This window comes from Arthrobacter sp. H-02-3, from assembly GCF_003097355.1.
GTDB lineage: Bacteria > Actinomycetota > Actinomycetes > Actinomycetales > Micrococcaceae > Arthrobacter > Arthrobacter humicola.
This window is the reverse complement of the sequence record NZ_PYUI01000010.1, coordinates 1-115,343: the sequence shown is the minus strand read 5'-3', so window position 1 is coordinate 115,343 and position 115,343 is coordinate 1. Positions and strand designations below refer to the sequence as shown.

General features: G+C 67.2%; 105 protein-coding genes, 1 tRNA gene and 5 riboswitches (1 of these 111 running past the window's edge). Of the genes, 78 read left to right on the top strand and 28 right to left on the bottom strand.

Annotation, left to right across the window (positions count from 1 at the left end):
• The 5 genes in view from C9424_RS11730 to C9424_RS11710 are tightly spaced (at most 31 nt apart) and all read left to right on the top strand, a layout consistent with a single transcriptional unit that may run on beyond the window.
• A protein-coding gene (locus tag C9424_RS11730) for a flagellar FliJ family protein (RefSeq protein WP_116767001.1) crosses the window boundary here: on the top strand, positions 1-276 show its 3' portion. It extends 159 nt beyond the left edge of the window; only the last 276 of its 435 coding nucleotides appear in the window; its start codon lies off the left edge, out of view; it ends in the stop codon at positions 274-276.
• Positions 273-977 carry a C40 family peptidase gene (locus C9424_RS11725; RefSeq protein ID WP_116767000.1) on the top strand — a complete coding sequence of 235 codons (705 nt, stop codon included), beginning with the start codon at positions 273-275 and terminating at the stop codon, positions 975-977. Before C9424_RS11730 ends, C9424_RS11725 begins: the two co-directional genes overlap by 4 nt.
• Positions 974-3,223 (top strand): flagellar hook-length control protein FliK, encoded by a 2,250-nt coding sequence (locus C9424_RS11720; RefSeq protein ID WP_116766999.1) that lies wholly within the window; start codon positions 974-976, stop codon positions 3,221-3,223. Before C9424_RS11725 ends, C9424_RS11720 begins: the two co-directional genes overlap by 4 nt.
• Positions 3,224-3,241: 18 nt before the next feature.
• Positions 3,242-3,676 (top strand): flagellar hook assembly protein FlgD, encoded by a 435-nt coding sequence (locus C9424_RS11715; protein WP_116766998.1) that lies wholly within the window; start codon positions 3,242-3,244, stop codon positions 3,674-3,676.
• Positions 3,677-3,707: 31 nt separating this feature from the next.
• Entirely contained in the window at positions 3,708-4,880 is a 1,173-nt protein-coding gene (locus C9424_RS11710; protein ID WP_116766997.1) for a flagellar hook protein FlgE, read from the top strand.
• A 74-nt stretch (positions 4,881-4,954) separates the two neighbouring features.
• Here C9424_RS11710 and C9424_RS11705 read toward each other — a convergent pair whose 3' ends face one another.
• Together C9424_RS11705 and C9424_RS11700 are read right to left on the bottom strand one after the other, a co-directional pair.
• Positions 4,955-5,881 carry a DUF559 domain-containing protein gene (locus tag C9424_RS11705; RefSeq protein WP_116767041.1) on the bottom strand — a complete coding sequence of 309 codons (927 nt, stop codon included), beginning with the start codon at positions 5,879-5,881 and terminating at the stop codon, positions 4,955-4,957.
• A 147-nt stretch (positions 5,882-6,028) separates the two neighbouring features.
• A complete protein-coding gene (locus tag C9424_RS11700; RefSeq protein WP_116766996.1) occupies positions 6,029-7,189 on the bottom strand; it encodes a cytochrome P450 in 1,161 nt (386 codons plus the stop codon).
• Between the two features lie 311 nt (positions 7,190-7,500).
• On the opposite strand from C9424_RS11700, the gene C9424_RS11695 reads away from it, so the two are divergent.
• The 13 genes from C9424_RS11695 to C9424_RS11635 all read left to right on the top strand — a co-directional run bounded on the left by C9424_RS11695 (position 7,501) and on the right by C9424_RS11635 (position 18,460).
• The gene (locus C9424_RS11695; RefSeq protein WP_116766995.1) at positions 7,501-7,815 is read left to right on the top strand and encodes a flagellar FlbD family protein; all 315 of its coding nucleotides are present in this window, start codon (positions 7,501-7,503) and stop codon (positions 7,813-7,815) included.
• Between the two features lie 2 nt (positions 7,816-7,817).
• Positions 7,818-8,636, top strand: a complete 819-nt coding sequence (locus C9424_RS11690; RefSeq protein WP_116766994.1) for a motility protein A — start codon at positions 7,818-7,820, stop codon at positions 8,634-8,636.
• Positions 8,633-9,457 carry an OmpA/MotB family protein gene (locus C9424_RS11685; protein ID WP_116766993.1) on the top strand — a complete coding sequence of 275 codons (825 nt, stop codon included), beginning with the start codon at positions 8,633-8,635 and terminating at the stop codon, positions 9,455-9,457. Before C9424_RS11690 ends, C9424_RS11685 begins: the two co-directional genes overlap by 4 nt.
• 85 nt (positions 9,458-9,542) lie before the next feature.
• Positions 9,543-10,439 carry a flagellar motor switch protein FliM gene (locus C9424_RS11680; RefSeq protein WP_237563415.1) on the top strand — a complete coding sequence of 299 codons (897 nt, stop codon included), beginning with the start codon at positions 9,543-9,545 and terminating at the stop codon, positions 10,437-10,439.
• Complete coding sequence (gene fliN / locus C9424_RS11675; RefSeq protein WP_116766992.1) at positions 10,436-11,158, top strand: flagellar motor switch protein FliN; 723 nt, start codon at positions 10,436-10,438, stop codon at positions 11,156-11,158. The genes C9424_RS11680 and fliN overlap by 4 nt, the downstream gene beginning before the upstream one ends.
• The gene (gene fliO / locus C9424_RS11670) at positions 11,159-11,767 is read left to right on the top strand and encodes a flagellar biosynthetic protein FliO (protein WP_116766991.1); all 609 of its coding nucleotides are present in this window, start codon (positions 11,159-11,161) and stop codon (positions 11,765-11,767) included.
• Complete coding sequence (gene fliP, locus C9424_RS11665) at positions 11,764-12,630, top strand: flagellar type III secretion system pore protein FliP (RefSeq protein ID WP_116766990.1); 867 nt, start codon at positions 11,764-11,766, stop codon at positions 12,628-12,630. Before fliO ends, fliP begins: the two co-directional genes overlap by 4 nt.
• Entirely contained in the window at positions 12,627-12,902 is a 276-nt protein-coding gene (fliQ, locus tag C9424_RS11660; RefSeq protein ID WP_090956900.1) for a flagellar biosynthesis protein FliQ, read from the top strand. Before fliP ends, fliQ begins: the two co-directional genes overlap by 4 nt.
• Before the next feature lies 1 nt (position 12,903).
• Entirely contained in the window at positions 12,904-13,662 is a 759-nt protein-coding gene (locus C9424_RS11655) for a flagellar biosynthetic protein FliR (RefSeq protein WP_116766989.1), read from the top strand.
• Positions 13,662-14,762 carry an EscU/YscU/HrcU family type III secretion system export apparatus switch protein gene (locus tag C9424_RS11650; protein WP_116766988.1) on the top strand — a complete coding sequence of 367 codons (1,101 nt, stop codon included), beginning with the start codon at positions 13,662-13,664 and terminating at the stop codon, positions 14,760-14,762. Before C9424_RS11655 ends, C9424_RS11650 begins: the two co-directional genes overlap by 1 nt.
• Before the next feature lie 76 nt (positions 14,763-14,838).
• On the top strand, positions 14,839-16,887 hold the full coding sequence (locus C9424_RS11645) for a flagellar biosynthesis protein FlhA (RefSeq protein ID WP_116766987.1): 2,049 nt from the start codon (positions 14,839-14,841) through the stop codon (positions 16,885-16,887).
• The gene (locus C9424_RS11640) at positions 16,865-18,202 is read left to right on the top strand and encodes a hypothetical protein (RefSeq protein WP_116766986.1); all 1,338 of its coding nucleotides are present in this window, start codon (positions 16,865-16,867) and stop codon (positions 18,200-18,202) included. The genes C9424_RS11645 and C9424_RS11640 overlap by 23 nt, the downstream gene beginning before the upstream one ends.
• Before the next feature lie 9 nt (positions 18,203-18,211).
• Complete coding sequence (locus tag C9424_RS11635; RefSeq protein ID WP_116766985.1) at positions 18,212-18,460, top strand: carbon storage regulator; 249 nt, start codon at positions 18,212-18,214, stop codon at positions 18,458-18,460.
• A gap of 12 nt (positions 18,461-18,472) precedes the next feature.
• On the opposite strand, the gene flgN is transcribed toward C9424_RS11635, so the two are convergent.
• Positions 18,473-18,988, bottom strand: coding sequence for a flagellar export chaperone FlgN (gene flgN / locus C9424_RS11630; protein WP_161958224.1), 516 nt, complete (start codon positions 18,986-18,988; stop codon positions 18,473-18,475).
• A gap of 254 nt (positions 18,989-19,242) precedes the next feature.
• Here flgN and C9424_RS11625 point away from each other — a divergent pair, with 254 nt between their 5' ends.
• The 4 genes from C9424_RS11625 to C9424_RS11610 all read left to right on the top strand — a co-directional run bounded on the left by C9424_RS11625 (position 19,243) and on the right by C9424_RS11610 (position 21,675).
• Positions 19,243-20,061, top strand: a complete 819-nt coding sequence (locus C9424_RS11625) for a sigma-70 family RNA polymerase sigma factor (RefSeq protein WP_237563414.1) — start codon at positions 19,243-19,245, stop codon at positions 20,059-20,061.
• Positions 20,062-20,228: 167 nt separating this feature from the next.
• Entirely contained in the window at positions 20,229-20,708 is a 480-nt protein-coding gene (locus C9424_RS11620) for a Dps family protein (protein WP_091251364.1), read from the top strand.
• Positions 20,709-20,831: 123 nt separating this feature from the next.
• Entirely contained in the window at positions 20,832-21,191 is a 360-nt protein-coding gene (locus C9424_RS11615) for an ArsR/SmtB family transcription factor (RefSeq protein ID WP_116766982.1), read from the top strand.
• 10 nt (positions 21,192-21,201) lie between these two features.
• Positions 21,202-21,675 carry an SRPBCC family protein gene (locus tag C9424_RS11610; protein ID WP_116766981.1) on the top strand — a complete coding sequence of 158 codons (474 nt, stop codon included), beginning with the start codon at positions 21,202-21,204 and terminating at the stop codon, positions 21,673-21,675.
• 5 nt (positions 21,676-21,680) lie between these two features.
• Here C9424_RS11610 and C9424_RS11605 read toward each other — a convergent pair whose 3' ends face one another.
• Positions 21,681-23,279 (bottom strand): MFS transporter, encoded by a 1,599-nt coding sequence (locus C9424_RS11605; RefSeq protein ID WP_116766980.1) that lies wholly within the window; start codon positions 23,277-23,279, stop codon positions 21,681-21,683.
• Between the two features lie 68 nt (positions 23,280-23,347).
• Between C9424_RS11605 and C9424_RS11600 the strand changes: the two genes are divergently transcribed.
• From C9424_RS11600 to C9424_RS11575, 6 genes are all read left to right on the top strand, one after another.
• On the top strand, positions 23,348-23,887 hold the full coding sequence (locus C9424_RS11600; RefSeq protein ID WP_116767039.1) for a TetR/AcrR family transcriptional regulator: 540 nt from the start codon (positions 23,348-23,350) through the stop codon (positions 23,885-23,887).
• A 241-nt stretch (positions 23,888-24,128) separates the two neighbouring features.
• A riboswitch (glycine riboswitch) is annotated at positions 24,129-24,227 on the top strand.
• A gap of 1 nt (position 24,228) precedes the next feature.
• A riboswitch (glycine riboswitch) is annotated at positions 24,229-24,345 on the top strand.
• Between the two features lie 39 nt (positions 24,346-24,384).
• Entirely contained in the window at positions 24,385-27,273 is a 2,889-nt protein-coding gene (gene gcvP / locus C9424_RS11595; RefSeq protein ID WP_202615839.1) for an aminomethyl-transferring glycine dehydrogenase, read from the top strand.
• Positions 27,274-27,285: 12 nt separating this feature from the next.
• The gene (gene gcvT / locus C9424_RS11590; RefSeq protein WP_116766979.1) at positions 27,286-28,419 is read left to right on the top strand and encodes a glycine cleavage system aminomethyltransferase GcvT; all 1,134 of its coding nucleotides are present in this window, start codon (positions 27,286-27,288) and stop codon (positions 28,417-28,419) included.
• 642 nt (positions 28,420-29,061) lie between these two features.
• The gene (gcvH, locus tag C9424_RS11585) at positions 29,062-29,445 is read left to right on the top strand and encodes a glycine cleavage system protein GcvH (RefSeq protein WP_091251371.1); all 384 of its coding nucleotides are present in this window, start codon (positions 29,062-29,064) and stop codon (positions 29,443-29,445) included.
• A gap of 14 nt (positions 29,446-29,459) precedes the next feature.
• Positions 29,460-30,776 carry a serine hydroxymethyltransferase gene (gene glyA / locus C9424_RS11580; protein ID WP_116767037.1) on the top strand — a complete coding sequence of 439 codons (1,317 nt, stop codon included), beginning with the start codon at positions 29,460-29,462 and terminating at the stop codon, positions 30,774-30,776.
• A 159-nt stretch (positions 30,777-30,935) separates the two neighbouring features.
• On the top strand, positions 30,936-32,333 hold the full coding sequence (locus tag C9424_RS11575) for an L-serine ammonia-lyase (protein ID WP_116766978.1): 1,398 nt from the start codon (positions 30,936-30,938) through the stop codon (positions 32,331-32,333).
• Between the two features lie 40 nt (positions 32,334-32,373).
• Here the strand turns inward: C9424_RS11575 and C9424_RS11570 are convergent, their stop codons facing one another.
• Positions 32,374-32,928, bottom strand: coding sequence for a TspO/MBR family protein (locus tag C9424_RS11570; protein ID WP_116766977.1), 555 nt, complete (start codon positions 32,926-32,928; stop codon positions 32,374-32,376).
• A gap of 114 nt (positions 32,929-33,042) precedes the next feature.
• On the opposite strand from C9424_RS11570, the gene C9424_RS11565 reads away from it, so the two are divergent.
• Together C9424_RS11565 and C9424_RS11560 are read left to right on the top strand one after the other, a co-directional pair.
• On the top strand, positions 33,043-34,116 hold the full coding sequence (locus C9424_RS11565) for a lipid II:glycine glycyltransferase FemX (RefSeq protein WP_116766976.1): 1,074 nt from the start codon (positions 33,043-33,045) through the stop codon (positions 34,114-34,116).
• Positions 34,117-34,156: 40 nt separating this feature from the next.
• Positions 34,157-35,653, top strand: a complete 1,497-nt coding sequence (locus C9424_RS11560) for a threonine/serine ThrE exporter family protein (RefSeq protein WP_116766975.1) — start codon at positions 34,157-34,159, stop codon at positions 35,651-35,653.
• Between the two features lie 65 nt (positions 35,654-35,718).
• On the opposite strand, the gene C9424_RS11555 is transcribed toward C9424_RS11560, so the two are convergent.
• Together C9424_RS11555 and C9424_RS11550 are read right to left on the bottom strand one after the other, a co-directional pair.
• Entirely contained in the window at positions 35,719-36,558 is an 840-nt protein-coding gene (locus tag C9424_RS11555; RefSeq protein WP_116766974.1) for a siderophore-interacting protein, read from the bottom strand.
• Positions 36,559-36,610: 52 nt separating this feature from the next.
• A complete protein-coding gene (locus tag C9424_RS11550; RefSeq protein WP_116766973.1) occupies positions 36,611-37,393 on the bottom strand; it encodes a uracil-DNA glycosylase in 783 nt (260 codons plus the stop codon).
• Positions 37,394-37,556: 163 nt separating this feature from the next.
• On the opposite strand from C9424_RS11550, the gene C9424_RS11545 reads away from it, so the two are divergent.
• The 6 genes from C9424_RS11545 (at position 37,557) to C9424_RS11520 (ending at position 43,554) form a co-directional block, all read left to right on the top strand.
• Complete coding sequence (locus tag C9424_RS11545; RefSeq protein WP_116767036.1) at positions 37,557-37,850, top strand: DUF3263 domain-containing protein; 294 nt, start codon at positions 37,557-37,559, stop codon at positions 37,848-37,850.
• A gap of 94 nt (positions 37,851-37,944) precedes the next feature.
• Positions 37,945-38,580, top strand: a complete 636-nt coding sequence (locus C9424_RS11540; protein WP_116766972.1) for a LytR C-terminal domain-containing protein — start codon at positions 37,945-37,947, stop codon at positions 38,578-38,580.
• A gap of 159 nt (positions 38,581-38,739) precedes the next feature.
• Entirely contained in the window at positions 38,740-38,943 is a 204-nt protein-coding gene (locus C9424_RS11535) for a cold-shock protein (RefSeq protein ID WP_116767035.1), read from the top strand.
• Positions 38,943-40,265, top strand: coding sequence for an ABC transporter substrate-binding protein (locus C9424_RS11530; RefSeq protein WP_442862030.1), 1,323 nt, complete (start codon positions 38,943-38,945; stop codon positions 40,263-40,265). The genes C9424_RS11535 and C9424_RS11530 overlap by 1 nt, the downstream gene beginning before the upstream one ends.
• Positions 40,266-40,560: 295 nt before the next feature.
• On the top strand, positions 40,561-42,198 hold the full coding sequence (groL, locus tag C9424_RS11525) for a chaperonin GroEL (protein ID WP_091251391.1): 1,638 nt from the start codon (positions 40,561-40,563) through the stop codon (positions 42,196-42,198).
• A 309-nt stretch (positions 42,199-42,507) separates the two neighbouring features.
• On the top strand, positions 42,508-43,554 hold the full coding sequence (locus C9424_RS11520) for a ribonuclease HI family protein (protein ID WP_116766971.1): 1,047 nt from the start codon (positions 42,508-42,510) through the stop codon (positions 43,552-43,554).
• A 54-nt stretch (positions 43,555-43,608) separates the two neighbouring features.
• Here the strand turns inward: C9424_RS11520 and C9424_RS11515 are convergent, their stop codons facing one another.
• From C9424_RS11515 to C9424_RS11490, 6 genes are all read right to left on the bottom strand, one after another.
• Positions 43,609-43,896, bottom strand: a complete 288-nt coding sequence (locus C9424_RS11515) for a WXG100 family type VII secretion target (RefSeq protein ID WP_091251583.1) — start codon at positions 43,894-43,896, stop codon at positions 43,609-43,611.
• A 209-nt stretch (positions 43,897-44,105) separates the two neighbouring features.
• Positions 44,106-45,572 carry a sensor histidine kinase gene (locus C9424_RS11510; protein WP_116766970.1) on the bottom strand — a complete coding sequence of 489 codons (1,467 nt, stop codon included), beginning with the start codon at positions 45,570-45,572 and terminating at the stop codon, positions 44,106-44,108.
• A gap of 2 nt (positions 45,573-45,574) precedes the next feature.
• Positions 45,575-46,285 carry a response regulator transcription factor gene (locus C9424_RS11505; RefSeq protein WP_091251396.1) on the bottom strand — a complete coding sequence of 237 codons (711 nt, stop codon included), beginning with the start codon at positions 46,283-46,285 and terminating at the stop codon, positions 45,575-45,577.
• Between the two features lie 116 nt (positions 46,286-46,401).
• Positions 46,402-48,048, bottom strand: coding sequence for a DNA repair helicase XPB (locus C9424_RS11500; protein ID WP_116766969.1), 1,647 nt, complete (start codon positions 48,046-48,048; stop codon positions 46,402-46,404).
• Positions 48,045-50,543 carry a helicase-associated domain-containing protein gene (locus C9424_RS11495; RefSeq protein ID WP_116766968.1) on the bottom strand — a complete coding sequence of 833 codons (2,499 nt, stop codon included), beginning with the start codon at positions 50,541-50,543 and terminating at the stop codon, positions 48,045-48,047. Before C9424_RS11495 ends, C9424_RS11500 begins: the two co-directional genes overlap by 4 nt.
• 10 nt (positions 50,544-50,553) lie before the next feature.
• Positions 50,554-50,787, bottom strand: coding sequence for a hypothetical protein (locus C9424_RS11490; RefSeq protein ID WP_116766967.1), 234 nt, complete (start codon positions 50,785-50,787; stop codon positions 50,554-50,556).
• Positions 50,788-50,964: 177 nt separating this feature from the next.
• Here C9424_RS11490 and C9424_RS11485 point away from each other — a divergent pair, with 177 nt between their 5' ends.
• Genes C9424_RS11485 through C9424_RS11475 form a run of 3 tightly spaced genes read left to right on the top strand, consistent with a single transcriptional unit; the run spans position 50,965 to position 53,416 of the window.
• Entirely contained in the window at positions 50,965-51,348 is a 384-nt protein-coding gene (locus C9424_RS11485) for a cold-shock protein (RefSeq protein ID WP_091251405.1), read from the top strand.
• An 8-nt stretch (positions 51,349-51,356) separates the two neighbouring features.
• Positions 51,357-51,980: a DUF3027 domain-containing protein gene (locus C9424_RS11480; protein ID WP_237563413.1), complete on the top strand. Its 624-nt coding sequence runs from the start codon at positions 51,357-51,359 to the stop codon at positions 51,978-51,980.
• A gap of 44 nt (positions 51,981-52,024) precedes the next feature.
• On the top strand, positions 52,025-53,416 hold the full coding sequence (locus C9424_RS11475; protein ID WP_116766965.1) for an MFS transporter: 1,392 nt from the start codon (positions 52,025-52,027) through the stop codon (positions 53,414-53,416).
• A 2-nt stretch (positions 53,417-53,418) separates the two neighbouring features.
• On the opposite strand, the gene serC is transcribed toward C9424_RS11475, so the two are convergent.
• Complete coding sequence (serC, locus tag C9424_RS11470) at positions 53,419-54,549, bottom strand: phosphoserine transaminase (protein ID WP_116766964.1); 1,131 nt, start codon at positions 54,547-54,549, stop codon at positions 53,419-53,421.
• A 346-nt stretch (positions 54,550-54,895) separates the two neighbouring features.
• Between serC and C9424_RS11465 the strand changes: the two genes are divergently transcribed.
• From C9424_RS11465 to C9424_RS11430, 9 genes are all read left to right on the top strand, one after another.
• Positions 54,896-55,591 (top strand): metal-dependent transcriptional regulator, encoded by a 696-nt coding sequence (locus tag C9424_RS11465; RefSeq protein WP_116766963.1) that lies wholly within the window; start codon positions 54,896-54,898, stop codon positions 55,589-55,591.
• A gap of 150 nt (positions 55,592-55,741) precedes the next feature.
• A riboswitch (cyclic di-AMP (ydaO/yuaA leader) is annotated at positions 55,742-55,955 on the top strand.
• A 4-nt stretch (positions 55,956-55,959) separates the two neighbouring features.
• Positions 55,960-56,778: a M23 family metallopeptidase gene (locus C9424_RS11460; RefSeq protein ID WP_116766962.1), complete on the top strand. Its 819-nt coding sequence runs from the start codon at positions 55,960-55,962 to the stop codon at positions 56,776-56,778.
• A gap of 137 nt (positions 56,779-56,915) precedes the next feature.
• Positions 56,916-57,085: riboswitch (cyclic di-AMP (ydaO/yuaA leader) on the top strand.
• Between the two features lie 295 nt (positions 57,086-57,380).
• Positions 57,381-58,139, top strand: coding sequence for an NlpC/P60 family protein (locus C9424_RS11455; protein ID WP_116766961.1), 759 nt, complete (start codon positions 57,381-57,383; stop codon positions 58,137-58,139).
• A gap of 221 nt (positions 58,140-58,360) precedes the next feature.
• Positions 58,361-58,861: an HNH endonuclease gene (locus C9424_RS11450; protein WP_091251585.1), complete on the top strand. Its 501-nt coding sequence runs from the start codon at positions 58,361-58,363 to the stop codon at positions 58,859-58,861.
• A 97-nt stretch (positions 58,862-58,958) separates the two neighbouring features.
• Positions 58,959-59,696: a molybdenum cofactor guanylyltransferase gene (gene mobA, locus C9424_RS11445; RefSeq protein ID WP_202615838.1), complete on the top strand. Its 738-nt coding sequence runs from the start codon at positions 58,959-58,961 to the stop codon at positions 59,694-59,696.
• A gap of 21 nt (positions 59,697-59,717) precedes the next feature.
• Entirely contained in the window at positions 59,718-60,005 is a 288-nt protein-coding gene (locus C9424_RS21665) for a DUF6457 domain-containing protein (protein WP_175460449.1), read from the top strand.
• Positions 60,002-61,699 carry a molybdopterin molybdotransferase MoeA gene (locus C9424_RS11440; RefSeq protein ID WP_237563412.1) on the top strand — a complete coding sequence of 566 codons (1,698 nt, stop codon included), beginning with the start codon at positions 60,002-60,004 and terminating at the stop codon, positions 61,697-61,699. Before C9424_RS21665 ends, C9424_RS11440 begins: the two co-directional genes overlap by 4 nt.
• A gap of 129 nt (positions 61,700-61,828) precedes the next feature.
• Positions 61,829-62,701: a formate dehydrogenase accessory sulfurtransferase FdhD gene (gene fdhD / locus C9424_RS11435; protein ID WP_091251418.1), complete on the top strand. Its 873-nt coding sequence runs from the start codon at positions 61,829-61,831 to the stop codon at positions 62,699-62,701.
• Positions 62,702-62,804: 103 nt separating this feature from the next.
• Positions 62,805-65,840, top strand: a complete 3,036-nt coding sequence (locus C9424_RS11430; RefSeq protein WP_116766960.1) for an alpha-mannosidase — start codon at positions 62,805-62,807, stop codon at positions 65,838-65,840.
• A 252-nt stretch (positions 65,841-66,092) separates the two neighbouring features.
• On the opposite strand, the gene C9424_RS11425 is transcribed toward C9424_RS11430, so the two are convergent.
• Genes C9424_RS11425 through C9424_RS11415 form a run of 3 tightly spaced genes read right to left on the bottom strand, consistent with a single transcriptional unit; the run spans position 66,093 to position 68,354 of the window.
• Positions 66,093-66,851 carry a hypothetical protein gene (locus C9424_RS11425; protein WP_116766959.1) on the bottom strand — a complete coding sequence of 253 codons (759 nt, stop codon included), beginning with the start codon at positions 66,849-66,851 and terminating at the stop codon, positions 66,093-66,095.
• A 28-nt stretch (positions 66,852-66,879) separates the two neighbouring features.
• Positions 66,880-67,611, bottom strand: coding sequence for a hypothetical protein (locus tag C9424_RS11420; protein WP_116766958.1), 732 nt, complete (start codon positions 67,609-67,611; stop codon positions 66,880-66,882).
• Complete coding sequence (locus C9424_RS11415; protein ID WP_116766957.1) at positions 67,608-68,354, bottom strand: hypothetical protein; 747 nt, start codon at positions 68,352-68,354, stop codon at positions 67,608-67,610. The genes C9424_RS11420 and C9424_RS11415 overlap by 4 nt, the downstream gene beginning before the upstream one ends.
• 281 nt (positions 68,355-68,635) lie before the next feature.
• Here C9424_RS11415 and C9424_RS11410 point away from each other — a divergent pair, with 281 nt between their 5' ends.
• The 7 genes from C9424_RS11410 to C9424_RS11380 all read left to right on the top strand — a co-directional run bounded on the left by C9424_RS11410 (position 68,636) and on the right by C9424_RS11380 (position 75,567).
• Positions 68,636-70,303, top strand: coding sequence for an ABC-F family ATP-binding cassette domain-containing protein (locus C9424_RS11410; RefSeq protein ID WP_116766956.1), 1,668 nt, complete (start codon positions 68,636-68,638; stop codon positions 70,301-70,303).
• Positions 70,300-72,213, top strand: coding sequence for an ABC transporter ATP-binding protein (locus tag C9424_RS11405; RefSeq protein WP_116766955.1), 1,914 nt, complete (start codon positions 70,300-70,302; stop codon positions 72,211-72,213). Before C9424_RS11410 ends, C9424_RS11405 begins: the two co-directional genes overlap by 4 nt.
• Positions 72,214-72,309: 96 nt before the next feature.
• A riboswitch (Fluoride riboswitch) is annotated at positions 72,310-72,399 on the top strand.
• Between the two features lie 21 nt (positions 72,400-72,420).
• Entirely contained in the window at positions 72,421-72,759 is a 339-nt protein-coding gene (locus tag C9424_RS11400) for a hypothetical protein (RefSeq protein ID WP_116766954.1), read from the top strand.
• Complete coding sequence (locus C9424_RS11395) at positions 72,752-73,303, top strand: universal stress protein (protein WP_116766953.1); 552 nt, start codon at positions 72,752-72,754, stop codon at positions 73,301-73,303. Before C9424_RS11400 ends, C9424_RS11395 begins: the two co-directional genes overlap by 8 nt.
• The gene (locus C9424_RS11390; RefSeq protein WP_116766952.1) at positions 73,303-73,875 is read left to right on the top strand and encodes a fluoride efflux transporter FluC; all 573 of its coding nucleotides are present in this window, start codon (positions 73,303-73,305) and stop codon (positions 73,873-73,875) included. Before C9424_RS11395 ends, C9424_RS11390 begins: the two co-directional genes overlap by 1 nt.
• Before the next feature lie 5 nt (positions 73,876-73,880).
• Positions 73,881-74,249 carry a FluC/FEX family fluoride channel gene (locus C9424_RS11385; protein ID WP_202615841.1) on the top strand — a complete coding sequence of 123 codons (369 nt, stop codon included), beginning with the start codon at positions 73,881-73,883 and terminating at the stop codon, positions 74,247-74,249.
• A 58-nt stretch (positions 74,250-74,307) separates the two neighbouring features.
• Complete coding sequence (locus C9424_RS11380) at positions 74,308-75,567, top strand: MFS transporter (protein WP_116766950.1); 1,260 nt, start codon at positions 74,308-74,310, stop codon at positions 75,565-75,567.
• A gap of 81 nt (positions 75,568-75,648) precedes the next feature.
• Here the strand turns inward: C9424_RS11380 and C9424_RS11375 are convergent, their stop codons facing one another.
• The 3 genes from C9424_RS11375 to C9424_RS11365 all read right to left on the bottom strand — a co-directional run bounded on the left by C9424_RS11375 (position 75,649) and on the right by C9424_RS11365 (position 76,660).
• The gene (locus C9424_RS11375) at positions 75,649-76,059 is read right to left on the bottom strand and encodes an NUDIX hydrolase (protein ID WP_116766949.1); all 411 of its coding nucleotides are present in this window, start codon (positions 76,057-76,059) and stop codon (positions 75,649-75,651) included.
• Entirely contained in the window at positions 76,056-76,586 is a 531-nt protein-coding gene (locus tag C9424_RS11370) for a DUF6314 family protein (RefSeq protein ID WP_116766948.1), read from the bottom strand. The genes C9424_RS11375 and C9424_RS11370 overlap by 4 nt, the downstream gene beginning before the upstream one ends.
• Before the next feature lies 1 nt (position 76,587).
• Positions 76,588-76,660 (bottom strand) — tRNA-Arg (locus tag C9424_RS11365).
• A gap of 83 nt (positions 76,661-76,743) precedes the next feature.
• Here C9424_RS11365 and C9424_RS11360 point away from each other — a divergent pair.
• The gene (locus tag C9424_RS11360) at positions 76,744-77,565 is read left to right on the top strand and encodes a DUF998 domain-containing protein (RefSeq protein ID WP_116766947.1); all 822 of its coding nucleotides are present in this window, start codon (positions 76,744-76,746) and stop codon (positions 77,563-77,565) included.
• Between the two features lie 47 nt (positions 77,566-77,612).
• Here C9424_RS11360 and C9424_RS11355 read toward each other — a convergent pair whose 3' ends face one another.
• Positions 77,613-79,217, bottom strand: a complete 1,605-nt coding sequence (locus tag C9424_RS11355) for a chitinase (RefSeq protein ID WP_237563411.1) — start codon at positions 79,215-79,217, stop codon at positions 77,613-77,615.
• Positions 79,218-79,424: 207 nt separating this feature from the next.
• On the opposite strand from C9424_RS11355, the gene C9424_RS11350 reads away from it, so the two are divergent.
• Genes C9424_RS11350 through C9424_RS11340 form a run of 3 tightly spaced genes read left to right on the top strand, consistent with a single transcriptional unit; the run spans position 79,425 to position 83,972 of the window.
• Positions 79,425-81,770 carry a glycosyltransferase family 2 protein gene (locus tag C9424_RS11350; protein ID WP_442862029.1) on the top strand — a complete coding sequence of 782 codons (2,346 nt, stop codon included), beginning with the start codon at positions 79,425-79,427 and terminating at the stop codon, positions 81,768-81,770.
• Positions 81,767-82,459 carry a DUF7793 family protein gene (locus C9424_RS11345; protein WP_116766946.1) on the top strand — a complete coding sequence of 231 codons (693 nt, stop codon included), beginning with the start codon at positions 81,767-81,769 and terminating at the stop codon, positions 82,457-82,459. Before C9424_RS11350 ends, C9424_RS11345 begins: the two co-directional genes overlap by 4 nt.
• Positions 82,449-83,972: a putative bifunctional diguanylate cyclase/phosphodiesterase gene (locus C9424_RS11340; RefSeq protein ID WP_116766945.1), complete on the top strand. Its 1,524-nt coding sequence runs from the start codon at positions 82,449-82,451 to the stop codon at positions 83,970-83,972. Before C9424_RS11345 ends, C9424_RS11340 begins: the two co-directional genes overlap by 11 nt.
• Before the next feature lie 107 nt (positions 83,973-84,079).
• On the opposite strand, the gene C9424_RS21430 is transcribed toward C9424_RS11340, so the two are convergent.
• Positions 84,080-84,229, bottom strand: a complete 150-nt coding sequence (locus C9424_RS21430; RefSeq protein WP_161958223.1) for a hypothetical protein — start codon at positions 84,227-84,229, stop codon at positions 84,080-84,082.
• Between the two features lie 210 nt (positions 84,230-84,439).
• Between C9424_RS21430 and C9424_RS11335 the strand changes: the two genes are divergently transcribed.
• A complete protein-coding gene (locus C9424_RS11335) occupies positions 84,440-85,462 on the top strand; it encodes a hypothetical protein (RefSeq protein WP_116766944.1) in 1,023 nt (340 codons plus the stop codon).
• 332 nt (positions 85,463-85,794) lie between these two features.
• On the opposite strand, the gene C9424_RS11330 is transcribed toward C9424_RS11335, so the two are convergent.
• On the bottom strand, positions 85,795-86,445 hold the full coding sequence (locus C9424_RS11330; RefSeq protein ID WP_116766943.1) for a hypothetical protein: 651 nt from the start codon (positions 86,443-86,445) through the stop codon (positions 85,795-85,797).
• Between the two features lie 77 nt (positions 86,446-86,522).
• On the opposite strand from C9424_RS11330, the gene C9424_RS11325 reads away from it, so the two are divergent.
• From C9424_RS11325 to sucD, 6 genes are all read left to right on the top strand, one after another.
• Positions 86,523-87,380 carry an inositol monophosphatase family protein gene (locus tag C9424_RS11325; RefSeq protein ID WP_116766942.1) on the top strand — a complete coding sequence of 286 codons (858 nt, stop codon included), beginning with the start codon at positions 86,523-86,525 and terminating at the stop codon, positions 87,378-87,380.
• Between the two features lie 301 nt (positions 87,381-87,681).
• A complete protein-coding gene (locus C9424_RS11320) occupies positions 87,682-89,034 on the top strand; it encodes an SWIM zinc finger family protein (RefSeq protein ID WP_116766941.1) in 1,353 nt (450 codons plus the stop codon).
• Entirely contained in the window at positions 89,031-91,766 is a 2,736-nt protein-coding gene (locus C9424_RS11315) for a hypothetical protein (RefSeq protein WP_116766940.1), read from the top strand. The genes C9424_RS11320 and C9424_RS11315 overlap by 4 nt, the downstream gene beginning before the upstream one ends.
• A 504-nt stretch (positions 91,767-92,270) precedes the next feature.
• Entirely contained in the window at positions 92,271-94,811 is a 2,541-nt protein-coding gene (pcrA, locus tag C9424_RS11310; RefSeq protein ID WP_116766939.1) for a DNA helicase PcrA, read from the top strand.
• 444 nt (positions 94,812-95,255) lie between these two features.
• Positions 95,256-96,425 carry an ADP-forming succinate--CoA ligase subunit beta gene (gene sucC, locus C9424_RS11305; protein WP_018776032.1) on the top strand — a complete coding sequence of 390 codons (1,170 nt, stop codon included), beginning with the start codon at positions 95,256-95,258 and terminating at the stop codon, positions 96,423-96,425.
• Positions 96,426-96,437: 12 nt separating this feature from the next.
• A complete protein-coding gene (gene sucD, locus C9424_RS11300) occupies positions 96,438-97,340 on the top strand; it encodes a succinate--CoA ligase subunit alpha (protein ID WP_018776033.1) in 903 nt (300 codons plus the stop codon).
• A 183-nt stretch (positions 97,341-97,523) separates the two neighbouring features.
• Here sucD and C9424_RS11295 read toward each other — a convergent pair whose 3' ends face one another.
• Both C9424_RS11295 and C9424_RS11290 read right to left on the bottom strand, forming a co-directional pair.
• Complete coding sequence (locus C9424_RS11295; RefSeq protein WP_116766938.1) at positions 97,524-98,006, bottom strand: SRPBCC family protein; 483 nt, start codon at positions 98,004-98,006, stop codon at positions 97,524-97,526.
• Positions 98,003-98,365: an ArsR/SmtB family transcription factor gene (locus C9424_RS11290; protein ID WP_116766937.1), complete on the bottom strand. Its 363-nt coding sequence runs from the start codon at positions 98,363-98,365 to the stop codon at positions 98,003-98,005. The genes C9424_RS11295 and C9424_RS11290 overlap by 4 nt, the downstream gene beginning before the upstream one ends.
• Positions 98,366-98,633: 268 nt before the next feature.
• Here C9424_RS11290 and C9424_RS11285 point away from each other — a divergent pair, with 268 nt between their 5' ends.
• The 9 genes from C9424_RS11285 (at position 98,634) to C9424_RS11245 (ending at position 109,262) form a co-directional block, all read left to right on the top strand.
• Positions 98,634-99,038 (top strand): tautomerase family protein, encoded by a 405-nt coding sequence (locus C9424_RS11285; RefSeq protein WP_116766936.1) that lies wholly within the window; start codon positions 98,634-98,636, stop codon positions 99,036-99,038.
• A 212-nt stretch (positions 99,039-99,250) separates the two neighbouring features.
• Positions 99,251-100,252, top strand: a complete 1,002-nt coding sequence (iolC, locus tag C9424_RS11280; RefSeq protein ID WP_116766935.1) for a 5-dehydro-2-deoxygluconokinase — start codon at positions 99,251-99,253, stop codon at positions 100,250-100,252.
• A complete protein-coding gene (locus C9424_RS11275; protein ID WP_116766934.1) occupies positions 100,249-101,214 on the top strand; it encodes a Cgl0159 family (beta/alpha)8-fold protein in 966 nt (321 codons plus the stop codon). Before iolC ends, C9424_RS11275 begins: the two co-directional genes overlap by 4 nt.
• A 39-nt stretch (positions 101,215-101,253) precedes the next feature.
• Positions 101,254-103,182 carry a 3D-(3,5/4)-trihydroxycyclohexane-1,2-dione acylhydrolase (decyclizing) gene (gene iolD, locus C9424_RS11270; protein WP_116766933.1) on the top strand — a complete coding sequence of 643 codons (1,929 nt, stop codon included), beginning with the start codon at positions 101,254-101,256 and terminating at the stop codon, positions 103,180-103,182.
• Between the two features lie 47 nt (positions 103,183-103,229).
• Positions 103,230-104,738, top strand: a complete 1,509-nt coding sequence (locus C9424_RS11265; protein ID WP_202615837.1) for a CoA-acylating methylmalonate-semialdehyde dehydrogenase — start codon at positions 103,230-103,232, stop codon at positions 104,736-104,738.
• Positions 104,739-104,870: 132 nt separating this feature from the next.
• On the top strand, positions 104,871-105,782 hold the full coding sequence (locus tag C9424_RS11260) for a sugar phosphate isomerase/epimerase family protein (RefSeq protein WP_116766932.1): 912 nt from the start codon (positions 104,871-104,873) through the stop codon (positions 105,780-105,782).
• A 16-nt stretch (positions 105,783-105,798) separates the two neighbouring features.
• Positions 105,799-106,812, top strand: a complete 1,014-nt coding sequence (locus tag C9424_RS11255; RefSeq protein WP_116766931.1) for a Gfo/Idh/MocA family protein — start codon at positions 105,799-105,801, stop codon at positions 106,810-106,812.
• Between the two features lie 84 nt (positions 106,813-106,896).
• Positions 106,897-107,772: a sugar phosphate isomerase/epimerase family protein gene (locus C9424_RS11250; RefSeq protein ID WP_116766930.1), complete on the top strand. Its 876-nt coding sequence runs from the start codon at positions 106,897-106,899 to the stop codon at positions 107,770-107,772.
• Complete coding sequence (locus C9424_RS11245) at positions 107,769-109,262, top strand: sugar porter family MFS transporter (protein ID WP_116766929.1); 1,494 nt, start codon at positions 107,769-107,771, stop codon at positions 109,260-109,262. The genes C9424_RS11250 and C9424_RS11245 overlap by 4 nt, the downstream gene beginning before the upstream one ends.
• A gap of 160 nt (positions 109,263-109,422) precedes the next feature.
• Here the strand turns inward: C9424_RS11245 and C9424_RS11240 are convergent, their stop codons facing one another.
• Positions 109,423-109,872, bottom strand: coding sequence for a MarR family winged helix-turn-helix transcriptional regulator (locus C9424_RS11240; RefSeq protein ID WP_116766928.1), 450 nt, complete (start codon positions 109,870-109,872; stop codon positions 109,423-109,425).
• A 165-nt stretch (positions 109,873-110,037) separates the two neighbouring features.
• Here C9424_RS11240 and C9424_RS11235 point away from each other — a divergent pair, with 165 nt between their 5' ends.
• Positions 110,038-111,255: an MFS transporter gene (locus C9424_RS11235; RefSeq protein ID WP_116766927.1), complete on the top strand. Its 1,218-nt coding sequence runs from the start codon at positions 110,038-110,040 to the stop codon at positions 111,253-111,255.
• 17 nt (positions 111,256-111,272) lie between these two features.
• On the opposite strand, the gene iolB is transcribed toward C9424_RS11235, so the two are convergent.
• Together iolB and C9424_RS11225 are read right to left on the bottom strand one after the other, a co-directional pair.
• Positions 111,273-112,169, bottom strand: a complete 897-nt coding sequence (gene iolB, locus C9424_RS11230) for a 5-deoxy-glucuronate isomerase (protein ID WP_116766926.1) — start codon at positions 112,167-112,169, stop codon at positions 111,273-111,275.
• A gap of 165 nt (positions 112,170-112,334) precedes the next feature.
• A complete protein-coding gene (locus tag C9424_RS11225) occupies positions 112,335-113,075 on the bottom strand; it encodes a GntR family transcriptional regulator (protein WP_116766925.1) in 741 nt (246 codons plus the stop codon).
• Between the two features lie 349 nt (positions 113,076-113,424).
• Here C9424_RS11225 and C9424_RS11220 point away from each other — a divergent pair, with 349 nt between their 5' ends.
• Positions 113,425-114,420 carry a substrate-binding domain-containing protein gene (locus tag C9424_RS11220; RefSeq protein WP_116766924.1) on the top strand — a complete coding sequence of 332 codons (996 nt, stop codon included), beginning with the start codon at positions 113,425-113,427 and terminating at the stop codon, positions 114,418-114,420.
• A 52-nt stretch (positions 114,421-114,472) separates the two neighbouring features.
• Positions 114,473-115,343 (top strand): ABC transporter permease (locus C9424_RS11215; protein WP_133247514.1); only part of this gene is annotated, 871 nt, incomplete at its 3' end.

Here is a 115,343-nt window from a genome sequence, read left to right as displayed (position 1 = left end):
TCCAGCTCCGCCTCCCTGCGTGCCGTGGCCGCCGCCCGGTCCTCCTCCCACAGCATGCTCGCGGACCTGCAAAACCTCACGCACCTGGCCGAAGCCGAAGAGGCCGCCGCCCGCGCCGAGTTCATCGCCGCCCGCACGCGCTCCGTGGGCCTGGAAAAACTGCAAGCCCGCCACGACGCCGAGATCAATTCCGCGGACCTGCGCGCCGAACAGTCCGCCCTCGACGAGATCGCCTCGACGCTCTGGCACCGCGACGAACAGCAGGTGAAGCCATGAGCATGACAGAGGCAATCGGCCGGATGCAGGGCATCCAAGCGATGATCGCGGAACTGTCCCGGCCGGCGGCCACGGCGGAGACCAACGCGGCCGCGGTCAAGGCCGCCGCGGCCACCTCGCTCGCGACCGCCACGGGCACCGGCGACTCCGCTTCCTTCACGCAGGCACTCGCCGCGGCCATGGGCGGGACCGGTGCCACGGATGCATCCTCCCTCACGGACAGCTTGGGGCTCGGCAGCTCGCTGGGACTCGGCAGCACGACGGCGGCCGGCATGGCCGGGCTCACCGGCGCCCAGGCAACGGGCACGGTGCACACAGGCGCGGCGGCGACGGGCAACGACGTGGTGGCGGCGGCCAAGAAGTACATCGGTGTTCCCTACGTGTGGGGAGGCACCAATCCGGCCACCGGCATGGACTGCTCCGGCTTCACACAGCGGGTGTTCAAAGACCTCGGCGTGGAGATTCCCCGCGTGGTGAGCGACCAGATGCGCCAGGGCACCCCGGTGGCCTCCCTCGCCGAAGCGAAACCCGGCGACCTGCTGGTGAGCTTCGGCGGCAACCACGTTTCCATCTACCTGGGCAACGGCAAGGCGATCGACGCACCCGTACCCGGCAAGACCATCCAGATCCGCGACGCCTGGGAGCAGCAGTCCAACCTGACCTCCATCCGGCGCATCGTTCCTGCCGGGACGGCATCGTGAAGGCCGCGGCATCGGGGGATCTCGTGACCGCGCTGGCCGCCTCGGCACCGGCCCGGGCAGCACGTCAGGGAGCGGACCCGCGGCCGGGCAACAGTAGCCCGGACACTGCGTCCTTTGACTCGGTCCTCACCGACGTCCAGGGTTCGGCAGGGATCGGCCCAGCAGGCAACGGTAACCTCGCGGACCCCGCCACCGAGGCAGAGCCCGCCGCCAACACCGAGCCCGCTACTGACAACGAGCCCAACGCCACGCCCGGACGGCCCGAGCTTCAGGGCGCCGGCCGTCCGGCCAATCAGGCATCCGGCCGACTCACGGAAAATGCGTCCGACTGGGTGCCCGCCAACGCCGGCTTCCCCGAAGCCGCCTCAACGGCGGTCGGCGAGCGGACGCCAGACGTGCCCGTGCGTGACGGCAACCTGACCGGTGCTTCAGCGGCAGGCGCCGCTGCAAAACCGACGACGGCGGCCGACGACGAAGCCGATTCCGCGCCCTCCGCAGCAGGTTCCGCGCCGTCCGACGCCGCTTCTCCCGCCGTTGCCGGCTTTGCATGGCAGGCGCAGTATGCCTCCGCCCAGTGGGCCCCCGCCCAATTTGTCGCTTTCGCGCAACCCGGACAGCCAGCCCCGGTGGGACCGCCAGCGCAGCCCGGACAAGCAGCCCAGGCCGTGGCCTCGGACGGCCACGGTAGCCCCCGCGCTGCGGCACCGGCTTTCCCCGCCCCCGCGGCAGCAGGCGCACCCGCCGCTACGCCCGCGGCAGCGGGTCCCGCCGCTACGCCCGCGGCAGCAGGCGCACCCGCCGCTACGCCCGCGGCAGCGGGTCCCGCCGGCGTGCCGGCCGCCGCGGCAGAGGGTACAGCCGTCCCCGCCGCCCCCGGAATGCCCGACGCCCGGCTCCAGATGCCCGGCGCGATCCCCGTTCGTCCCGTCGCGGGCGGTGATTCGTCTGCCGTTGCTGCCGCGCAGATCGCGGCCGCGGTACCGTCCTCGGGGCCGACGGCAGCCACTGGAGGATCAGCCGGTGCCGCGTCCGCTGCACCCGTTCCTGCCCTGGCTGCTGCACCGTCGACCGGTGTGGCTGCGCTAGCGGCCTCGCCCGCCACCGGCGCGGCAGGTGCCGCGTCTGCAGCGGGTCCCGCCTCGGTGCTCACTGGCGCGCCCGCCGGTGCAGTTTCCGCCACGGCCGAGGCAACCACGCTGCCGCGCGAGGCCGCGGCGGCCACGGCTCAAGCGAAGGCGCCAACGAAGGCTCTGGCAGGTGAATCGGCCCAGGCAGGGCCGGGACGCGGTGCTGTGCTTGGCAGTTCGACACCGGCCAACCCGGCGGCCAGCACTCCTGTTGCCACGGCGGGAGCTTCGCGTTCGGGCAGGGGAGAGGCCGCCGCCGTAGCGACCGTCAGAGCCACCGCCGTCGCTCCGTCAGCCGCCGGACAAACGGCGATTACCTCCGCCGGCAGCACCGCAGCCAGCAATGTCTTGGGCAGCAGAGTGGCCCCCGCAGCCGCCGTGGTGCCGCATGGAGCCCTAACGGACCCTGCACAAGCAAAAGCACAGGCACCAAGCACCGCGGAAGCGCTGACGGATCAGGTGAGTGGAGGTCCGGCTGGCGCAGTGGCGATACCTGTTCAGTCGCCGGCGGCCGGCACAACCATGCCCCAGCCGGCTGCGCAGGCCGCTGCCCAGCCGCCGTCGCAGCCGGTGCCCCAGCCCGCGGAACCCCTTCAGCCTCAGCTGGCCAAACCGCTCTTCACCCTGGTGGGGGCGCCCCGCGGCGAGCACATTATGACCCTCAAGGTCAGCCCGGAAGATCTCGGTCCGCTGACGGTACGGGCCCAGATCGACGCCGCGGGTGTGCGGATTGAACTCTTCGCGCCGGGCGAGGCTGGACGTGAGGCGGTCCGGGGAATCCTGCCCGAACTCCGCAAGGAGCTCGCCGACGCCGGATTCGGGGCCAGCCTTGACCTGTCCGATCACAGCGGGCCCATAGGCCTCGGCCAGAACGGGGGCCAGAACGGGGGCCAGAACGGGGGCCAGCACGGCACGGCCCAGGACCGGGCGGGCACCCAGTACGCCGCCGGACGAGAGTCCGGCGGCAGCGGCGGCGGAAACGGCTCTGGTCCCAGCGGCCGCAACGTCGCGGCCGAGGAGCGCCCCGGTCACCGCTGGGACGCGCTGGCTGATGGCCAAGCCGTGCGCGCCGCCAGGATTTTGAACGGCCCCCAGACCACCCTCGACATTCTTGTCTGACACGAAGGAACGCGACATATGACGATTCAGCCGATCGCATCCCAGCCAGTGACGCCGGCGGGAGCAGCCGCCCCGGCGTCTGCTGCCCGGACACCCGCCCAGACCATGGATGCCAACGTGTTCATGACCCTGCTCGTGGCCCAGCTCAAGAACCAGAACCCGAGCGCGCCCATGGACACCAACCAGATGATGAGCCAGACCCTCCAGCTCTCCACGATGGAAAAAATGACTGAACTGACCACCAACAGCAAGGAGGGTTTCTCCCTCCAGATGCGGACGGCGGCAGCCCAGCTGATCGGCCAGTCGGTGGGCTACACCCTCGCGGACGGCACCACCGGGACCGGTATCGCCAGCTCCGTCAGTTATGCGGGCTCGGTCCCGGCCGTCAAGGTCGGCGACATCACCGTTCCCCTCGACTCCATCACCGGGCTTACTGCTCCGGCCGCATCCTAACCAGTTCTTTACCCGTAGAAAGGCAGTTCCCATGCTCCGCTCGCTGTACTCCGGAATCTCCGGCCTTCGCGCCCACCAGACCATGCTCGACGTCACCGGCAACAACATCGCCAACGTCAACACCGCCGGCTTCAAGGCATCCTCCACCCAGTTCCAGGACACCCTGTCCCAGCTGCAGCAGGGCGCCTCCGGTCCGCAGGCCGGAACCGGCGGCAGCAACCCCGCCCAGATCGGTCTCGGCGTCCGCGTGGCCGGAGTCACCACCAATTTCAGCCAGGGCTCTTCGCAGAGCACCGGCCGCGCCACGGACATGATGATCTCCGGTGACGGTTTCTTCGTGACCAGCAAGGTCGGCCAGCAGCTCTTCACCCGCGCCGGCTCGTTCAGCCCCGACGCGGCCAACCAGCTGGTGAGCCCCGACGGCGGCATCCTCCAGGGCTGGACCGCCACCAACGGCGTGATCAACGCCGGTTCTCCCGTCGGCGACATCACGCTGAACCCCAACACCATGGTTGCGAAGGCCACGGACACGGTGACCATGGACGGGAACCTGCCCAGCGATGCCCTCGTTACCGACGCTCCACTGGACCGCGTCGTCAATGTCTACGACGCGGCAGGCGCCGAGCGCAGCCTGACAGTGACATTCGCCAAGAGCGCTAGCGGCTGGAACGTCACCGCAAAAGACGGGGCAACGACGTCGACCATTCAGCTCGCGCAGCAGTCGAACGGCCAGCTCACCCCCAGCGGGGCCTTGAGCGTATCCGGCATCACGGTGGACCTCTCCAAGGTCTCCGGCTACGCCTCCATGAGCTCCCTGACGGTCAGCGGCCAGAACGGCGCCGCCGTCGGCAAGCTCGAGTCCTACACGCTGGGCAACGACGGCTCCCTGGTGGGGTCCTTCAGCAACGGCATCAAGCAGGTCCTGGCCAAGATCGCCCTCGCCAAGTTCACCAACCCCGGTGGCCTGGAGAAAGCCGGTGGCTCCTCCTACGTGGCCACCGGCAACTCCGGCGGCGTGCAGTTGGGTGCTGCGGGCGACCCCGGCATGGGCACCCTTACCGCCGGATCCCTGGAAATGTCCAACGTGGACCTGTCCCAGGAATTCACCAACCTCATCGTCGCGCAGCGCGGCTTCCAGGCCAACGCCCGCATCATCACCACCTCGGATGAGGTTCTGCAGGAACTGACCCAGCTGAAGCGCTAGCCCCGGGGTTGCTCTATCACTTATGGCTGCTATTCGAGCGGCGAGGCAGCCATAAGTGATAGAGCAACGGGTGTTTAGCGGGCCGAACCGGTGCCAAGGGCGATCCGTACCTTGCGCACCGCGCCCCGAAAGTCGTTGGCCAGATCGTCGGCGTTCAACTTGAAGTACCGCCATCCAGCGGCATGGAAGACTTCGTCGCGGCGGTAGTCCCGGGTTTGCTGTTCGCGCGTGCGGTGGTGGGCGCCGTCGTACTGGATGGCTATGCGCTGTTTGCGGTAGCCCATGTCCGCGGCGGGTGAGTACGGGTCCTCCGGGACAAGCCGCAGCTGCAACTCCGGTTCCGGGAGTCCGGCCGCGGTGAGCGCCAGCCGCAAGAACGTCTCCGGTGCGGAGTCGGCACCGGCACGGATCAGCTCGGCCGCCTGGCGGGCCTTCACGATCCCCTGGAACTTCGGATGATGCTTGAGCATCGACCGCAGTTCCTCGCGTGTCGCCCACGGTTCGGTGCGGATCTCCAGACCCGGGCGCGGCTGACGCACGAGCTGATCGCCCACTGCCACGAGGGCTTCCAACGGCAGGACGCGGGCAAGGTCCAGCCAAGTGCGGGCCGGGGTCGAAATGCGGATACCGTCCAGCACCGTGACCTCGTCCGGGAAGGCGAGGACGGTGTGCCCCACGACGCCCTCCCGCCGGACCGGTGGCAGCGCTTTGGGCTTGCTGAGATGCAATTCCCGGCTTCCGCACAACCAAGCCGGAAGCCACAGCCCGTGGATCACTGCAGCGGTCAGATGCGAGATCCAGCCGCCCGGCGTCGCCGCCGAGAGTGCGCGTGCCAGGCTTCGGATCTCAAAGTCCCAGCCGGCCGGCAGATAGATCAACCGGCCGGCCGGGGCGATGTCGGATGCACGGAGCCGGGACCGGCTCAGGTTTGCAGCTCTCGCCTCATGCACGGTGAACGGGGCATCCGACAAATGGGAGGGCAATGGCTCGGCAGGTCGCATGCGGACCATTGTTGCCGCAAAGGCGTGATGCTGCCGGCGTTATCCACAGCCCCCCGTTGCGCTATCACTTATGGTTGCCAAAACGTCGAAATGGCCGCCATAAGTGATGGCGCAACAAGAGGGGAAGGGCGGCCGCGGCGCTCGCGGTCAGCCGGCCTGCCAGGACACGGGAAGATGCTTTACCCCATAGACGATCGTGCTTTCCATCCGCTCCAGCTGCGCCCCGGGGTCCACTGCCAGCCCGGGCAACCGGGAGAGCACGGCCTGCAGCGCGATCCTGGCCTCGAGCCGGGCCAGGGGAGCCCCGAGGCAGAAGTGGATGCCCTGCCCGAAGGCGAGGTGACGGTTGGGTGAGCGGCCGACGTCGAACACATCGGGATCCGGGAACTGATCCCCGTCGCGGTTCGCCGAGCCGATCCAGGCCACGAGGGGCGACCCCGCAGGAATCGACCGGTCGCGCAGCGTGGTGTCCACGGCCGAGATCCGGTACATGGACTGTACGGGGGAGCGGTAGCGCAGCACCTCTTCGATCGCCTGCGGGAGCAGGGCCGGGTCGGCGACAAGGCGCTCCGCCGTGCCCGGCGATTCGGCGAAGCACAGCACGGCATTGCCGATCAGGTTGGTGGTGGTCTCGTTGCCCGCGACGAGCAGCAGGGCGCAGAATCCGAGCAGCTCGATGACGCTGAGTTTCTGCCCGTCGATCTCGGCCGCGAGGAGCGCGCTGATCAAATCACTGCCCGGCTGGCGGCGCCGCTCCTCGATCATGCCCATGAAGTACTCCGCCATTTCCCGGTGGGTATCGGGGTGGCCGGACTCGTCGGCGCCCGGGGCTTGGCTCACGATCATGTCAGACCACTGCTTAAACCGGTCCCGGTCTGCGGCCGGAATGCCCATGAGCTCCGCGATCACGATCACCGGGAGTGGATAGGCCAGCTGATCGATCAGGTCCGTGCTGCCCGTGGCAACGACCGGATCCAGTAACTCGTGCGTGAGTGCCAAGATGCGCGGTGCGAGTGCTTCCACCGACCGCGGCGTGAACGCCTGCGTCACGAGGGAACGCAGCTGGCGGTGTCTGGGCGGATCCGTATTGATCAGGCTGGCCGCGAACAGTTGCCCTGTTTCGGTTGGATTGTCCCCGCCCATTCGGGAAGAAAACGTGGCGTGCTCGGACAGAACGCGCTGCACGTCGTCATAGCCGAAGACGTGCCAGACACCGGTCTCCTCATCCTGGAAGACGGGGTCGCTGCGCCGCATGGCTTCGTACTGGGGAAACGGGTTCAACGGCTCCAGAGCCGGAAAATGCACCATGGCTGGCCTTCCTGATGAGGCGGGCGGCCGATGCGTCGTGGGGCAAAACTAAGAGCTGTGAACGCGATGGATCAACCGCATCGGACCAAGGCTCCAACGGGGCGGGCCGCATGGCCCCGTCAGGACCCACCCTAGTACCGCCCGGCATGCGGCGCACAGGAAATCACCGGCAATTACAGGCAATCACAGTAAATCCTGTCGCCTCGGCCACCCGTCAGCGCCGGCGCCTGGCCCGGCCGCCTAACGAAGGGGCAGGGGCTGCCGACAGTACGGAGGAGAACACCCTTCCCCTCACAGAGCAGAATCGGCCCATGATCGTCGTCACACGCCTCAACGGAACGCGCTTCGCGGTCAATCCGGACCTCATCGAACGCATCCACGAGAGCCCGGATACGCATTTGGTGACGCTCGACGGCGCCGCCTACGTGGTCCTGGAAAGCCTCGCGGAAGTGGTCGAGCTCATCGCCGACTACCGGGCTTACATCCTGAGTAAGGCCCGGGACTTCCCGGCCATCACCGGTTATCCGCTGAGCCTGGTCCGGACTGTTGAGCCGGACGACGATACCGACGACACAGACGACACCGACGGAGCCGGAACCACGGCGCCCGTGAAACCCAGAAAGTAACCATGGATCCCGCAACAGTCATCGGACTGCTCCTCGCCTTTGGCTCAGTTATCGCCATGGTGTCCCTTGAAGGCGCCAGCCTGTCGGCACTGCTTCTCCCGGCCCCCATGATCCTGGTCTTCGGTGCCACGCTCGCCGTCGGGATCGCCGGCAACACCCTCAAAGACGTCGTCCAGGCGTTCAAAGCGCTGCCCAAAATGTTCCAAGGCAAGACGGCGAAGCCGCAGGAAAGCATCGACCAGATGGTCCGCTTCGCCGAAAAGGCCCGCAGCGAGGGCCTGTTGTCCCTGGAGGAAGAAGCGGCCAGCGTCAAAGATCCCTTCCTCGCCCGTGCACTCCAGAACATCGCCGACGGCACCGACGCCGAGGACCTCCGGATGCTGATGGAGGACGAGATCGATTCGAAGTCCCGCAGCGACCACGCCAACGCCAAATTCTTCGCCAGCCTCGGTGGCTATGCCCCGACTGTGGGCATCATCGGCACCGTGGTGTCCCTCACCCACGTCCTGGAAAACCTCTCCACCCCGGACCATCTGGGCCCGATGATCGCGGCAGCCTTCGTCGCCACCCTGTGGGGCCTGCTCTCGGCCAACTTCATCTGGCTTCCCTTCAGCGCCCGGATGAGCCGGCTCTCGGAACTGGACATCGAGCGGATGACGCTGCTCATGGAAGGCATGCTGTCGGTCCAGTCCGGCGCCCAGCCGCTGCTGCTCGCCGAACGGCTCCGTGCCATGGTCCCGGAGCACCAGCTCAAGAGCACGGCTCGGGGCGGCAAGAAGAGTGACGGCGACAAACCCGGCAAGATGGACCAGGCCGCGTGAGCCCCAGGCGGCGCGGACGCAAGAAGCCGGAAGAACACCACGTCGACGAACGGTGGATGGCGTCCTACATGGACATGGTCACCGTGCTGATGTGCATGTTCATCGTCCTCTTCGCGATGTCCACCGTCGATGCGAACAAGTTCGAAAAGCTCCGCAACTCCCTGGCCACGGGCTTCGGCGCGGTTGCGTCGCAGACAGTGGACACGGCGTCGGGCACCGTGGTGCCGCCGGAACTCGTGGATAAGAACCTCGAGGCGTTCGCCGCCGTGAAGGGCGCGGCAACGGCGTCGCCCGAGAACATGGCCGAGGCGATCAAGGAAGTGGACCGGCTCAAGGCGCTGCAGGCGAAAATGCAGGCCGGCCTGGCAGCGGCCGGGCTGAGCGAAAACGTCGAGTTCCAGATCGACCAACGCGGCCTGACGGTCAAGCTCGTCGGGTCACAGGCCTTCTTCGAGCCCGACCGGCCCGAACTCACGTCCCGGGCCACCCGGGTCCTGCAGATCATCTCCCCGGTGCTGAAGCCGGCCGGGATGGAAATCATGGTCGAGGGGCATGCCGCGAACGGCATTACGGCCTACCCGTCCACCTGGGAACTGTCCTCGGCACGTGCCGTCAACGTCCTGCGTTACATGGTGGACGACGGCGGCATTGCCCCCGCGACCATCGGCGCCGTCGCCTTCGGCTCGGCCCGCCAGGTCAACGACGATTCCACCCCGGAGCTCATGGAGCGGAACCGCCGGGTGGACATCGTGGTCATTTCGGACAAGCCCGACGTCGTCCGCGCCCTCATTCCGGAAGCGTTGAAGCTGAGCGAGAAATAGGCTGTCCCTTGCTTACGGCGGATTGCACCGTATTGCCTAAGGCATACTGCTTACGCCGGCGGGTCCCTTGCCGATAGTGGCAACCGTGAGTGTTCTGGATGAGCGGGAAGTGGCGCGGGAGCGGACCGTCAGCGTCTATGACTTCCGCCGTCCTGCGACGCTCGCGCGCGAACACAGCCGTGTGCTGGAGCTCGCCTTCGAAACCTTCGCCCGCCAGTGGGGAACCCAGTTGACCGCCAAGGTCCGGGTCAAGTCCGTGGTGCGCCTCGAAGACGTGAGCATGCTCAGCTACGACGAATACGCCGCGTCCCTGCCCGCCGTCACCGCCATGGTCCTGTGCACCGTGGAAGCCCAGGACTCCAAGCTGGTGGTGCAGTTCCCCGGCCCGGCCGCCCTTGGCTGGGTCAACCGCATGCTCGGCGCCTCGAATGATTCGCCCATGCCGGACCGGAAATTTACCCAGATCGAGCAGGCCTTGATCAAGGGCCTCATGGACGAGGCCCTCGAAGACCTCGGCTACTCGCTGGGCCCGCTGCTCAGCGAGACCGTCCGGGTGGACACCATCCAGTACAACTCCCAATTCGCCCAGGCCGCTGCGCCGAGCGAACTGATGATCGTCGCCTCCTTCACCATGAGTGTCGGCGACGTCAACGCCCCCGCCACCCTGGCCGTTCCGGCCGCCATCCTGCTGGGACGGCTCAAGAAGGTCAACCCCACCGACAACCGCGGCGACGCCGCAGCGCGCATCAGCGCCCAGCTGGAGCAGGTGCCGGTGGAATTGTCGGTGCGGCTTTCGACGTCGTTCGTCACCCCCGGCCAGGTCCTGGGCCTCGCCGTCGGCGACGTCCTGACCCTGCCCCACCTGGAAAACCGGCCCTTTGACCTCACCCTGGACGGAACCCGGCTGGCCACCGCCGCACCGGCCCGCAACGGCTCCCGCGCGGCCGCAGTCATTGTCACAATCGAGGAGAACCAACGATGAGCATCACCCTGACCAAGCACGAATTGTCGGCGGAGCGGCTCGTCGAGGAACTGCCCAGCCCGGTGGCCCTGAAGGTCGTCGCCCTGGTGCCCGCCCGCGCCGCTGCGGCCTACGCCCGCCAGGCGGTCACGGCGACCTTCGTCGGCGCGGTCACCGCCGACCTCGCGCTCATGCTCAGCGACCGCACCTTCCTTGACGAGGCGGCCGGCGCCGGGACCCAGCTGGGACACGTCTCCGTGACCGATGTGCTGCGCCCGGCCATGGAAAGCGCCAGCTCCGTCTTCGGGGCCGGCGTCCTGTCCGACCTGCGCGAATCCGATGTCTCCGGGCTCCTCTCGGACCCCGACACGGCCGTCTTTGAACTGTCCGACGGCAGCAACGCCGCGGCCTGGTTTGCTGTCCGGCTCCGAGAACACGGCAACAGCCAGGACCGCGCCGGGGACGTCTTCGCCGCCGGGGACACGGCGGCCGGCCGGCTCGGCCGCATCAACAACATCGAGATGGCCTTGACCGTGGAGATCGGCCGCACCCGGATGTCCGTCCGCGACGTGCTCTCCCTGGAACCGGGCAAGATCATCGAACTGGACCGCTCCGCCGGAGCCCCCGCGGACATCCTGCTCAACGGCCGCCTGATCGCGCACGGCGAAGTGGTGGTCCTGGACCAGGACTACGCAGTGCGGATCACCCGCATCCTCGACGTCGCCGAGGGACTCAGCTGAATGGACGCACTGATCCTCGGGCTACGGGTAGTCGTGGCCCTGGGCGCGGTGCTTGGCCTCATGTGGTTCCTGCAGCGCCGGTTGGGCAAAGGCACCGGACGGCGCCGGGCTGACCGCGCCCTGACCATCGTCAGCCGGCAGAGCCTCGGACAGAAAGCCTCCGTGGTGGTGGTCGACGCCGCCGGGCAGCGCTTCCTGCTGGGCGTCACCGAACACGCCGTGAACGTCCTGCACACGGGGGATATCCCGCCCGAACCCGAAGACGTCCCGGTCCCCGGCATCAGCCGCGGCTTCGGGGATTTCGCCCGCATCCTCGCCGACGCCCGGCCGCTCGCCGGTGACCACTTCAGCAGCCAGCCGGGCCGCCCGGCCGCGGACGGCCACAACGGACTGCTCGCTGACGGCCCGGTCGTTGAGAACGCCGACGGCGGCCCGGACCTGCCGCCGTCGCGCCGCAGTTCCCTGCACCGGAACCCGCACACCCGCGGCCCCGCCAGCCGTGGCAGTACTGCCGGCGCCCCGGCCCATCCGCCCCTGCACGGGTCCATCCTTGCCGGCTCCACGTGGAAGCAGGCCGCCGCCGCTCTCAGGAGCGGACGCCGCAATTGATCCGCCCCCTCACCACAGGCACGACCCGCCTGCGTCCCGCCCGCACTGGACCCTTCCGCCTCCTGGCCCTGGGGCTCGCCGCCGTGCTGTTTGCGGTCCTTCTGGTGTGGCTGAACGCCTCCACCGGCCACGCAGCACCCATCGACCCGGCCCCGCCGGTGGCGCCGACCGATCCGGCCACTCCCGGAACCGGGAACGTCAACATCCAGATCAACGGGGTGGACGGCAAACCCTCCACCGCCGTCCTGACCCTGATCGGGATCACGCTGCTGGCCGTTGCGCCCTCGCTGCTGCTGATGATGACGTCCTTCACCAAGATCTTCGTGGTCCTGGCGATGACCCGCAACGCGCTTTCCCTGCCGTCCATCCCGCCCAACCAGGTGCTGGCGGGGCTGGCACTGTTCCTGTCGATCTTTGTGATGTGGCCCGTCATCAACGAGATGAACACCGCCGGCATCCAGCCGTACCTCAACGGCACCCTGGACTTCAACGGTGCGGTCAGCGCCGCATCGGGTCCGCTGCAGCACTTCATGCTCGCTCACACGAGGGAAGAGGACATCGCCCTGATGTCCCGCGCCGCCGGCGCCGAGAACCCTGCCACCCCTGAGGCCGTCCCGCTGCAGACCCTCATTCCGGCCTTCATGATCTCCGAGCTTCGTGCCGCATTCATCATCGGCTTCGTCATCTTCATCCCGTTCCTCGTGATCGACCTCGTGGTGTCCGCGGCCCTGATGTCCATGGGCATGATGATGCTGCCGCCGGTCATGATCTCGCTGCCCTTCAAGATCCTGCTCTTCGTCCTCGTGGACGGCTGGGGCCTGGTCATCACCGCGCTCGTGCAAAGCTATGCGGGCAGCGGATGAACGCCAACGCCGTCCTGGACATCTGCCTCCAGGCCATGATCGTGGCCGCCAAGCTCGCCGCACCCGTGCTGGTCACGGCGCTGGTGGTGGGCCTGGCCATCTCGCTGCTGCAGTCCATCACACAGCTGCAGGAAGCCACCCTGTCCTTCGTGCCGAAGGCCGCCGCCGTGGCCGTGGCCCTGATCGTCTGCGGACACTGGATGATTTCGGAGATGGTTACGTTCACGAACGACCTCTTCGCGAAGATTCCATCCCTGCTCGGAGGCCTGTGAGGTGGGCATCCCCATCGACCCGAGCTGGCTGGAAGTCCTCCTGCTGGCCACGGTCCGGATGACCGCCTTCCTGATCGTGGCACCGCCGTTCTCGCACCAGGCATTTCCGGGGCGCGTGAAGGCCATGCTGGGACTGGGCCTGGGGCTGGCAGTGACCCAGCGCCTGGCGGGCGGGTACACGCCCCGCGATACCGCCGGGTTCCTCACCGGAGTGGTCCTGGAGCTTGTCACGGGCTTTGCCCTGGGATTCCTGGTCCTGGTGATCTTCTCCGCCATCCAGTCCGCCGGCAGCCTGATCGACCTCGCCAGCGGTTTCCAGATGGCCCAGGCCTTCGACCCCCAAATGATGGTCAACGGCGCCCAGTTCACCCGCCTCCTGCAGATGGCGGCGCTGGCCCTGCTGTTCGCCTCCGACGGCTACCAGCTGGTCATCACGGGCCTCACCGGCAGTTTCGCGGCCCTGCCCCTGGCCGGGGGAATAGACCTGACGCAGCCCGTCCAGGCCATCATTGCGGCAGTATCCGGCATGTTCCTGGCCGCCGTGCAGATAGCCGGGCCCCTGCTGGTGGTCCTGTTCCTCGCCGACGTCGGACTCGGCCTCCTGACCCGCGTTGCACCGGCGCTGAACGCGTTCTCGCTGGGCTTCCCGCTCAAGATCCTCCTGACCCTCATGCTGGCCGGCTTCATGTTCCTGGCCCTGCCGCGGATCGTTTCCAGCCTCGCCGGACAGGCGGCCAAAGCTGTGCTGGGGGTGGGCTGATGGCGGATTCACAGGAGAAGACCGAGCAAGCCACCGACAAACGGATGAGGGAGGTCCGTTCCAAGGGCCAGCTCTCCCGTTCGCAGGACCTCACCGCCTGGGTGGGCGTGGGTGCGGCCGCCCTCATGTTGCCCAGCACTGTGGAGCGGGGCGCCAACGCCGCCGCGGACCAGCTCTTCAGCATCCGCGGCATCATCTCGGCACCCGACCCCGGCAAAGCCGTCCAGGCGCTGGAGGACGGTTTTGCGTCCATCGCCGGCATTGTCGGGCCCCTGCTGGTCGTCGTGTTCCTGGCCGTCCTGGCCGCCTCCGCCCTGCAGGGCGGCGTCCACCTGAAGAAATTCCGGTTCGAATTCGAGCACTTCAACCTGCTCAGCGGGGTCAAGCGGCTTTTCGGCGCCCAGGCGGTGTGGGGCGGCATCAAAGCGCTGCTGAAGGCAAGCGTGGTGGGGCTGGTGCTGTACATGGTGGTGCAGGGGCTCGTCCCGGTGCTGCTGACCGCGGGAGGACTCCCCGTGGCTGGTGTTACGGCGGCAGCGGCCGGCGGCATCGCCTCCCTGGTCCAGTTCGCTGTGGCCGCCGGCATCGTGCTGGCCGCGGCGGACTTCTTCGTCGTCATGCGGCGCAACCGCAAGAAGACCCGGATGTCCAAGAAGGAAGTCCAGGACGAGAACAAGAACAGCGAGGGCGACCCGCTGATCCGGTCCCAGCGCAGGGCCCGCCAGATGGCCATGAGCCGGAACCGCATGATCGCCGCGATCGGTGATGCCGACGTCGTCCTGGTCAACCCCACGCACGTGGCCGTGGCCCTCAAATACGAGCCCGGCAAGTCAGCCCCCCGCGTGGTGGCCAAGGGCGCCGGCCACGTGGCCGCCAGGATCAGGGCAGAAGCCGAGCAGAAGAACGTGCCCATGGTCCAGGACATCCCGCTGGCCAGGGCCCTCCACGGAGCCTGTGAGCTGGGCGATGAGATCCCGGTGGACTTCTACCGGGCGGTGGCCGGCGTCCTCGCGTTCGTCATGGCGCTCAAGGCCCGGGGCGCCGCCGCCGGGATGCACCGCATGAGCCGCCCGGCCGCCATTGTGGGAGGCGCTGCATGAGGCACCGCATGAGGCAACGGCAGATGAAGCGCCGCGGTAAAACTTTGGGAATCAGCGTCTGTGAAAGGACCGCACCATGAACAACAGGCTGAACCGGCTGGCGGTGCCAATCGGCATCGTGGGGATCGTGCTGCTGCTGGTGGTTCCCGTGCCCGCGCCCCTGCTCGACTTCCTCATCGTCTGCAACATCCTGCTGGCACTGCTGGTGCTGCTGACCAGCATGTTCGTGAAGAAGCCCCTGGACTTCTCCGTGTTCCCCTCCCTGCTGCTGGTGGCCACGCTGTTCCGGCTGGGCCTGAACGTCGCCTCCACCCGCCTGGTCCTGGGCAACGGGTACGCCGGGCAGGTCATTGAGGCCTTCGGCAAGGTGACGGTCGGCGGTTCCATGATCATCGGCGCGGTGGTGTTCCTGATCCTTGTGGTGATCCAGTTCGTCGTGGTCACCAAGGGCGCCGAGCGCGTGGCCGAGGTGGGCGCGCGCTTCACCCTCGATGCCATGCCCGGCAAGCAGATGGCGATCGACGCCGACCTCAACGCCGGGCTCCTCACCGACACCCAGGCCAGGGAACGGCGGGCCGAGGTCTCAGCCGAGGCAGACTTCTACGGCGCCATGGACGGCGCCTCGAAGTTCGTCAAGGGCGATGCCATCGCGGGCATCATCATTATCATCATCAACTTCGTCGGCGGCATTGCCATCGGCATGATCCAGCGCGGCCTGGACATCGGCGACGCCCTGAACACCTACGGCCTGCTGACCATGGGAGACGGGCTCGTCACCCAGATCCCGGCCTTGCTCATGGCCGTCTCCACCGGCATGATCGTGACCCGGTCCAACGCCGAGTCGGACATGGGCCGGACCGCGTCCACCCAGCTGCTGCAGTCACCCAACGCGCTCATGATCGCCGGTGTCGCCGCCATGGCCATGGCCCTGATCCCCGGCATGCCGCCCATCCCGTTCATCCTGGTCGGCGCCGCACTGATCCTCGCCTCCCGCCGCACCGCCGCCAGCCAGCAGCTGGCGGAGAGGGCCCGGGAGGCCGAGTCCACCGCGCTGAATTTCCCGGAGATGGACCCCAACGAGAAACTTCTGGAGGACATGCGCATCCACCCCGTGGAGATCCTGCTGGCTCCGGACCTTGTGGACATGGTCTCGGGCGCCTCTGACGACCTCCTGGCCCGGGTCCGCTCCCTCCGGCACAAGATCGCCATGGAACTGGGCCTCGTCATCCCGCCCGTGCGCACCCGGGACAGTGTGGACCTGCCGCCGGCCACCTATTCGATCCGGATCGCGGGCGTGGAAGCCGGGCGCGGCACGGCCCCCAGCGGCCAGATGCTCGCCCTGGGCGACAACCTGGACTCGCTCCCCGGTCCTGCGATGATCGAACCCGTGTTCGGGCTCGCCGGGAAGTGGATTCCGGGGGAGATGCGCCACAACGCCGAAATGACCGGTGCCACCGTGATCGACAGGGTCTCCGTCCTGGTCACCCACCTGTCCTCGATCGTCTCGGCGAACGCGGCCCGGCTGCTGTCCCGCGAGGACGTCCGCGTCCTGACCGAGGGCGTGCGCAAGCAAAGCCCCTCCGCCGTCGACGAACTGACCCCCGCCCTGCTCTCCCTCGCCGAGCTGCAACGCGTCCTCCAAGGGCTCCTGGACGAGCAGGTGCCCATCAACGACCTCGCCCGGATCTACGAGGCCCTCACGCTGCGCGCCAAGATCTCCACGGACCCGGAATCGCTCGTCGAAGCCGCCCGGCAGGCCCTCGGCCCCGCCCTCACGGCCAAGTTCATGGACGGTCCGGTACTCAACGTCATCATGATCGATCCCGTCCTGGAGCAGCACATGCTCGAGGACATGCGGCCCGCGGAAGGCGGCAGCCAGATCGTCATGGGGCAGGACAGGCTCGACGCCGTGCTGCGGTCCGTGAGCTCCGCCGTCGACGCCGCGGCCGCCGCCAACCGCCAGGCCGTGCTCGTGTGCGCCCCGGCGCTCCGGCCGGCCATCCACCGCCTCGTGGGGGCACAGCCGGGGTCGGTTCCGGTGCTGTCCTACCGCGAGGTGACCTCTGCCAATGTCCGGATCGAGACAGTAGGAGTCGTGCGCCATGCCGAACCGCTATCGGCTTAAGGGGGCCTCGCTCGAGGAGATCCGCCGCAAGGCGGAGCAGCAGTACGGGCCGGCCGCCCGGATCGTGTCCGCCGAACGGGTCAGTAGTCCCGGAATCGCCGGGCTCTTCGCCCAGGACCGCTACGAGGCCATGGTTGAGGTCCTGCCCAAGCATGAAGTCGTCACCGGCGAAGTGGTGCCCGACGCCGACATCCTCGCCGGGGCCGACGCAGACGCCGCTGCCAGCCCCCCCATTGGCACCGCCGCCGGCGGGACCCGCGCGACGGCCTCCGCGGGGAAGCTTCCCGATGCCGGGAAGTTCGACGCCGGCGCTGCCGCCGGCGCCAAGGCCGCGGCGGCTCCGTCCGCGTCCCTCGCCGGGGAGCGGGGCGGGCCGCCCGAGGCCCGCCCCGCCGTCGGACCGGCCCATCACCTTCACGGATCCGCCATCGCCGCACTGCTGGAAGAGGCAGACGCTGCTGAACTGAGCTTGCACCGGCCCGCAGCTGCAGGGGTTTCCACCGAGTCGCGGGACTTCGCCGAGATCCTGGAGCAGCTCGGCGCCGGACTGCGCGCCCCGGCGGAACCGGTGGCCGGTCCTGCGGGGCGTGCCGCCGGAACCCCCGCCGGCCCGCTTTCCGCCCCCGGAACTCCGGCAACCCAAGCTCCCGCCGTTGCCGGTTCCATCGTTCACCCTCCTGCCGTTCCGGCGTCTGACACCGGGATCCCTGCCGTAAAGGTGGCTGCCGCCCGCGACGCCGGGCGCCCCGAGACGCCGCTGGCAGCGGCCCCGGTCCCGGTCCCGGTCCCGGTCCCGCTGAGGGGCGTCGGCGACCTCGTGGCCCTGGTCGGGCTGGGGGACGACGCCATGGATGCCGCCCTGGCGATGTCCATGGCCGCCGGCGGTGCGGATGTGCGGACCGCCGGCGACCTCTCCGCCTACGGCCACCTGCACGTTGACGGCCGCCAAGGCGCCACGGCCGCCCGCGCGCACGCTGTGGTCACGGAGCGCACCGTCCTGGTGGCGTTCGGAATCGGCAGGGCCCGGAACACCCTGGCCCGGGTGCAGTCCGTGGCCGCGCTCTCGGCCGACCAGATCTGGGTGGTGGTCGACGCAGGGCGCAAGCATGAGGACACGGCGCGCTGGGTCGGCGTACTCGCGGCCCAGCTCAACCTGACCGCCGTGGCGGTGGTCGGCGCCTCGGAGACCGGAAGCCCGGAAAGCGTCAACGCCCTGGGACTGCCCGTGGGCTGGATCGACGCGCGCCCGGCCGGCCCTGATGTGACATGGCAGAACCGGCGGGAATCGTCCGGCGCTCTCCGCGGCGAAGGGTAGATTGAGAGGATGCTGGTACTTACACGCAAGCCGGGCGAACAGATCATGATCGGCGACGGCATCGTCATCACGGTTCTGGAAGGCCGCGGTGACGGTGTTCGCATAGGCATTGAGGCGCCCCGGGGCGTGCCGATCCAGCGCCGGGAGGTCATTGAGGCCATCGCGGCGGCAAACCTCGCCGCGGCGGAAGCAGGACCGGATACTGAAGACGCGCTGCGCGGTCTCATGCCGCCGCCCGCAGCGCCCGCTACGGACTGAGCCGGCTCCGGATCAGTCCCGTTCCATGCCCAGGTACTGCGCCAGGAGGGGCTGGGACGTGCGCCGCACCACGGCCAGGGACCGCTCCAGGTTCCCCGCCGTAGTGAGCTGATCCAGAAGCCCGGCCGTGCCCCCCGGGCCAGGACGTCCCGGCAACGGGAGGGCCCGCAGCGCCTGTTCGTTCACGCGGGCGGCCTCGCCGAGCCGGGCCAGGAGTCCACGCAGGGCGTCCAGATGCTCGCGCAGGATCTCGGACCAGGGCCCGGCGGGTGCGGCCGAAATCAGTTCCACGAGCGTTGTCTGTGCCGGCAGGCCCCATTCGGCCGCCACGGCCGCAGATTCGACGCTCCGGGCCAGGGCTTCGAAGCGCAGGCGGTCCAGCACGGTTTCGACCTCGGACGCCATGAAGTTCAGCCACTCCAGATTCCCGGCGTCGACGTGCAGCCGCTGCGTTTCCAGCCTGAACAGGAGCAGCTCCAGCTGTCGCCGCTCCTGCCACAGTGCTGCGGAGAGATCACTTGCGCTCATGGGCCCCATTCCCTTGCCGCCGCCTGAACCAGAGCTGAAACAGGCGATCGCGCGGTTACCGCATTTTTGGCCAAGCTTTTTCCTGAGGGTACACGCAGATCGCGGATCAGGTGATAGGTTTCCACCATGGGTGCTGCACCCCACTATCGAACGCTGACTCCTATGGGGGGAGTACCGGTCCGTTCTTGGGTGCGGCTCTCGGCGTTTTAAGGGTCTACGACCCTTCGGATCCGGTCTCATGGGGGGACACAGTAGTGAATCGCGTGGAACGCAACGAGATGGTCACGCAGCACCTTCCGCTGGTGGGGTATCTCGTCTCAGATTTGTGCTCAAAGGCGTCACACCTTTCTCGCGATGACTTGGCCTCAGCCGGCGCTATTGCCCTGATCACCTCGGCCGATTCGTTCGATCCGGACCTCGGCGTGCCCTTCGGCGCGTTTGCGCGCCGGCGCATCCTTGGCGCTTTCGCGGACGAGATGCGGGCCAGTGACTGGGCCACCCGCTCCGCCCGCCGGCGGATCAAAGAGACCATGTCCGTGCAGGAAACGCTGGCATCCGCGCTGGGCCGCACCCCGACAGTGGACGAAATCGCGTCCGCGCTGGGTGTCCAGCAAAGCGTGGTGGAGGCCGCGCTGGCCGATGCGTCCCGCACGCTGACGCCCCTCGATGAGGCCGTGGTTGACACCCTCGCCGCTGAGACCCTCTCACCCGAGCACTCCGTGCTGGCGGACGAACGGCTCCAGTACCTCCGGGCCGCCGTGAAGTCCCTGCCCGAACGGATGCGCTACGTTGTCGAGGAAATCTACTTCCGTGACCGGACGGTCAAAGACCTCGCCGCGGAACTCGGATCCACGCACGCCGCAGTATCGCAGCAGCGGTCCGAGGCCATCCGGCTAATGCGCGACGGACTGACGGCCCACTACGCCGACGACCCCGAACAGGCCTTCGAACCACAGTCCAGGATTACCCCCCGACGCCGCAACGACTACCTCAGCCAGCTCTCCGACGCCACCTCCGGCGGCATCACGCGGGCCATTTTTACGCAGGGCCCGGTCCTCAACGAGGCTGTCTGAGCGGGCCCCTTCACGGTTAGTCAGCCTACTTAGTAAGCTGACCGAGAAATTCCTCCCGGAACCATCGCGGCGCGGCGATGCCCTGCGATAGCGTCGAAGATACCGGCCGGAGCGCCACCAGATGGCGCACGAGGCCTTCACTGCACCGGTTCTATCGAGGAGGACGCATGAAAGCATCACCCACACTGACGAACAACCTGCAGGCGGTTCTGGTGGACCTGATTGAACTGCATGTCCAGGGTAAGCAGGCGCACTGGAACATCGTGGGAACCAACTTCCGGGACCTCCACCTTCAGCTTGATGAAATCATCGACGCCGCCCGGGGATTCGCCGACGACCTCGCCGAGCGCATGCGCGCCCTCCACGCCCTGCCGGACGGCCGCAGCTCCACGGTTTCCAAATCCACCGCACTCGCGGAGTTCCCCGCGGGCCTGATCAACACCAAGGACGCCATCGAACGGATTGTCGCGGCCCTGGAAGCGGCCGTCGGCACAATGCGCAAGGTGCACGATGAAGTGGACGAGGAAGACCCCACCACCGCAGACCTCCTGCATGAGTTCATTGCTAAGTTCGAACAGTACGCCTGGATGGTCAATGCGGAAACCATGAAGGCCACCGCCAGCGTGACCACACCTGAAAGCAAGTAGGGGCCGGCTCCCACCGCCCGCCCTTCCCTAAGACACGGTGTCCGGCGTCGGGTTGTCCCGGCGCCGGCCGTTGTGTTTAAGCGCCCTCTTGACTTCCCTCCGGACCGGCGAATACTTAACGATGTGCTTAACAATTCAGCGGGCCGCGGGCTCAGTGAGCGGGAGCTCGACGGCGTCTTCCACGCGCTCGCCGACTCCACCCGCCGCGCGATCGTGGTCCGGCTCTGCGACGGGCCGGCTTCGGTCTCGCAGCTGGCCGCGCCGTTCGGGATGAGCCTGCCCGCCGTTGTGCAGCACCTGCAGGTCCTGGAAGCCAGCGGCCTGATCCGCAGCGAAAAGATCGGCAGGGTCCGCAGCTGCAGCATCGACCCTGTCACAGTCCGGCGCGCAGAGGGCTGGCTGGGCCAGCGCCGGACGCCGGGGGAGCGCCGCCTCGACCGGCTGGAGCAATTCCTGGATCCCAGCGTCCACACTGAGCAATGAGGAGTCCGTCATGAGTGTCCCCGTTACGCACGCGAATTTTTCCCTGGAGCGCCGGCTGAACGCACCGCCGTCGCGCGTCTTTGCCGCGTTTGCCGACCATGCCAGCAAGAAGAAGTGGTTTGGCGGTCCGCCGGAGTGGTATCAGGGCGAATCCAGCCTCGACTTCCGGGAGGGCGGCCGCGAGACCGACGTCGGAGGTCCGGTGGGCAGCTGGGTTTCGACCATGCATGCCATCTACCACGACATCGTCGAGAACGAGCGGATCGTTTACAGCTACGAAATGCTGCTCGATGGACGACGCATGTCCGTCTCGCTCAGTACGGTCGAACTCGAGCCCGACGGCGACGGCACCCTGCTGACCTTGACCGAGCAGGGCGCCTTCTTCACCGGGTCCCCGGAAAGTGACGGGGCTCAGGTCGCCGGGCGCAAGGAAGGCACGGGCGAGCTCCTTGACGCCCTGCAGAAGTACGTCGACGGCAACTGAGCCTGCTACTTGGCCTTCGGCACCGTACGGAGCACGATCGCGGCCAGGACGCAGGCCCCGGACATCAGGACCAGTGCGATGGCGGCCGTGATGTGGACGCCGGAGTCGAAGGCAGTACGCGCGGCCGCCGTCACGGATTCCGCCAGGGGAGCCGGGAGCATCCCGGCGAGCTCCACCGCGCCGGCGAGGGTTTCGCCGGCCTGGCTCGTCGCTCCGGCCGGCGCGAGCTCGGACACACCCGCGGGGAGCCGGAGGTTGCCCTGGTACGAGGCCGTGAGGATGGAACCGAGGATCGCGGTGCCCAGCAGGGACCCCACCTCATAGCCGGTCTCGGAGATCGCGGCGGCGGCCCCCGACTTGTCGGCCGGTGCGGCGCCCAGGATCAGGTCGTTGGAGATGGTCTCCGCGGCACCCACTCCCAGGCAGAGGACCATCAGCGCGGCCAGGAGCAGTGACGGCCCGTGGCTGTGGTCGCCGAACGCCACCATGAAATAGCCCGCCGCGCTCAGCAGCAGGCCGCCGGCCACGACGAAACCGGGCCGGACCTTCCGCACCAGCGGGACCACCAGCAGGCCGGCAACGACGGTGGCGATAAGGGCCGGGACCATGGCGACGCCCGAGGCCGAGGGGGACTGGCCCTCCAGCAGTTGCAGGTGCTGGGCCAGGAAGAGAATGAATCCGTTGAAGGAGAACAGCGCCAGAACGTTGGCGATGATGGCCGTGCTGAAGATCCGGTTGCCAAAGAGGCTAACGTCGAGCATCGGCGCGGTACTGTGGCCCGTCGCGCGGGCTGTGCTGTGGCCTTCGGCCAGGTTGCGCTGGCGCCGGATAAAGACATAGCCCATCAACAGGCCGACGCCGATGCTCGCGAAGGCCTCCGGTGCCGGCCCGTGCGTGGCGAGCGCCTTGATCCCATAGACCACGGGCACCATGACCAGCAGGGACAAAATGATGCTGGGCACGTCCACGCGGCCGGGCTTCGGATCTCGGGATTCCGGGATCAGCGCCGGCCCGAGCAGCAGCAGCGGCAGGATGATCGGCACCGCGACCAGCAGGACGGCGCCCCACCAGAAGTGTTCCACGAGCCAGCCGCCGGCAATCGGGCCGAGGGCGGCACCGCCGGAGAAGCCCGCGGCCCAAATGGCCACCGCCAGGCGGCGCCGGTTGGGCTGGGGAAAGATGTTGCGGATCAAGGAGAGCGTAGAGGGCATGAGCATGGCGCCGAAGAGGCCTAGCCCCGCGCGGCCGGCGATCAGCCATTCGGCGCTCGGGGCGAACGCCGTCGCGGCCGAAGCCACGGCAAAACCCGCGCTGCCCACGAACAACAGCCTGCGGCGGCCGATCCTGTCGCCCAGGCTGCCCATCGCGACGAGCAGCCCGGCCAGGACCAGGGGGTAGGCGTCGATGATCCAGAGCAGCTGGACGCCGGAGGCGGACAGGCTGCGGGCGATGGCCGGCAGGGCGAAGGTCAGGGCGGTGTTGTCCACGGCCACGAGCAGAACGGGGAACATCAGCAGGGCCAACGCCACCCAGTCACGCCAGGGTGCCTGGGGCCGGGTGGCCGCCGGGTTGCTGGTGGCTGTGGTAGTCGATGTGGTGCCCATAAGTCATAACTATACCGTCTGGACGGTACAGTTAAGAAATGCGGGGCCGGACGGGCATGATGGGAAGCATGCCCAGAAAACCCGTGGCCCGCGAGGCCGTCCTCGACGCCTTTGAATCCCTGCTCATCGAAGTGGGCGAACGCGCCGCGACGCTGGACGCCGTCGCCCGGCGGGCCGGCGTCTCCAAGGGCGGCCTGCTCTACCACTTCCCGACCAAGGAAGCGATGATCTCGGTCCTGCTCGAACGGCTGGACCGACATCTGGCCGCGGATGTCGCCGCCATGGCCGCAGCTCCGGAAGGCGCGGCGGCGTACTTCATCAAGTCCTCGGTATGGGCGGACACGCCCATGGACCGGGTTTTCGTGGCGGCCACCCGGCTCGCCGAGGTGGCGCACGAGGAAACCCAGCGCCGCTTCGCCGCAGGCCAGGCGAGCTGGCTGGAACTGCTGGCGGCCGACGTCGGGCCCGCCATGGCGAAGGCGGTCCTGTACATGGGGGACGGGCTGTACTTCAACGCCATGCTCGGACGGGGGCCCGCCGGTCCGCCCGCTGAAATCGAGGCAGACGTCGAGGGCCTCCTGGCCGCCGTCGAGAAGCTGCGCCGCTGAGGCCCTGAACTGCTCGCGCTGCGACCTCCGCGACCTCCGAGTCCGCCGAAGTCGCCGGAAGTGTGCGAGTTCGCGCGAACGTTACGGCGATCCGGCACGTTTCCGGCGAATTCGCGGTGCCGTCGCTCCTCGTAACGTGGGGCCGACGGCGGGCGGGAGTTTGCGGACGCGCGCCCGGCATAGGACAATGATTGTTGTGACTGTTGTCACCCCCGATTGAACACCCAATTGAATACGCCTTTGATCTGCGGCGGGAGAGTCCTGCAAGTAGGTACAAGCAGGCGCCGTAGGAGCAAATCCTCCCCAGGAATCTCTCAGGCCCACGTACCGCCGCGGCAAGGCACCTCTGGAAAGTGGCAGGCTGTCCTCGACACGCTGTGCTCACCGACGGTGCAAGCGAAGCCCTCTTATATGCACGGCTGCGCGGAAACTCTCAGGTCCAATACAGAGCGGGGAGGAACCCGAATCAATGTGGCGTACCCAGCGCCGCCTGAGTTATGGAGTTCCTTGTGACTGTTACCCCAGCCTCCACGTCCTTCGTCGACCGGCACATCGGTGCCCGTCGCCAGTCCGACGTCGACGCCATGCTGAAGGCTGTCGGCTACGACACCGTCGACGCCCTGGTGGACACCGCCGTTCCCAAAGACATCCGCCAGGACTCCGACCTCGCTCTCGGCGCGGCCCTGAGCGAAGTGGAAGTCCTCGCCGAGCTGCGCAAGCTGGCCGGCAAGAACAAGACGGCCGTGCAGATGATCGGGCAGGGCTATTACGACACCGTGACCCCGGCCGTGATCCGCCGCAACATCCTCGAGGCCCCGGCCTGGTACACCGCGTATACGCCCTACCAGCCGGAAATTTCCCAAGGCCGGCTCGAGGCGCTGCTGAACTTCCAGACCATGGTCCAGGACCTCGTCGGCCTGCCGATCGCCAACGCCTCGCTGCTGGACGAAGCCACCGCCGTCGCGGAAGCCGTGCTGATGATGCGCCGCGCCAACAAGAACAAGGAAGCGCACGACGGAAAGACCGTCCTCGACGCCGACTGCCTCCCGCAGACCATCGCGATCGTCAAGGGCCGCGCCGAAGCCCTCGGCTTCGAGGTCGAGGTCGCCGATCTGTCCAAGGGCCTTCCCGAAGGCGTCATCAACGGTGTCGTCCTGCAGCAGCCGGGCGTCTCCGGCCGGGTGTTCGACCACAGCGCCGTGATCGCCGAGGCCAAGGAGCGCGGCGCGCTCGTCACGGTCGCCGCCGACCTCCTCTCCCTGACCCTCATCACGTCCCCGGGCGAGCAGGGCGCGGACATCGCCGTCGGCTCCGCCCAGCGCTTCGGCGTGCCGCTGTTCTTCGGCGGTCCGCACGCTGCCTACATGGCCGTCCAGAAGGGCCTCGAGCGCTCCATGCCCGGCCGCCTCGTGGGTGTCTCCAAGGACAACGCCGGCGTCCCCGCCTACCGTCTGGCCCTGCAGACCCGCGAGCAGCACATCCGCCGCGAGAAGGCCACCTCCAACATCTGCACCGCTCAGGCGCTGCTGGCGATCGTGTCCTCCTTCTACGCCGTCTACCACGGCCCCGACGGACTGAAGGCCATCGCGCAGACCGTCCACGGGCACGCCAAGACCATCGCCGCTTCCCTGAAGGCCGCGGGCCTGGACGTGCTGCACACCTCCTTCTTCGACACCATCACCGTCTCCGTGCCCGGCAAGGCCGCGGAAATCATCGCGGCCGCCGACGCCAAGGGCATTAACCTGCGCGCCATCGACGCCGACACTGTCGGCATCTCCGCCGATGAAGCCACGACGGCGGGCATCGTCGCCGACGTCGTCGCCGCCTTCGGGGCCACCGTGGTGGATTCCGTAGATGGCTTCGTCCTGGACGCCGCCGTCGAGCGGACCTCCGACTACCTCCAGCACCCGGTGTTCAACACCCACCGCTCCGAGACCCAGCTGCTGCGCTACATCCGCCGCCTCTCAGACCGCGACCTCGCGCTGGACCGCACGATGATCCCGCTGGGTTCCTGCACCATGAAGCTGAACGCCACGGCCGAGATGGAAGCGATTTCCTGGCCGGAATTCGCCTCCATTCACCCCTTCGCCCCGGAATCCCAGACCGCCGGCTGGCGCGAACTCATCGAGGACCTCGAAGCCCAGCTGACCGAGATCACCGGTTACGACCAGGTCTCCATCCAGCCCAACGCCGGATCCCAGGGCGAGCTCGCAGGCCTGCTGGCCATCCGCGGCTACCACCTCTCCCGCGGCGACGCCCAGCGCAACATCTGCCTCATCCCGGCCTCGGCGCACGGCACCAACGCCGCCTCGGCCGTGCTGGCCGGCATGAAGGTCGTCGTCGTGGCCACCGCCTCCGACGGCACGATCGACCACGCCGACCTGCAGGCCAAGATCGAGCTGCACAAGGACGCGCTCTCCGCGATCATGATCACCTACCCCTCCACCCACGGGGTGTACGACGCCGACGTCCGCGAGGTCTGCGACGCCATCCACGCCGCTGGCGGCCAGGTCTACATCGACGGCGCCAACCTCAACGCCCTCGTCGGGCTGGCCCAGCCGGGTATGTTCGGCGGCGACGTCTCGCACCTGAACCTGCACAAGACCTTCTGCATCCCGCACGGCGGCGGCGGCCCCGGCGTCGGCCCGGTCGCGGCCAAGGCACACCTGGCACCCTTCATGCCGGGCAACGCTGCGGACCCGGCCAACGGCGCCGACGGCACCCCGATCTCCGCCTCCCGCTACGGCTCGGCCGGCGTGCTGCCGATCTCCTGGGCCTATGTGAAGCTCATGGGCGGCCAGGGCCTCACCGAAGCCACCAAGTCGGCCCTCCTGGCAGCGAACTACATCGCGGCCCGCCTGAACGACTCCTTCCCGGTGCTCTACACCGGCGAAGGCGGCCTGGTTGCCCACGAGTGCATCCTGGACCTGCGCGAACTCACGGCCAAGACCGGCGTGACCGCCGAGGACGTCGCCAAGCGTCTCATCGACTACGGCTTCCACGCCCCCACCCTGGCGTTCCCGGTGGCCGGCACCCTGATGGTGGAGCCCACCGAATCCGAGGACCTCGGCGAGATCGACCGTTTCATCACGGCCATGGTCGCCATCCGCGCCGAAATCGACCAGGTGGCCCACGGTGACTTCACCGTGGAGCACAGCCCGCTGCGCAACGCGCCGCACACCGCCGCCGCCGTGATCAGCACCGACTGGACCCGCGAGTACCCGCGCGAGCAGGCCGTCTTCCCGGTCCACACGCTCAAGCAGGACAAGTACTTCCCGCCGGTCGGCCGGATCGACGGCGCCGCGGGCGACCGCCACCTGATCTGCTCCTGCCCACCCCTCGAAGCCTTCGAGGACCACTCCGACGACTCCGCCTCCGCCAACTAAGGACAGCCAACGATGACTGAGAATTACACGGCCCTGTACGAAGAGCACAAGAAGCTCGGCGCCTCCTTCACGGACTTCGGCGGCTGGCAGATGCCCCTGAAGTACAGCTCCGAACTCGCCGAGCACCACGCCGTCCGCAACTCCGCAGGCCTGTTCGACCTCTCCCACATGGGCGAAGTCTGGGTCACCGGCCCGGACGCCGCAGCCTTCCTCGACTACGCCCTGGTCGGCAAGATCTCCGCCATGGCGATCGGCAAGGCCAAGTACTCGCTGATCTGCAACGAGGACGGCGGCATCATCGACGACCTCATCACCTACCGCCGTGGCGAGCAGAAGTTCCTGGTGGTCCCCAACGCGGGCAACGCCAAGGTGGTCGCAGCTGCCATGGCTGAGCGCGCTGCAGGCTTTGAGGTCACCGTCCAGGACGCCTCCGCCGAAACCTCGCTGATCGCCGTGCAGGGTCCCAAAGCGGAGGCCATCCTGCTCCGCCTTGTCCCGGCCGCGCAGCACGAGCTCGTCACCGGCCTGAAGTACTACGCCGCCGTCGAGGTGCCCTTCATGGTCGGCGGCGCCAGCCAGGACCTCCTGCTGGCCCGCACCGGCTACACCGGCGAAGACGGCTTCGAGATCTTCGTGGACAACCACGACGCCGCCGCCCTTTGGCAAGCGCTCATCGCCATCGCCGAGGACGGCGAGCTCACCCCCGCTGGCCTCGCCTCCCGCGACTCCCTGCGGCTCGAGGCCGGCATGCCGCTCTACGGCAACGAACTCTCGCTCGAAGGCGACCCCTTCGCCGCGGGACTGGGCCCCGTCGTCGCGCTGTCCAAGGAAGGCGACTTCATCGGCAAGGCGGCCCTGGCCGCCAAGAAGGAAGCCGGCGCCGGCTCCACCACGGGCCGCAAGCTCGTCGGTCTCAAGGGCCTCGGACGCCGGGCAGGCCGCGGCCACTACCCGGTCCTCAAGGACGGCAACGTGGTGGGCGAGGTCACCTCCGGCCAGCCCTCACCCACTTTGGGCTACCCGGTTGCTATGGCCTACGTCGATGTCGAGTTCACCGAACCCGGCACGGCCTTGGACATCGATCTTCGCGGCAAGACGGAGCCCTTCGAAGTTATCGCACTGCCGTTCTACAAGCGCCAGAAGTAGCCCGGCTGGGCCTGGTGCCTGTCTTGTGGCCGGCACCGGGGTTGGCTTGCCCCAGTTTTCACGCGTGCTCGCTCGTTCCTCGCTTAGACGCACGCTTTCGAAAACCGCGGCCAGCCAACCCCTCGAGGGCAGCTCACCTTTTGAGACCACGCTCTGGAACCGGACCGACGGGAACCGGCGCCTTCGAACACCAAGGGTGCTGGGGGATGAGCCGCCTACCCGGGGGTCGGCTTGTTCCAACGGGTGCCCTGTCAAGCTCGAACATTGGGGGGTGAGCTTGATGACACCCTTGAAGCCAAGAAGCAGTCCGGCCCTAGAAGATTCGAACGGCCACGGTTTCTTTCCGGAGAACTGGTGGCCCGTCCGAAACTGTTGGCCCGCGGAACTGAACTAACCGAAAGCGGCGGGGGAGCGGATTCCGGAAGCGTGCGTCTAAGGGGGGCCCACACCGTCAGGGTTCCCTGGCCGAGCTTGCGAGGCTAGGGAGACGGTGGGGAGCGACGCGTCCGCCCAGCGGGCGCCTTCGCGACCGAGCACGCGGAGGAATTCGGTTTCCGGCCGCGTAACCCGGCCACGGTCAGTACGTAACCCAACCACAATTGATTTAGCACCAACGACCAATCCAAGACTTAGGAAAAACACATGGCAAAAGTTGCCCCTGAACTGCAGTACTCCGACGAGCACGAGTGGGTCGCGCGTGAGGCCGGGAATGTCGTGTCCATCGGCATCTCCGCTGTCGCCACCGACGCCCTCGGCGACATTGTCTACGTCGACCTGCCCGAGGTCGGCTCCGCGGTGACCGCCGGAGAGACTTGCGGCGAGGTCGAATCGACCAAGTCCGTCTCGGACCTGTACGCCCCCGTCACGGGCGAGGTCACCGAAATCAACGCCGCCGTCGTCGAGGACCCCGCGCTGATCAACAGCGACCCGTACGGTGCCGGCTGGCTCTTCAAGGTGGCCGCCGACTCGGACGGTCCGCTGCTCTCGGCCCAGGAATACGCCTCCAAGAACGGCGGCGAACTGTGAGCGCGGAAGGGGCTGTGGGAACAGAGACTCTGGCGTTTGAGCAGGTCGTCTCGCCGAGCCTGGACGCGGACCTGTCCGCACTGGACCCGGAGATCGCTGCGAAGATCGACGACGAGCTCACCCGCCAGCGCGAGGGCCTGGAGATGATTGCCTCGGAGAACCACACCGCCAGGGCCGTCATGCAGGCGCAGGGCTCGGTGTTGACCAACAAGTACGCCGAGGGCTACCCGGGCAAGCGCTACTACGGCGGCTGCGAGCACGTTGACGTGATCGAGCAGCTCGCGATCGACCGGGTCAAGGCCCTGTTCGGCGCCGAGTACGCCAACGTCCAGCCGCACTCCGGCGCGCAGGCCAACGCCTCCGTGATGCACGCCCTGATCCGTCCGGGCGACACCATCATGGGCCTGAACCTGGCCCACGGCGGGCACCTGACCCACGGCATGAAGATCAACTTCTCCGGCCGGCTCTACAACGTCATCCCGTACCAGGTCCGCGAGGATGACCACCGGATCGACATGGCCGAGGTCGAACGCCTGGCCCAGGAGCACAAGCCGCAGCTGATCGTTGCCGGCTGGTCCGCGTACGCCCGCCAGCTCGACTTCGCCGAGTTCCGCCGGATTGCCGACTCCGTGGGCGCCTACCTCATGGTGGACATGGCCCACTTTGCCGGCCTCGTGGCGGCCGGGCTGCACCCGAGCCCGGTCCCGCACGCCCACGTCACGACGTCCACCACGCACAAGACCCTCGCCGGTCCGCGCGGCGGCATCATCCTCAGCAACGACGCCGACATTGCGAAGAAGATCAACTCCGCGGTGTTCCCCGGCCAGCAGGGCGGCCCGTTGGAGCACGTGATCGCCGGCAAGGCCGTGGCCTTCAAGATCGCCGCGTCCCCGGAGTTCAAAGAACGCCAGGAACGTGTCCTGGCCGGTGCGCGGATCCTCGCCGACCGCCTTGTCCAGCCGGACGTCACCGCCAAGGGGATCAACGTGATCTCCGGCGGCACCGACGTGCACCTGGTCCTCGTGGACCTGCGCAACTGCGAGCTCAACGGGCAGGAAGCCGAGGACCGCCTCGCGGCCATCGACATCACCGTCAACCGCAACGCCGTCCCGTTCGACCCGCGCCCGCCGATGGTCACCTCGGGGCTGCGGATCGGCACCCCGGCGCTGGCCACCCGCGGCTTTGGCGAAGCGGCCTTCACCGAGGTCGCCGACATCATCGCCGAGGCCCTGACCGCCGACGCCGGCGCGGACCTGTCCGGTCTGCGCACCCGGGTGGAGGCCCTCGCCGCCGCCCACCCGCTGTACCCCTCGGTTGATAACCTCGCCTAGGCGACGTATCACTGAAGTAGACACGACGCCGGGCGGGCCGCGGCCACAAGCCGCCGCCCGGCGTCGTGCATCCGGCGGTACTGCCGCCTACCGGCGGCCGCGCCGCCTTCCGGCAAGACCCTCTGCCGGGCCACAGCAAGACCTAGTTAGGAACCGACAATGGCTGTTGGAGTCTTTGACCTCTTTTCCATCGGAATAGGGCCATCCAGCTCGCACACCGTGGGCCCCATGCGGGCCGCCGCCGTCTTCGCCGAAGAACTCAAGGCTTCCGGCGACCTGGACAAGGTGGCGTCGCTGCGCGTTGACCTCTATGGCTCGCTTGCCGCCACGGGCCACGGCCACGGCACGATGACCGCCATCCTGCTCGGGCTTGAGGGCTTCCACCCCGAACTGATCCTCCCCGAGGAAGTGGAAGGCCGGCTCGCCACGATCGCGGAGACCGGCATCCTGCAACTGGCCGGAGCTGTTTCCCTGCCGTACGGCGTGAAGGACATGGTCCTGCGGCCGCTCACCATCCTGCCCCGGCACACCAACGGGATGACGTTCACCGTCTCGGACGCCGACGGCGAGGTCCTGCACAGCGCCACGTTCTTCTCCGTGGGCGGCGGCTTCATCGTCCGCGAGGGCGAGGAAGAGGCGGCCCTGAAGGAACTCGACGAATCGAAGAAGGAACTTCCCCTGCCGTTCCGGACGGCCGCGGAACTGCTGGGCCGCTGCCAGTCCAAGGGTCTCTCGATCGGTGAGATCATGTTCGTCAACGAGCGCGCCTCGCGCACCGAGGAGGAGATCCGCGAGGGGCTCCTGCACATCTACTCGGTGATGGAGGGCTGCGTCGAGGTCAGCCTCAAGCGCGTCGGGCTGCTGCCCGGCGGCCTCAAGGTCCGGCGTCGGGCCCCCGACTGGCACGAGCGCCTCATGAAGGAGGACAAGGACCGGGACCCGAAGTACTGGCAGGAATGGGTCAACCTGATCGCGCTGGCCGTGAACGAGGAAAACGCCTCGGGCGGCCGTGTGGTCACCGCCCCCACCAACGGCGCCGCGGGCATCATCCCGGCCGTGCTTTACTACGCGCTGCACTTCGCACCCGGCATGGATAAGGCCACCCAGGCCGACCGCGACGACGTCGTAGTTAAGTTCCTGCTGACCGCGGCCGCCGTCGGCGTGCTGTACAAGGAACAGGCCTCGATCTCGGGCGCGGAGGTCGGCTGTCAAGGCGAGGTGGGCTCGGCGTCGTCGATGGCCGCCGCCGGCCTGGCCGAAGTCATGGGCGGCACGCCCCAGCAGGTGGAAAACGCCGCGGAAATCGCGATGGAGCACAACCTTGGCCTGACCTGTGATCCGATCGGCGGCCTCGTCCAGATCCCCTGCATCGAACGCAACGCGATCGCCGCGGCGAAGGCCATCAACGCCGCCAAGATGGCCCTGTGGGGCGACGGCTCGCACCGGGTCTCCCTCGACGAGGTCATCGTGACCATGCGCGAGACAGGCAAGGACATGAGCTCCAAGTACAAGGAAACCGCGATGGGCGGCCTCGCCGTGAACGTCGTGGAGTGCTAGCGGGCTAGCCGGTGCCCGCCGGGGCCACTTGCGGCGGGCGCTAGTTGTGCAGGGCCGCCCACAGATTCAGCGTGGACGCGAACACGATCCAGGACAGGTAGGGCAGCATCAGCAGCCCTGCCGTCCGGCTGATGGGCCCGAAGAGCACCACTGTCACGGCCACCGCGACGGCGAGTGCCACGATGATCCCGAACGCGATCCACAGCGCCGGCGTCCCGAGCACCGGGTACAGGGCAAAGAAGGCCGGGGTCCACAGCAGGTTCAGCACCAGTTGGACCCCGTAGGCGGTGAGCGCCGTCCTGGACCCTTCGGCGTGTTTGCGCCAGACCAGCCACGCCGCGACGGCCATGGCGGTGTACAGGAGCGTCCAGACCGGGCCGAAGACCCAGTTGGGCGGGGACCATGGCGCCTTGTCCGCGGTGGCGTACCAGCCGTTGACGTGGTTGGCCGTGGCCAGGCCGCCCAGGGCCGCAACGAGCGCCGACGCGCCGAGGAACACGAACAGTGCGATCACCTGGGAGCCGCTTCCGGCGCCTCGTGAGCGTCCGCCGGGCGCCCCGGGACGGCCTTCCAGCGGTTGTTGCTGAGCCTGCATGAGACCAGCGTAACCGTCTTGTCCGGACCAGCGGCAGGGTGCGGACCGATAGACTTGGGGCTGCATGTCCGCATGCCGCCGACGCTCGTACCGCAATGATTGGATGCCGCACCCTTGCGTGAATTCACTGCCCGCTTTGCCTCCGCCGAAGAGATTGCCAACTGGGATGCCCACGTCACAGCGAACCCCAACGGCGGCAATCTCCTGCAATCCGAAGCCTTCGCCGAGGTTAAGCAGCACTTTGGCTGGAAACCCCTGCACCTGGTGTACGAGACGGCGGACTACACGAGCTACAACCTGGTCCTGGAGAAGTCCTTCCCGCTGCTCGGAAAGCTGTGGTATCTGATCAAGGGCCCCGACGTGGCGTCTGTCGACGACATCCCCGGGATCACCGCCGCGAACGCAGACTTCGTGAAGCGGGCCAGGCTGGGCGTCTTCGCAATCAAAATCGAGCCAGACATCATCCTCAGCGACGACGCCGCCCGGGTCCTTGAAGGCGCCGGACTCGTCAAGACCCACAACCTGCAGCCGAACGACTCCACGGCGCTTCTTGACATTGCGCCGGAGGAAAACCAGCTGCTGCGCAACCTGCACTCCCGCGGCCGCAATGCCGTGCGCCGGGCCATCCGCGAGGGCGTGGAGGTCCACAACGTCGAACCCACGGATGAGAATTTCCAGGCCATGTATGCCCTGATGACCACCACGGTGGAGGCCAAATCCCAGGTCCGGGTCCGCGAGTACGAGTACTACCGCCAGTTCTGGACCAACTTCCTGAAGCGGGACCAGGGCAGGCTGCTCTTCGTGTACGAGAACGGCGTGCCCTCGGTGGGCGCGTTCGTGATCAACTACGGCCGCAAGGGCACGTACAAGGACGGCGGGTCGCTGCAGAAGCGGGGTCAGTACGGCGACTCGCACCTTGTGCAGTGGACGGCCATCAACCAGCTCAAGGACCTTGGCTGCACCGAGTACGACTTCTGCGGCACCCCGCCGAGCGACAAGCTCAAGGACACGTCGAACCCGTTCCACGGGCTGGGCCTTTTCAAGACGAGCTTCAGCAAGACCGTGACCGACTTCGTCGGCTGCTACGACCAGGTGCTGAGCCCCTTGAAGTACAAGGCCTGGATGACGGCGGGGGAGCGCGTGGCACGCCAGCTCTACACCCGGCGCACGGGCCAGCAGTTCTACTAGGCCATCGGCAAAAACCGTCAAGGACAGTGAGGAGGCCGGAATGAACAAAGAACCCGACGGCCGCCGCAGGCCGCCCACGGACGGCCTGCCCCGGACCGAACCGATGTCGCCCATGCAGGTGCGCCAGAACGTCGCCGCCAAGCGGATGCTGCGCCGGCTGGTCCAAGGTGAAAACCCGCCGACGGCGCCGCTGAGCATCGTGGACCGGCTCGCAGGCAGCCCCTATGCCAACCCCATGATCCAGGTCGGCGGGGTGGACGCCTCGGCCCGCAAGACCATCGACTTCGCCCTCAAACTGGCGGAATCCATGTTCCGGTACGGGGCCGGCGCCCTCGAGGTCGAGACCAGCATCATTGCCATCACCGCCGCGCTCGGGTTGAAGAACATCGAGGTGGACATCACCAACCAGTCGGTGGCCATCAACTATGCCCCGAAGGACCAGACCCCCATCTCCTTGCTGCGCGTCGTGCGGTCCTGGACCAACAACTACGCGGGCCTCTCGCAGGTGCACCAGCTGGTGACGGACATCGTGGCCGGCGGCGTCGGCCGCGAGGAAGCCGTGCGCCGGCTCGAGGACATCACCCGCAGCGCCAAGCCGTTCCCGCGATGGATGGTCACGGTGGCTTTCGGCGTGTTCTCCGCCGTCTTCGTCGGCGTCCTGGGCGGAGGACTGGGCGCATCCATGGTCGCGTTCATCTCCAATATGTTCGTGAGCCTGCTGGCCCGCCAGCTGGGCCGCTGGCGTACTCCGGACTTCTTCATCACGGCCTCGTGTTCGTTTCTGGTGACCATCATTGCCCTGCTGTTGTGGCGTTTCGGCAGCCCGGTGGGGATACAGATTGCCCCGGCGATCGTGGTGGTCGGCGGCATCCTGCTGCTCCTGCCCACGGGACGGCTCGTATCCTCGGTGCAGGATGCGATCAACGGCTTCCCCGTCACGGCGGCGGGCCGGTTCCTGTCCACGATGCTGACCTTCGGGGCGCTGGTCGCCGGTATCGCCGTCGGCTTCGTCGTGGGCGACATGACCGGCATGGAACCGATCGACGTCACGGAAACATTCCCTCCCAGGTATGACTTGTGGGTCATCGTGGTCCTGATCGCCATTGCGGTGCTGATGATCGGCATTACGGAACAGACCAGCGTGAAGCTGCTGCTGCCGACGGCGGCCGTGGGGGTGGTGGGCTATCTGGTCCTGATCGGGGGCGACGCCGTGGGCATCGGGTCCCGGTTCGCGCCGGCCCTCGCGGCCGTGGCGATCGGCTTGCTGGCCCGCGTGGTGGCCCTCCGGATGGGTGCTCCCCAGCTGGTCGTGGCCGTCCCCGCAGCCCTGATCCTGCTTCCGGGCCTCACCATATTCCGCTCCATGTATGTATTGACCATCGAGGAATCCGAGATTCTCATAGGCGCCGGGGGGATGCTGAACGCCGGGGCGATCGTGCTCGGCGTCGCGGCGGGGATTGTGCTCGGTGACACCCTGGCACGGCCCCTGACGCGAAGCCTCGCCAGCAACGAGCGGCGCCGGGCCCGCCGCCGCTAGGCCGTCCGGCCAGCGGTGCCTTTGGATCTTGCGCCGCTAGATCCTGTGGCGTTGGATATTCGGCCTCAGATCTTGCCTATCGGCAGCTTCTTCTCCGCCTGGAAGTCGTCCTCCACGCGGCCCTTGGCCCAGTAGCCGGAGAGGGAAACCTGGGTCCGCTCCAGCCCGCGCTGCACGTAGAAAACGTTGCGCAGACCCTTCATGTAACCCCGCTCGCCGTGGGCAAAGACCTGGACGCGGCCCTCGGGCCACTCGGCGTCGCGCACGGCCGTGACCAGCAGTTCGCTCTCGCCGGCGGGGACGCCGCTGCGCAGCAGCCAGCGCAGTTCGACGCCGGCAGGCGCCGCGATCGCCTGGATGTCGGCGTCGCTGTCCACCTCGAGGAAGGCGAGGCCGCGGGCGTCCTGGGGCAGGGACTCAATGGCGGCGCCGATGGCCGGGAGCGCCGATTCATCGCCGGCAAAGAGGTGCCAGTCAGCCGTCGGGTCCGGGTTGTAGCCGCCGCCCGGGCCCGTGAAAGTCAGGCGGTCGCCGGGCTTGGCCGCTGCCGCCCAGGGGCCCGCGAGGCCCTCGTCGCCGTGGATGACAAAGTCGATGGCGAGTTCCTGGGCCGCCGCGTCCACCCAACGGACCGTGTAGGTCCGGGTGAACGGCCACTGGCTGCGCGGCATGGATTCCCGGATGGCCCACAAGTCCAGGGGGTCCGGGTAGTCGATGCCAGGCTGCGGAAACACGATCTTGACGTACCGGTCCACATAGTCGTTGTTGACATACCCGGCGAAGCCCGGGCCGCCGGCGATGATCCGGACCATGTGCGGGGAGAGCTGTTCCCGGCGCAGGACTGTCAGGTCAGTCTGGGGGCGCGAGTTCTTGTTGGCTGTGGTGGCGGCGGGGACGGAGGTCATGCAGCTAAGCCTAACCAAGAACCCCGGCCGGGAACCCCGGCGGGGAGGCCTGTTACGGCAGCGGCGGCAGTTCCCAGTCGACGGTCCCGTTGCCCTGTTCCTGCAGCAGCGTGTTGGTCCGGCTGAATGGCCTGGAACCGAAGAAGCCCCGGGATGCAGAGAGCGGGCTGGGGTGGGCGCTGGCGATCACGGCGGCGGACCCCAGCAGTGGTCTGACGGACTCTGCATCCTTTCCCCACAGGATCACGACGAGGGGAGCCGTGCCCGCGCCATCCGCGGACACGCGATGCGCGACAGCCCGGATGGCCGCCGCCGTGACGGCTTCCCAGCCCTTGTTCCGGTGCGAACCGGCCGCGCCGGCGCGGACGCTGAGGACCCGGTTGAGGAGCAGCACGCCCTGCTCCGCCCAGCGGCTAAGGTCCCCGTGGGTGCGGGGCGGGAAGCCGAGATCGGACTCAAGTTCCTTGTAGATGTTCGCGAGGCTGCGGGGGATCGGCCGGGTGCCACCATCGACGGCGAAGGACAGCCCGACGGCGTGCCCCGGCGTCGGATAGGGGTCCTGTCCCACGATCAGGACCCGCACGCCGGACAGCGGCTGCCGGAAAGCGCGCAGGAGGTTGGACGGCGACGGGAGGACCTCATGCCCCGCGGCCGCGTCGCTGGCGAGGTAGTGCAGGACGTCCCGCAGCTGTGGCTCCACCGGCGCCAGCGCCTCGGCCCAGTCCGGGACGACCAGCTCGCTCAGCGGCTGGCGTGCCAGCTCCGCGAAGCTGAGGTTGTCGGCGGCTGCGGGCTCCAGCTCGAACAGGGCATCGGAATCAAACACAGGTCCCATTCTCCCGCACGTCCGCGCGCGCCGCCCGTTCCTGGACCGCGCCCAAATGACAACCCTGTCGTTCGGCCGTAGCATGGGACTGACTTTTTACCGGATCCAGCCAAGGGAGTGTGTCGTGGCCGAAACAGCGCAAGAGCACGTGCTCGCGGGGGATTTTGACGGAATTTCCGAGTCTGGGCACAGCCTGGGCGCGGTGGCGGACGAATCGCCGCTGAGTGCCCGTGACCAGCAGATGCTTGCTTTGGAGCGGCAGTGGTGGAAGTACGCCGGGGCCAAGGAACAGGCCATCCGCGAGCTCTTCGACCTTTCCGCCACGCACTACTACCAGATCCTCAACGCCCTCATCGATACCGAGGAGGCGCTGGCCCACGATCCCATGCTCGTCAAGAGATTGCGTAGACTACGTACATCACGCCAACGTGCCCGCACTGCCCGTCGTCTGGGAACAGATTCGTAAAGTAGCGCCACGCGCAGCCGGATTCGCAGGTCCTGTTGCGCCCGCTTCCGGCCTCGGGCACCCCGTATGAAATCAGCAAGGACGTCGTTTAACCATGACCAAATACGCTCGGGATGAATTTGATCGGGTCCCGGAGACCTCTACCCGGCAGGGTGTCCACCGGACCGTCGCCGAATCGCGCCGCCGGAGTCTGGTTCCCATCCTGGCGGCGGGCTGTGTAGCGCTGGCCATCGGTCTGGTGGCCTTCCTGATCCTGCCCAAGCTCGGCTTTTCTGCGGGGCAGGCATCGGCCGTCTCCGCCGGCAGCAGCGCGTCCGCCAGCAGCAGCCCGACTGCCACGAGCCCGGCGAGCCCCAGTCCCGAGGCGACCAGCACGGCCCCGGCCAGCCCCGAAGCTGCCACGACGGCGCCGGAAGCCTCTCCCTCTGCAACACCGGGGGACACTGCCGCCGGCGTGGACAAGACGCAGCCGGTGACGATCTATAACGGGACCACCACCGCCGGCCTCGCCAGCAGGGTCGGCGGCACCGTCAGTTCCGCCGGCTGGGTCCTGGGCCAGACGGGCAACTGGCCCGGCGTTCCCCAGCAGACGTCGGTGATTTTCTACAGCAGCGTGGACCAGAAGGGCAACGCCGAGGCTCTGGGAACGCTCCTGGGCATCGACACCCTGGTGGAGTCCGCCGAGTTCAACATGCCCCTCGTCGTGGTGATCGGCCCCGGCTTCCAGTAACCCATTCCGGTTACGCCTCAATAACTATTCACCGGCGGGTCTGCCCGTCACCGGCATTACTGCGGGACGCTGTGGATACAGTGGCTGCGGATTTCTCTCCGCAGTCCGCGGCGCACATCGACGTGGGCCGCACGCAAGCTAGTTGAAAGTGTGGACACCATGGCACAGGGAACCGTCAAATGGTTCAACGCCGAAAAGGGCTACGGCTTTATCACTGTCGACGGGTCCGAGAACGACGTCTTCGTGCACTGGTCCGCGATCATCGGGGAAGGCTACCGCGCCCTGGATGAGGGCCAGCGGGTGGAGCTGGAAATCGGCGAGGGCGAAAAAGGCCCGCAGGCTGAAAGCGTTCGGCCCGCCTAGTGGCACTTCCCGCCCTCACGGACACCCCGCGGGACACCGCCCGGCGTCGCGCAGGAGCCTTCCCGTTGGGCCGCGCCCTGGCAGCGGGAACGGTAACGGCCCTGGCGCTGACAGGCTGCCTGGGACCGGCGGGCAGCGCCCGTGTGGCCAGCGCCGACGCCAGCGGCGACGGTACCCTGCGCATCGGCCTGATCCTGGACAACACAGGGCGGCAGAACTTCCTCAACGCCCCCCAGCTCGCGGCCGCCCAGCTTGCCGTCAAAGACATCAACGCCGCCGGCGGCCACAAAGGCAAACCCGTGGAGCTGCTGCCGGAAACCATCAGCACGGACACCGCCGCCCAGGCCAAAGCGCTCGTGGCCGCCAAGGCCGACGTCGTGATCGGTCCCACCGATTCCAGCCGTGCCCCGGCCGCCATCGACGTGCTGTCCAACGCCAAGGTAGCGCTCATTTCGCCGGCCAACTCTGCCAGCGGGCTCAGCAACTACAAGAGCGGCGGCTACTACTTCCGCACCGCGGCGGCCGACGTCGCCCAGGCCTCCGTCCTGGCCAAGCTGGCCAAAGACGGCGGCGCGAAGACCCTGGCCGTCCTGCACGAGGAAGGTGACTACGGCACGGATGTCGCTGCCGCCGTCGACAGTGCGGCCAAGCAGTCCGGCATGGACACCGTGGCGGACGCGGAGTTCAAACCGGGCCAGGCGCAACAAGCTGTTGCCGCCGCGAAAGCCGCGAATCCCGACGCCGTGGTGCTGGTCGCGCGCGATGGCGCCCAGGGCGCCATCGCTGAACTGAACAACGCCGGCCTTGCCGGAAAGAAACTCGTCCTCAGCGACGGAGCAGTCAACCAGTACGGCTCCGGGCTGGGCGCACGCGCCCTCGACGGCGCACGCGGGATCCTGCCCGGGGTGTTCCCCTCCGCCGCATTCCAGGCGGACCTCGTGGCGGTAGATCCCGGGCTGAAGGACATGACGTTCGCCGCCGAGACGTACGACGCCGTCATCCTGGCCGCCGTCGCTGCCGCCGCGGCAGAGGACGACGCCGGAACCTCCATCGCGGCGTCCCTCGTCCCCGTCTCCGGCGGCGCCGCGGCAGCAGACGGCCAGACCGCCAGCCCGGCCGCTAGCAAGGTGTGCACGAGCTACAAGGACTGTGAAGACGCGCTGCGTGCAGGCCAGCGTCCGGACTACGACGGCCAGTCCGGACGGATCAGCTTCGATTCCCACGGGGACATCACTCAGGCGAACTACGTGGTCTACACCTACGGCGAGGACAACATGGCCAAGATGAGCGGCACGGAGACCGCCAGCAGCAACGGCGGCTGATCGCTCATAGCGTATTGGGCCCGCGTGGCGGGCGGTTCGGGCCGGCCACTGCTTGCACTCTCCCCGGGGGAGTGCTAATTATTGAGTTAGCACTCCAGCGCACTGACTGCTAACACGACGCCCGGTCCGCCCGGCCGCGAAGTGAGGCGGCCGGTCCAGGAGCTAAAGAAACACCTTGCTGGGGTGAGATCCCGGACCCAGCGGCATACAGAGGCCGCCGGGTTGGGATCGTCCGTCGCGGGCACCGCAGCGAAGGTTCATTCTTAACGACTGTCCCGAAAGGACTACTGCCGTTATGGCCAAGATCATTGCATTTGATGAAGAGGCACGCCGCGGTCTTGAGCGGGGCCTGAACATCCTCGCCGACGCCGTCAAGGTCACCCTCGGCCCGCGGGGACGCAACGTCGTCCTCGAAAAGAAGTGGGGCGCCCCCACGATCACCAACGATGGTGTTTCCATCGCCAAGGAGATCGAGCTGGACGATCCTTACGAGAAGATCGGCGCCGAGCTGGTCAAGGAAGTTGCCAAGAAGACGGATGACGTCGCTGGCGACGGCACCACCACGGCCACCGTGCTGGCTCAGGCCCTGGTCAAGGAAGGCCTGCGCAACGTCGCGGCCGGCGCTGACCCGCTGTCCCTCAAGCGCGGCATCGAGAAGGCTGTCGAAGCCGTCACCCGCGAGCTCCTGGCCTCCGCCAAGGAAATCGAGACCAAGGAAGAGATCGCCGCCACCGCATCCATCTCTGCTGGCGACAACGAGATCGGCGCCCTGATCGCCGAAGCCCTCGACAAGGTCGGCAAGGAAGGCGTCATCACGGTCGAGGAGTCGAACACGTTCGGCCTCGAGCTGGAGCTCACCGAAGGCATGCGCTTCGACAAGGGCTACATCTCCGCTTACTTCGTCACCGACGCCGAGCGCCAGGAAACGGTCCTTGAGGATCCCTACATCCTGATCGTCAACTCCAAGATCTCCAACGTCAAGGAACTGGTTGCTGTCCTCGAAAAGGTCATGCAGTCCAACAAGCCGCTGCTGATCATTGCCGAAGACATCGAGGGCGAGGCCCTGGCCACCCTGATCGTCAACAAGATCCGCGGCACCTTCAAGTCCGTTGCCGTCAAGGCTCCTGGCTTCGGCGACCGCCGCAAGGCGCAGCTGGCCGACATCGCCATCCTCACTGGTGGCCAGGTCATCTCCGAGGAAGTCGGACTCAAGCTTGAGACCGCCGGACTCGAACTCCTCGGCAAGGCCCGCAAGGTTGTTGTCACCAAGGACGAGACCACCATCGTTGAGGGTGCAGGCGACGCCGACCAGATCGCCGGCCGCGTGTCCCAGATCCGCGCCGAGATCGAGAACTCGGATTCCGACTACGACCGCGAGAAGCTGCAGGAGCGCCTGGCCAAGCTGGCCGGCGGCGTTGCAGTCATCAAGGCTGGTGCGGCAACCGAGGTCGAGCTCAAGGAGCGCAAGCACCGCATTGAGGACGCCGTCCGCAACGCCAAGGCTGCTGTTGAAGAGGGCATCGTCGCCGGCGGTGGCGTTGCCCTGATCCAGGCCGGTGCCAAGGCATTCGCGAACCTGCAGCTCTCCGGTGACGAAGCAACCGGTGCGAACATCGTCCGCGTTGCCATCGACGCCCCGCTGAAGCAGATCGCGTTCAACGCCGGCCTCGAGCCCGGCGTCGTGGTGGACAAGGTCCGCGGCCTGCCCGCAGGCCACGGACTCAACGCAGCCACCGGCGAGTACGTCGACCTGCTGGCCGCCGGCATCAACGACCCGGTCAAGGTAACCCGCTCTGCCCTGCAGAACGCGGCTTCCATCGCCGGTCTCTTCCTCACCACCGAGGCCGTTGTGGCCGACAAGCCGGAGAAGAACTCCCCGGCTATGGGCGGCGGCGACGACATGGGCGGCATGGGCGGCATGGGCGGTTTCTAACCACCCGGCTTCCAGCCACCTGAACTAGCTAGTAGTTCAATGTAGTAGTTCAACGACGGCGGTCCCACCTTCGGGTGGGGCCGCCGTCGTCGGTTAAGCACATCCCCGCCCGGACACCCTCCCTCACTTAACGCACAGATCCAGCCGACGCTGCCTCAGGCATCACGGTGATCACGCGACTGCTCTGCTGAGAACGGCCGGTGAGGGAGCGTTGCGTGGTGGGAGAAGGACGTGAGGGGGCGCCGGGTGGTTTGTTGCCGATGTGAGGGGGCGTCGGTGGACGTCGGCGGGGTCTGGCAGGATAGATCAGTGACGATTACAGCAGCGGCCGACGGTTCGGCCTTAGGAAATCCCGGCCCGGCCGGCTGGGCCTGGTACGTGAATGACGACTGCTGGCGCGCCGGCGGATGGCCCCACGGCACCAACAACCAGGGCGAGTTGATGGCGGTGCTGGACCTGTTCCGGGCCACGGCTCATGTGCCCGGCGAAGACCTGCTCATCCTCTGCGACAGCCAGTACGTCATCAACGCGGTGACCAAGTGGATGCCCGGCTGGAAACGCAAGGGCTGGCGCAAGGCGGACGGCAAGCCGGTGCTGAACGTCGACCTCCTCAAGGACATCGACCAGGCCCTCGTCGGCCGCAAGTACACCTTCGAATGGGTGCGGGGCCACGCAGGTCACGAGCTCAACGAAGCGGCAGACGACCGTGCCCGTGCAGCTGCCACGGCGTACCAGCAAGGCGTGGCCGTCCGGCAGGGTCCCGGATTCGGGACAGCGGCAGTCGGGACGCCACCAGCGGCCCACGCGGTCTCCACGACGCCGCAGGCGGCCCCGCAGGCAGCGCAGGCAACGGCGGCCCCGGCGTCCAGGGCGGCGGCCCTGCAGCAGGCCATGCGACCGACCCAGTCCGCGGCTCCCTCCGGCCAACAGCAACTCTTCGGCCCATCAGGCGCCTTCGACGAGCCGGACCTCTTCAGCGAACTCGAAGAAGAACCGGCCGCAGCCTTGGCGGAGACCAGCCCCGAAGCAGTGGTCGAGTCGCTCGAGCGGGAACTGCTCCAACCGGAAACCCGGGCGGACATGGGCCGCACAGCGGTCCTGCTCCACCCCGACTTCACCGAAATCGGCAGCTCCGGACGCATCTGGACCCGCGACGCCATGATGGTGGCCCTGGAGGACAACCCGGGCGGACCTGCCGAACTGGAACTGCTGGGCGCGGACCGGCTGGGAGAGAAGACCGTGCTCCTGACGTACCGCAGTCACACGCGCGAGGGATCAGCCCTGCGCAGCTCCCTGTGGGTCCTTGAGGGCGCACAGTGGCGGCTGCGCTTTCACCAGGGCACGCCCGAGGCCTGACCGAGCCGGGATAACCTGACCCGCCCGGGGCGGCCTGACCCGGACCCGGGAGGCTCAGGTGAAGCGCTGCACGTTCCCCAGCTCTGCCTGGTCATAGGTGGCGGCCGCCGAATTCAGTGCCAGGTTGATGGACGCCAGGGATGCTTCGACCCTGCCTTGGGTCAGCGCCCACTCGGCGACCAGGTTCTGGAAGTTCGTCGCCGCGGAGCCGCGCCAGCTGCCCTGAAGTTCGTCCAGCCCGTGTTTCATGGCGTGGACGTCCGCGCTGATCCGCTCCACCGTGGCCTTCACGTTGGCGGATTTCAGCTGGAGGAGTTCCGTATCGACGGAGATGATGCTCATGGCCATGCCCTCTCGAATGTTCGAAGGAGGCAGCAGGGACCCGGCAACGTGACAGTCAGCGCTTAGAGTCAGTCGAAAAATCTACTGTGGTGTCTTCTCACAACACAGTTTTGCTGGACAAGCTTGCGGGGAGTGTCTGCCTCATCCGGATCTTCCGGACACCTCGATCGTAGGCAGGCAGCGCACCGGGCGGACACCGCCGTCGGCTCCTATGTGGACAACTCCGGCGCGGACAATGCCGTGGCGTCTTCGTCCAGGAACGGGATGCTGACCACCAGCGTGGCGCCGCCGCCGTCGGTCTTTTCGACCCGCACGGACCCGGAATGCGCGCCGATGATGGCAGCCACGATGGCCAGGCCAAGTCCGCTGCCGCCGGTTTCCCGGGTCCGCGACGTATCGGCCCGGTAGAAGCGCTCGAAGATCCGGGCCGCCTCCTCATCCGGGACGCCCGGTCCGTGGTCTCGGACCTCGATTACGGAGTGCCGTGCGCCGTCCGGCGCGGTCCGGACCCCGACGCCAATCTCGATCGGGCTGCCCTCCGGCGTATACCGCAGGGCATTGCCCACCAGGTTGCTCACCACCTGGCGCAGCTTGGCTTCATCGCCCAGGACCGGGGCAGCAGCCGGGGCAGCTCCGTCGAGTCCGGTGAGGGTGATGGTGCGGCTGCGGTCGCTGGCCTGGGTGTCCACCACGGCATCGTTGGCCAGGAGCAGCAGATCCGCCGGTTTCTGCTGCAGCGGGCGCTGTTCGTCGATTCTCGCGAGCAGCAGAAGGTCCTCGACCATGGCCCCCATGCGCTTGGCTTCGCTCTCGATCCGTCCCATCGCGGTGGCCACGTCTTCCGGCGTGGACAGCGCGCCGTGCCGGTAGAGCTCGGAAAATCCCCGGATGGTCACCAGCGGGGTGCGCAGTTCGTGTGAGGCGTCGGCCGCGAAGCGCCGCATCTTGGCCTCGGATGCCATCCGGGCGGCGAATGCTGTTTCGATGTGCGCGAGCATGGCATTGAGCGAACTCCCGAGCCGGCCCACCTCAGTGCCCGGGTTTTCAACCTCCACGCGCCGGGACAAGTCTCCGGCGGCGATGGCGGCGGCCGTCTTCTCCACGCGAGCCAGCGGCCGGAACGACCGCGATACGGTCCACGTGGCGATGAAGAATGCCAGGACCAGCGTCAGCAGGCCCACCCCCACGACCACCAGGGCGGCGTGTTCCATCACGGAATCGACGGGGTCCAGGGGCAGACCGATCACGACGACGGCGCTGCGCTGGTTGTTGTCCACCACGTTGACCGCCACGACCCGCCAGTTGCCGCCGTCGGTGCCGCGCACCTGGAAGGGCGCCTGCTGGCGTTCCCGGGCTTCGACCGTGGAAAAAGTCTTGATGGCGGGGTGGGAGTCCTTGTCGCCGCCAAACGTGTAAGGGGGCGCGCCCGGGCTGAAGAGCATCAGCGAATAGTCGGTGGGAACGGTGGAGGTCGTTTCCTGCAACTGGCTAAAGGACTGCTGCTGGCGCGCGGAATCGACGGCGGCCCGGAGCTTGTCATCCACCTGGCCCTGCAGGAAGCTGTGCAGCAGGGTCAGCGTGCCCGCACCCGTGGCCGTAAGGGCCACGAGCATGAGCGCCATCATGATGGCCACGAGCTGCGACCGCAGCGACGCCGACTTCCAGCGGTACAGCAAGGTCAGCGCTTCTCCGCTGTCCGCAGGACGTAGCCGACGCCGCGCTTGGTCTGGATCAGTGCCGGGGCATCGGGATCGATGTCCACTTTGCGGCGCAGGTAGGAGATGTAGGACTCCACGATGGAGGCATCGCCGTTGAAGTCGTACTCCCAGACGTGGTCCAGGATCTGGGCCTTGGACAGGACCCGGTTCGGGTTGAGCATGAGGTAGCGCAGGAGCTTGAATTCGGTGGGGGACAGCTCAATCACGGTCCCGCCGCGGCGGACCTCGTGGGCGTCGTCGTCGAGCTGGAGGTCATCGACCCGGATCACGGCGTCGTCGTCGACCTGGGGCTGCGTGCGCCGGAGAACGGCGCGGATGCGGGCCACCACCTCGTCGAGGCTGAACGGCTTGGTGACGTAGTCGTCCCCGCCCACGGTCAGGCCGGTGACTTTGTCTTCGGTGTCGTCCTTGGCCGTGAGGAACAGGACGGGGAAGTGCTTGCCGGCGGCACGCAGGCGCCGGGTGACGGTGAAGCCGTCCATGTCCGGCAGCATGACGTCCAGGACTGCCAGATCGGGGGCGTGCTCCTCCGCGGCGGCCAGTGCCTCGCGCCCGCTGCCGGCGGAGACAACTTCAAAACCTGCAAAACGCAGGGACGTTGACAGCAGCTCGCGGATGTTGGGTTCATCATCGACGACGAGCAGCTTGGCTTCGGGACCGTTCTTCTTCATGCTCCCATGATGCTCCCAGACTCTGGGAGTTTTCTGAATGAAAGATGGGTGTTGCATGGGCTGTTCCCGCCCTCGGGGAACTGCCGGGGCCGCACCAAGCGCGGCGCCGCCCCGGCTCAACCGGAGGTACCGACGTCGTTGGCGTCCATGATCCGGTAGGCGTAACCCTGTTCGGCCAGGAAGCGCTGACGTTTCGCGGCGAAGTCCTGATCCAGGGTGTCCCGGGCCACGAGCGAGTAGAACCGGGCGGCGCGGCCGTCCTTCTTGGGCCGCAGCAGCCGGCCCAGGCGCTGGGCCTCTTCCTGGCGGGAGCCGAAAGAGCCCGAGACCTGGATCGCCACCGAGGCCTCGGGCAGGTCGATGGAAAAGTTGGCCACCTTGGACACCACCAGGGTCTGCACCTCGCCGGCACGGAACGCATCAAAGAGGCGCTGGCGTTCCTTGACCGTGGTGTCGCCCTTGATCACGGGCGCGTTGAGGCGCTCGCCGATCTCGTCGAGCTGGTCGATGTACTGCCCGATCACCAGCAGCTGTTCGCCGGCGTGTTCGGCGACGAGTTCTTCCACCACGCGGGTCTTCGTCTCCGAGGTGGCGCACAGGCGGTACTTGTCGGCGTCCTCGGCCATGGCGTACGCCACGCGTTCATCGCGGGGCAGGTCGATCCGGACCTCGACGCAGTCCGCGGGCGCGATGTAGCCCTGTGCCTCGATGTCCTTCCACGGCGCGTCGTAGCGTTTCGGGCCGATGAGGCTGAAGACCTCGCCCTCCCGGCCGTCCTCCCGCACCAAGGTGGCGGTGAGTCCCAACCGGCGCCGGGCCTGCAGGTCCGCCGTCATGCGGAAGATGGGCGCGGGCAGCAGGTGGACCTCGTCGTAGATGATCAGGCCCCAGTCGTTGCCGTCCACGAGCTCCAGATGCGGGTACAGCCCGCCGCGCTTCGTGGTCAGGACCTGGTAGGTGGCGATCGTGACCGGCCGGACTTCCTTGACGGAGCCGGAGTACTCGCCGATCTCCTCCTCGGTCAGGGACGTGCGCTTGAGGAGCTCGTCCTTCCACTGCCGGGCCGAGACGGTGTTGGTCACCAGGATCAGGGTGGTGGTGGAGCTGGTGGCCATGGCGGCCGCGCCCACCAGCGTTTTGCCGGCGCCGCAGGGGAGCACGACGACGCCGCTGCCGCCGGCCCAGAAGTTCTCCGTTGCCAGCCTCTGGTAGGGGCGGAGCTTCCAGCCGGATTCGTTGAGCATGATCGGGTGCGGCGTGCCGTCGACGTAGCCGGCCAGGTCCTCGGCCGGCCAGCCGATCTTGAGCAGCAGTTGCTTGAGCTGCCCGCGCTGGGAGGAATGCACCACCACCGTCTCGCCGTCGATCCGCGGCCCGAGCAGCGGGGCGATCTTCTTGGCCCGGCTGACCTCTTCGAGCACCGGATAGTCGGACGTACGCATGACCAGACCGTGCTGCGGGTCCTTTTCCAGCCGGAGCCGACCGTACCGGGACATGGTCTCTTCGACGTCGATCAGCAGGGAGTGCGGCACCGGGAACCGGGAGTACTTGAGCAGGGTGTCCAGCACCTTTTCGGCGTCGAGCCCTGCCGCCCGGGCATTCCACAGCCCCAGCGGCGTCAACCGGTAGCTGTGCACATGCTCCGGGGCCCGTTCCAGCTCGGCGAACGCCGCGATGGCGTGCCGGGCCTCTGTTGCGAGTTCGTGATCGACCTCCAGCAGGATGGTCTTGTCACTCTGGACGATCAGGGGCCCGTCATTCACTGGAGCAATTCCTCTGTGGCTTCTACGTCGATAATCCGGTGGATGGACAAGACCCGCTCGGTCTCCTTGTCAGGATCGAACACCCGGACACGCCCGCCATTCACTGCTACCGGAACAACGTTCTCGCGGCTGGCATTCCCCATGCCGTCCACAACGTTCATGACCACCCGCTGCTTGAGGCGGATCGCCTTCAGCAGAGTTTCCAGCCCCAGCTGGGTGGCCTCCTCGCTGCCCGGGGCAGCCGCCGGAGGATGAGCACCGGCAGCGCCCGGGGCGCGGGTCCCGTCGCTGCGCAGCACGGCCAGTTGGGCGTCGATGTCCGCCTCCGGCGGGGCCGTGCGCGGGGCCGTATAGACCGGCCGGCCGCCGCCGGAAACCGGGGTGCTGCGGCGTAGCCGGACGACGGCGGACGAGGCGTCCTCCAGCACAGGGGACAGGCCCAGGCCCTTGAGCACCTGGGCGGTATCCCGCGGTGCGGCGTGCGAGATGACCACGGTGGGCGCGATCCGCACGAGCCCGAGGCCGGCGGCGGCCGGGGCGTTGAGCAGATCCAGCAAGGCCGTCTCGTCCTCGCTCTGGATGAAGCTCGCCGCAGCCCCGACGCGCAGCCGGGAGTGGCGGGCGGCGGTGTCCTCGATGAGGTACTGCAGGGGCTGGGGGATGGCCGTGGCTGAATGCCGCCGCAGGAACTCCAGGATCGCCGCGGCGTCCTGGCCGGCGTCGAGGGCCCGGCGGACCGAACCAACGGAGAACCGGTAGATGGTTGCCGGTCCCTGCCCCTCGGCCGCTGCCATGGTGAGGAGCCGGTCGCTCAGTTCGGGATCGAGATAGCCGGGGGCCACAGCGGTCAGGTCCGCCTGCAGCAGTATGTGCTGCAGGGCTGCCGGCAGGTGTTCGCCCAGGATTCCGAGGGCATCATCCGGCTGCTCGGCGGCGATGGCGGCCCCAAGCTGGCTGAGCGCGCCGGAACCGATGAGGCCCAGCATCTCGGCCTCCATGAGAATGCCGCGGATCAGCGAGCTGAACCGGCGGGCCATGCGGGGCTGGGTCCACTCGGCCCGCTCCAGCACGGCACCGGCATCGAGGACGGGCGCCTGCCCGTCGGGGGCCGCGGCCTCCAGGGTGAGTTCGTTCAGGATTTCCAGGACCCGTTTGCGGACCACCGGGGCGTCGGGCCGCTGCGCCTCGGCCGAGAGCGCGTTGATAGTGGTCCCGGCCATGCCCCGGTGGCCCGCCGGCCCCGGGGCAGCAGCATTCACGGGCTGGCCCACGAGCGAGGGGGCGCGCTCGCTCGCCAGCCAGGCGTTGACCAGCCACAGCCATTGTTCCTGCCGGGGAAGCGCCAGCCACTCCAGCTGCGGCGGCTGCACCCACGCGGAGCTGTCGACATCCAGCCGGAGCAGGCCTGCCATGCCGCAGAGCTCCGCGAGCACCCCGGCCTCCTGCACGCCGATCCGCAGCGAATCCGCCAGCCGCTTCATCTCCCGTACCCCGACGCCCCCGCTGCGCAGCGTCGCCAGGGGCTGCTCACGCACGGTGTACAGCACTTCGCCCACGAGCCGCAGCGTCTCCGCGATGGCGCCCAGGGCGGCGTTGCGGCGCAGCCCGGCGCTCGTGAGGCCCAGCCGGGGTACGGGCGGCACGAGGGAGAAGTCCTCAATGACAAACCCGCCACGCAGCGACACGCCGACGCTGTGCGGCAGCTCGACGTGCGCGGCGTCCAGCGGCACCAGCAGCCCCCGCGCCAGCAGCCAGTCCACCGGGCCGACGTCGGAGCTTTCGTGGAGCACTGTGGCGCGGCGTTGCGCCTGCGGAACGGCGCCCATGGCCCAGTTGCCGAACCGGGCCAGCAGCGCGGACGTGCGTTCCGGCGCGCTGGCCAGGATGCCCTGGACAGACTCCGGTGTTGCTGTCCAGTGCTGCAGCGCCAGGGCTGCTTCCATCGGCGTCGTGGCGGGGGAGATGGATGCCCCGCTACGGTGCAGTTCCCCCACCAGTTGCACCACGCGCTGCGCAAAAGCCGGCTGGAGCCGCACGAGCTCGGTGTAGCTGCGTCCCAGCCCGGCAGGGTAGATGCCGATCACATCCTTGAGGCTGCCGACGGGGAGGTAGTGCCGCGCCTTGGCGGCGGCGGGAGTCGCGCCGTGCGGTGGATCGGTGCGGTGGACGAGGGCCAGTTCCTGCAGGGAATGCAGCAGGCGGTCGATCGCGGCAACCGAGGAGCCATTGATCAGTTTCTTCAGCGTTGCCGCGGATGCGCTGTGTCCGGTGTCGGCGTTGGTGCACAGGTGCAAGGTTTCCAGCACCTGCATCTGCGGACGGTTGAGTCGCTCGAGTGCCCGTTGCACGCTGACTCGTCCGCTGGCGCGGGCGGCCAGGGCGGCGAAGTCCGGGACGCCGGGAGAGATCAGGTCCGGCCGCGCGGAGAACAGGGCCCGCAACGAGTCGTCGCTTCGTGCCTGAAGTTCCTTGCTGAGCGCGCGGATGAGGGACATCGATCCAACGTTACCTTTCGCCGGGCCCGCGCGGGCGGCGCCGGGCGACCGCCGCGTCGACAACAAGGGCGAGCATGAGCATAAATGCCACCGGGAGCCCGTAGAGGGCCACCGAGGTAATCCAGACGGGCGCCACGACATGGTTGAACGCCAGGGCCATGACAGCGCCGACGGCGACGAGGGACAGCACGGCAATGGCGGCCGCAAGGATCATGAAGGGCCGCCGGTAACGCGTCAGTGTCATGAGGGCAACGCTAACAGTCCGGCCTCGCCCGCGCCTCACGCCGCTAAAGTGAACAAGGCAGGATAACCTTGGAGATACAGACCAACACGGTCCGGGCAGTCATACCCTGAACCCGCGTATCCATGCGGATGCGGTGACCGCCGGCCGTGTCCCCGCAGAACGAAGAAGGTTGATTACGTGCCTACCGGCAAGGTCAAGTGGTATGACAAGGAAAAAGGCTTCGGATTCCTCGCTGGCGAGGACGGCCAGGAAGTCTTCCTGCCCAAGTCCGCGCTGCCCGAGGGCGTCACGGACCTCAAGGCCGGAACGCGCGTTGAATTTGGGGTAGCCGACGGCCGCAAGGGGGCCCAGGCCCTCGGCCTGCGGGTGCTGGACAAGACGCCGTCCATCGCCAAAGCAAAGCGGCCCAGCGCCAAGGACCTTGCCCCGCTGGTCCAGGACCTCGTCAGCGTGCTGGACAACCTGTCCGGAACCCTGTCCGCGGGGAAGTACCCGGAAGGCAACAAGGGAAAGGCGATTGCAGCCGCCCTGCGTAAGGTTGCCGACGAGCTGGACGTATAAGGCTCTTGATGACTCAGGAACCTGATCAGTTGCCGGCGCCGGATGCCGGATCCAAAGTGCCGGCCGGATCCAAGGGGACCGGCCCGAAGCAGGGGCCCCGCCCTCACGCCGGCGTGCCCGTCTGGCGCACCGGCAAGCCAGACGCCTTCCTGGCCGCCGCCGTCGACGTCGCCCGCGCCGCAGTGGAAAGCATCGCCCCCGCCGAGCAGATCGGCGAGCACCTCGGTGCCCGCAGCGAAGGCGACCGACTGGTGACCCATCTGTTCGAATCCAGGCTGCCCGGGTATCTGGGCTGGCAGTGGTACGCCGTGCTGACCCGCAACTCGCGGTCCAAAGTGGTGACGGTCGACGAGCTCGGCCTGCTGCCCTCGGAAGACTCCATCCTGGCGCCGGCCTGGGTCCCGTGGGCTGAACGGGTCCGCCCCGAAGACGCGCAGACGGACGAGACCGAGGAAGCGGCAGGCGCCCAGGCGCCGTCGCAGGGGCCCGACGCCGAGGACGACGACCAGCACGACGGCGATGCCCAGGCCGCCAGCGAGCAGGACGACGACGAACAGGACGCCACCGAAGACGACGCCGCCGAGTACGACGCCGAGGATGCTCGGGAACGCTCCGCCGACGAGGCCGACTAGCGGTTGGAAGCGTCCGGGAGAGTGCATAGCGAGGGCTGGGCCTGATGTCCACGTTCAAATCCCTGCACATCCTGAACTACCGGATCTGGTTCGTCGGCGCCCTCATCTCCAACATCGGTACCTGGATGCAGCGCACCGCCCAGGACTGGCTGGTGTTCGCGCACCTGACGGCGCACGACGCCGGCGCGGTGGGCATTACGATGGCCCTGCAACTGGGCCCGCAGCTTTTCCTGGCCCCTGTGGCCGGACTGGTCGCGGACCGCTTCAACCGTAAACGGCTCCTGGTCCTGACCCAGTCCGCGATGGCGCTGCTGAGCGCCGGGCTGGGCATCCTCGTGATAACGGGCGCGGCGCAGCTCTGGCAGGTCTACGCCTTCGCCCTGCTGCTCGGCGTGGTCTCCGCGTTGGATGCCCCCGTCCGCCAGACCTTCGTCTCGGAACTGGTCCAGGACGACTACCTTCCCAACGCCGTGGCCCTCAACAGTGCCTCCTTTAACGTGGCCCGGATGATCGGCCCCGCCGTGGCCGGCGTGCTCACGGCCGTCGTCGGGCCGGGCTGGGTCTTTCTCATCAACACCCTCACGTTCGCCGCAATGCTGCTGAGCCTGGCGAAAATCCCGGTGGCGTCGCTGCGCCGGATGCCGCGGGCAGCGGCCGGCAAGGGCAGGATCCGCGAGGGGTTGCGCTATGTGAGATACCGTCCGGACCTTGTCGTGGTGCTCGTGGCCATCTTCATCGTGGGAACCCTGGGGCTGAATTTCGCCCTGTTCATCGCGGCCATGGTGGGCACCGAATTTGGCCTCGACGCGGGGGCCTTCGGCCTCATGAATTCGATCATGGCGATCGGCTCCGTCGCCGGGGCCCTGTTGTCCGCCGGCCGGGGCACACCGCGCCTGCGGGTGATCTTCGCGGCGGCCGGGGCGTTTGGCGTGACCTCCGGCATAGCAGCCCTGGCTCCCAACTACTTCTGGTACGGCGTCGCGCTGGTGCCGGTGGGGCTGTTCGCGATCACCATGATGACGAGCGCCAACGGGTACGTCCAGACCACCACGGACCCTGTGATGCGAGGCCGGGTGATGGCCCTGTACATGGCGATCTTCATGGGCGGAACGCCCATCGGGGCGCCGTTCGTCGGCTGGGTGGCAAACATCGCCGGCCCCCGCTGGTCCATGGGCGTCGCGGCCGTTGCCGGCCTGCTTGCGGCCCTGATCGGGCTGCTGTGGATCATCCGGGCGAAGCAGCTGCGGCTCCACTTCAACCGCCGGGCCCGCGGGTTGCGGTACTTCCGCGTGGCAAGCCGCGCCGGCGCAATTGGGGCCGGCGGATCCGGGGCCGATGCAGCCGGCGCGGGCCCGGCCGCCCAGCCGGAGAGCATGCCGGGAAACGACGACGGCGCCGCACCGGCACGTGGCCGGGACGACGCCGTCGGACGTTGAGGCTACTTCTTGAGTTCTGCCACGACGAAGTCGATGCACTCAAGCAGCGCCGAGACGTCGTCCGGTTCGATCGCCACGAACGTGGCGATGCGCAGCTGGTTGCGGCCCAGCTTGCGGTACGGCTCGGTGTCGACGACGCCGTTGGCCCGGAGCACCTTGGCGATGGCCGCGGCGTCGATCGACTCGTCGAAGTCGATCGTGGCGATCACGTTGGAGCGGTCCTCGGCCTTGGCCACGAACGGCGTGGCGTAGCCGGACGCCTCGGCCCAGCGGTAGATCCGGCCGGCGGAATCCGCGGTCCGGGCGGAGGCGAAGTCCAGGCCACCGTTGGCGTTGAGCCACTGCACCTGCGCATCCAGGGTCACCAGGGTGGCCAGCGCGGGGGTGTTGTAGGTCTGGTTCAGCCGGGAGTTGTCGATTGCGGTCTGGAGGTCCAGGAAGTCGGGGATCCAGCGGTTGCTGGCCTTGATCCGGGCCGCCCGCTCCAGCGCCGCCGGGGAGAACAGGCCAAGCCACAGACCGCCGTCGGACGCGAAGTTCTTCTGCGGCGCAAAGTAGTAGACGTCGGACTCCGCCACGTCCACATCCAGTCCGCCTGCGGCCGACGTCGCGTCCACCAGCACCAGCGACCCTTCGTCGGCGCCGGCCACGCGCCGGACGGGGGCGGCCACGCCGGTGGACGTCTCGTTCTGCGGCCACGCGTATACGTCGACGCCGCCCTCGGCCTGGGCGGTGGGGCGGGTGCCGGGCTCGGCCTTGATGATGGAGGATTCGGCGAGGAACGGCGCCGTGTTGGTAGCCGAAGCAAACTTCGAGCCGAATTCACCGAAGGACAGGTGCTGCGCCTTGGCCTCGACGAGTCCGAAGCTGGCAATGTCCCAGAATGCGGTGGAGCCGCCGACGCCGAGAATCACTTCGTAGCCCTCGGGGGCGCGGAAGAACTCGCTGAGGCCACTGCGGACCGAACCGACGAGGTTCTTCACGGGTGCCTGGCGGTGTGAGGTCCCCAGCAGCTTTGTCGACGCCGCGGCGAGGGCCTCCATCTGTTCCGGTCGGACCTTGGACGGGCCGGCGCCGAACCGTCCGTCCTTGGGCAGGAGGTTGGCGGGGATCGTGATGCTGGTGTCGCTCACAGTGGCTCCAATTTTCGGCTGGTTCGTAGCGTGGCTGGGAGGTGGCCTGGCCGGATGGCTACAACGGACACCCCTTGTCATTCTGCCTGTTTTATTCTGCCTGACAGCCCCCGGCGATACGGAAAAGCCTCTGTCATAGTCCGGTCATTGAGACGGCCCGAGGGGCCGGCCGGCCGGCGCCGGGGGACCGTCCGCAGTCCGGACCAAAAATTATCCGGAGTAATTCAAAATAGGCTAGGCTGTTCTGCGAACGTACGGCGGATCTCGCCAGGGCGCATCCTTACACGCAGCCCGCACGCGGTACGGTGGGAATGACGCAAGGACTGCGTTCGAGGAGCTGAGCTGAATGACGGATCTGATTGATACCACGGAGATGTATCTCCGGACCATTCTGGAACTTGAAGAAGAAAACATCGTCGCCCTCCGCGCCCGCATCGCCGAACGACTCCGCCACTCCGGCCCCACTGTTTCCCAGACCATCGGCCGCATGGAGCGTGACGGCCTGGTGATTGTTTCCGGCGACCGGCACCTTGAACTGACCGAAACCGGACGGAAACGCGCCGTCGGCGTTATGCGCAAGCACCGCCTCGCGGAACGCCTGCTCGCCGACGTGATCGGGCTCGACTGGGCCTACGTCCACGAGGAAGCGTGCCGCTGGGAGCACGTCATGAGTGAGCGCGTCGAGCGCAGGATCTTCGAGATGCTCGACCACCCGACCGTTTCGCCCTACGGGAACCCGATTCCGGGGCTCGCGGAACTTGGCGGCGCACCCTCGGGGGCCCACGCGGACGGGGTCGTGAACCTGCTGGAGGCCATGGCCGGCTACGGTGCGGATTCGCGGATCACGGTCAACCGGCTCGCGGAGCCCATCCAGGTGGAACCGGAGCTTCTGGCCCAGCTCGATGAGGGCGGAATCCGCCCCGGTGCGCTCGTCTCGCTGGAGCGGGTGGGGGAGTACATCTCGGTCCGGGTCCCGGATATCGAGGGCGCCTTGGAGCTGCCGCCAGAGGTTGCCGCGCATGTCTTTGTAACAGTCGCCTGACCAGCCAAAACGTCACCGTCATGGGACGACCCATGAGTTCTGCACAAACGCGATCACGGATTTATCACCGAGCGGCTTAATCACCTATAGTTAGTGCCCTGTACCGATACCAAAGCGTTACCTGATCCGAAGCCGAGCCCTGCCAGCGGATCAGTCGCAGAACCACCTCCTGGCAGGGGCGGGGGAACCACTATCGGCTGCTTCTTCGGCAGCCTTGGGGTGAAGTCCGTCAGCGGCAAGCAGCTTCCATCGAACGATCCCCAAAGGACGCCTCGGTGACCGGGTGCTTGCAACGGCGGACCGGGTCTTTGATCTCTCTGACCCGAATCCGACAGCTAACTTCGCAGGCTCTCAGAGAGGAACCGTTCTTGACCACCCAGACCGCCAGGGGCCGTCGCCGCGCGACCGGTCCCGCTCCGGAGCCGCGCCCCGTCGTCGCGCATACGGCCGAACGCCCGCGTGACGCACACCGCGACGAGCGCCGTAGCCGTCGCAGCCCGTTCCGTCAGGTAACGGACTTTGCCGCCGCCAGCGGCGTGGGGCAGAAGGCCGGAATCGCGCTGGCCGCCACCGGTCTGGTCCTCACAGTGACGGTCCCCGTCACGAGTCCCGTCATGGCCTCGAACACCGACGGATCCGCGGTCTCGGCCGCAGTACAGCCGGACGTCACGGCTGCCGCCGCCGCAAAGCTCGATTTCAGCCGGACGGCCATCGCCACCAAAGGCGACCCGGACGGGAAGCTCAAGCAACTGCTGAGCGCCCAGTCCGTCGGCAGCATTTCCCGCGCGGCTTCAGCCGGCACGCTGGGTCCGCCGCTGGACCAGCTGGTCACGGCATCGCCGTTCGGCTACCGTGTCAGCCCCATCACGGGCGGTCCGGGGGAGTTTCACCGCGGCCAGGATTTCGCCGCCCAGTGCGGCACTCCGGTCCACGCTGCCGCCAGCGGCACCGTGACCTTCAACGGATGGCACCCCTACGGCGGCGGCAACCGTGTGGTCATTGACCATGGCAACGGTCTGGAGACCACGTACAACCACCTGTCCTCGTCTTCGGTGAAGGTCGGCCAGAAGGTCTCCCGCGGCGATGTCGTCGCGCTGAGCGGGACGACCGGCGCCTCCACGGGCTGCCACCTCCACTTTGAAGTGATGGTCAACGGCGACGTTGTTGACCCCCTCGGCTGGCTCTAATAAAGACGATGGAGAACTCTCAAATTCCTGTGACACGCCGTGATCTGAATGTGACATTGAGTCCGGAGTCCTGTAGGGTTTGAAGCACGCCAACTTTTCCGAAGTTGGCGCTCTTGAGTGGATTGCCTAGCTCTGCCACCGCTCAAGGTCCGTTCGCATTACATCGTCTGGCAGGGGCGGGGGAACCAATTTTGGCCTTCGAAAGAAGGCCTAGGGGTTAAGTCGCAACGCTTCCCAGGAAGCAGCGCGGCCGGGTGACTCCCATCCGAATCCGACAGCTCACCTCGTAGGCATTGGGAGAGGCTACTTTCGTGTCTTCACGCCACAATGCTGCGCGTATGCGCACTGGCGCGGCTCTTTTGAGCCCGCTGACATCCACATCACGTGCCGCCCTTGCCGGCGCCCGGATGGGATCACGTTCCGCTGGCTCATTCTCTACCGAGTCCGGACAGCATGCAGTTTCCGCTTTTGGCGCGTCTTCGCAGTACACCCTTCGCTAAGTAACCCATTTCGGGGCGATCCGGCGTACCCCCAAGATGCCGGAGCGTCCTCAGTCCGCGCCCAAAAACGCGCGGTCCAAGGATCACGAAAGAGAGAACTTAATGACTACTCGTGCAACCGTTGCACGGCACCGCGCCGAGGTCACCAAGACCAACTCGCTGGCTGTTATTGCCAAGGCAGTCGGCGACAACGCCGGCGGCATGGGCCGTCAGGCTGCGGTCATCGCCGCAGCTTCCGGTCTGGTTCTGACCAGCGGAATCGCAGCCAACGCTGCTGAGACCAATGTTCAGCGCGAATCCACCTCCGCTTCCGCCCTGGAAGTCCAGTCGTCGGCTCCGGCCACGATTTCGGCTGCTTCCACCATCGCGATCTCCTACGAGAAGCCCGCCGTGACCACGTCGCCGGCTCCCGTCGTCGAGGCTCCCAAGCCCGTCGTGCAGGTCCAGACCGCCGCAGCTACCCAGGCCGGCGGCGCCCAGGCCGGCGTCAACGGCGGCGCAGCTGCCCTGGCCCCTGCCGGAATCGGAAGCGGCGCCGGTGCAACCATCGCTGCCGCTGCCTACGCACAGCTCGGCGTGGCGCAGGACTGCACCGCCCTTGCCACCAACGCCCTGGCCGCGGCCGGTATCCACTACCACGGCTGGCCGGCAGGTTACCTGTCCCTCGGCCGCACCGTGAGCGCCGCCGAAGCTCGTCCGGGCGACCTCGCCTACTACCAGAACGGTGGCGTGGGCATGGCCCACATCGCTGTCTACGTCGGCAACGGCATGGCAGTCCACGGCGGCTGGAACGGCGGCACCACCGCTCTCTACAGCGTGAACGTCGGTTCCGGCCCGGTCTTCATCCGCGTCGGCGGCTAGGCACAAGCCCCCGCACTTTCAAAGACCCCCGCCTCTTGAGGCGGGGGTCTTTCGTGTTACCGGGGCATGAATTTTCCGCGCTGGAGGCCGCGCCGCCGAAAAAACATTCGGTGATCTGGCAGTTGAGTGTTTACTCTTGTCTTGTCGATCCATAGCCCGACCATGCACAGGGCAGCCGGCCCTCGTGCCCCTGGCGGGTGCGGCCGTGAAGAGGTATGCGGATGCGCACTCTCGTTCTGAATGCTGGATATGAACCGCTGGCGGTCATCACCTTCCGCCGGGCGCTCGTCCTTGTCCTGACCGGAAAGGCAAGCGTGGTGGCTGAAGGGGACGACCCCGTTGTCGGCCCGCAGGACATTCTCGGCCGCCCGTCCGTGATCCTCCTGAACCGCTACATCCGGCCGCGGTATAACACGATGACGGCGGTCAGCCGCCGCGGCGTGCTCCGCCGCGATGCCCACCACTGCGCGTACTGCGGCAAGGCTGCCCACACGATCGATCACGTCCAGCCCAAGTCCCGGGGCGGCGCTGATTCTTGGGAGAACCTCGTTGCCGCCTGCCTGCGCTGCAACAATGCCAAGGGCGACCACACGCCGGCAGAGATGGGCTGGAAGCTCGGATTTGTACCGGGTCCCCCGAAGGGCACCATCTGGCAGATCAAGGAACTCGAGAAGCCGACCCCCGCGTGGGATCCGTTCCTGCTGCCCGAATCGGCCGCCTGACCTACCGCTTGGACCGCTGCCCCGGCTGCTGCCTTACCGCGGCCCTGCCCTCGGCGCCTGAGCCTCCGGGCAGGCCGCGCCGCGCTAGGCTGATCCGGTGGAGTTCGATGCCATCATTCTCGCCGGCGGAAGGTCGGCCCGCCTGGGCGGTGTGCCCAAGTCGCGGCTGACTTACGACGGCGCCACCCTGCTTGAGTGGTCGCTGCGCGCCGCGGGCGGGGCCCGCCGCGTCGTCGTCGTCGGTCCTGACCCCGGGGACCTGCCCGCCGGGACCCTGAACTGCCGGGAAGACCCACCGTTCGCGGGGCCGGCCGCCGCGATCGCCGCGGGACTGAACGCGCTGGCCGCCGGGCACGCCGGCCGTTCCGACGCCGGCGCTCCCGCGCCGTTCACCCTTGTCCTGGCCTGTGACATGCCGCGCTCTGCCGTGGCGGTCCGTGCCCTGGCCGGGACGCTCGCGGAGATGCTGGCGGAGGCAGTGACTGAAACGGTGACCGAGAACCTGGCAGAGGCCGGGAACGCTGTGCCAGCCGCTGACCAGCCGGGGGAGACGGGCGACGGCGTCATGGCCGTGTCGGCCGACGGCCGGAAGCAGCCGCTTGCCGGGTTTTATGGCACGGCTGCGCTACGACGAAGTGTAGCGGACGCCGCGCGTGCGGGCAGCCTGGAAAACGCGTCCGTCTTCGCCCTTCTTGCTAGGCTGGACGTGCGGGAAGTTCGCGTTCCCCCGGGTTCCACGGATGACGTTGACACCTGGGATGACGCTTCCGCACTAGGGGTATCCGGCAGGACTTCAGACCCCGGTCCGGGTTCCGGGCCGGAACTCCGCAGCTGAACTCGACCATGGAGGCAAACGGTGAAAAGCCAGGATGAAACGCTTGAAGACTGGTGCCGTGCCCTGCTCCAGGCCCTGGAGTTGGAAGGCGTTGAGATTGACGTGAACGAGGTCCTTGCCCTGGCAGGCGTAGCCGCCCACTCGGTGGTGCGACCGGCGGCGCCGCTGACCACGTTCATCGCAGGCTTTGCAGCAGGCCTGGCCTCCGGCTCCGGGAAGGCCTCGGACGCGTCGTCCATGCAGGCCGCCATGGCTGTAGCCCGCCGGCTCGCCACAGACTATGCAGCCGCCGAAGCTTCCGGGGCATGACGCCTGCGGCCCCAGACGGCAGCGGACCCACCAGCGTCCCCCGCGGGAATAACGTCGACGGCGGCGCCGGGGACAGCTTTGAGGACGGCCTGGAGGCCGTCCCCGGCGACCCCCAAGCCGGCGCCCTGGACGCTCACACACCAGACTCTGCCGGGCCGGGCATTGCCGGTCACGACGCCGCCGACCAGGACAGTGCCGACAAGGAAGCCGCCGGCCAGGACAGTGCCGGCCAGGACACTGCCGACGTCCAGCACCGGCATCTGGCCCACACGTGGCAGGAGGCCCGGCAGCTCGCCTTCGACTGTGCCACTCCCATCCCCGCCGCCCCCGTCCCGCTCCGCCAGGCACTGGGCCGGACCCTGGCAGCGGACGTGGTTGCCCTGCAGGACATGCCGCACTACGCCTCCTCCGCCATGGACGGCTGGGCCGTCAACGGCAGCGGTCCGTGGATTCTGGCCGAGCCCAACCAGCGGCTGGCGCCGCACCAAGCCAGCCGGATTGCCACCGGCGGCCTCATCCCCGCCGGGGCCAAGGCCGTGCTGCGCAGTGAAAGCGGCGTCATCGGCACCGACGAGGACGGACTGCCCGTCCTGAAGCTCGGCGGCAGCGCGAAGCCGGGGGATCCGCGCAACGGTGACCACATCAGGAAAGCCGGCGAAGAGGCGGCCGCCGGAGATGTTCTGATCAAACGCGGCGCCGTCCTGAACCCGGCTCACCTGGCCCTCGCCGCGCTGGCCGGTAACGACACCCTGCCCGTGCTCGGCAAGGCCCTCGTCCGCCTCGTCCTCACCGGCTCCGAGGTGGTGACGTCCGGATTACCGGCGCCCGGGCAAGTTCGGGATACGTTCGGTCCTCAACTGGCGGCAGTGGTGGGGATGCTCGGCGGCATCTGTACCGAAGAGGTGAAGATCGGCGATACCTACGCCGAATGGCTCGCCGCGCTTGAGGACGGGGAGCCCGTCCCCGCGGGCGGCGGCCAGCCAAGCGGCCAGCCGAGCGGCCAGTCGAGCGGCCAGTCAAGCAGCGCGTCAGACATCCCGTTCCGCGACGCGTCCGGCGGCAGGTCCGCTGCTCCGCCGGCTGCCGATCCTGCCGCTGAAAGCCTGCCCGCCGACGTCGTCATCACCACCGGCGGCACCGGCCGTTCCGCAACGGACCATCTCCGGCGTTCGGTGGACGAGCTCGGCGGCCGCCTGCTGATCGACGGGGTCGCGATGCGGCCCGGCCACCCTGCCGTGCTCGCCGAGCTGCCCGATGGCAGGTACATCCTCGGCCTGCCGGGGAACCCGCTCGCGGCCATGATGGCTCTGTCCACCATCGGAGCCCCGCTCCTCGCGGCCCTGGGCCACTGCTCCATTCCGCCGCTCAGCGAGGTCCCCTGCGGTTCGACGATTGACGCCGATCCCGGCCGGACTCGGCTCATGCCCTTTCGGCTGTTGTACGGCATGGCGTCCCCGGCGCAGCACACGGGCCCGGGCATGATGCGGGGCCTCGCCGCGGCCGACGGCGTACTGGTGGTCCCGCCCCACGGCGTCCAGTTGGGGGAACTGGTGCCCGCGTTCGCGCTTCCATGGGGCACACCGCTCCCGGACGCCGCGGCGGCCTCCGGCACACCCAAGCCGGCGGCGAAGCGGACGGCCAGGAAAACCTTGGCCAGCGACGGGCCGGTGGACTGGAGCGCCCTCCTGGGCTGAATATCGACGGCCCGGCACCCTGCTCCCGCCCCCGGCCTCTGCCGCGCTGGCTTCAGGGTCGGGCGCTTGCAATGATGGAAACAACGTAACGTCCAAAAAATCACACACCATGTTGCTTAGGAGTATCGGATGGGCCGCGTGACACAGCGCCGCAAGGTGCACAAGATTGTCCTCGACGGTTCCCCGCAGGCCCTCGAATTCCCCGTCCGCCACCGGGAAGACGTCCTCGCCGTCGAGGAACCGCTGGAAATCCGGATCGGAAGCATGTCCTTCTCCGTCACCATGCGGACGCCGGGCAACGACTTCGACCTCGTCGCAGGGTTCCTGGTCTCGGAAGGGGTCATCTGGACCCCCGAGCAGCTGGTCTCGCTCAGGTTCTGCGCGGGCGAAAACGCCGACGGTGTCCAGACCTTCAACGTTGTGGAGGCCCAGCTCCGGCCCGACGTCGTCCGGCCGGAGACGGGGCGCAATGTCTTCACGTCCAGTTCCTGCGGCATCTGCGGGACCGACTCGATCGACGCCGTGCGCAAGTCCTCCCACTACAGCCCGGCCGAGGACCCTCTGACCATTCCCGTGGAGACACTGGCGGCCCTCCCGCAGGCCCTACGGTCCGCCCAGGACGTCTTTGACGTGACCGGCGGGGTGCATGCCGCCGGACTCTTCAGGATTTCCGACGACGGCTCGGCGGACCTGCTGTGCCTCCGGGAAGATGTCGGACGGCACAACGCGGTGGACAAGGTGGTCGGCTGGGCGCTCCGCGAGGGCCTGCTGCCGCTCCGGGGGACCGTGCTGCAGGTCTCCGGCAGGGCCTCATTCGAGCTCGTCCAGAAGGCATCCCTCGCCGGAATCCCGGTTCTCGCGGCCGTCAGCGCACCCTCCAGCCTGGCCGTCGAGCTGGCCGAGGCCAGCGGGATGACGCTGGCCGGGTTCAGCCGCCAGACCAGCCTGAACATCTACGCCGGCCAGCACAGGGTGGCGGTTCCGGCACCCGCAGCCGGCTAGCGTGACCGGCTGACGGCGGCACTTGGCCAAATGGTTCCCAGCGACGTAAGTTTTATCCATTGACTGGAGTCAATCGGGCCCGCCAGCGCTGAAGAGGATCACATTGCACGACGACCGCCGTCTTACGGAAGTCCGGCTGGACCGCTTTCTGCGTGACCGCATCGCCCCCGCGGTCCACTCGCGCACCCTGCCCCTGACGCTGAGCGGCTGGGACGCACCGGACGAGCCCGTGCCCGCGCTGGAGGCCCTGCGGAACGAGTTCACGCCGCAGGAACACGGCGCGGCCTGGGGCCGGCCGTGGAGCACCAAGTGGCTCCGGCTGCAGGGCGAGGTGCCGGAATCCTGGGGAACGGCGGACGGCACGTCGGTGGAAATCCTCGTGGACCTGGGGTTTAGCGGCGACCTCCCGGGCTTCCAGTGCGAAGGCATCGCCTGGCGGTCCGACGGGACCATCATCAAGGCGATCTCTCCACGCAACCAGTACGTCCCGCTCAAGCTCCTGGGCGGCGGCATGGCCGTTGACTTCTACGTCGAAGCCGCGGCCAACCCGGACCTGTCCCAGAACTGGACCTTCGCCGCCACGCCCTACGGCGACAAGGCGACGTCCGGCAGCGAGCCGAAATACCGACTCGGCAGGATCGCCATCGCCGAGCTAAACCAGACGGTCTGGGAGCTGCAACAGGACATCCTCACGCTCAGCGGACTCATGCACGAGCTCCCCACCGAGCTGCCCCGCCGTCACGAGATCCTGCGGGCACTCGAACGCATGCTGGACATCATGGACCCCGAGAACGTGGCCGGTACCGCGGAGGCCGGCCGGGCCGCGCTCGCCGGCGTCCTGTCCCGGCCGGCCTACGCCTCGGCGCACCAGCTCGTGGCCACGGGGCACGCCCATATCGACTCGGCCTGGCTGTGGCCCGTGCGGGAGACCATCCGCAAGTGCGCCCGGACGTTTTCCAACGTCGTGGCGCTGATGGACGAGGACCCCGGTTTCATCTTCTCCTGCTCCTCGGCCCAGCAGTTAGCGTGGATGAAGGAGTACTATCCGGAGCTTTTCGGCCGCATCGTGGACAAGGTCCGGGCCGGCCAGTTCGTTCCTGTCGGCGGGATGTGGGTCGAGTCTGACTCCAATATGCCCGGTGGGGAGGCCATGGCACGGCAGTTCCTCGAGGGCAAGAACTTCTTCCTGGCCGAGTTCGGCGTGGACTGCCAGGAAGCGTGGCTCCCGGACACGTTCGGGTACTCCGCAGCGCTGCCGCAGATCATCAAGGCCGCAGGCGGCCGCTGGTTCCTGACCCAGAAGATCTCGTGGAACCAGGTCAACAGGATGCCGCATCACACGTTCAACTGGGAGGGCATCGACGGCACCCGGGTGTTTACGCATTTCCCGCCGGTGGACAGCTACAACTCCGACCTCAGCGCCAGGGACCTGGCACACGCGGAGCGCAACTACCGCGACCACGGACGCGGAACCACCTCACTGGTTCCGTTCGGCTACGGCGACGGCGGCGGGGGACCCACGCGCGAAATGCTGGCCGCGGCACACCGCACGGCGGACCTGGAAGGATCCCCGAAGGTGCGGATCGGCTCGGCAGCCAGCTTCTTCACGCATGCCCAGGCCGAGTATGAGCCCCTGCCGGTCTGGGTGGGCGAGATGTACCTGGAACTCCACCGCGGCACCTACACCAGCCAGGCCAAGACCAAACGGGGGAACAGGCGCAGCGAGCACCTGCTCCGGGAGGCCGAACTCTGGAGTGCCACCGCGGCAGTGCGTGCGGGGCACAGCTACCCGGCCGCGGAGCTCAAGCGGCTGTGGCGGCTGGTCCTGCTGCAGCAGTTTCACGACATCCTGCCCGGCAGTTCCATCGCGTGGGTCCACCAGGACGCCGAACGCAACTACGCCGCCGTCGAACGCGGTCTTGAAGCCATCATCACCGAGGCCGCGGGTGCGGCACTTGGCACCGGCAACCGGGAATTCCTCCTCAATGCCGCCCCGCACGAGCGCCAGGGAGTGCCGGCCCTGGCCGCTGCCGAGCCGGTTCCGTCCGGGCAACCGGTGGCCGTCACGGAAACGAACGGCGGCTACATCCTGGACAACGGCCTCATCCGGGCCGTGGTGGACGCCAACGGACTGCTCGCCTCGCTGATGGACTATGCCACCGGGCGGGAGGCGATTGCTCCCGGGGAGTCCGGCAACATCCTGGAGCTGCACCGGGATACACCGAATGAATGGGACGCGTGGGACATCGACGCCTTCTACCGCAGGAACGTCGTCCGGCTGGTGGAGGCGCGATCGGTCACGCTGGAGCGCGGCCCCGGCCCGGAAGGCCTGAACGCCATCGTCGTGGTGGAACGGATGGCCGGCTCCTCGGCCGTGACCCAGCGGATTGCGCTCGCGGCCGGTGCCGACTCCCTCACGATCTCCACCGTCGTGGACTGGCAGGAAAGCGAAAAGCTGCTCAAGCTCGGCTTTGCCCTGGACGTCCGGGCGGACCGCTCTGCGGCGGAGACGCAGTTCGGGCACGTGTTCCGCCCCACGCACCTCAACACGTCCTGGGAAGCGGCGAAGTTCGAGATCTGCGCCCACCGCTGGATCCACGTCGCCGAGCCCGGCTACGGGGTGGCCATTTCCAACGCGTCCAGCTACGGCCACGACGTCACCCGCAACATCCGGGAGGACGACGGCGGGACCACCACCACAGTGCGGGTCTCGCTCCTGCGGGCGCCGAAGTTTCCGGATCCCGGCGCGGACCAGGGCAGGCACGAGCTCCAGGTCACGATCCGGCCGGGTGCCAGCATCGCCGACGCCGTCGAAGAGGGCTACCGCACCAACCTGGCACCGCGGCTTGCCAGGGGAGCCCACGGGGTTCAACCGCTCTTCACCGTGTCCAACGAAGCGCTCATCATCGAGGCCGTCAAGCTCGCCGAGGACGGCTCCGGCGACGTGATCGTTAGGCTGTACGAATCGCTGGGGGAACGGTCCACGGGCCTCGTGACGGCGAACTTCCCGGTGACAGGAGCGCGCGCCGTGGACCTGCTGGAGCGGCCCGTCGATGCGCCCGGCGTGACGGCTGCCCTTGATTCGGCCGAGCTCACGCTGCGCCCGTTCCAGCTGGTCACGCTGAGGTTTGTGCGCTGAGGTTTGTGCGCCGAAGGCGGGGTAAAGAGACGCTTTGGTGCTGTCTGCCGGGTAACGGAAACCACCGGGGTTCCGGCCAAAGCACCGTTAAACAGGCTGAGTGGGAGCGGTCCATTTGGACCGCTACCACTCATCCCCCCAATGGCGCTTGGACGACTGCCTCTGCTTCGCACGGCTAAGTTCCGTACACAAAGCGAATGTCGCTTTCACACATTCATGATTCTTTCACGGTCTAATGATTTTGTGAATGCCCTACCCTTTGTTCTTGCGGAATGTTGCACGAGCGTTACCAGGCCCCTGTGCAGCGACCCCGGAGAACCAGAACAGGCCCAGCCCCAGGACATAGCCCACAACGGCCAAATAGTTGACCGTTTGCTGCGCGAGGGTCCAGGTTTCCGGGGCGAACGAGGCAGGGACGCTGACGGCGGTGGCAAGGGCCCCGACGCAGGTCAGGAAGGCCGCGGCACGCACCAGCCGCGGCAGTTGGCTGCGGGTGGTGGCCAGCAGCGCCGGCAGGAGGGCGAGGGAGACAAAGCCCGGATAGGTGCGCCCGGCCGCGGCGTAGAACGGGGCCAGGACGGTGTTACGTCCACCGTGGTCCGTTATGTCCAGCAGGCCGGCCGAGGACCCGCGGGTATCCATGAGGAAGAAGGTAGCCGCCACGGCGACGGCGCTCGCAGCCAGTGCCCAGCGTCCGGCCGGGCCGGCAATGAGGCGGTAGCCCCGTGCGTCCTCGAGCCCCCTGGCCATCCGCAAGCCCACCAGCAGCACCGCCGCGAACACGAGGAAACGCAGGATGAGGTGGGTGAGGTTCCAGCCGCCCAGAACCCCGTCGATCGCCTCGTAGGGCCCGGCAACTGAGAGCAGGCTGCAAAGCGTCGCAATCAGCAAGATTCCGAACACTGTCCTGTTCCGGCCCTGGATCGCATCCGGCACGCGGAGGAGGAGCACCACGGTGCATATGACCAGGGTGCCCCACTGGAGGGTCGCCATCATCCCGGGTTCGTCCACATCGTTCGCCTGTTCAGCCCCTGGACATTCAGGTGAAGTTAGCTTGCTTCTTCGGCGTCCGCACCGCAAGAGTCTTCGCAATCCAGACCAGGCACAGCCCCAGGACCAGGCACAGGATGGCGGTGTAGTTAAAGACAAACCGCAAGAATCCGAGGGACGGCGGAATAACCGGGGACAGCAGGCTCAGGGAAATCGCCACGGTACCGAGCGCCAGCAACGCCGCGCTGGACCGCACCAGGACGGGGAGCCTGCTGCGGAAGGTCCGCACCATGGCGGGGAACAGGGCTGCGGTGATGAACGCCGGATAGAGCCGTCCGGCGGCTCCGTAGTACTCCACCAAGGCGGCGTTGCGGTGGTCCTTGGCAGCCACCCCGACCAGCCCGGCTGAGGATCCCGCTGTATCCATCATGAGGAAGACCGCAATGACGACGAGCGATGCCGCGGCGGCCACGGAGATTCCGACCGGGCCCGTGATGAGCCGCAAGGCGTCGTTGGCGCTGAACCCCCGCGCCACCCGGAGTCCAAGGAAGAAGATGGCGGCGAAGATGACAAAGCGGAGCACCAGGTTGGCGATGTTCATGCCGCCCAGGGCCCGATCCACCGCCAGGTACGGGGCATCGATGCTGAGCAGGATCGCCAGGGTCATGAGGGCAAAAATGGAGAACAGGGACCGGTTCTGGCCCCGGAGGGCGCTTGGAATGCGGGCGAGTGTGACGACGCCGCACACCGCGAGCGTGGTCCACTGCAGGATCCCGATCATCCGAGGTTCTCCCAAATCTTCTCTGTTTGTGCTTGTTCCTGTTCCTGGCGTCGCAGCGATTTTCCGAGCGCTTGAAGCCGCTCACCGGCCAACGACGCAAGTTCTCCGTCGGAGAGGGCATCCAACGCCGACTGCTTCGCCCCGGGCGGCCAGCCGGCTTCCTCCTCGGTGATCAAGCCGGTGGCGACAAGGCCGCCTGTGAAGCCTACGCCCGCCGCGCGGGAAGTCGCGACCGCCAGCTCGGGAGACAGTCTGTTGGCGGTGAGCTGGGCCGAATAGTTTTGCGGGGCGACTCCCGTGGCGGCCGAAACACGGTGACGCAACTCGCCGTCGTCGATCGCGTCCACCCAATTTCGGACGGAGGTGGCGTGCGGGGCCGGCCCCAGCCCGGGCGTCAGTGAACTGCCGCTGTCGCCGTAGCCGCCGTACGCCGGGGACGACCGGGAAATGACGGCGCGCAACAGGTCCATTGTCGCCACCTGGCTGACGAGCTCGGCGGGGGTCGGCGGTTGCGGCGAGGTGGCCAGCTCCGCATAGTGCTCAAAGGTGGCCAGCGCCGCCAGCGGGTTCAGATTCAGGGCCCGGCTGATGCTGACCAGCGTGGTTTCGGCCACTTTCCCGCGCACCAGTTGCTGGGCAAGCGTGGTGCGCTTGATCCCGGAGATCCTGCAGATATCGGCAGTGCTCGCTGACGGGGCAACCTGATGAAGCCAGAGTTGGAACGCCTTTGCGGGTAGGGGCATCTAGGGTTTCCTGCAGGGTCGGTTGTCAGTGCAGTTGGCAGTATTGCTTTCGGTCTGCGGTGGAGCTGCGGTGCCGGAGGACCGCGTAGTGGCTTCGGGGTCTGGGATTTTGAGTAAGGTCGTGATTCAACTATGCTAAATGGTCGAACCCGCTGGTCCGTACACCCCCCAAGTCCGGACCGGCGGGTTCTTCTATGCCCGGCCCGTTTTCGGTCGGCCGGGACGACCGGTTTCTGCCCGTCGGGGCAGCCCGTCCCGGGCCGGGGTGAGAGGATGAACTAATGACTGCAACCCTTGTTGCCAAGGACCTTTCCGGTGGTCACGATCACCGCACACTCTTCTCAAAGCTCTCCCTGACAGTAGCTCCCGGTGACGTCGTCGGCGTCGTCGGTGCCAACGGCGCCGGCAAGTCCACCTTGCTGCGCCTGCTGGCCGGGGTCGACGAACCGCAGGAAGGCACCGTGAGCCTGGCCCCCGCGGACGCCTTTTTGGGCTGGCTGCCGCAGGAACACGAGCGGATTGCCGGTGAAACGGTGGCCGGCTACATCGCCCGGCGCACCGGCTGCGCCGAGGCGACCTCGGCCATGGAGTCCACCGCCGAGGCCCTGGGCTCGGGCGCCCCCGGCGCCGACGACGCATACTCCCTGGCATTCGACCGCTGGATGGCCTCCGGCGCCGCCGACCTCGAGGACCGGATCCCGGCCGTGCTGGCAGACCTGGGCCTGGAAGTGGGGCCGGACGCCGGGATGACGGGGCTCTCCGGAGGCCAGGCCGCGCGCGTTGCCCTGGCAGCCCTGCTGCTCAGCCGCTTCGACATTGTGCTCCTCGACGAGCCCACCAACGACCTCGACCTCAACGGGCTGGCCAAACTGGAGTCCTTCGTGCAGGGCCTGCGCGGCGGCGTGGTCCTGGTCTCGCATGACCGCGAGTTCCTGTCCCGCTGCGTGTCCACGGTGGTGGAACTGGACCTGGCCCAGAATTCGGTCGCGGTGTACGACGGCGGGTACGAGTCGTATCTGGAGGAACGCGCCGTGGCGCGCCGCCATGCCCGCGAACGCTACGAAGAGTTCGCCAACACCAAGGCTGACCTCGTCTCCCGGGCGCGCACGCAGCGCGAATGGAGCTCCCAGGGCGTCCGGAACGCAATGAAGAAGAACCCGGACAATGACAAGATCCGCCGGGCGGCCAGCACCGAGTCCTCGGAAAAGCAGGGGCAGAAGGTCCGGCAGATGGAATCCCGCATTGCCCGTCTCGAAGAAGTCGAGGAGCCGCGCAAGGAATGGCAGCTGCAGTTCAGCATCGGCGCCGCCCCCCGGTCCAGTGCCGTGGTGGCCACCCTCCGCGACGCCGTCGTGCGGCAGGGTGATTTCACCCTGGGGCCGGTAAACCTGCAACTGAATGCGGGGGAGCGGATCGGGATCACCGGTCCCAACGGTGCAGGCAAATCCACCCTGCTCCGGCTCCTGCTGGGAATCCAGCAGCCCGACTCCGGCGACGCCTCCATGGGTGCGTCCGTGGCCGTCGGGGAGATCGACCAGGCCCGCGGCCTGCTGGCCGGCGATCTGTTGCTGGGGGACGCCGTCGAAGCCGTCCTGACCGAGCAGACCCCCGCCGAAGTACGCACCCTGCTGGCGAAGTTCGGCCTGAAGGCCGATCACACCAACCGGTCCGTCGACTCCCTCTCCCCGGGGGAACGGACCCGGGCCGCGCTGGCGTTGCTGCAGGCCCGGGGGGTAAACCTGCTGGTGCTGGACGAACCCACCAACCATCTCGATCTGCCCGCCATTGAACAGCTTGAAGAAGCACTGGACGGTTACGACGGCGCGTTGCTGCTCGTCACCCACGACCGCCGGCTGCTGGAAAACGTCCGTCTTGACGTGCGCTGGAACGTCGAAAACGGCGTCGTCACCGAGTTACACGCCGATGCCCCGAAAGGCAACATCACATGAGCATGGACCGGGTCGCCTGGAGCTCCCTTTACAACATCACCCGCGCCTCGAGCGGGTCCAAGCCGTTCTCGAAGGAGACGCTGAAGCGTGTCTTCAGTTTTGCCCGCCCGCACCGCGGCAAACTGATCGCCTTCGTGCTGCTATCCATCGTGATGGCCTTCCTGGCGGTCGCCACCCCAGTCCTCGCCGGGCAGGTGGTCGACGAGATCATTGCCCACGCGGATGCCGGAACGGTGATCTGGCTCGCGGTCCTCATCGCCATCGTGGCGGTAGCCGAGGCCGGAATCGGCCTCGTAACCCGCTGGATGTCCTCCACAATCGGTGAAGGCGTAATCGTGGACCTGCGCACCAAGGTCTTCGACCACGTCCAGAAGATGCCGATCGCCTTCTTCACCAGGACCCGGACCGGCGCCCTCGTGAGCCGGCTGAACAATGACGTCATCGGAGCGCAGTCGGCCTTCGCCGGTACCCTGTCCGGCGTCGTCAGCAACGTCGTGGCGCTCGCGCTGACCCTCGCTGTGATGCTCAACAAGTCGTGGCTCGTCACGGTGCTCGCCATGATCCTGCTGCCGATCTTCCTGATCCCGGCCCGCCGGATGGGGTCAAAACTTGCCGATCTGCGGCGCGAGGCCGCCGAACACAACGCCGCCATGGGTACCCAAATGACCGAGCGCTTCTCCGCGCCCGGTGCCACCTTGGTCAAGCTCTTCGGCCGCCCCGACGAGGAGTCCCGCGAGTTCGCCCTCCGGGCCGGCCGCGTCCGGGACATCGGCGTCCGCACCGCCATGCTGCAGTTCACCTTCGTCACGGCGCTGACGCTCGTCTCAGCACTGGCCCTTGCCCTGGTCTACGGCCTGGGCGGCTTCCTGGCGTTGCAGGGGCAGCTGGCCGCGGGCGACGTCGTCGTGCTGGCCTTGCTGCTCACGCGCCTCTACGCGCCGCTCACCGCACTCTCCAGCGCCCGGGTCGAAATCATGAGCGCCCTGGTCAGCTTCGAGCGGGTCTTCGAGATCCTGGACCTGAAGCCGCTGATCGAGCAGAAGCCGGACGCCGTGGCGTCCCCGCCCGGTCCGCTCTCGGTGGAGTTCGACGACGTCCGCTTCGCCTACCCCTCGGCAGACAAGGTCTCGCTAGCCTCGCTGGAGGACGTGCTGACCCTGGACACCCGCGGCGGCGAGGAAGTACTGCACGGCATCAGCTTCCGGGTGGAGCCCGGCCAGACGGTCGCCCTCGTCGGCTCTTCGGGTGCCGGGAAGTCCACGATCGCGCAGCTGCTGTCACGCCTTTACGACGTCGATTCCGGCGCCGTGCGCTTCGGCGGAACCGGGCCCGGCACCGGGGTGGACGTCCGCGACCTCACTTTCGATTCCATGCGCGAGACCCTCGGCATGGTGACGCAGGACGGCCACCTGTTCCACGAAAGCATCGCCTCCAACCTCCGCCTGGCCCGCCCCGATGCCACTGATGAGCAAATGTGGGATGTGCTGCGGCGGGCCAGGCTCGAAGACATGATCCGGTCCCTGCCCGATGGCCTGAACACGGTGGTGGGGGAGCGCGGCTACCGGCTCTCCGGCGGCGAACGGCAACGCCTGACCATTGCCCGCCTGCTCATCGCCCAGCCGCGGGTGGTCATCCTCGACGAGGCCACTGCCGCGCTGGACTCCACCAACGAGGCCGCCGTGCAGGAGGCGTTGGGCGCCGCCCTTGAGGGCCGCACCGCCGTTGTGATCGCCCACCGGCTCTCCACGATCCGCGCAGCAGACGCGATCCTCGTGGTGGAGAACGGTTCGATCGTGGAGCGCGGTACCCACAGCGAGCTCCTCGCCGCCGAGGGCCGCTACGCCGAGCTGTACCGGACCCAGTTTGCCGAGGCCAGCGCGGTTGCCCAGGAGGCTGTGCCCGGATACTAAGCCGGGGTTAGCGGTGACGGATCCCGAGACCACGTGTCCCGGCGAGGAAATCGCCGCCGCGAAATGGTGGCGGCCGTCGCCGCCGGGCCTGTAGTCTCTGTTCACGGTGATGGATCCCGCCGGAACAGCACGCACGTCAGGTGCGGCTGTTCGAACCGCCGCCTGGCTAATGGTTCCTACCTTTGCTGATCCGAAGGTAGGTGAGCCGTGCCCGCACCCCGCAACCTCGTCCTGCTCCGTCACGGCCAGGGCGTCCCGAACGGTCGGGCCCGGGAGGGCATCCGGACCGCGTCCGCGACCGCCGGGCTGATCAGACCGAATCGGGCGGCCACCGGGAGCGAAACCTTCGATGCCCTCGCTGCCGCCGTCGGGGGAGGCTTCGTGCAGCTGAAATCCGGGGCGCCGGCCCGCCGTGAACGTGTGGCCAAATACAATCGGCTTCTGGAAATCACCGACGAGTACCCGTCCCTGCCGTACGGTCCGACCGGGACCTACCTCAACGATCCCAACGAGCCGACCCCATGTATCAGGAGCGCCCATGAATGAGCCCGACAACGAGACCCGGGCCGCCACCGGACCCGTCGCCTACGTCCCGCGGAAGATCACAGGACCGGTGCTGATGGGTGTGGTGCCGGGGCAGCCCCTCGCGGTCGCGCACCGGGCCGCGGAACTGGCCTTCAGCCTGAACGTCGAGCTGATCTGCGCCTACGTGGATGTCACCACCTACCTCGCCGAAGAACCCGACGGGCGGGTCGAAGCCCGGCCGATTGATCCGGACGGCGTCGACGACGACATCGAAGGCATCAGCGCTGGCATCGCCGAACACCTCCGGGAGGCCCTGGGCGGGACCGGGATCCGGTGGTCCTTCCTGACCCTCGCCGGGGAACCGGCACGGGCCCTGGGGCGGCTCGCCGAGGCCAGGGACGCGTCCATCATCGTCGTGGGCACCCGCGAACGCGGTTTTGGGGCCCGGTTCGAGGAGTTGCTGGTCGGTTCCGTGGCTGTCCATCTCACCCACCGTCAGCACCGGCCCGTGCTGGTGGTCCCGCTTGCTCCCCAGCCCCGGCACCATCCGAAGGAAGGCCGCTGATGGAACCGCCCGCCCCCGAGGCAGCGGCAGCAGCCGGCTCTTCCGGAAGGACCGACGCCGCAGACGCGGGGACGCTGGGTGCGGCACGCGCCCACCGCCCTGTGCACCTGCACCCGGGGTTCGTGCTGGTGGTCATCGCCGGGGGTGTGTTTGGAGCCTTGGCCCGTTTCGGGCTCAGCAGCGTCCTGCCGTCCCCGTCCGGCTGGCCGCTGCCCACCCTGATCATCAACCTGACCGGCGCGTTCCTGCTCGGCGGCCTTTTGGAGGCCTTGGTCCGCCGCGGTCCGGACGCCGGGAAGCTGCGGATCATCCGGCTGCTTGCCGGTACCGGTTTCATGGGCGCGTTCACCACCTACAGCACCCTGGCCCTGGAAACGAATGCCCTGCTTGGCGCAGGACGCACCGCCGATGCTGTGCTCTACGTGACAGCGACGCTGATCGGCGGCGCCGCGGCAACAGTGGCCGGGATCCGTGCCGCCGTCGGACACCACCGCAGGAAGGCCGCCCGGCACCGGGACGCGGACCTGCACACCGGCCGGCAACAGCCCAACAAACCCGGGAGGAACCGGTGAACACCCTGACCATTGTCTTGCTCGGACTCGCCGGCGGACTCGGCGCCGGGACCCGCTTCGTGGTGGACGGGCTGGCTAGATCCAGGCTCCGGACAGCCCTGCCTGTTGGCACCATCGCCATCAACGTCACCGGCTCCTTCCTCCTGGGGCTGGTCGCCGGCGCCGTGATCGTCCACGCGGCACCGCCCGAGCTGCAGGCCATCGCCGGCACCGGATTCCTGGGCGGCTACACCACCTTCAGCACGGCCAGCTTCGAGACCGTCAGGCTCATCCAGGCCGGCCGCACCGGCCTGGCCCTTCTGAACGGCATTGGCACCGCCGCCGCCGCGGTTGGTGCCGCGGCAGCCGGTCTGGCCGTGGCCAGCCTGTTATGAGGCCGGACACCAGCCCGACCGTAGCCGGGAACCACCGCGAGGAGCACCATTGCCGGACATGAGCCATCAGCCCCTCGAGGCAGCCCGGGCCGGGAAGACCGGGCCGAACAGGCTCGGACCCATGGGGTTCGTGCTGACGTTCGGCGTGGTGAGCATGCTCGCCGACGTCGTCTACGAAGGTGCCCGATCCATCACCGGCCCGTTCCTGGCCACCCTCGGCGCCAGCGCGGTCATGGTCGGCTTCATCACCGGATTCGGGGAAGCCGTGGCCACGGTCCTGCGCCTTGGCACGGGCCCCCTGGCCGACAAGACCCGCAAGTACTGGCCGCTGACTATCGCCGGCTACGCCCTGACCGTGATCGCCGTCCCGCTCCTTGCTCTCGCCAGCTCCCTGTGGCAGGCAGCTGCGCTGGTCATCATGGAGCGGTTCGGCAAGGCCGTCCGCACGCCCGCAAGGGACACCATGCTCTCCCACGCCGGGGCGGACATGGGCCGGGGAAAGGCCTTCGCTATCCACGAAGCCCTCGACCAGTCCGGCGCCCTGCTGGGCCCGTTGCTCGTCGGACTGATGATCGCCGTCTCCGGCTACCAGCTGGGATTCGGCGTTCTGGCCGTCCCCGGCGCGCTCGCTCTCATCGCCGTGCTGCTGCTCCGCCGGGCCGCCCCGGAGCCAGGACGATATGACACCCATGCCATCAACGAACCCGTGGCGGCCACCGGCCTGGCACCGGCACGTGTCCCGTTGCCAGCCCGCTTCTGGTGGTACAGCGCCTTCACGGCCATATCGATGTTCGGGTTCTCCACCTTCGGTGTCATTTCGTACCACCTCGAAGTCCAAAAAGTTTTGCCCTCGGCGCTGATACCGGTCACCTACGCCGTCTCCATGGGCGCAGCGGCGCTGGCCGCACTGGCCTCCGGGGCGCTCTATGATCGGATCGGGCTGCGCGGGCTGCTCATCGCCCTACCGCTTACCGCCGCCGTCCCCTTCCTGTCCTTCACGGCCACCCCGGCCCTCGTCTGGGCCGGGGCCGTGGTCTGGGGAGCGGCCTTGGGAATCCACGAATCCACCCTCCGGGCCGCGGTCGCGGACCTGGTCCCGACTGCGCGACGCGGGACCGGATACGGCATCTTCACCGCCATCTACGGCCTCGCCTGGCTCGCCGGGTCAACCATCATCGGCGCCCTCTACACGGCGTCGTACACCGGACTCATCACCTTCACCATCGGTACCCAAGTTGTCGCGCTCATCGCCTTCATCCCCCTGTTGGGCAGCAAAGCCGGCAAGGCGAGCGAACCGGCCGAACCCGGTAAGAGCTGAGCCAACCCGAACACGGCGAAAGGGGCCGTGGATCGTGACGAATCAGGTGTGATGATCCCGGGCCCTCAGGCGCTGGCGGGCCTATCCCGCGGACGGTTTGGCCGACAGCGCCGGCAGCACATGGTCCGTCAGCAGCGGGGCGAGGTCGCCGGGCAGTTCGCCTGCCAGATCCAGCCAGCGGATCTCGGCAATTTCCGCCGACGGCCGGGCGCTCCACACTCCCGGAGCCGTGAAGACGGTGGCCTCGATCTGCGTGGCCGCCTCGTTGGCGGCGTCCGCGAGCCAGCAGCCCAGCAGGTCCAGCCGGTCCGCGGCCAGGACAATCCCGACTTCTTCCCGGAGCTCGCGCACCGCCGCCTCCGCGGCGCTTTCGCCGGCCGCGGGTTTGCCGCCGGGGTGCATGAACTTGTCCGTGCCCCTTTTCCGGACGGTCAGGAGGCGTCCGGCGTCATCGAAGACGCAGACGGCGGAGACGACGATGCGGGGGTTCACCCTGAAAGCCTAGCGTCCGGCGCTGGATCGAAGTTCGTGTCCGCTGCGGCGTCCAGCCGGCGCAGGACCGACTCCAGCAGCTGGTCCTTGGCCGGCCCGGTGACGTCCCAGCGGTAGCCGCATTCGTCGGGCCCGGCCACGGTGTAGGTCACGCGGTACGTGTCGGGGTCGCACCAGTGCACGTCCCGGTTGGCCTGCCCCGCAAAGCCCATGCGGTGAAAGGGACGGCCGTCCGGGAAATACACGTCCAGAACAGCCGGCGTGTCCGCCGGCCGCAGCAGATATTCCCGGCTCGCCGGCGCGGTGAACGGCGTGCCGTCAAAGGAGGCCCAGCGGACGGTGCCTTCTTCGCGCCAGTGCAGGCCGCCGTCGTCGTCGGTAAAACGGACGACGCCGGTGAAGGTACCGCGGGTTCCGGTCTTGCGGTCCAGCAGCGCGCGGTCGACGGACCAGGAGCCGCGCAGGTAGGCGCGGAGGTCAAAGTCCGGAGCCGAATCCGGGGTTTCTTCCGGGGCAGGAAAGTTCAAGTGCCCTCGATTGGAATCGAACCAACGACACCGGCTTTAGGAGAGCCGTGCTCTATCCACTGAGCTACGAGGGCGGGCATCCGCGGCCGGCCACTGGCCGGCCCAGTCGGACACGGATACAAGCATACAAGGTGAGCGGGGGTACTACGCTCGTGGCATGACCGCAGGAACCACCGAACTTTCCGCCGGAGCCATCTACTACCCGGATGTGGCCGCCACCCGGTTCTACGTCGGAGCCCTGGCGAAGCTGAGCGTGCTGCAGTATTTCGTGGCGGAGTCTGCCGTGATCGGCGCCTGGGCCGGAGCGGACCCCTACAGCCGCCGCACCGGCTACATCAGCGACCTCGGCGCCTCGGCCTGCGGGGACTTTTCCGGCCGGGACGTCTGCTCGCCGGCGCACGTGCTGATGAACGCGTCCTTTGTGGTCCAGGGTCTTGGCATGATTGTCGGCGCGCTCCTGCTCGGTTCGGCACTCCTGTGCCTTGCCGCGCGGCCCGGTGTTCCGCTCACGCGGGGCGCCGGCGGGCCGGACCAGGCGCGTGGGAATACAGGCCGGGCGCAGAACCCGGCGCGCTGGAGCGCGGGCGTGGCCGCCGCGGCTGCGGCACGGCTGTTGACCGGCACCGCAGGCGTGGGCACCGTCATTGTGGGGTTCGTACCCGAAAACACCGGATCCCCCTGGCACGTGGCCGGTGCCCTAATGTACTTCGCGGCCGGCGCCCTGGCCCTCCTGGTGATCGGCTGGCTGTGGCTCAGGCAGACCCCGCTGGGGTGGCTCATCCTGGGTTGCGGCGCGGTGTCCCTTGCGGCGCTCGTTGCCGGCGGCGTGACGGGCATGCATGTGCCGGAACCTGGCACGCTGGAGCGGCTCATGGGCTACCCCATTACGGTGGGCGTCGCGGCGGCCGGCCTCGTCATCGCCCAGCGGGTCCAGCATGAGCGCACGCTGCGCAAGCGCGCCCGGGCCCGGACCCGCTGACGCTGACGCTGACGCGGGCCGGGCCCGGACCCGCTGAACCGGACCTTCTAGGGCGCCGGAGCGGACGCCGTCGTGCTCGGAGCCGGAGAAGCGGCCGTCGCCGACTTGGCGGCCATGATTTTCAGCAGTTCTTCATCGCGGAGTTTGGACCACGGCGAGTCTGGTGATCCCTGCAGCGAAGCTTCGGGGCTGTCGGTCTGGGTCCACCACTTTGCCTCAAAGACCCTGCCCTCGAAGAGCACCCGGTCGCCCTTGCGGTAGACCGTGCTGGGCTGCCACGCCGGTGCCGTGCCGGCCGGCGCCGTGAGCTGGGGCGTGGGCTTGTCTCCGGCCAGGACCGGACCGATGATGCGCCACGGGGTCGCTGTGCCCTGGAGTACGGGATCGTCCGGGGTGTCGGCGCGCGTCCACCACTTGGCCTCGTACACGTTGGAATGCCACACGATCCGCTCGCCCGCGTTGTACGCGGCGTTCTCAGACCACACGGGGTACGGGCTGGTGGAGGGGTTATCGCTGACGGCAGGGACCGGCGTCGGCTGAGCGGCGCTGGCCGGCGCGGCCGCCGGGCTCGCCATCACCCCGGCGCCGAGGACCGTGGCGAACGATGAGCCGCCTTGGTCCACCCCGCTGCAGCCATCGGAGACCTTCGTGACGTCGGGGAAGTTCTGGCTGCAGGTACGGTCTCGGTTCAGGGACCACATCGACAGGCGGCCGATGCCCTTTGCACTTGCGTAGGCGCTGAGATCCTGCGCGTCGTTGAGCGTGAAGATTTCGCCGGCGACGTCGTTCTGGCCGATCATCGGCGTCAGGCCGACCTTGCGCCATACCGTTTCGCTACCGAGTTCACTGCCGGCTGCCCGGTACAGGCCCGTCAGCTGGCGGTGGGTGGCTTCCGCGGCGGACACCGCGTTCTCGTACATCGAACGACCCGGCAGCTTGCTCCCGCCGTAGTCCATGGTCATCGCGTTGACCCCGGCGAGGTCGACGCCTGCAGTGATCATGTGCTTCACGGCGTCGCTGCCCGCGGTTGTGAGGCCGTTGGGATCCGCCGGCAGCGTCAGCCACACGCTGAGTGCCTTTCCGTCGCGCTGGCGCTCGTGCTGGAGCGCCGCGATGGCCGTCGCACGCCGTTCCAGGGCCGCAGGGTCTGATAGGGCCTGGCCTTCGACGTCCAGATCGATGCTGCTGACGTTGTAGCGGTCGACGACGCTCCGGTAGGCCGACGTCAGCTTCGCGGAATCGGTGCAGGCGACGGCGAGTTCCTGGTTGGTCAGCCCACCGAAGGAAACGGCCACGCTCCCGCCGAGCTGCTGCAGCCGTGCCACGCGCCGGTCCAGGTCCAGCGAGTTCGCTGCCTCGGCGAGGGAGTAGGCGGCGCCCCACGACGGCGTGCACGGATCCTTGGGATCGGCGACCACGAAGGACAGCACGACCTTCTCGGCTGCCTTGGAAGCCGGGGCCTCGAAGGCATACCGCGGCGTGGCCGTGACGTCGACATATCCCGAAAAGACGGACGGGATGCTCTCAGCCGCCCGGACATCCTGGAAATTGCCCCACGCGGCGACGCCGCCGGCGGCGACTGCCGCGACGGCGCCGATGAGTACGCCCAGCCGGACCAGCGACAGCTTGCGGCCTGGGAATCGTTCGGACACAGGGCCCCCCTTGTGTGTCTTGCATGGAGCAGCCGGGCATGCGCCGGCCGCCGGTATCAGCGCGCGCATTTGCCGGAGTGTCTGATGTCCGGCAAGCGTCTGACCTTGCATTATCATAAGGGCACTCACCGGAACATTCCGGTGCGGCGTGCGGGTTTTGCCGTAGGCGCGCGCCAATATGCCGACTTTGCAGTCTTATGGGGACTAATGCCAGATCAGCTTGTCTTGCCGCGCGTAGAAGCGGAAAGCGTGACTTCCGAACAAAAGGGTGCGGTCCGGCGCCGTCAATGGGGGGCTGAGCGGCGTTCCGAGCCGCTCTCAATTGTTCATCCGAGGCCGTCCAGGCGCAAAATAATCCTTGGCCGGCTAGGAATTCTCACCACGTTGGCTGCCTGGGTTACCTACCTCATTTCCACCATTCTGAAAGAGCTCGCGGACAACCCGAATGCCGGCTTCAGGTTTCAGTTTGAGACGATTTCCTATCTTGTCGTCGTAACATTCCTGACGTTTTCGGCCCTCATGTATCTTCTGGCCCGGCAAGGGGCCCTTTATCGTTTCCGCGATCATTCCAGGGTGCCCCGCGGCGAACTGGACCGCCACTTTGCCGAATACTCCGAGGGCATCACGGTGCTGGTGCCCTCCTATGCCGAAGAACCCCAGGTGGTGCGCGCCACGCTGTGGTCCGCCGCCCTGCAGGAGTTCCCGGATCTCAAAGTTGTGCTGCTCCTCGATGACCCGCCGCACCCCGCGGACCCCGGCGATCGCGCCCGGCTGGACACGACCCGCGCGTTGACTGCGGAGATCTCCGCCGCACTCAGCGCCCCGGCCGCCCGCGTCAACACCGCCCTGGCCGAATACCGACGTCGGCAAAAGACGCCCGCGGGCCCCGAGGGGCGCGAACTGGAGTTGCTGGTCTCCGAATACGAGGCAGCCGCCGAATGGCTTGAAGCGATGGCGTCCGCCGAAAAAGTTGAGGACCACGTCGACGAGTTCTTTGTCGACCTCGTCCTCATGGGCCTGGCCCGCGAACTGAGGCTCGTGCTCCTGGGCCTGAACGCCGCGTCAGTGCAGCAGGCATCGCTGCCGCTGTCCCGGATCGAAGAGCTGTACCTCCGGCTGACCTGGATCTTCAACGTCTCCACCGAAACATTCGAACGCAAGAAGTACGCGAGCCTTTCGCATGAGGCCAACAAGGCCATGAACCTCAACGCCTACATTTCGCTCATGGGCCACACCTGGAACAAGGAGACCACCGCCGACGGCGTGGTGCTCCGGAAGGTGGCCGCCGACGTCGCCCCTGACGAGCAGGGCCAGGTCATGGCAGTCCGTGACACCACCTACGTGTTGACGCTCGACGCCGACTCCCTGCTTCTGCGCGACTACTGCCTCCGCCTGGTCTACTTCCTGGAATCGGCCGGCAACGAGCGCGTGGCTGTGACGCAGACGCCCTACTCCTCCTTCCGCGGCGCCCCCACCCGCATCGAGCGGGTTGCGGGAGCCACCACCGACCTCCAGCACATCCTGCACCAGGGCATGAGCTATTACGGTGCGACGTTCTGGGTGGGCGCGAACGCCGTCATCCGCAAGCGCGCCCTCGAGGACATCGTGGAGGTGGAAACCAACGGGGCCTTCGAAATCCGGACTTACATCCAGGACCGCACCGTCATCGAAGACACCGAATCCAGCATCGACCTCGGCCAGCACGGCTGGACCCTGGTGAACTACCCGGAACGGCTCAGTTACAGCGCCACCCCTCCCGACTTCGGCTCCCTCGTGGTCCAGCGCCGCCGTTGGGCCAACGGCGGCTTGCTGATCCTGCCCAAGCTGTGGGCCCAGCTCCTCCAGCACCGGTCCGACCGCCGCAAGATCCTGTTCCGGGAGGTGCTGCTCCGGGTGAACTACATGGCCTCCATCGCCTGGGCGAGCTTCGGCCTGGTGTTCCTCCTGGCATACCCGTATGACAGCCGGCTGCTGAGTCCGATCGTGTTCCTCGCGGCCCTGCCCTACTTCCTGGCCATGGGCAGCGACCTGCGCGACTGCGGGCACCGGTTCAGTGACATTTTCCGGATTTATGGCTTCAACCTCGTCCTGCTGCCGGTGAACCTGGCGGGCGTGCTGAAATCGCTGCAGCAGGCCGTCACCGGCGACAAGATTCCATTCGCCCGCACCCCGAAGGTCAAGGACCGCACCGCGGCCCCGGCCATCTACGTCCTGACGCCGTACGCGATTGTGGCGTTCTCGCTGCTGACCGTGTGGCGGGACGCCCAAGTGGGCAACTGGGGCAACGTGGCATTCGCCTCCCTGAACGCCGTCCTGGCCGCAGGCGCCATCCGCGCCTACATCGGCGTCTTCAATTCCGCCGTGGATGTTTTCCTCGGGATGGTTAACTGGCTTTATGTCAGTCCCCGCCCCAAGAAGGTGAAGGAGAGCCCCGTGATTGCCAAAACAGCCGAGGAAGTCGACTGGGAAACGATTCTCTATCACGGCGACCGCCGGCTGAACCGGGACCTCCGGGGTTCCGCGGACCGCCGCCGTCGAATTGCGATCCGATGACGCTCGAGGCCCTGGCCGGCCACGGCGAGCGGCTCCCGGACGATGAAACCGGCGCCGCCCAGGGTGCGGCGGTGATGGCCGAAGCGGCGGTGCCTTCGGAAGTGGCGGTGACGGCCGGCTCGCCTGCCGCGGACAGCGAAGCGGCCGCGATGCCGGAGACGACTGCCACACTGGAGACAGCAGCGGCCCTTACGGCGGCCGCCGCGATGGCGACGGCCGCGACGCTTGCGGCACCCCCGGCGTCGGAAGTGCCGGCGTCGGAAGTGCCGGCGACGGACGGGCCTTCCGCGGACGCCGGTGCCGCCCGGGACCCGGCCGGGGACGCGGCCCGCGCCATAGGCGTACGGATGATCGACGGCGCCATCATCGAGGTCCTGCTGCCCCCCAACCAGGAAATCGAGGGGCCCGAAGCGCGTATTGCCGGTGAGGCCGTCCGTGCCCTCGCCGCGGGCCGGCGGATGCCGGTGCTCCTGGTGATTACCGGCGTCGTCGGTGTCAGCGTCGAGGCCCGGCAGGTCTACACGGGATCCATCGCGGCGACGGCGTTCGCCCTGGTGGGCGAGAGCCCGGTGGACCGGGTCATTGCCCACTACCTCCTGCGGTCCAGGAGCGAAACGATTCCGGCACAGTTCTTCAGCTCCGAATCCGCGGCCGTCGAATGGCTAAGGCAGTACGTCCGTGACGAGTGAAGCGCCGGACCCCAGGCTGCATGCTCTCGTGGAGGGCATTGTGCGCATCGCCGGCGGCGATCTGAGCACCAGGATCCCGCACTCAGGGGCCCGGGACGACGTCGCCGCCGTCATTGCCGGCATTAACCTGATGGCTGATGACCTGCAGACCATTTACCAGGAGCTGGAGGAGCGCGTCGAAAGCCGCACGGCGATGCTGCGTGAGGCCCAGGTCGAGCTCGAACGCATGGCCCTGACCGACCCCCTGACGCAACTTGCCAACCGCACAGCACTCAACGCGGTTCTGAGCCATGCCCTGGCCGAGTCCTCGCGGGGCGAGATGCCGCCGGCGCTCCTGATTCTTGATCTCGATTCGTTCAAGGGCATTAACGACACCCTGGGGCACAGCGCCGGCGACGACGTCCTGCGGGTGATCGCGCGGCGGCTGGAGGGCGCCGTCCGCGAAACTGACACCGTGGCCCGGCTCGGGGGCGATGAATTCGCGGTCATGCTGCCCAAGTCCAATCTGGTCCGCGCCCGCCGGGTGGCGAACAGGATCCTCGCCGCGCTCAACGAGAGCCTCGACGTCGGGGACCTGAGAATTACATGCGGAACGAGCATCGGCCTGCGGATCGCGGAGCCCGGACAGTCCGTCGATGACCTTGTGATGGAAGCCGACACGGCCATGTACGCCGCCAAGGCCCAGCCGCACAGCAGCATCAAAGTGTTCGAACCGGCCCTGCTGTACGCGCGCCGGCTGCAGAGCGTCATGATTACGGAAATGCGCGAAGCGATCAGGGAAGACCAGCTGACCCTGCACTACCAGCCGGTGGTGGACCTCGCCACCGGCAGGATCGAAGGCGTGGAGGCGCTGGTCCGGTGGAACCACCCCGAACGCGGTCTGCTCATGCCGGACAGCTTCATTCCGCTGGCCGAGGAAACCGGCATGATCGTGGATCTGGGCCACTGGGTGCTGCGCAATTCCGTGCGTCAATTGCGGCAATGGCAGCAGGAACAGCAGGTGGACAGCACCTTCAACGTCCGCGTCAACATTTCCACCACCGAACTGCAGAACCTCGAACTGATCGAACATGTCCGGGACATCCTGCGGGAGACCGGGGTGGATGCGTCAAACCTGATCGTGGAGCTGACCGAGTCCATGGCCGTCAACGGCGGGGATGTGGACCAGTATTCGCTCAACGGCCTCCGGCGACTCGGCGTGCAGCTTGAGATCGATGACTTCGGAACCGGCTATTCCTCCATCAGTTACCTGCGCAAGCTGCCCGTCAACGTCGTCAAGATCGACCGGAGCCTGATCAGCGGCCTGGGCACTGACGAGCAACAGCGGGACTTTGTGGCCGCGGTGCTGCATCTCATTCACGCCTGCGGCCTCAAAGCCCTGGCCGAGGGCATAGAGACAGCGGAACAGGCCGAGATCCTGCGCGAGATGGGTTGCGGCAGCGGCCAAGGCTACTACTTTGGCCGGCCCGCGCCGGCTGCGGATATTGCGGCGTTGATGAGCCGGCGGACGTAGGGGTTTGGGCCCGCTTTCAGGTCATGCTGGTTGATCCTTGAGCTTAAACAACGACGGCGGGTGCCGGAATTCCTTCCGGCACCCGCCGCCTGTCACTACAGTCTCCGTTACTTCTGAGTGGAGTTCGGCCACCAGTTGACGGCCTGAACGGATCCCTGACCGGCGTTTTCGGCGGAAGCCGAGATTGCCGAGGTCGCGGAGAGACCTGCGACAGCCAGCGCACCGGCGACGAGGAGTGTTGCGAGGGATTTCTTCATGAATAGCTCCTGATACGTAAGAGGCTGATGTGACTTATGTGATGCGAGTTCAGTATAGGGGCATTAGACACGCCGTGTTGTAACAATCTCGCTCGCAATTAAGAAGCTGTGTTATCCGCGCGAACCTGGACGAGTCTTGAGCTAAACCTGCGCGCAACTTGCTTGTGCGTGCTGTGCAGATGCGGTCTCGCAGCAACGGATAATGTAGGCATGACTTTGCACTCCGCTTCGCCTTCTTACGCCGCCGCTGAATTGAGGGCGTACGAGCACCGGACTAACCACGCCTTCATCCAAGCGGCGAGCAGCGCCCACGATGCCGCGGAGATAGCTCGCAGCGAGGGAGATATGGATGCCTGGTGGAACATGACGTTTCTCAAGGCCGAGAACCTTCTGGACGCCGAAGAGTTCGAGACCTGCGCCGCCCTGGCATCGGAACTGGTTGATGGCCCCCACGCGACGACGGAACGTCATGCCAAGGCACAAACCTACATATTGGTGGCCAAGGCTTGGCAGGGTGCTGGATTGCTGGAGCAGGCGGCGGACGCCGCCAGGGCCGCCGTGGAACTCGCCTCAGCTGAGGATGTCGAAACCAACGTCAAGGCCCGCCAGGCACTTATCGCTGCATTGGCGGATAGCGGCAGGCTGGATGACGCCTGGACGGAATGCCTTGGTTTGGCTGACGCGATTTCTGCCGAAGTCGACGACCAACTGATCGGCAAGGTCTACTGGGTCATCGGAAATGTGGCATTTCTCTGCAACAAGGTGCCGGAGGGTCTCGAGTATCACGAGCTCGCGGCGGCGACATTTTCCCCGGCAAGGAACCTCGATGTTTGGGCAAAATTCAATAAAGCCTCAGCAGCCATGCGACTCGCGGCAGACATAGCGGATGCGGACACCTTGCGCTGTATCGAAAGGGCGGAACTGGCCACGGACGTCATTGGCGGGAGTGCCAACGACTACCTGCTGATAAAGCTGAACCGGGCCCACTGGAATTTCTTGGCTGGCGAGGCCAAGGCCGCTATCGAGCTGTTGGATCAGATTTGCGCAGAACCGGACAAGCCCTCTCCTCAAATCCTCGGAGAAGCGTGCCTTTTGCTGGGCCGGGCACATTCTGCAATTGGCAACTCAGACGAGGCGAAGGAAAATCTGCTCCGGGCCGCGGACCACTTCACGGCTTCGGGTGCACAACAGCGTGCCGATCAAGCCCGGGAGTATCTTGCAAACGAGGCTTGAGCCCGCTGACTAACTTTCGCCTGCCTCTTAACGCGGATTCTCTTGGACATGCCGCCCCTTGGCATTGAAGACTGGACAAGACGCCATGATGTTCGGCGGTCGCGACCAAGGGTGGACATGTCCCGTCGTGGGCCTCGTGCTGCATCGCGGGACATGCCCCGTGCAGGGACCGAGGAATGGGCATAGGACCACTGGGCCCGCTGCTCGTGGTCATAGCTGGACATGTCCCGTGGTTGAGTCAGTGTGCCAAGGACAAGTCCAATGGCGGGAGTCAGGACTGGACATGTCCCGTGGTCGAATCCGGGTACGAAGAACAAGTCCAGGGCCGGGGACTAAGGCTGGACATGTCCCGTGGTGGGGGAAGCTGCAGTGGCTTTGCGTCCGAGGAATACGGCCACGCCGCCGGCCACGAGGCTCAGCGCCAGAAGTGCCCAGCCGGCCACGGTGAGCCCGGAGGCCAGGGCCACCTGACCGGCGTCGAGAGTCCCGGCGGACATCATTGCATCGATCACGATGTTGCCCCACAGCCTGACCACGGCAAAGAGCAGCGGCAATGCCCACAGCGCCCAGCGCAGGGATTTTTTGGCCACGTTGGTTCCGATCAGGAGCAGCCAGGTGAATCCGAAGATCAGCGGGAAGAGCATGCCGGCTGTCTTGTGCACATAGCTCAGCTGGCCGCGGGCGTCGGAGTCCATGGCCGCTCGCAGCTGCTCCACGAACCCCTGGTCGAAACCGCCCACCATCGAATCCGGCATCGCCTGGCCGCCCGACAGTTGCGTGAGCTGGTTGAGGGTGAGCAGATGCAGGTACCAGAACAGGAACAGGCTGGCCACGACCCCGGCGATCACAATCAGGTGGGTGTTGTTCTGTGCCTTCTGCGGGGTCCGGTCGGTGGTCGGATTGATCACCGGCGGAAGGTGGTGTTGGGGGACCGCCGCATTGGCGCCGTGCTTCTTGATCCGCTGCGCGGGTGTCTTGGCCATGGCTCCATTATCGCCCGTCCGCCTCGGCCTCCCGCGCCGGCTGTTCACTGACAACGGGCGCCGATACTCTGGAACGCGTGACCGAACTAGGAAAACACCGGCTTGGCCGGCACAGCACCGCAGATCTTGACCCGTCGCTGGATGACTACCAACTGGCCGAGGCCCTCGTCCGCGAGGCCGGCACGCTCGCGCTCTTGATGCGGCAGGCAGGGCTCGAGGGCAGGCAGAAGACGTCTGTCTCCGACGTCGTCACGGCCGCAGACCACGCCGCCGAATCCTATGTGCTGGAGCAGCTGCGGCGCTGCCGGCCCGAGGACGGCATCCTGGGCGAGGAGGGCGCCTCCGTGGCGGGCAGCAGCGGCCGGACCTGGGTCATCGACCCCGTCGACGGGACGTACAACTTCCTGCATGGATCCACGTACTGGTGCTCGGCCATCGCTTTGAAGGACCCGTCCGGTGCCGGGCTCGGCGCCATCTTCCAGCCGGAGGAGGACAAGCTCTGGCTTGGCGGGACGTCCCGGGCGGCAACGCTCAACGGCGAGAAGCTCCTCACTTTCCTCCCCGGCGCGTCCGGAGGCAAGGGAAGGTCCGACACCCCGGTCTCGGAGCTCGGCGCCGCAACGTACATCCACCCGACATGGCTCGCCGATCCGATGTGTGCCATGCCCTGGCACGCGGCAGCGACGTCGGCAGCGGCCCTTCGCATGTTCGGATCCGGCTCCTGTGACCTTAGCCGGGTGGCCGACGGCGAGCTCGGCTGCTGGTTCCAGCACAGTTGCCCCGAGTGGGACTGGCTGCCGGGCAAGGCGATCGTCGAGGCGGCCGGCGGCGCGACCGACGTCGTGCGAGTCAACGGCCTGGACTGGTTCGTCGCGGGAGGCACGACGGCGGTGGGCCAGCTGCGTGCCGCACTCGTCTCCGGGAGCGTCGGCTAGCTTCCCGCCTGCCGGACCTCCCCGGGGGACATGCTCACGGTTCGCGGCGGGGTCCGGCGGACATGCTCAATTCCTCGAGGAGAGCATCGGACAGGTTGGTCGTACGTCCACCGGCCGCGGACAGTGGTGGGCATTTCCCGCGGACAAGGCGTCCTCTCCGCCCTTCGGGGGCTGTTGCTAGTCCGGAAACGCGGCCTATACTTCCGGACATGGGGGAGCGAACACCAATTCCGGGCGTGCCTGAGGTGCTGTCCACAGGGGGAACTGACCGGGCGTGGACCCGCCGGCTGCGGGCATCAGAATGAGCCGCTATTTAGCCGAATCCGTACTCGATGAAGCTCACGGCGCCAAGCGGCTCCTCCTGGAGTCAGGTCTGGGCGCCACCCCTCAAGGACTGGTGGAAAACCCCAGCTTCTTTCACGGGTTTGCGGCAAGGCCGGACGTGGTGTCCAGCGCGCTGCTCGCCGTTGCCGACGTCGCGGCGTCGAGGTATTACGACGCAGGATTCCGGCTCAGTGATGTCGTGGACCCGGTCATGACCGCAGGCGGAGACCGCCTGCGGTGTGAGTCGTTTTCGGCATGCAATGGGGTCCAGGCGCGGCTGGACTTGCTTGGCAGCGGCCTGGACGGCGGTGAGATCGGCTTCGGAACCACCAACGTGGACATCAACAGCCCACTGCGCTCTGCGCTCGCCAACGTGCACCGGAACGAACTGCTCCACTTTGACGTCGGCCGGGACCGGCTGGTGGTTTCCACTCCCGATCAGAGCCATGTGGAACGGAAGGTGGACCTGCCCGACCGGTGGGTCCGCGGCTTCGCCGAAACACCCGCCATCGCTGCATGTATGACGCATCTGGCTGCCGTTACCGGCCCCGCCATCAGTCAGTTCTTGGCCTCCTTGCCGGCAGCCCAGCCCGGGCGCACGGTCTTCCTGCTGCCATCGGCCCGGGGATTGCGCGAAGTGGCGGCGGCGAAGCCGTCAACGGTCACGCTGGCCGGTACAGGACGGCTTGCCGCCGCCAGGCGGGTCGCCCGATTCGCCACTCGTCTGGACATCTTCCGTCACGACAACGGGGCCAGCGGCTGGGTGTTTAGGCTCCCCGGTGCCGACTTCACACTGCTGCTGTCGCCGGCGGCCGGCCGGGGTTTCTCGGGGGAAGGCGGGATCCTTGCGGCGCTCGCCGCCCCTGGCGTGATGGCAGCGGGGATGACGGTCCTGGACTTCCTTGGATGGCAGGCGGTCATTTCGACCGAGGCGCTCAGCGCAAGAACCCGGCTCGAGACGGAGCGCGTCAGCCAGGGGCTGGCCTGGTTAGGTGCGTCCGGGAAGGTGGGTTTCGACCTGCTGGAAAATGCCTACTTCCACCGGGAACTGCCGCTGGACCAGGACCGGACGGTCAAGGACCATCCGCGGTTGCAGGCAGCCCGCGGCATTGTGGCCCGGGGCGGGGTATCCCGGTTGGGGGACCGCTGGGATGTCCTGGCCGCAGACGGAGTGTATGTGTACCGGGTCACGGCCGGGGCCGGACTCTACCAGTGCACCTGTGCCTGGTGGTACGACTTTCGCGGCTCCCGGGGTCCCTGCAAGCATGCGCTCGCCGTTGAGCTTGTGCGGCGCGAGACGGCACCGGGCCACGGACCGGAAAACACGTGACGGGGCCGGAGGGCCGCGGCGACCCGCCGCTCGTGCAGGAAATACGCCGGCTCGCCACAGCCGAAGACTGGATTGCCCTTCGCGAATACATCAAAGCGCCCCCGCCGACTCAACTCGCCGAGACGAGGACGTGGTTCGCCAAAGGCGGCCGGACCCTGCTCACCCAGGACCTGGACTGGCGGCTCCATGGGGTCATCAGCCCTGTTGACTCGCGCTCCCGGTCAATTGTCAGGGAGATGGTCACCGTGGCCGTCAGCGCACCTGCCGATGTTGCCAGGTTCCTGCCCTGGCGGGCGATGGCATGGAACCGCAACGTCCACATCCTGATGTTGTTGGATGTTCTTGTTTCAAAAGGCGACGACTGGTGCCGGCGCTTCGTGGCCGCGGCGATCAGCCGGAACGCACGAGCCGGCAAGGAGAGCGCCACCACCGTCATCCGTTATTGCCTGCCGCTGATTCTGCACTTTGGAGTTGCCACTGAAAAATTTGAGGCCTATCCGCGGCTTTGGGCGTTCTATTATCGGGAGCTCGCGGCCGGCCGGCTGCACGAGGTCTGGAACGATGAGATTGCGGCGGACTTCGAGTACCCCGGTTGGTCTGGACTGGGGTTCCGCATCGATCCCGCCGGACGCGCGGTGGTCTTTCCTAAGATGCAGAAATCGTTGCTGGAGTTGTGGGATCAGGATCTGACCGCGGCGAACACACTCCTGCGTTGCTTTGACCTGCCGGACGCGCTGGGACCCCTGGCCAGGGTAGGAATGCCGAAAGAGTGGACCGTCGGGGCTGCAATCCGCGGCTACCTCAACAGGAGAACCTTCCTTAGCGAAGAGGTCTTCGGCAAGCTCCGCACGGCACTCGCACGCGACGATGGACTCCCGACCCAGCGAGTGCTTGCCGATGTCCTGAAGTCATGCCCGCCCAGTCCTGGGGAGGTCGCCGCCAGCATTCCGCTCCTGCTGTCCACAGTCGCCACAGCCCCCGGATTCCTGTCCTTCCCGGTTCTTGGACTCTTGGTCCAGGCGCCCATGGACGGCGGCGACCTCTGCGACCTGAGCGTTGCCGTGTTCGGCCGGACGGAGAAGAAGGCCCAGGAGCTTTTGGTTCGGCACCTCAAATCGCTCCAAGCTTCGCAGTCATGCGACGGCGACGTCCTCGCCGCCTGCTGGAAAGCGGCGGCGGGATCCGCGGATCTATTAGTCCGGGCGACGGCGCAGGAGATGGCGGGGGGACCTGTGGCCACGGTCCGGGAAGAGCCGCTGGACGCCACATCGCTCTGGGGAACGGGGGTCCGACAGCCTCCAGAAATTCCCCGGTACGTGGCTCAAGAGGTCGTTTCGAAGAATCCGCTGCCACGATGGACCGGGCCGCGCGAGCATTCCGTCGCCGAAGAGCAATACATTGATCGCTTCCTGCGGACCGTTTACCGCCGTGCCCCAAACGTCCGGGACTGGTATCGCCAAAGATTTGCTGCTCAGACCGGCTACGCAGATTGCGTCGAGCAATACCGTGCACTTGCGGGGGCGCCGACCAGCTGGCGGCGCTGGGCCAGCCCGGGCCCGGAGGTCGCCTTGGCGACGTGGGCGTCAGGAGAGCACAACCTGGCCGCTCACCGGAATCTGACCGCATTGGTCCGGGCATCACTGTCCCACCCCTCGGGTACGGACGACCCATTTGGCTCGGCGAGTCCTTTGGCCGCAATCCACATACTTCGTCAAAGCGAGTTGATGGTCCAGGCAGGAACGGTGCCCTACTCCCTGGCCACACCGAGTTATGACAACTTCCGTGTGGAACTGGGCCGGCTGGTGTCACTTCTGCAGCTCTTTGAGCGTGAAGGCTGGGCCTATGGAGAAGCAGACCTGTTTCAGGCGCTCTTGCGGCTGGGGCCGATGGATGCGGGGCTGGCAGCCGAGATCCCTGAATTGCCCGTCCTGCCATTAGACGGCCCGGACGGGCAGGAGCGGCATGCCGGGCAAATTCTCCGCGAATGGGTCGGAGGAGGAGGATTCAAGCCCCCTCCGGTGGAGGCTCCGCTGACCTTGCCGGTGTCTTTGGAACGGTTTCCGTCGATCCCCCCGGAGTTGCTCTCGCCTGAGGTGTGGAGCGGCAGCGGACGCGGACATCTGGGTACCTGGCTCGCCTGTGAAGCCTCGGCCGTTGTGCCCTTCTGGCCGGATCTGGGCGCCATCTGGTTGGGTCGGCGGGTGGTCTACGGCGGGCTCGTCGCACTCGGGGAAGGAGGACCAGCGGGGGCCACGGCCGGAGAACTCGGGCAACTGACTCACGATTGGTTCATTGCCATGCTCGCCAGTCACCGCTCGGACGACAGGAGTAGCACCCTTGGAACGGTGCTGGAAATGGCCGCGAGGCGCCAACTGTCAGCCGAAAACCTGGCCCTGGCTGCACGAAAGCGCTTCGAGGCCGGCGACCATTCGCTGGGCCGGCTGGTGAGGGCAATGGCACTGGTGGCCTATGAGGGGCATCTGGACTGTGTCTGGCCGGCGCTCGCCGCCCTGGTGGTGGCGTCCTCCAAACAGCAGAGGCTTCCTGCCGGGACCAGTGAACTGCTTGCCACCTGCATGGAGTTGTGGGAATCCATTCCTGCCGATCACCGGACAACGGCGACTAGCGCAGACTTCACAGTGGCCGTCCGGACGCTAGCCGGAGCCAAGACCGCCACTAAGACGGGGCTGGAAGCGAAGCGGCTCGCGTCGCGGATGGGGCTCACGCGCTAAGCCAGTTGGGGGTACTCCCGAGGAATACCGCGGCGCCGCCTGCAAGCAAGCTCATTCCCTGGCGAAGTTCCAGTGGGACATGCTCATTTTCGCGGCTAGGACTGGGCACGAGGGGAGTATGTCCATTGGTCACAGGCGGCGGAGGACATGCTCGTTCCGCTGTGCCGTGTCCGTGGGACATGCTCATTGTTCGCGATGGGGTCCGTGGGACATGCTCATTCTTCGCGGCCAGAAGTGGGCACAAGGGGAGTATGTCCATTGGTCACAGGTGGCGGAGGACATGCTGGATCCGCTGTGGCGTGTCCGCGGGACATGCTCATTCTTCAGAACAACCTCGGTGGTCTTCGGAACAACCCGGGTCTTCTCCGGAGCAGCGGGACATGCTCATTCTTTGCGGCCAGGAGTGGGCCTAAGGGGATTATGTCCGGTGGCTGCGGGCAGCGGAGAGCATGTCCCGAGGGGCGGACGCGGCTGTCAGCGCCACCGCCTAGACTTAGATACACCATGGATATGTTGTTTGACCCTTATGCTGACGGACCCTTCCAAGCTGCCTCCAAGGCGGCGGCAGGAACCAAAGAGCCTTCCGGGACCGGCCTTCCGGGGCTGGATTCAGGGGCCGGCTTTGGCATGGACGGCAACGGCTTCGGCCCGGGCCATGCTCTCGGCAGCGCCCCTGGCAGCGCCCCTGGCAACGCCTGGGACCGTCCGCAGCTTCCGAACGCGAGCGAGCTTCTCGAAGGCCTGAACCCGCAGCAGGAAGAAGCCGTGAAACACGCCGGCAGCGCCCTGCTGATCGTGGCCGGCGCCGGCTCTGGCAAGACCCGGGTGCTCAGTAACCGGATCGCCTACCTGATCGCCACGGGCCGGGCGCACCACGGCGAGATCCTGGCCATCACCTTCACCAACAAGGCCGCGGCGGAGATGCGGGAACGCATCGAGGTCCTAGTCGGTGCCCGGGCGAAGACCATGTGGATCTCCACCTTCCACTCCTCCTGCGTCCGGATCCTGCGCCGCGAGGCGAAGAACGTCGGCCTCAATTCCAACTTCTCCATCTACGACTCCGCGGACTCGCTGCGCCTGATCACGCTCGTCGCCAAGAACCTGGACCTCGACCCCAAGCGCTTCGCCCCCAAGGCCATCCAGCACAAGATTTCCGCGCTGAAGAACGAGCTCATCGACGACGACTCCTACGCCTCCAGCGCCAACTACAACGATCCTTTCGAGCAGGCCGTCGCCGAGGTCTTCAAGGGCTACACCCAGCGCCTCCGCCAGGCCAACGCGATGGACTTCGATGACCTGATCGCCCAGACCGTCTACATGTTCCGGGCCTTCCCGGCGCTCGCCGACTCGTACCGGCGCCGCTTCCGGCATGTCCTCGTGGACGAATACCAGGACACGAACCACGCCCAGTACGCCCTGGTGCGCGAGATCGTCGGCGAGGGGCCCGAGGCCTCCGAGCTCACCGTCGTGGGCGACTCCGACCAGTCCATCTACGCCTTCCGCGGCGCGGACATCCGCAACATCGTGGAGTTCGAGAAGGACTACCCGGACGCCCGGACCATCAAGCTGGAGCAGAACTACCGCTCCACCCAGACCATCCTCAGCGCCGCCAACTCGGTCATCTCGCGCAACCCCAACCGGCCGGAGAAACGGCTCTGGACGGCCGAGGGCGACGGCGAAAAGATCGTCGGCTACGTCGGCGAGAACGAGCACGACGAAGCGCAGTTCATCGCCAAGGAAATCGACCGGCTGCAGGACGAGGGCAATCTGCGTCCCGGCGACGTCGCCATTTTCTACCGCACCAACGCCCAGTCCCGCTCGATCGAAGACGTCCTGGTGCGCGTGGGCCTGCCGTACAAGGTGGTTGGCGGCACCCGCTTCTACGAGCGCAAGGAAATCAAGGACGCCCTCGCCTACCTGCGGGTTCTGGTCAACCCGGACGACGACGTCAACCTCCGCCGGATCCTCAACGAACCCAAGCGTGGCATCGGCGACCGTGCCGAGGGCGCTGTCGCTGCCCTTGCCGAGCGCGATCGCACTTCCTTCATGACCGCCGCGAGGCGCGCCGACGAAGCCCCGGGCATGGCAACCCGCTCGGTCAACGCCGTGCTGGGCTTCGTGAAACTCCTCGACGACCTCACCGAGGTGGCCTCCGGCTCGGGTGCCGCCGCCGCCCTGGAAGCCGTGCTCGAACAGACCGGCTACCTCGCGGCGCTGCGCTCCAGCACGGACCCCCAGGACGAATCGCGGGTCGAGAACCTGGCGGAACTCGTCGCCGTCGTGCGCGAATACGAACGCGACAACCCCGAAGGCTCCCTCGGCGCCTTCCTGGAGCAGGTGTCCCTCGTGGCCGACGCCGATCAGATTCCCGATGCTCCCGGGGCAGATATTGACGCCGCGGTGGCCGAGGCCAAGCGTCTGGGCGTCGTCACGCTCATGACCCTGCACACGGCCAAGGGGCTGGAATTCCCGGTCGTGTTTCTCACCGGTATGGAGCACGGGCTGTTCCCGCACCAGCGCTCCGCCACCGATCCCAAGGAACTGGCCGAGGAACGCCGGCTGGCCTACGTCGGGCTCACCCGCGCCCGGAAGCGCCTCTACCTCACCCGGTCCGAGGTTCGCAGCATGTGGGGCCAGAGCCAGTACAACCCGGCCAGCCAGTTCATCGAGGAGATCCCGGCCGAACTCGTGGAATGGAAGCGGGAAGGCGCCAGCCGCCAGAGCGGCGGCTGGGGGAGCGGCCCCGCGATCGGTTCCAGCCGCTACAGCGGATCATTCTGGGGCGCCGGAACGCCCCGCGGCGCCGGCCCGTCTGCGGGCTTCAACGCCGATGTTCCCGCCGCCGTGGCCAAGAACAGGGTCCAGCCGCAGAAGGAAATCGTCGCCGTCAGCGTGGGGGACAAGGTCAACCACACCAGCTTCGGCAACGGCACCGTCCTTGCCGTGGAGGGCGCCGGGGACAAGACGGTCGCCAAGGTGAAGTTCGACGTCGGGGAGAAGCGGCTGCTGCTGCGCTACGCGCCGCTGACCAAGCTGGACGCCTAGGGGAGGTGCCCGGCACCGCCAGCGCACGCGCCGGAAGGCCGTTGCGCATGACCGCTCGCCGGCCCCCGCCGAGCACGCATCTGCCGGCCGCCGCGCATCTGCTGGCCGCCGCGCATCAGCCGGCGCCTGCGCCGGCTCCTCCCGCCTACGTTACGAAGGCGCATCTGACACGGCCTCACGGCCGGTCCGCACGCCGTCGGACACCCCAAAAACCGCGTAATCTAGCGGTTTTTCTACGCTCCATAGAATAGTGTCCTTACTCACATAACGGGTACTCTGGAACGGGCTGGTCCGATCGAAGGACTAGAGTTCCCAGAGGAGCATTGCGCCGTGTGGCTCGTTTCCAAGCTTGTCGCAGGGTGCGTTTATTCCGCAGCCCGGTAACCGCGAATACGTGGGGTCCGGCTGTACAGAAACTACTTCGACGTAGAAGGACACTAAACCGTGGACCTGTTTGAATACCAGGCGCGCGATATGTTCGAGGCGCACGGTGTACCCGTGCTTGCTGGCATCGTGGCGCACACCCCTGAAGAAGCAAAGGCAGCTGCCGAGAAAATCGGCGGCGTAACTGTCGTCAAGGCCCAGGTTAAGGCCGGAGGCCGCGGCAAGGCCGGCGGCGTCAAGGTCGCCAAGACCGCTGACGAGGCATTTGAACACTCCACCAACATCCTCGGGATGGACATCAAGGGCCACACCGTCCACCGCGTGATGATCGCCCAGGGTGCTGACATCGCCGAGGAATACTACTTCTCCGTCCTGCTGGACCGGGCCAACCGCAACTACCTGGCCATGTGCTCGGTTGAAGGCGGCATGGAAATCGAGCAGCTCGCCGTTGAGCGCCCCGAAGCCCTGGCCAAGATCTCGATCGACCCGGCCGTGGGCATTGACCAGGCCAAGGCCGACGAAATTGTCGCCGCTGCAGGCTTCGCCGAGGAACTGCGCGGCAAGGTCGCCAGCGTAATTCTGAAGCTCTGGGATGTCTTCAAGAAGGAAGACGCCACCCTCGTGGAGGTCAACCCGCTGGTCCTGACCGGCGCCGGTGACATCGTTGCCCTCGATGGCAAGGTCTCCCTCGACGAGAACGCCGACTTCCGCCACCCCAAGCACGCGCACCTTGAAGACAAGGACGCTGCTGACCCGCTCGAGGCCAAGGCCAAGGCGCAGGACCTCAACTACGTCAAGCTGGACGGCGAAGTCGGCATCATCGGCAACGGCGCCGGTCTCGTGATGTCCACCCTCGACGTCGTTGCCTACGCCGGTGAGAACCACGGCAACGTCAAGCCCGCCAACTTCCTGGACATCGGCGGTGGAGCGTCGGCCGAGGTTATGGCAGCTGGCCTCGACGTCATCCTGGGCGACCCGCAGGTCAAGTCCGTCTTCGTCAACGTCTTCGGCGGCATCACCGCCTGTGACGCCGTTGCCAAGGGCATCGTTGGCGCACTGGCCGAGCTGGGCCACTCCGCGAACAAGCCGCTGGTCGTCCGCCTCGACGGCAACAACGTTGAGGAAGGCCGCCGCATCCTGGCCGAGGCCAACCACCCGCTGGTTACCCTGGCCGCCACCATGGACGAGGGCGCCGACAAGGCCGCCGAGCTCGCCAACGCAGCGAAGTAGAGGGACTCGACTATGTCTATTTATCTGAACAAGGACTCCAAGGTCATCGTCCAGGGCATCACCGGCGGCGAAGGCACCAAGCACACCGCCCTGATGCTCAAGGCCGGCACCAACGTTGTTGGCGGCGTCAACGCCCGCAAGGCCGGCACCACGGTCCTGCACGGCGACACCGAGATCACCGTCTTCGGCACCGTCAAGGAAGCCATGGCCGAGACCGGCGCTGACGTTTCCATCGTCTTCGTGCCGCCGGCCTTCACCAAGGACGCCGTCGTTGAAGCCATCGAGGCCGGCATCGGCCTCGTCGTGGTCATCACCGAAGGCGTGCCGGTCCAGGATTCCGCCGAGTTCTGGGCACTGGCCCAGTCCAAGGTCGACGCCAACGGCAAGCAGGTCACCCGCATCATCGGCCCGAACTGCCCCGGCATCATCACCCCGGGTGAGGCCCTCGTGGGCATCACCCCGGCAAACATCACGGGCAAGGGCCCCATCGGACTCGTCTCCAAGTCAGGCACCCTGACCTACCAGATGATGTACGAACTGCGCGACCTCGGCTTCTCCACCGCCATCGGCATCGGCGGCGACCCGGTCATCGGCACCACCCACATCGATGCCCTCGAGGCCTTCGAAGCTGACCCGGAGACCAAGGCGATCGTGATGATCGGCGAAATCGGTGGCGACGCCGAAGAGCGCGCCGCCGACTACATCAAGGCACACGTCACGAAGCCGGTTGTCGGCTACGTGGCCGGCTTCACCGCCCCGGAAGGCAAGACCATGGGCCACGCGGGCGCCATCGTCTCCGGCTCCGCCGGCACCGCCCAGGCCAAGAAGGAAGCCCTTGAGGCTGCCGGCGTCAAGGTCGGCAAGACGCCGTCCGAGACCGCCAAGCTCCTGCGTGAGGTCTTCGCAACCCTTTAGTTCGAAGCACCTGCACCACGCACCAAAAGCAACGCGGGGTCACTTGCGGCCCGTCCCACTCGCTGGGACGGGCGCGAAGTGGCCCTGCGTTGTTGTTTAAGTACGACGGCGGCAGTGCCACCTTCCCGGCGGAGGTGGCACTGCCGCCGTCGTACTTTGTGTTCGATGCATTTGGGGCTCCGGCTAGACCTTTGCCCCGGTGAGGACTTCTTCGAGCCGGTCGTAGCCCTCGGACATGCCGCCCTCCATCCCGGACTGCGCCATGCCGTCGCGCGCCTCCACGCTGGGGTAGACGGCGTGGCCGATGAGCCGGGACCGGCCGCCACCCAGGTCCACGAAGGTCATGGAATCGAGGCTCACCACATCCGGGTAGCCGTCGAACTCGAAGGTCTGGATGGCGAAGTCGTTCTCGCGGACGGTGTGGAAGACGCCGCTGAAAACATACGCGCTGCCGTCCGGCGCTGTGTGGGTGTAGCGGTAGCTGCCGCCCGTCCTGAAGTCATAGTGGTCAATGCTCATGCGCATCCTCCGTGGCCCGAGCCACTGGGCGACGAGTTCGGGGTCCCGATGCGCCCGGAAGACCTCGGAGACCGGGAAGTCGAAGTCGCGCTCGAAGTCGATGAAGGGGAGTCCCGCGGGGATCTTCAGTGTCAGTGCGTTGCTCATGATGCGTCCTTTGCCTGTGTGCCGCCCTGCGCGGCGCGGGTTTCAAGCACGGCGTCAAGGCTGCGGTACTGGCCCTCGCGGATCAGCCGGTACTGGTCGATCCAGGCGGTGAGCGCCTCAAGCCGTGCGGGGTTCAGGTGAACGGGCCGGCGCTGGGCGTCACGGGTGCGCGTGACCAGCTGCGCCTGCTCGAGGACCTGGATGTGTTTCGAGACCGCCTGTTTGGTGATCGCGAAAGGTTCCGCCAGTTCGTTGACGGTGGCCGGACCCCGGCTGAGCCGGGCAATGATGCGGCGCCGGACGGGATCGGCGAGGGCCAGGAAGGCCGCGTCGAGTTCGCCGTCGTCGCTGGAATCCATGGGGTGGGTGCCTCCTCTTCAGTAGTCACCTGCTCAGTAATCAACTAACTAATTGATCAACGAACTAATTGATCAACCTCTAGGTTGTTAACGCTACGCCGACACGCCGAGCCGCGCAATACCCCCAACGTGGGGTCACTTGAAGCCCGGCTCGCACCCGAGGGTGGGCGCTAAGGATCCCCGCGTTGCCGCGTGCCGCCGGGGAATCCTTGCGCCACTCCTGCGAACTTTGTTAGTATGTCAGGACAAACTACCGAAGGAGACGCGAGTGCCTCTCGTGCGAATCGACGTCAATCAGGGCCGCACCACGGAGCAGCTGCAGGGACTCAGTCAGGGAATCCACGCTGCGATCGTGGCTGAATACGGCATTCCGGAACGGGACTACTTCCACATCCTGACGGAACACCCGGCCGGGCAGATCGTCGCCCAGGACGCCGGCCTCGGCTTTGACCGGACGCCGGATGTTGTGATGATCCAGATCTTCACCCAGGCGGGGCGCAGCCAGCCCGCCAAGCAGTCCCTGTTCGCTGCCATCGCGGAAAAGCTGACCGCGGTAGGGGTTTCCGGCGAGGACGTCTTCATTGGCTACGTCGAAAACACGGCCGGGGACTGGTCGTTCGGCTTTGGTCGGGCCCAGTACATGACCGGCGAACTTGGGGTCCCCAGTCAGTAGCCGAGGGCCGTCCTGCCACCGTCGGGGCGGCCACTCCACGGCGCTGTTAGTGCGTCCCGTGTCAAGTTGTAAATATGTCAGTACAAACCTTTGACAGTACATGGATTCTAGGGCAAAGTAGTGGATGTGGCCCGGCTCACGCCGGCCCCTAAGCACCGAAGCTCAGGCTGCGAAAAGGTACCGAGTTCACACCAGAAAGGTCCACGATCACCGTGACCCACGAACTGCTCACGATCGGGCGAATCAGCGTTGATATCTACCCGAACGACATCGGGGTGGATCTGGAGGATGTCACGTCCTTCGGAAAGTACCTTGGCGGATCCCCGTCCAACGTAGCGGTCGCCGCTGCCCGCCATGGCCGCCGCGCCGGCGTCATCAGCCGCACCGGCGACGATGCTTTCGGCAAGTACCTGCACCGCGAGCTGCGCAAGTTCAACGTGGACGATTCCTACGTCACCGCAGTCAAGGAGTGGCCCACTGCGGTCACGTTCTGCGCGATCAAGCCGCCGGAAGACTTCCCGCTCTACTTCTACGGCCGGTTCCCCACGGCGCCGGACCTGCAGATCAGGGCCGAGGAACTGGACCTGGACGCCATCAGGGACGCCGGAATCTTCTGGTCCACCGTCACCGGCCTCTGCCAGGAGCCCAGCCGCACCGCCCACATCAAGGCCCACGAGGCACGTCCACGCACCGGGCTGAAGCCAGGCCAGTTCACCATCCTTGACCTCGACTACCGGCCGATGTTCTGGGCCTCCGAGGAGGAAGCCCGGGAACAGGTCGCCAAGATCCTGCCGCACGTCACCGTGGCAATCGGCAACGACAAGGAATGCGCCGTCGCCGTCGGCGAGGGCACCCCGGACGAACAGGCCGACCGGCTGCTCGCCGCCGGCGTCGAAATCGCGGTCGTGAAGCTTGGACCGGAAGGCGTCATGGCCAAGACCCGCACCGAACGCATCGTCTCCGCCCCGGTGCCGGTGGAAACCGTCAACGGCCTCGGCGCCGGCGACTCCTTCGGCGGGGCATTCTGCCACGGTCTGCTCTCCGGCTGGCCGCTGGCTCAGGTGCTCGACTTCGCCAACGCCGCCGGCGCCTTGGTCGCCTCCCGCCTGTCTTGCGCCGACGCGATGCCGACGCCGGAAGAAGTCACGGGCCTGCTCGCCGAACGCGGCCGCCTGGCGCCGGGTTCCTACGCCACCGAAGGAGCAACACTGTGAGTGTCAACCCAGCCGCCGCCACCCTCACGCTGGGCGATGACCCCCGCCGCTACGAGCACCTGAGCATCATCCGGCTCGAAGACCCGGACGCGATCGCCCGCGCCGCGAAGGCCCGGCGCCGCCACCCCGGCGTCAAGGCCGGCAAGCAGAACTTCATCGTCGCCGCCGACCACCCCGCCCGCGGGGCCCTCGCGGTCGGCAGCGATCCCGTGGCCATGGCCGACCGCCGCCAGCTCCTGGACCGCCTGCAGATTGCCCTGGCCAACCCGGACGTCGACGGCGTCCTGGCCTCGCCGGACATCATGGACGACCTCCTCCTGCTCGGCGCGCTTGAGGGCAAGCTGCTCTTCGGCTCAATGAACCGCGGCGGCCTCTCCGGTCTGGTGAACGAATTCGATGACCGCTTCACCGGCCACACCGCGGCCGCCCTCGAGGCCCTCGGCGCCGACGGCGGCAAGATGCTCACGCGCATCTGCCTCGGCGACCCGGACACCGTCGTCACCCTGGAAGCAACCGCACGGGCCATCGATTCCCTGGCCGAGCGCAAGCTGATCGCCATGGTGGAACCCTTCCTCTCCGTCCGCGAGAACGGCAAGGTCCGCAACGACCTCTCCACCAACGCAGTCATCAAGTCGGTGGCCATCGCCGAAGGCCTCGGCGCGAGCAGTGCCTACACCTGGATGAAGCTCCCCGTGGTGGCTGAGATGGAACGCGTCATGGCGTCCACCACCATGCCCACCGTGCTCCTCGGCGGAGACCCCGAGGGCAGCCAGGAGGACGTCTTCGCCAGCTGGCAGGCGGCCCTCGCCCTGCCGGGTGTCCAGGGCCTCACGGTCGGCCGGACCCTGCTCTACCCGCACGACGGCGACGTCGCCGGCGCCGTGGCAACCGCCGCTTCGCTGCTGCACCACACGGACGATCCCCGCACCGAATCCACCCCCACCGAAGAAGCATCGGAGTAACTTCCCATGGGAATGAGAACTGCCTCAGGAACACGCAGAATGACAGTCGCCCAGGCTGTCGTGGAATACCTGTCCAAGCAGTACACCGTCGATTCGATCGGCGGCCAGGACTTCCGGGAACGCCTGATTCCGGGCACGTTCGGCATCTTCGGCCACGGCAACGTTGCCGGCGTCGGCCAGGCCCTCAAGCAGTACCAGCAGCTCGATCCGACAATCATGCCGTACTACCAGGGCCGCAACGAACAGGCCCAGGCACACCAGGCCGTCGGCTACGCCCGGCACACCCGGCGCCGCCAGACGTTCGCGATCAGCACCTCGATCGGCCCGGGTTCCTCAAACCTGCTCACCGGCGCGGCGCTGGCCACCACCAACCGGCTGCCGGTCCTGCTGCTGCCGAGTGACACCTTCGCCACCCGTGCCGCCGACCCCGTGCTGCAGCAGCTCGAGCAGCCCTACGCCTACGACATCACCGTCAACGACGCCTTCCGGCCGCTGTCCAAGTTCTTCGACCGCGTCTCCCGGCCCGAGCAGCTGTTTTCCGCGTTTCACCACGGCCTGCGCGTCCTGACCGACCCGGCCGAGACCGGCGCGGTCACCATCTCGCTGCCCCAGGACGTCCAGGCCGAGGCCTTCGACGTGCCCGAGGAATTCCTCGCCGAACGCGAATGGCGGATCCGCCGCCCCGACGCCGACGACGAGGACATCCGCCGCGCCGCCGACGCGATCCGCGCCGCCAAGCGCCCCCTGATCATCGCCGGCGGTGGCGTGCTCTACGCCTACGCCAACGAGGAACTCGCCAAATTCGTCGAACTGACCGGCATCCCGGTGGGCAACACCCAGGCCGGCGTCGGCGTCCTGCCCTGGGACCACAAGTTCTCCCTCGGCGCGATCGGCTCCACCGGCACAACGGCGGCCAACGCCATCGCCGCCGAAGCGGACCTCATCATCGGCATCGGCACCCGCTACGAGGACTTCACCACCGCGTCCCGGACCGCGTTCCAGAACCCGGACGTGAAGTTCATCAACATCAACGTCGCCGCCATCGACGCCTACAAACACGGCACTTCCCTGCCGATCGTCGCGGACGCCCGCAAGGCCCTGGTGAAGCTGAACCAGGCCCTCGGCGGCTACCGGATCGGCGCGGACCTCGAGCAGCAGATCGCGAACGAGAAGACCCGCTGGAACGCCACCGTCGACGCGGCCTTCGACACCCGCTTCACACCGCTGCCCGCGCAGAACGAGATCATCGGCGCCACGAGCCGCGCCATGGACGCGGCGGACGTCGTCATCTGCGCCGCCGGGTCCCTGCCCGGTGACCTGCACAAGATGTGGCGCGTGCGGGACCCGTTCGGCTACCACGTCGAATACGCCTACTCCTGCATGGGCTACGAAATCCCCGGCGGCCTCGGCGTCAAGCGTGCCGCCCTGGCCGAAGCCGCGAAAGGCGGGGCCCAGCGCGACGTCGTCGTGATGGTGGGGGACGGCTCCTACCTGATGATGCACACCGAACTCGTCACCGCCGTCGCCGAACGGATCAAGCTGATCGTGGTCTTGATCCAGAACCACGGCTACGCCTCGATCGGCTCGCTCTCCGAGTCCCTCGGCTCGCAGCGCTTCGGCACCCAGTACCGGGCCCTGGATGAGGAACACCACAGCTTCGACGACGGCGAGCGGCTGCCGGTGGACCTGGCCCTGAACGCCGAGTCCCTCGGCGTGAAGGTGATCCGGATCGAACCCGGCGAGAAAGTCATCGCCGAGCTCGAGCAGGCCATCCGCGATGCGAAGGCCGCCCCGGAAAACGGCGGCCCGATCGTCATCCACGTCGAATCCGACCCGCTGCTGGATGCCCCCAGTTCCGAGTCGTGGTGGGACGTTCCGGTCTCCCAGGTCTCCGAACTCGAATCCACGAAGCAGGCCTTCCAGACCTACGTCGACCACAAGAGCCGCCAGCGCAAGCTGCTCGGCTGACCCTCTTGATCACCACGAACAGCCACAGACCAAGGAAGTCCATCACCATGTCAACGACGACCGTCACCACCATCAGCCACTTCATCAACGGGGCAGAAACCTCCGGCGAGGGCACCCGCACCCAGCCCGTCTACAACCCCGCGACCGGCGCGGTCACCGCGGAGCTGCGTCTGGCCAGCCGGGCAGACCTGGACGCCACCGTCGCTGCGGCCCGCAAGGCTGCGGACACCTGGGGCGACATTTCCCTGGCCAAGCGCACCGCCGTATTGTTCAAGTTCCGCGAACTTGTCGCCTCCCACATCGACGAGCTCGCCGAACTGATCACCGCCGAGCACGGCAAGGTCCTCTCCGACGCCAAGGGCGAGATCGGCCGCGGCCTGGAGGTCATCGAGTTCGCCTGCGGCATCCCGCAGCTGCTCAAGGGCGACTACTCGGACCAGGTCTCCACCGGCATCGACGTCTTCTCCTTCCGCGAGCCGCTCGGCGTCGTCGCCGGCATCACCCCGTTCAACTTCCCGGTCATGGTGCCGCTCTGGATGGCCCCGATGGCGATCGCCACCGGCAACGCCTTCATCCTCAAGCCCTCCGAACGCGACCCCTCCGCCTCCATGCTCCTGGCCAAGCTGTGGAAGCAGGCCGGCCTGCCCGACGGCGTCTTCCAGGTCCTGCACGGCGACAAGGAAACGGTCGACGGCCTGCTGACCCACCCGGACGTGGACGGCATCTCCTTCGTCGGCTCCACCCCGATCGCGAAGTACGTCCACGAGACCGCCACCAAGCACGGCAAGCGGGTCCAGGCCCTGGGCGGGGCGAAGAACCACGCGATCATCCTGCCCGACGCCGACCTCGACAACGCCGCCGACCACCTCGCCGCCGCCGCCTTCGGCTCCGCCGGCGAACGCTGCATGGCCATCTCGGTTGCCGTCGCCGTCGGCGAAGCCGCCGACCTTCTGGTCAAGAAGGTCGAGGAACGCGCCCTGGCCGTCAAGGTCAACAACGGCACCGTGCCCGACGCCGAAATGGGCCCGGTCATCACCCCGGCGTCCAAGGAACGCATCGTGCGGATCGTCACCGAAGCTGAAACCGCCGGCGCGGCCATGGTGGTGGACGGCCGCGACCTCGTCGTCCCCGGCCACGAGGACGGCTTTTGGGTCGGCCCCACCGTCCTGGATCACGTCACGGCCGGGATGACCGCCTACACCGAGGAAATCTTCGGCCCGGTCCTCGTCGTGGTCCGCGTCGAGGACCTCGACGCCGGCATCGCCCTGATCAACGCCAACCCGTACGGCAACGGCACCGCGATCTTCACCTCCTCCGGCGCCAGCGCCCGCAAGTTCCAGCGCTCCGTCACGGTGGGCATGATCGGCATCAACGTGCCCCTGCCCGTGCCGGTGGCCTACCACTCCTTCGGCGGCTGGAAGGCCTCGCTCTTCGGCGACAAGCACATCTACGGCCCCGAAGGCGTCTCCTTCTACACCCGCGGCAAGGTCGTCACCTCCCGCTGGCCCGAAACGCATCACGCCTCCGGCGCCTCCTACAACTTCCCCTCCAACTAGTCCCCACCGCCAGGGAACCCTGGCGGCGGGGCCCACCCACCGCCACCCAAAAACCACGATCGATTGCTCCGCAACCGCCGTTTTGGGCGTCCCAAACGGCACCTGCGGAGCAATCGATGAGAAGGAATGGAAATGACAGAGAACAAGCTGATCATCGGCACCGCGCCGGACTCCTGGGGCGTCTGGTTTGCGGACGACCCGCAGCAGACCCCGTGGGAACGCTTCCTGGACGAGGTCGTCGAATCCGGCTACAAGTGGATCGAACTGGGCCCCTACGGCTACCTTCCCTCCGATCCCTCCCGCCTCGCTGAAGAACTTAAGGCCCGCGACCTGAAGGTCACCGCAGGCACCGTGTTCACCGCCTTCCACCGCGGCTTGGACCAGTGGGAAACCGCATGGGAGCCGGCCCGCAAGGTCGCCGAACTCACCGCCGCGATGGGCGGGGAACACATCGTGGTCATCCCGGCGATGTGGCGCGACGACGTCACCGGCGAGGCCGTGGAGAGCGGCACGCTCACCGAAAAGGCGTGGAGCGACCTCTTCACGGGCCACAACCGTCTGGGCAAGACCCTGCTGGAGGACTTCGGCCTGAAGCAACAGTTCCACTCGCACGCAGACTCCCATGTCGGCGCACAGGAGGACATCGAGACCCTTCTCGCCGCCACGGACTCCAAATACCTCAACCTCTGCCTGGACACCGGCCACGCAGAATACTGCGGGGCCTCCAGCCTCGACCTGATCAAGAACTATCCGGACCGGATCGGTTACCTGCACCTCAAGCAGATCAACCCGGACATCCTCAAAAAGGTCAACGAGGAAAACATGACCTGGGCCGCCGCCAACCTGGCCGGCGTCATGACCGAACCGCCGAACGGACTGCCGGACCTGCGCGCCGTCATCGAAGCCGTCGAAGCGCTCAACCGCCCGATCTTTGGCATTGTGGAACAGGACATGTACCCCGTGGCCTTCGACGTCCCGATGCCGATCGCCAAGCGCACCCGCAACTACCTGCTCTCCTGCGGCTCCCGCACCGCCGTCAACTAGAACTGAGGACAAAATCATGACCAAGACCCTCCGCGTAGCTGTCATCGGCGCCGGCCGTATGGGAGCAGACCACATCCAGCGGCTTAACACCCGCATCCACGGCGCGGAAGTTGCCGCCGTCGTCGACGTCGATCTCGCGCGGGCGCAGGCCGCCATCGAAGGCATCCCGGGCGCTGTCGCTTTGGCCGACGCCGACGAAGCCCTGAACAACGGCGACGTCAACGCCGTGCTGATCGCCACCCCCGGCTTCCTGCACGAGGACATCCTGCTCAAGGCGATCGCCAAGGACATCCCGATCCTCTGCGAGAAGCCGCTCACCCCGGACGCCGAGTCCGCGTGGAAGATCGTCGAGGCCGAAGAAAAGCTCGGCCACAAGCGCATCCAGGTCGGCTTCATGCGCCGCTTCGACGCCGAATACGCCGCCCTGGGCACAATCATCCGCGACTCCGAACTCGGCGAGCTGCTCATGCTGCACCACCAGCACCGCAACCCCACCACCCCGGCGGGCTTCACCAACGAGATGCTGATCAACGATTCCGTGGTCCACGAGTTCGACGCCATCCGCTACTTCACCGGCGAGGAAATCACCTCGGTCCAGGTCCGCCTCGGCAAGGCCACGCGGAACGCCCCGGCCGGTCAGCACGACCCGCAGCACGTCTTGATCGAGACCGAATCCGGCGTCCTGGCCGATGTCGAGATCTACGTCAATGCGAAGTTCGGCTACGAAGTGGCCACCCAGGCCTCCTTCGAGGACGGCATCGTCAGCATTGGCGGGGACAAGGGCCCGTACACCCGCAGCAACGGCCACTGGGGCGGCACCGTCACCCCCGGCTTCGAGGAGCGTTTCGGGGCGGCGTACGACGTCGAAATCCAGTCCTGGGTCGACGCGGCCCTCCGCGACGAGATCGGCGGCCCCACCGCTTGGGACGGCTACGCCACCGCCGCCTGCTGCGAGGCCGGCGTCGAAGCGCAGAAGAACGGCGAAAAGGTCGCCGTGAAGCTCAACGCCAAGCCTGCCCTCTACCGCTAGGAACCCTGCCGGCCGGCGCCCTCTGCTAACAACACGGCGCCGGCCGGTCGCACGTCCGCCAGATCCACCATGGAGTGTTCAGAAGTGAAAATCGCCCTTGACCCCACGCCGTTCCACCACGGCCACGGACTCCTCGAGTTCCCGCGCGTGGTCGCCGACCTCGGCTACAAGTACATGCAGATGACCCCGCACGCCGATTTCATCCCGTTCTTCAACCACCCGAAGGCCGACGACGAGCTTGTGGGCAAGCTGAAGGCGGCCTGCAAGGACGCGGGAATCGAAATCGCCTCGGTGCTGCCCGTGCTGCGCTGGTCCGGCCCGGACGAGGACGCCCGCGAGGCCGCCGTCCGCTACTGGAAGCGCGCCATCCAGATCACCGTGGACCTCGGCGTCAGCACCATGAACACCGAATTCAGCGGCCGACCGGAGAAGGCCGAGGAATCCGAGCGTGCCTTCTACCGTTCGATGGAGGAACTGCTCCCCATCATCGAGCGGGAGGGGATTGACGTGCTGATCGATCCGCACCCGGACGACTTCGTCGAGGAAGGGCTCGCCGCGATCCGGATGATCCGCGGACTGAACTCGAAGAACGTGGGCCTGGTCTACGTGGCCTCGCACAGCTTCCACATGAAGAACGAGCCGCTGGAGATCATGCGGGCCGCGGGGGACAAGCTGCGCCTGGTCCACGTCGCCGACACCATGAACCACCACGCCTCGCATGGGCTGCGCTACATCACCAACCCGCCCGGGAACCCGGTGCGCGTGCACCAGCACCTGAAAATCGGCGACGGCGACGTCAACTGGGACGAGTTCTTCGGCGGCCTGAAGGAAATCGGCTTCCTCGACCGCGAGGACACCGTCATGGTCTCCAGCGTCTTCGCCGAGGACGACAACGCTGCCGAGGTCTCGCGCTACCAGCTGGAGACCATGATGCAGCGCGTCGAGAAGGCGAGCCTATGACGAAGTCCGACTCAACACCTATGAATTCGGCTCCGGCCGCGGCCGCGCCCGTTTCCGAGGCTGACTCCGATGTCCAGGAAGCCGCCGTCCGGAGAACCGGCGGAGCATCGAATCCCAAGAGGTTCATGCGGCGCGTGGCGCTCTTCTCCACCTTCGGCGGCCTCCTCTTCGGCTACGACACCGGCGTCATCAACGGCGCCCTGCCGTTCATGCAGCGGGACCTTGGCCTCACCCCGCTGACCGAGGGGCTTGTGACTTCGACCCTGCTCTTCGGTGCGGCGTTCGGTGCCATCTCGGCGGGCCGTCTCTCGGACCGCTTCGGCCGGCGCAGGACCATCATGGGTCTCGCGCTGATCTTTGCGGTGGCCACGATCGCCTGCTCGGTCTCGCCGAGCACTGAACTGCTTATCGCCTCGCGCACCCTGCTGGGCCTTGCCGTCGGCGGAGCATCGGTGATTGTTTCGGTCTACCTCGCGGAAATGTCCCCGGCAGCCCAGCGCGGACGCATCGTGACGCAGAACGAACTCATGATTGTCACGGGGCAGTTCCTGGCCTTTACGTTCAATGCCGTACTGGGCAACGCCTTCCCGGAGGCCTCCCACGTGTGGCGGTGGATGCTCGTTATTGCCACGCTGCCCGCCGTCGTCCTCTGGTTTGGCATGCTGGTTCTGCCGGAAAGCCCCCGCTGGCTGGCTTCGGCCGGCCGCTTCGGTGAAGTCCTTGAAGTGCTGCGCCGGTCGCGCGCCACGGAGGACATTTCCACCGAGTTCGATGAAGTCCGGCAGGCGGCGAGGGAAGACTACCAATCCAAACTCGGCACCGTCCGCGACCTCACGGTGCCGTGGATCCGGCGCATCTTCGTCGTCGGACTGGGCTTGGCCGTGATCAACCAGATCAGCGGCGTCAACGCCATCATGTACTACGGCACCTCCATCCTCTCCAGCTCCGGTTTCGGTGATCAGGGCGCCCTGATTGCCAACGTCGTCAACGGCGTCACTTCGGTAGTCGCCGTCGTCGTCGGTATGTCCCTCATGTCGCGTCTGCCCAGGAAGTCCATGCTGATCGCCGGCCTGATCGGCACGGCAACGTCCCTGCTGGCCATCGGCATCATCTCCATGGCTATTCCGGAAAGCATGCTCCGCGGCTATCTGGTGCTGCTGTTCATGGTGACGTTCCTCGCCTCGATGCAGTCCTGCATCGGCACGGTGACGTGGCTGACGATGGCCGAAATCTTCCCGCTGCACGTCCGCGGCATTGGCATGGGGATCTGTGTCTTCGTCCTCTGGATGATCAATTTCCTGATCGGGTTCTTCTTCCCGCAGATGGTGTCCTGGATCGGCGTCTCCGTGACCTTCTTCATCTTCGTGGCGATCCAACTGGCAGCCATCGTCTGGGTGAAGCGCGTGGTTCCGGAGACCCGGGGCAAGAGCCTCGAGGATCTGGAACACTTCTTCAAACAGGCGGCCGCCAAGCAACCCGTCAACGTATAGCGTTACCAACCGCGTAGCCTGACAAAGCAGCAAGCCCCGCCCCCGGCATGACCCAACTAGCTAGCAGCAGGGGCCGTTATGAGCCTTCATAACGGCCCCTGCTGCGAGTCACTTGGGCTGTAGCGGGGGCGGGGCTTTCTGCGTTGAAGCGGTTATAGCGTTAGGCCGCGGCGTGCAGCCGGGGGAGGGCGTCGACGAGCGGCGCCAGTTCCGGCACTTCCTGAGCCTCGGCCAGCGCCCGCTCCAGGGTAGCGTCGTGGACCGGCCTGCTCTGCTCGAGCAGCGTGATGCCACTGGGCGTGAGCTCGGTATAGATCCCGCGGCGGTCATCCGCGCACAGGATCCGGGTCAGCAGCCCGCGGTCCTCCAGCCGGTTGACCAGGCGCGTGGTGGCGCTCGCGCTCAACGCCGTGGCGCGGGCCAGCTGCTGCATCCTCATGTGCCAGCCGTCCTGCCGGCTCAGCGCGTCCAGCACCGTGTACTCCACGACGGAGAGCTGCGCCTCGGCCTGCAGGGAACGCTCCAGCTCGGCTTCGATCAGCCCGTGCAGGGCCGCGAGGGTCCGCCAGCCTTGCGCCCGGACCTCGACGGCGTCGTCCTTGATGCCCATCTGGTGAATCCCTTCAGCTAGCGTGCCCGGCGGGAGTGGTGCCAGGCACATCAAATAATAGTTGCTTGCGCGTTGTATCTGCTTGTGCAAGAATAAATAACGCGTCTGCAACTACTAGCTTACGCGTCATACCCCTTTCCGTACAGCTTTGTAAGGAGCACCCCCATGCCTGTTGGCCTGATAGCTCTAGCCCTCGGCGGGTTCGGCATCGGACTCACCGAGTTCGTCATCATGGGCCTGCTGCCGCAAGTGGCCGCAGACTTCCACGTCACCGAGGCCAGCGCGGGCTGGCTCATCTCCGGCTATGCGCTCGCCGTCGTGGTCGGGGCGCTGGGCCTCACCGCGGCCGTGACGCGATTCGAACGCAAGCCGGTGCTGGCCGTGCTGATGGTGCTCTTCATCGCCGGCAACCTCGTCTCCGCGCTCGCCCCCGACTACCCGATCATGATGGCCGGGCGCATCCTGGCCGCGCTGTCGCACGGTGCGTTCTTCGGCATCGGCGCCGTGGTGGCCGCCAGCATGGTGGCGCCCGATAAGAAGGCCGGCGCGATCGCGATCATGTTCACGGGCCTGACGGCGGCCAATGTGCTGGGTGTCCCGTTCGGCACCATGCTGGGCCAGGCTGCGGGCTGGCGCGCCACGTTCTGGGCGATCACCGTCATTGGCGTCCTAGCCCTGGCAGGCATCCTTGCGCTGGTGCCGAAAACCGGCTCCGGCGAGGCGGCCGCCGGTGGGCTCCGAAGCGAGCTCCGTGCCTTCCGGTCCGGCCAAGTCTGGCTTTCCATCCTGGTCACCATCCTCGGCTACGGCGGCATGTTCGGCGCCTTCACCTACATCGCGTTCACGCTCACCGAGGTCACCGGCTTCGCCGCCTCCACCGTGCCGTGGCTGCTGATCCTCTTCGGCGTCGGGCTCTTCATCGGCAACACCCTTGGCGGCAAGGCTGCCGACAAGAACGTGGACCGCACCCTGCTCGTGGTGCTCGCCGTGTTGGTGGTGGTGCTCGTAGTCTTCGCACTGACCTCCGGCAACCAGCCGATGACTATTGCTTCCATGGTGCTGCTGGGCGGCTTCGGCTTTGCCACGGTCCCCGGGCTGCAGATGCGCGTCATGAAGTACGCCAGCAGCGCCCCCACCCTGGCCTCCGGCGCCAACATCGGCGCGTTCAACGTCGGCAACGCCCTCGGCGCCTGGCTGGGCGGCGTGACCATCACCGCCGGCCTCGGCTACACCTCGCCGATCTGGGCCGGGGCCGGGATCACCGTGCTGGGCCTGGCGGTCATGGTGTTCGCGGCGGCTGATGCCAAGAAGCACGACGGAGGGCGGCCGGCCGACGTCGACAGCTCCACGGCGGATTCCGAGACTGAGTTGCAGACGGCCTAACTGCCCGGCCTGCAGGCCTACTGGCCGAACGGCAGCCGCGGGTCCAGGTCCTGGCCCTCCCATGTCTGGCGGATCCAGCCGTGGTGAGGATCGTCGCTGATGAGCCACTCACGGACCGGGCCAGGGCCGGCCATGACGTTGAGGTAGTACAAGTCGTAACCGGGGGCGGCCATGGCGGGCCCGTGCCAGCCGTAGGGCACCAGAATGACGTCGCCGGTCCGGACCTCGGCCGAAACGTCGATGGGCCGCTCGTCGGAGGCATAGACGCGCTGGTAGCCGATGGCGTCGTCGGCGCCCGGGCGCTGCGGCGCTCCCGGTGTGACCCGGGTTTCGAAGTAGTAAATCTCCTCGAGGTTCGTCTCGCCGTCCTTTTCCTCATCGTGCTTGTGCGGGGGATAGGAAGACCAGTTGCCGGCCGGGGTGAGGACCTCGCAAACGATGAAGCGGTCCGCTTCGAGTGCGGCGGGGGTCCCGAAATTGTGGACCTGGCGGGAGCAGTTGCCCGCTCCGCGCAGTTCCACCGGCGTCTCGGCGGCAGTGATGAGGCGGGTCGGGTAGGACGCTTTCGCCGGGGCGGTGGCAACCGCCACCCGTCCGCCGTCGGCCGAGGTGATCTTCACGGCCTTGCCTGTTCCCGTGTAGAGCACATCGCTGGGGCCGCTAAAGACGCTGTCCCGCCCGGCCAGCGGATACTCCTGCCCGTCCACGGTCGCCACGAAGGAGCCGTTGAGCGGCACCACGATGCGTTCCTCCGATGCGGCGGCCAGTTCGACGGCGCCGCCGGCAGCCAGTGTGGCGACCTTCAGTCCGGTATGGGCCCAGCCCTCCACCTCCAGGGCGGAGTCAGATGTTCCGATGGAAATGTCCCACTTGCCGTTTGCGGCGGTGCCGAGCGGATAGACCCAGTTGGCCATGGAAGCTGCCCTTTCGTAGTCGCGCCGGAGGGAGGCGCGGTTGTGCGGGGTTGGAGATGGCGGTGCTCGTTGTTGAACGCCGGTGTCCGGATTGTGGTTCTCTCGACGCCGATGTCAGGGCGCCTAGGTCGGACCGCTTGTCTCACGGCGCCGGTTACGGAACGCCTATCTCTGAACCAGTGTCATTTCAAAGCTGTAGGAATCGGCCCTGTAGGCGTGGTGGCCGGTTTCCACCATCCGCCCGGTGTCATCCACAGCCGTGCGCTCCATGGTGACGAGGGCGGAGCCGGCGGTTGTTTCGAGCAACGGCGCCTGGTAGTCGTTGGCGATCATGGCGCCGATCCGCTGCGAGGCAAGGCGGAAGTTCACGCCGCCATTGCGCAGGATGCCGTAGAGGCCCTGTGACGCCAGGGAGGCCTCGTCGATCGTGGTGATGTCATCGCGCACCCAGTTCTCCATCAGGGCCAGCGGCTTGCCGCCTACTTTCCGGAGCCGGGTGAAGTGGTAGACCTTGGCGCCGGCGGGGAGCTGCAGCGCTTTCCGGATCGAGGCGTCTGCCTCTTCATGGGAGAAACTGAGCACGTCGGTGGTGGGCTTGCTGCCACTGTTGCTCAAGTCGTCGTACAGGCTGGAGAGTTCCAACGGACGGCGGACCTGGCTGGATACCACCTGGGTGCCCACGCCCCGCTTGCGGACCAGGAGGCCGGAACGGACCAGCTCATCCATGGCTTTGCGCATCGTGGGGCGCGACAGGTTCAGCTGGGCGGCCAGATCGATCTCATTTTCCAGCCGGCTGCCGGGCTCCAGCAGTCCGGTATGTATCGCGGCCTCGATGCCCTGGACCACTTGGTGGTACAGCGGTACCGGGGACGACCGGTCGATCCGCAGATTTAGTTGATTCGCCACTGGACGTGCTCCCTTGCGCTCCGCAGCGGCCGTGATAGCGGTCTGTCTGCGTTTGTCAGGCTCATGTTCGCTTGATAGGACATACTGCCTTTTTCTGATAGTAGCAGGGTGGACAAAGGGAGCCAAGGGGTGCCGTGGGGAGCCATGCGAGTAAGGGGCGCGTTGTCGGCTTTGCGCTGGTCACGCCCGCGAAACCGGCATTTCCATCGCATAGCGTTACGTCAAAACATCCTAATGTCAGGACAAACTATTGACATCTGTGATTGAAGTCACCATGATCGGTTGTAGATGGCTCATAGACCGACGCGATGAAGCGGCCGGCATGGCCCGGAATCGAAGGAGATTAATCGTGACCAAGTTCTCGTGGCGGAAGGCGACGCTCGTTGCGGCCGTTGTACCCATGCTGGCCCTGAGCGCGTGTTCCAGCACCGGCGGCAAGCCCGCAGAGACAGGAAATGCGGCCGGCGGAGGCCAAGCCGTCTCGACGCCCCGGATGAAGATCGCCTTGATTACCCACGCTCCGGCCGGTGACACGTTCTGGGACACCGTCCGCAAGGGTGCGGAAGAAGCGGCGGCGAAGGACAACGTGGAACTGCTGTACACCGGTGATCCAGAAGCCGGCCGGCAGGCGCAGCTGATCCAGCAGGCCATCGACCAGAAAGTAGATGGCATCGCCGTAACCCTGGCCACGCCGGACGCACTCAAGGACTCGCTGAAGAAGGCCACTGACGCGGGCATTCCGATTGTCAGCCTGAACGCCGGCGAGTCGGTTTCCGCAGCGCTGGGAGCATTCACCCACTTCGGCTCCAACGAGCAGCTCGCCGGTCAAGCCGTGGGCACCAAGCTGGCCGGGGACGGGTACAAGCACCCGATCTGCGTGATCCAGGCGCAGGGGCACGTGGGACTCGAAGCCCGGTGTGCCGGTGTGAAGGCGAAGGTACCCGGGACAGAGATTCTGTACGTGAACGGCGCGGACATGACCTCGGTCGAGTCGACGGCAACCGCGAAGCTGCAGGCCTCCAAAGATGCTGATGTAATCATCGGGCTGGGCGCTCCCATCACCCTGACCCTCCTGAAGTCCGTGGCGACCGCCGGAAGTTCGGCCAAGGTTGCGAGCTTCGACCTGAACAAGGATCTGGCGCAGAAGATCGTCGACGGCAGCGTCCTGTTCACGGTGGACCAGCAGCCCTGGCTGCAGGGCTACAGCGCAGTCGATGCACTGTGGCAGAACAAGCGTGGCGGATTCAAGATCGGTGGCGGCCAGCCCGTCCTGACGGGCCCCGCGATCGTCGACAAATCAAATGCGGCTGATGTCCTGAAGTTCGCCGAGCAGGGTATCCGCTAATAGCCCGCTGGCCGGGCCGGCGGTTGCCGGCCCGGCAGCAAGGAGACTTATCATGACCATCACCCAGACAAAGACAAAGTCGCCGGCGCCCGATGAGCGCGTCGCCAAGCGTAGTCCGTTCCAGAAACTGCTCGGACGTCCCGAGGTCGGTGCCCTGGTGGGCGCGATCGTCCTCTTCATCTTCTTCGCGTTGGTGTCCCCGACGTTCACCCAGCCCGGTGCCCTCGCGACCATCATGTACGGTTCCTCCACGATCGGCATCATGGCCGTCGGGGTGTCCTTGCTGATGATCGGCGGGGAGTTCGACCTCTCCACCGGCGTCGCCGTGATCTCCTCGGCGCTGACCGCGTCGCTGTTCAGCTGGTACTTCACCACGAACGTCTGGGTCGGTGTCGGCCTGGCCCTGGTGGTCTCGCTGTCGATCGGCTTCATCAACGGCTGGATCCTGATCAAGACCAAACTCCCGTCCTTCATCGTGACCCTGGCGACCTTCCTGATGCTGACCGGCCTGAACCTGGGCCTGACCCGGTTGATCGGCGGCTCGGTGTCTTCGCCCTCGATCTCGTCCATGGAGGGCTTCGACTCGGCCCGGGCCGTGTTCGCCTCCTCGGTGAGTATCGGCGGCGTCGACGTCAAAATCACGGTGTTCTACTGGTTCCTGCTCGTCGCGGTCGCCACCTGGGTGCTGATGCGGACCCGCGTCGGGAACTGGATCTTCGCCGTGGGCGGGGACGCGAACGCGGCCCGCGCCGTCGGCGTGCCGGTCAAGGCCACCAAGATCGGCCTGTTCATGGCCGTCGGGTTCTGCGCCTGGATCCTGGGCATGCACAACCTCTTCGCCTTCGACACCGTGCAGTCCGGTGAGGGCGTGGGCAACGAGTTCCTCTACATCATCGCCGCGGTGATCGGCGGCTGCCTGCTCA

Bases quoted from the DNA above. Each gene is read 5' to 3' on its own strand.
- C9424_RS11725 (WP_116767000.1), top strand. From the start codon at position 273: ATGAGCATGACAGAGGCAATCGGCCGGATGCAGGGCATCCAAGCGATG.
- C9424_RS11715 (WP_116766998.1), top strand. From the start codon at position 3,242: ATGACGATTCAGCCGATCGCATCCCAGCCAGTGACGCCGGCGGGAGCA.
- C9424_RS11710 (WP_116766997.1), top strand. From the start codon at position 3,708: ATGCTCCGCTCGCTGTACTCCGGAATCTCCGGCCTTCGCGCCCACCAG.
- C9424_RS11705 (WP_116767041.1), bottom strand. From the start codon at position 5,881: ATGCGACCTGCCGAGCCATTGCCCTCCCATTTGTCGGATGCCCCGTTC.
- C9424_RS11700 (WP_116766996.1), bottom strand. From the start codon at position 7,189: ATGGTGCATTTTCCGGCTCTGGAGCCGTTGAACCCGTTTCCCCAGTAC.
- C9424_RS11695 (WP_116766995.1), top strand. From the start codon at position 7,501: ATGATCGTCGTCACACGCCTCAACGGAACGCGCTTCGCGGTCAATCCG.
- C9424_RS11690 (WP_116766994.1), top strand. From the start codon at position 7,818: ATGGATCCCGCAACAGTCATCGGACTGCTCCTCGCCTTTGGCTCAGTT.
- fliN (WP_116766992.1), top strand. From the start codon at position 10,436: ATGAGCATCACCCTGACCAAGCACGAATTGTCGGCGGAGCGGCTCGTC.
- fliO (WP_116766991.1), top strand. From the start codon at position 11,159: ATGGACGCACTGATCCTCGGGCTACGGGTAGTCGTGGCCCTGGGCGCG.
- fliQ (WP_090956900.1), top strand. From the start codon at position 12,627: ATGAACGCCAACGCCGTCCTGGACATCTGCCTCCAGGCCATGATCGTG.
- C9424_RS11650 (WP_116766988.1), top strand. From the start codon at position 13,662: ATGGCGGATTCACAGGAGAAGACCGAGCAAGCCACCGACAAACGGATG.
- C9424_RS11645 (WP_116766987.1), top strand. From the start codon at position 14,839: ATGAACAACAGGCTGAACCGGCTGGCGGTGCCAATCGGCATCGTGGGG.
- C9424_RS11640 (WP_116766986.1), top strand. From the start codon at position 16,865: ATGCCGAACCGCTATCGGCTTAAGGGGGCCTCGCTCGAGGAGATCCGC.
- C9424_RS11635 (WP_116766985.1), top strand. From the start codon at position 18,212: ATGCTGGTACTTACACGCAAGCCGGGCGAACAGATCATGATCGGCGAC.
- flgN (WP_161958224.1), bottom strand. From the start codon at position 18,988: ATGAGCGCAAGTGATCTCTCCGCAGCACTGTGGCAGGAGCGGCGACAG.
- C9424_RS11620 (WP_091251364.1), top strand. From the start codon at position 20,229: ATGAAAGCATCACCCACACTGACGAACAACCTGCAGGCGGTTCTGGTG.
- C9424_RS11610 (WP_116766981.1), top strand. From the start codon at position 21,202: ATGAGTGTCCCCGTTACGCACGCGAATTTTTCCCTGGAGCGCCGGCTG.
- C9424_RS11605 (WP_116766980.1), bottom strand. From the start codon at position 23,279: ATGGGCACCACATCGACTACCACAGCCACCAGCAACCCGGCGGCCACC.
- C9424_RS11600 (WP_116767039.1), top strand. From the start codon at position 23,348: ATGCCCAGAAAACCCGTGGCCCGCGAGGCCGTCCTCGACGCCTTTGAA.
- gcvP (WP_202615839.1), top strand. From the start codon at position 24,385: ATGGAGTTCCTTGTGACTGTTACCCCAGCCTCCACGTCCTTCGTCGAC.
- gcvT (WP_116766979.1), top strand. From the start codon at position 27,286: ATGACTGAGAATTACACGGCCCTGTACGAAGAGCACAAGAAGCTCGGC.
- gcvH (WP_091251371.1), top strand. From the start codon at position 29,062: ATGGCAAAAGTTGCCCCTGAACTGCAGTACTCCGACGAGCACGAGTGG.
- C9424_RS11575 (WP_116766978.1), top strand. From the start codon at position 30,936: ATGGCTGTTGGAGTCTTTGACCTCTTTTCCATCGGAATAGGGCCATCC.
- C9424_RS11570 (WP_116766977.1), bottom strand. From the start codon at position 32,928: ATGCAGGCTCAGCAACAACCGCTGGAAGGCCGTCCCGGGGCGCCCGGC.
- C9424_RS11560 (WP_116766975.1), top strand. From the start codon at position 34,157: ATGAACAAAGAACCCGACGGCCGCCGCAGGCCGCCCACGGACGGCCTG.
- C9424_RS11555 (WP_116766974.1), bottom strand. From the start codon at position 36,558: ATGACCTCCGTCCCCGCCGCCACCACAGCCAACAAGAACTCGCGCCCC.
- C9424_RS11550 (WP_116766973.1), bottom strand. From the start codon at position 37,393: ATGGGACCTGTGTTTGATTCCGATGCCCTGTTCGAGCTGGAGCCCGCA.
- C9424_RS11540 (WP_116766972.1), top strand. From the start codon at position 37,945: ATGACCAAATACGCTCGGGATGAATTTGATCGGGTCCCGGAGACCTCT.
- C9424_RS11535 (WP_116767035.1), top strand. From the start codon at position 38,740: ATGGCACAGGGAACCGTCAAATGGTTCAACGCCGAAAAGGGCTACGGC.
- groL (WP_091251391.1), top strand. From the start codon at position 40,561: ATGGCCAAGATCATTGCATTTGATGAAGAGGCACGCCGCGGTCTTGAG.
- C9424_RS11515 (WP_091251583.1), bottom strand. From the start codon at position 43,896: ATGAGCATCATCTCCGTCGATACGGAACTCCTCCAGCTGAAATCCGCC.
- C9424_RS11505 (WP_091251396.1), bottom strand. From the start codon at position 46,285: ATGAAGAAGAACGGTCCCGAAGCCAAGCTGCTCGTCGTCGATGATGAA.
- C9424_RS11495 (WP_116766968.1), bottom strand. From the start codon at position 50,543: ATGTCCCTCATCCGCGCGCTCAGCAAGGAACTTCAGGCACGAAGCGAC.
- C9424_RS11490 (WP_116766967.1), bottom strand. From the start codon at position 50,787: ATGACACTGACGCGTTACCGGCGGCCCTTCATGATCCTTGCGGCCGCC.
- C9424_RS11480 (WP_237563413.1), top strand. From the start codon at position 51,357: ATGACTCAGGAACCTGATCAGTTGCCGGCGCCGGATGCCGGATCCAAA.
- C9424_RS11475 (WP_116766965.1), top strand. From the start codon at position 52,025: ATGTCCACGTTCAAATCCCTGCACATCCTGAACTACCGGATCTGGTTC.
- C9424_RS11465 (WP_116766963.1), top strand. From the start codon at position 54,896: ATGACGGATCTGATTGATACCACGGAGATGTATCTCCGGACCATTCTG.
- C9424_RS11455 (WP_116766961.1), top strand. From the start codon at position 57,381: ATGACTACTCGTGCAACCGTTGCACGGCACCGCGCCGAGGTCACCAAG.
- C9424_RS11450 (WP_091251585.1), top strand. From the start codon at position 58,361: ATGCGCACTCTCGTTCTGAATGCTGGATATGAACCGCTGGCGGTCATC.
- C9424_RS11440 (WP_237563412.1), top strand. From the start codon at position 60,002: ATGACGCCTGCGGCCCCAGACGGCAGCGGACCCACCAGCGTCCCCCGC.
- fdhD (WP_091251418.1), top strand. From the start codon at position 61,829: ATGGGCCGCGTGACACAGCGCCGCAAGGTGCACAAGATTGTCCTCGAC.
- C9424_RS11420 (WP_116766958.1), bottom strand. From the start codon at position 67,611: ATGATCGGGATCCTGCAGTGGACCACGCTCGCGGTGTGCGGCGTCGTC.
- C9424_RS11415 (WP_116766957.1), bottom strand. From the start codon at position 68,354: ATGCCCCTACCCGCAAAGGCGTTCCAACTCTGGCTTCATCAGGTTGCC.
- C9424_RS11410 (WP_116766956.1), top strand. From the start codon at position 68,636: ATGACTGCAACCCTTGTTGCCAAGGACCTTTCCGGTGGTCACGATCAC.
- C9424_RS11405 (WP_116766955.1), top strand. From the start codon at position 70,300: ATGAGCATGGACCGGGTCGCCTGGAGCTCCCTTTACAACATCACCCGC.
- C9424_RS11395 (WP_116766953.1), top strand. From the start codon at position 72,752: ATGAATGAGCCCGACAACGAGACCCGGGCCGCCACCGGACCCGTCGCC.
- C9424_RS11390 (WP_116766952.1), top strand. From the start codon at position 73,303: ATGGAACCGCCCGCCCCCGAGGCAGCGGCAGCAGCCGGCTCTTCCGGA.
- C9424_RS11380 (WP_116766950.1), top strand. From the start codon at position 74,308: ATGAGCCATCAGCCCCTCGAGGCAGCCCGGGCCGGGAAGACCGGGCCG.
- C9424_RS11360 (WP_116766947.1), top strand. From the start codon at position 76,744: ATGACCGCAGGAACCACCGAACTTTCCGCCGGAGCCATCTACTACCCG.
- C9424_RS11350 (WP_442862029.1), top strand. From the start codon at position 79,425: ATGCCAGATCAGCTTGTCTTGCCGCGCGTAGAAGCGGAAAGCGTGACT.
- C9424_RS11345 (WP_116766946.1), top strand. From the start codon at position 81,767: ATGACGCTCGAGGCCCTGGCCGGCCACGGCGAGCGGCTCCCGGACGAT.
- C9424_RS21430 (WP_161958223.1), bottom strand. From the start codon at position 84,229: ATGAAGAAATCCCTCGCAACACTCCTCGTCGCCGGTGCGCTGGCTGTC.
- C9424_RS11335 (WP_116766944.1), top strand. From the start codon at position 84,440: ATGACTTTGCACTCCGCTTCGCCTTCTTACGCCGCCGCTGAATTGAGG.
- C9424_RS11330 (WP_116766943.1), bottom strand. From the start codon at position 86,445: ATGGCCAAGACACCCGCGCAGCGGATCAAGAAGCACGGCGCCAATGCG.
- C9424_RS11320 (WP_116766941.1), top strand. From the start codon at position 87,682: ATGAGCCGCTATTTAGCCGAATCCGTACTCGATGAAGCTCACGGCGCC.
- pcrA (WP_116766939.1), top strand. From the start codon at position 92,271: ATGGATATGTTGTTTGACCCTTATGCTGACGGACCCTTCCAAGCTGCC.
- sucD (WP_018776033.1), top strand. From the start codon at position 96,438: ATGTCTATTTATCTGAACAAGGACTCCAAGGTCATCGTCCAGGGCATC.
- C9424_RS11295 (WP_116766938.1), bottom strand. From the start codon at position 98,006: ATGAGCAACGCACTGACACTGAAGATCCCCGCGGGACTCCCCTTCATC.
- C9424_RS11290 (WP_116766937.1), bottom strand. From the start codon at position 98,365: ATGGATTCCAGCGACGACGGCGAACTCGACGCGGCCTTCCTGGCCCTC.
- iolD (WP_116766933.1), top strand. From the start codon at position 101,254: ATGACAGTCGCCCAGGCTGTCGTGGAATACCTGTCCAAGCAGTACACC.
- C9424_RS11265 (WP_202615837.1), top strand. From the start codon at position 103,230: ATGTCAACGACGACCGTCACCACCATCAGCCACTTCATCAACGGGGCA.
- C9424_RS11260 (WP_116766932.1), top strand. From the start codon at position 104,871: ATGACAGAGAACAAGCTGATCATCGGCACCGCGCCGGACTCCTGGGGC.
- C9424_RS11255 (WP_116766931.1), top strand. From the start codon at position 105,799: ATGACCAAGACCCTCCGCGTAGCTGTCATCGGCGCCGGCCGTATGGGA.
- C9424_RS11245 (WP_116766929.1), top strand. From the start codon at position 107,769: ATGACGAAGTCCGACTCAACACCTATGAATTCGGCTCCGGCCGCGGCC.
- C9424_RS11240 (WP_116766928.1), bottom strand. From the start codon at position 109,872: ATGGGCATCAAGGACGACGCCGTCGAGGTCCGGGCGCAAGGCTGGCGG.
- C9424_RS11235 (WP_116766927.1), top strand. From the start codon at position 110,038: ATGCCTGTTGGCCTGATAGCTCTAGCCCTCGGCGGGTTCGGCATCGGA.
- iolB (WP_116766926.1), bottom strand. From the start codon at position 112,169: ATGGCCAACTGGGTCTATCCGCTCGGCACCGCCGCAAACGGCAAGTGG.